This window comes from Micromonospora sp. NPDC048040, from assembly GCF_055587185.1.
Genome location: NZ_JBVJGT010000001.1, coordinates 1 through 115065, shown reverse-complemented (window position 1 = coordinate 115065; position 115065 = coordinate 1). Strand labels below are relative to the sequence as shown.

The window sequence follows — 115065 nt, the reverse complement described above, 5'->3', positions numbered from 1 at the left end:
TCCGGGCGGTGCCGCAGACGCGGCTGCCCAGCGTGCGCTACCGCAGCGAGGGCCGGCCGAAGGTGGTCGACTACTGGTCTATGCGGGCGGTGGCCGACGGCGGCTTCCAGCCGGGCACGGAGGTCGACGAGGTGCGCTGGCTCGACGTCGACGAGGCCGTGCGGCTGGTCAGCTACCCGCACGACGCGGAGGTGCTGGCCGCGTTCGCGACCCTGCCGGCGGTGACCGGGACGATCGCGCTCGTCCGGCACGGGCACGCCGGCAAGCGGGGCACCTGGTCCGGCCCGGACACCGGCCGACCGCTCGACGCCCGGGGCTGGGCGCAGGCGCAGGCGCTGGCCCCGCTGGTGGCGCTGGTCCGCCCGGCGCGGCTGCTGTCGGCATCGGCCCGCCGGTGCGTGCAGACCCTCGACCCGGCGGCGGCGCTGCTCGACCTGCCGATCGAGGTGAGCGGCGACCTGGACGAGCCGCGGCCGGGCCAGCAGCCCGACGAGTGCGCACTGGCCGTCGCCGCCCGCCTGACCGCGCTGGCGGCCTCCGGCGAGCAGGCGGGGGTGTGCAGCCAGGGCAAGGTAATTCCGGCCGCCCTGGAGCGGCTCAGCGGGCGGGCGGGCGACTTCACCACCCCGAAGGGCGGCGGCTGGCTGCTCGCCTTCGCCGGGGACCGCCTGCTCGCCGCCGACCGCCTCTGACCGGCCGCCCCCGCCGACCCACCGGCCCGGTGCGGTGCGGCCGCCCGCGCGCCCCGGCCGACACCGCTCGGCGGCGGGTCAGGCCGGTGGCAGGCTCAGGGTCACGGCGACCGGCAGGTGGTCGCTGGCCGTGCCGAGCGGGGCCACCGGATCGCCTACGCCCAGGTCGGGCGTGACGAAGACGTGGTCGATCTGCTGGCGCGGGTCGTCCGCCGGGCTGGTCGGCAGCGGGCGGGCCGCGGCCAACGCGTCAACCAGCCCGGCCCGGGTGAACTCGGCGAACGCCGGATCGCCCGGCTCGGTGTTCAGGTCGCCGGCGACCACCAGCGGGCGGCCGGCCGCGTACCGGAGGGCGAAGTCGGCGACCGCGCGGGCCTGGACCACCGGGCCCTGGCCGGGCGGCGGTTGCAGGTGGGTGGCGACCACCGCGAGGCGGACGCCGTCGCCGAGGTCGACCGTGACCCCGAGGGCCTGCGCGCCGGTGGGCGCGCCGACCGCCGGCAGCGGCCGGGTCCGGGCCCCGTCCAGGGGCCAGCGGCTCAGCACGGCGTCGCCCCAGAGCGGGTCGGCGGCCGGCGCGAAGACGTACGGCATGTCCAGCCGCTCCGCCAGCAGGTCGAGCGTGTCGTGGCCGCCGTTGAGCAGCCAGCCCCGGTCCACCTCGCTGAGCGCCACGACGTCGGCCCCGGCGACGGCCCGCGCCAGCGCGTCCGGGTCGAAGCGGCCGTCCGTCCCGAAACCCATCCGGACGTTGTACGCCGCCACCCGCACCGTGTCGGGCGGCCCGTCCCGGTTGCTCGCGGACAGCAGCTCGTCGCTGGCGATCGCGGCGACCAGCGCCAGCGCGGTGGCCACGGCGGCGGTCCGCACCGGCGGCGGCGACGACGGCACCGGGCCCACCGCGGGCCGGGCGGCCAGGGCGACCGCGGCGACCAGCACCGCCACGGCCACGGGCACCCCGGCGTTGGGGTGGCCGAGGTCGTACGCCGCGTAGTAGAGCACCGCCGCGACGGCGAAGAGCAGCATCCCGGCGACCACCGCGTACGCGCGCCGGCCCGCCGCCCGGCCCGGACCGGCGGTGTCGTCGACCACCGCGAACCCGGCGGCAGCGGTGGCCTCGGCCCCTTCGGTGGAGCCGGCGGCGGGGGCGTCCCGTCCGTCGGCCGCGCCAGCGGACGCCAGGCAGCCGCCGAGCCCCGCCGCGGCGAGCAGGACGGCCGGCAGCAGCAGTTCCCCGCGCTCGAGGGCGAAGAGGACGGCCCCGGCCACCAGGGCCGCCGGGGCGAGCCACCGCCACGCCCCCTGGCGCGGTGACGCCAGCGCGGCGAGCAGGAATCCGCCGACCGCCACGGCGACCGGGGCGGGGCCGAGGAGCGGCACGGTGGCGACCCCCACCTCGTCGCCGGGATGCGACCGCAGCAGACCGAACTGGTACGTCGTCGCCGTGCGGGCGACCGCCGGGGAGAGCGCCACCATGCCGGCGAGCAGCAGCGCCGGGCCGGCCAGCAGCCAGCTCCGTACGCCGCCCGGGCCGGCCGGCGGCGCGGGCCGCGTCTGCCCCGCCAGGAAGAGTCCGCCGACCAGGCCGGCCGCGAGCCACGACTGCCAGCTCCCGAGGAAGCCCAGGCGGTACGTGTCCAGCGCGGTGTGCAGGATCGCCCCGAAGGCCAGCCCGAGCGCCAGGCCGGGCACCGGCCGGTCGGTGGCGGCGGCGACACCGGCGAGCCAGACCAGCCCGGCGAGCAGCCCGGCCGTGGCGAGCCAGAGCTGGAGCCGCCCGCCCGGTTGGCCGGTGACGGCGAGCCGGGCGGCGACCAGCAGGACGGCGGCGACGAGCGTGACCGGGCGGGCGCCGACCCGGCGGACCAGCGCGGGCGCGGCCAGGGCGAGCACGAACCAGCCGAGCGCGAACGCTCCCAGCAGTTCGGCCGGGGTCGAGGCGGCCTGCCCGAAGATGGTGATGACCGCCGGCAGGAAGACACGCAGCACGTCGACCAGCAGCACGACGCCCAGGGCGAGGCTGAGGGTGGTGCGGTGGCGGTAGCGCACGGGGCTGCCTTTCGCCGACCGGAAGGGGTGCGGCGATTCTGCGTGCAGCGCACCGTTGCGGTCAACGCCCCGACGGCGGGCACGCGGACGCGGCGAGGGCGCCCACCGTGCCGGTGGACGCCCTCGTACCGCTCGACATCAGCGCTTGGCCGCGGCCTTCTTCGCCGGGGCCTTCTTCGCCGGGGCCTTCTTGGCCGCGGTCGTCTTCTTGGCCGCGGTCGTCTTCTTGGCCGCGGTCGTCTTCGCCGCGGCGGTCTTCTTCGCCGGGGCGGCCTTGGCGGTCGTGGTCTTCTTCGCCGCGGTGGTCTTGGCCGCCTTCGCCGCCGTGGTCTTCTTGGCCGCGGCCGTCTTCTTCGCCGCGGTGGCCTTCGCCGCGGTGGTCTTCTTCGCCGCGGCCGTGGTGGCCTTGGCGCCGGTCGCCTTGGCACCCGCCGCCTTGGCACCCGCCGCCTTGGCACCCGTGGCCTTGGCACCCGTGGCCTTGGCGGCGGCCGCGGCGGTCTTCTTCGCCGCCGCCGTGGCCTTCGGCACCTTGCCGCTGGCCACCATCTCCTTGAACCCGGCGCCCGGGCGGAAGGTCGGGACGGATGTCTTCTTGACCTTCACCGCCTCGCCGGTCCGTGGGTTGCGCGCTGTTCGGGCGCCCCGGACGCGCTTTTCGAACGCTCCGAATCCGGTGATCGCCACCTTCTCGCCCTTGGTGACCGCCGCCTGGACCTCAGCGAGGACCGCGTCAAGCGCGGCCGTCGCCGTCTTCCGGTCCCCCAGGCGAACGGCGAGCGCCTCGATGAGCTCGGCCTTGTTCACGACTTCCTCCCGATTGTGCAACTGACTCGACGCGAGCCATTCTGCGCGCACGGTATGCCCTGTGCTGCCGGGACACAAACATTCGGTGGAAAAAAGCCCTTGTGTCGTAACGGATTCGCCCCCACCGGTCAGACCGGCGGGGGCGGAAACCGCTACGGGATCGGGCGTACGGCTATGCGACCGAGGGCAGGAACGGCGGCCGGGTGGCCTCGAAGGCGCCGATCTCGGCCTCGTGCCGGAGGGTGAGTCCAATGTCGTCCAAGCCCTCCATCAGCCGCCAGCGGCTGAAGTCGTCGAGCGGGAACGACCAGGTGGCCTCACCGACCCGGACCTGCCGGGCGGTCAGGTCGACGGTGACCGGGGTGGTCGGGTCGGACTCGACGAGATCCCAGATCTCCTCGACCGCTTTCAATTCCAACTCGACCGGGAGCAACCCCTCCTTGAGCGCGTTGCCCCGGAAGATGTCGCCGAAGCGGGGGGAGATCACGGCACGGAAGCCCCAGTCGCGCAGCGCCCAGACGGCGTGCTCCCGGGAGGAGCCGGTGCCGAACTCCGGACCGGTCACGAGAATCGACGAACCGGAATACGCCGCATCGTTGAGCACGAATTCGGGGTCCTCGCGCCAGGCGCTGAACAAGCCGTCCGCGAAACCGGTCCGGGTCACCCGCTTGAGGTACACGGCGGGGATGATCTGATCGGTGTCCACGTTGGAACGGCGCAGCGGCACGGCGGTGCCGGTGTGGGTGGTGAACCTCTCCATCTGCGGTGTGCCCTTCTACAGGTCGGCGGGAGCGGCCAGCCGGCCCGCCACGGCGGTGGCGGCGGCGACCGGCGGGGAGACCAGGTGGGTGCGTCCGCCCCGGCCCTGGCGGCCCTCGAAGTTGCGGTTGGAGGTGGACGCGGAGCGCTGGCCCGGGGAGAGCGTGTCCGGGTTCATGCCCAGGCACATCGAGCAGCCGGCGAAGCGCCACTCGGCCCCGGCGTCGGTGAAGACCTTGTCCAGCCCCTCCGCCTCGGCCGCCTCGCGGACGGCGGCGGAGCCGGGCACGACGAGCATCCGCACCCCGTCGGCGACCCGGTGCCCGCGCAGCACGTCGGCGGCGGCCCGGAGGTCCTCCAGCCGGCCGTTGGTGCAGGAGCCGACGAAGACCACGTCGACCGCGAGGTCGCGCAGCGGGGTGCCGGGGCGCAGGTCCATGTACTCCAGCGCGCGGCGCGCGGCGGTCCGCTCGGCGTCGGTGACGAACTCCTCCGGGTCCGGCACCGACGCGCCCAGCGGCGCGCCCTGACCCGGGTTGGTGCCCCAGGTGACGAACGGGGTGACCGCGCTGGCGTCGAGGGTCACCTCGGCGTCGAAGGTCGCGCCCTCGTCGGTGGGCAGGCTCCGCCAGTAGGCGACCGCCGCGTCCCAGTCGGCGCCCTGCGGGGCGTTCGGCCGCCCCTTCAGGTACGCGAACGTGGTCTCGTCGGGCGCGATCATGCCGGCCTTGGCGCCCCACTCGATCGACATGTTGGCGATGGTCATCCGCCCCTCCATGGACAGCGACCGGATCGCCTCGCCGCGGTACTCGACGATGTGGCCGCGACCGCCGCCGGTGCCGACCTGGGCGATCAGCGCGAGCACCAGGTCCTTGGCGGTGACCCCGGGGGCGAGTTGCCCCGTCACGTTCACCGCCATCGTCTTCGGCCGGCTCTGCGGCAACGTCTGGGTGGCCAGCACGTGCTCGACCTCGCTCGTGCCGATGCCGAACGCGAGCGCCCCGAACGCGCCGTGGGTGGCGGTGTGCGAATCGCCACACACGATGGTCATGCCGGGCTGGGTGACGCCGAGCTGCGGGCCGATGACGTGCACGATGCCCTGGTTGGCGTCGCCCAACGGGTGCAGCCGCACGCCGAACTCGGCGCAGTTGCGGCGCAGCGTCTCGATCTGTGTGCGCGAGGTGGGGTCGGCGATGGTGAGCAGGTCGCCACGCCGTTCCCGGAACGACGGGTCGGCGTACCCGGTCGGGGTGTTGTGGTCCTCTGTCGCGAGCGTGAGGTCGGTGCGGCGCACCCGGCGGCCGGCGAGGCGCAGCCCGTCGAAGGCCTGCGGGCTGGTCACCTCGTGCAGCAGGTGCAGGTCGATGAAGAGCAGGTCGGGCTCGCCCTCGGCGGCCCGTACGACGTGCGCGTCCCAGACCTTCTCGGCCAGGGTCCTCGGCTCGGTAGTAGTGACTCCCACCATCTGGACATCCTAAATTCTGGGAGGTAAATTTCGGCTTGTGGGACACAGTATGAGCGGTGTCGGCGTTCTCGACAAGGCGGTGGTCATCTTGGCCGCCTGCGTCGACGGCGCCAGCCTGGCCGAACTCGTTGAACGCACCAAGCTGCCCCGGGCGACCGCGCACCGGCTGGCGCAGGCGCTGGAGATCCACCGGATGCTCGTCCGGGACACCCAGGGCCGCTGGCGCCCCGGCCCGCGCCTGGGTGAGCTCGCCAACGCCGCGCCGGACGTGCTCCTGACGGCGGCGGAGCCGCTGCTGGCCGCCCTGCGCGACGCCACCGGCGAGAGCGCGCAGCTCTACCTGCGCCGCGCCGACGAGCGGATCTGCGTGGCCGCCGCCGAGCGGGCCAGCGGCCTGCGGGACACCGTGCCGGTCGGCTCGGTGCTGCCGATGACGGCCGGCTCGGCGGCCCAGATCCTGCTCGCGTGGGAGCCGCCGGAGGCGGTGATGCCGCTGCTGCCCAGGTCGAAGTTCACCGGCCGCACCCTCGCCGAGGTACGCCGCCGCGGCTGGGCGCAGAGTGTCGCCGAGCGGGAGGCCGGTGTGGCGAGCATCTCAGCGCCGATCCGCGACCGCACCGGTCGGGTCATCGCCGCGATCAGCGTCTCCGGCCCGATCGAGCGCCTCGGCCGCCGCCCCGGCGAACGCCACGCCATGGCCGTCGTCCGGGCCGGCCAACGCCTCTCCGGCCTCTGACCCACCCGCCGGCGGCCTTCCAGGCCGGGGTCCGGCAGGCGGGCGGGCCGCCGGCATTCGGCCGGGAAGCCGGAATCCGGGCGGTGCCGAGAGCCCGCGCGGGCCGCCGAGAGCCGGGCCAGGACGGCAGCCGAGAGCCGGGCCAGGACCGGTAGCCGAGAGCCGGCCGGGAAACGGGGTGGCTGGAACAGCGAAATGGTCCGCCTCGCTGGAGCGAGGCGGACCATTCGTGTTGTAGCCCCGACCGGATTCGAACCGGCGCTACCGCCTTGAGAGGGCGGCGTCCTGGGCCGCTAGACGACGGGGCCAAGACTTTCCCTGCTTCCACCGCCCTTGCGAACGGTGCCGCTGTAGTCTAGCGGCGTCCCCTGAGGGGGCCGGCACCGGGTCGGGCGGGCGCGCGGGCCTCCGCGACGCCAGGTGCCGGGCGGCCGGCACGCGGTCGCCGCAGGAAACCGGGCAGAGGCGGCCGGACGGGCAGGATCGGCGCAGACCGGGCGGGTGGCAACCGGACCGGGTCGGAAATGCGAAACGGCCCGCCTCACCAGGGTGAGACGGGCCAATGCTGTAGCCCCGACCGGATTCGAACCGGCGCTACCGCCTTGAGAGGGCGGCGTCCTGGGCCGCTAGACGACGGGGCCAGAACTTCCTTGCCACACCGCTCTCCCGAGCGGCGCTGCTGGACTCTATCAGAGAGAACCTCCGACTCCCTGACGGGAACCGGAGCTTCTCTCCACCGAGATCCAACGCCCGAGGCTCTCTCGAACCTCGGCTGCGCTGGGGTACCAGGACTCGAACCTAGACTAACTGAACCAGAATCAGTCGGGCTGCCAATTACCCCATACCCCATTGGCCCCTTGCGGTGCCGGGAACAAACTTTACCCTCCCGGTGCCGACAGGCCAAATCGAGCCCCCGGAACCGCCTCTGAGCTGCGAAAACCGGGCCTCGACCCGGATCAGGCGACGGGCACCACCGGATTGGTCAGCTCCCCGATCCCCTCGATCCGCACGGTGACCGTATCCCCGTCCGTGAGCGGGCTAACCCCCGCCGGCGTGCCCGTGAGCACCACGTCGCCGGGGAGCAGCGTCATCACGTGCGAGACGTACGACACCAGGGCCGGCACGTCGAAGACCATGTCCCGCGTACGGCCGAGCTGGCGGACCTCCATCTCCTCGGGATTGCGACCCACCTCACACCGGACCTCCAGGTCCCGCACGTCGAGCCCGGTCGTGATCCACGGCCCGATCGGGCAGAACGAGTCGAAGCCCTTGGCGCGGGTCCACTGGCCGTCGGAGCGCTGGAGATCCCGGGCCGTGACGTCGTTGGCGCAGGTGTAGCCGAAGATGGCCCGCTCCGCGGCGGCCCGGTCGGCGCGCCGGGCGCCCGGCGCGCCGATCACCACCGCCAGCTCCGCCTCGTGCTCGACCTGCTTGGAGAAGATCGGCAGCCGGATCGCGTCGCGGGGCCCGATCACCGACGTGGACGGCTTGAGGAACAGCAGCGGCTCCTTCGGCACCTCGGTGCCGTGTTCGGCGGCGTGCTCGGCGTAGTTGCGCCCGACGCAGACGACCTTGCTGGGCAGGATCGGCGAGAGCAGCCGGACGTCGGAGAGCGCCCAGCGGGCGCCGGAGAACTGGATCTGGCCGAACGGGTGGCCCTCGATCTCGGCGACGGTCAGGCCCTGCGGGCCCGCCTCCGGCTCGCCCTCGACGACCCCGAACGACATTCCCTTGGCATGAGCAAAACGAGCGATACGCACCAGGCCAATCTAGTCCCGGACGACCCGCGCCCCGGCCCAGGCCACGACCCGCCCCGGCGGATCCCGGCCGGCGGGCAGCAGCACGGCGGCGCGCCGCCCGGCCCGAGGCGCCGTAGGCGCGCCCGTACCGAGGCGCCGTAGGCGCGCCCGTCCCGCCCGCGCACCCTGGCACCGACCGGCCCGCGCAACCCCAGGCGCGCCCCGGGCCGCGCACCCTACGCCACGTCCCGCGTCCCGGGGCGGACTTCGCGACTTCGTACCCGCCCGGCGTCGCCCCGCCCCTAGCGTCGGCTCCGGAGGTTCGTTCGTATGCCTGCATCGACACGACACCACAGGGCCCTCGCAGTGTTCGTCCACTGCCTCGGCATCCTCGCCGCCGCGCCGGCACTGCCCACGGCGGCACCACCCGCGGCGGCCGCGCAGCCACCACCGGCGGCGGCCGCGCCGACCCCGGCGCCGGCGATGCCGTCGGTGCCGCCGGCGGTGCCCACCCCGACCCGGGCCGCCCCGCCGATGGCGAAGCCGCCGGTCACGGTGGCGGTGGCGCCGGAGAGCACGCCGGCGCCGCGCTACCGGATCCAGGTCCGCAACGCCGGCAACACGCCGGTGGACACCACCGTGCGGCAGGAGCTGCCGCCCGGCGCCTCGGCGACCGCCATCACCACCGGCGGCCGGGCCACCCGCGCCACCGGCCAGTCCGCCACCGCGGTGACCTGGCAGCTCAAGCTGCCCGCCCGCAGCACCACCACCCTGGGCACGACGCTGACCACCGCCGCCCCCGACCGGCCGCTGACCGCACCGGCCTGCGCCTTCGCCCGCGACGGCAGCCGGCCGTACGACTGCGCGACGGCGACCTGGAACGCGGCCGCGCCGGCGGCGGCGAAGGAGACCCCGGAGACGCCGGCGTGGCGTCGGACACCCGTGCTGCTGGCCGGGCTGGCCACGGTGGCGGTGCTCGCGCTCGGCGGCGTCTGGACGTGGCAGCGGCGCCGCCGCCGGCCCGTCGCCGCAGCCCTCGCGCCCGGCGGGCGGGGGACCGTCTACCCGCGGGCCGCCACGCCCCGGCCGGCGCAGACCCGCCGCACGCCGTCCGTCTGGCTGATCGTGCCGGTGGCCGCCGCGGTGCTGGCCGGCACGGTGGGCACCGCCGCCTGGACGGCCACCCGGGAGGTCGCGGCCATCGACACCGACAGCCAGCCGACCAGCGGCGCGTGGATCGGCCGGGGCACCAACGGCGCGATCGGCGAGCCGCTGCGCGAGTCGGCGTTCGAGTTCACCGTCTTCCGGGTCGCCTGCGAGCCGGGCCGCGGCGCGCGGCAGTGCCAGGCCACGGTCGGGGTGCGCAACCTCACCCCGGAGAAGCAGAGCTGGCACGGCCGCCTGCAACGGGCGTACCTGCCGGACGGCAACTTCGTCAGCACCGACGAGCAGGCCACCCGGGCCGCCAACCAGGGCCGCGACATCTTCGCCCAGCCGATGGCGGGCGGCAGCCGGATGGTGCTGCCGCTGGTCTTCACGGTCGACGGGCAGGCGCCGCCGCAACAGTTGGAGCTGCGCAGCGGGGTGTTCTCCGCCGGGGTCCGGGTGGACGTGCCCTGACCGGCGGCGGGGCGGCGGTCGTACCCTGGGTCCGTGACCGCCGCCCTCGCCCCGACCGCCGTGCTCGACGCGGCGTGCTGGCGGGCCCGGCGCCGGGCGCACGAGGAACGGGTCGACGCCTGGCTCACCCCGCACCTGGCGCGCCGCCGCCGGGGCGGGAAGCACCCGGTGGAGGACTTCCTCTTCACCTACTACTCGCACCGCCCGGCCCAGCTGCGCCGGTGGCACCCGGGGGCCGGGGTGGCGCTGCGCGACGCGGACCCGGCCGAGTTCGGCCGGGACTACCGCGCCACCGCCGCCGGGGTCACCCTCGACACCGAGGGGGTACGCGCGCGGCGCGCCGAGTCGGTCGAGTGGATCCGGGCGCTGCTGGTGGCGACCGCCGGCCGGCCGGCGCACCTCGGCTGTTTCGGGATGCACGAGTGGGCCATGGTCTACCGGCAGACCCAGGCGGAGGTACGCCACAACGCCTGGCCGCTGCGGCTGAGCCCGGAGCGGACCGCGGCCGTGGTGGAGGAGCGCGGGGTGCGGTGCAGCCACTTCGACGCGTACCGGTTCTTCACCACGCCGGCCCGGCCGTTGAACCTGCTCACCCCGACGCGGGAGACGCAGCACGCCCACGAGCAGCCGGGCTGTTTGCACGCCAACATGGACCTCTACAAGTGGGCGTACAAGCTGTCGCCACTCGTGCCCGCCGAACTCGTCGCGGACTGCTTCGAGCTGGCCAGGGAGATCCGCACCCTGGACATGCGGGCGTCCCCGTACGACCTGTCCGACCTGGGCTACCCGCCGGTGCGGGTGGAGACCCCGGAGGGGCGGGCCGAGTACGCCGCCGCGCAGCGGGGGTTCGCCGACCGGGCCGCCGTGCTGCGAGCCCGGCTGCTCGACGCCCTGCCGGCGTAGATCCGCCGGTAGCGGCCCTCCGGCCCGTCGGCCGCCCTGCCCGTCGGCCGCCCTGCCCGTCGGCCGCCCTGCCCGTCGGCCGCCCTGCCCGTCGGCCGCCCTGCCCGTCGGCCGCCCTGCCCGTCGGTCGCCGCGGTCGTCCGTCAGTCGCCGTCGACGCGGCGGTCGCGCTTGCGCTGCGACTGGCGCTTCTTCTCGGCCAGCCGGCGTTCCTTGGCCCCGCGCGAGGGCCGGGTCGGCCGGCGGGGCGGGGGCGGCGGGGCCGCCGCCTCGCGCAGCAGCGCGGCGAGCCGTTCCCGGGCCGCCTCCCGGTTGGCCAACTGCGCCCGGTGTTCACTGGCGGTGACGGTCAGCACGCCGTCGACGAGCCGCCCGGCGAGCCGGTCGAGCGCCCGCGCCCGCAGCGATTCAGGCACCCCGGGCGAGGTGCCCAGGTCGTAGCTCAGCTCGACGCGGGAGTCGGTGGTGTTGACGCCCTGGCCGCCGGGGCCGGACGAGCGGGAAAAGCGCTCCCGCAGCTCAGCGGCGGGGACGACCCACCGGTCGGTCACCCGCAGTCCGTCGTCCACACCCCGAGGCTAACGCCCCGGCGAGGTGCTCGGGGTGGCGGACGGGCTCGTGGTCGGGCCGGGTGGCGCGGGCTCGGCGTCGGAGTCGACGGCGGCGTACGCGACCGCCCCGACGAGCAGCAGGGCGATCACCCCGATCTTCGTGGTGGCGACCTTGATCAGCAGCCACGCGGTGCGCCGGGCACCGGGCACGGTCTTCTTGACGGTCTGGTAGTCGGCCCACCCGCGTCGCGCCCGGGCGTACGCCGACCCGACACCGGTTCCGATGATCAGGCCCACCAGCAGGAGGGCCACGATGACAGGACGCTCCACCCACGCCAGTATCCACACTCAGCGTAATATTTCCATTGTCCGATCATTCCGCGCCGGGTATCCGACAGTTCTCACGTTCCCACCCCGGTACGGGCGGGCATGAGGGCAGCTCAGCCGCCCTTTCCGATGATCGTGTCAGCGGTCTTCTGCACCTGTTCGATGGGGATGGCGAAGCCGATCCCGATGGAGCCGTTGCCGTCGATGGTGGCGATCGCGGTGTTCACCCCCACCACCTCGCCGCGCGCGTTGACCAGCGGGCCGCCCGAGTTGCCCGGGTTGATGGAGGCGTCGGTCTGCACCGCGGTGTGCCGGTTGTCGCCGAGGCGCACCTCCCGGTCCAGGGCGCTCACGATGCCGGCGGTGACGGTGCCGGCGAGCCCCAGCGGCGAGCCGACCGCCAGCACCGGCTCGCCGACCCGGGTCGACCCCGGCTTGGCCAGCGGCAGCGCCGCCAGGCCGGCCGACGGGGGCACCCGGAGCACCGCGAGGTCGCTGCGTGGCTCCCGGCCGACCACCTCGGCGGCGAACCGCCGCCCGTCCGGCAGCTCCACCGTCACCGAGCCGCCACCGCCCTTCGCCAGGATGTGGTCGTTGGTGATGATGTGCTGCTGGTCGTCGACGGCGAAGCCGGAGCCTGTCGCCGAGGCCCCGCCGCCGCCCCCCACGAGCACCGAGACGACCCCCGGCACGGTCTTCTCGGCCGCGGTCACCAGCTCCGCCGGGACCGGGGCCGCCGAGGCCGCCGCCGGGCCGGGCGCGCCGTCCCGGCTGGCCACCACGCCGCCGGCCACCGCGCCGGAGGCGGTGGACAGGGCCACCACCGCCAGCCCGGCCAGCAGCCGCCCGTGCCGGCGCCACCCGGCCGGGCCACGGTCCGACCCGGGCCCGTCCCACCGGGACCGCCCGTCCGGGTCCAGCTCCGGCGAGATGAACCATGGGCCGCGCGGCTCGCCCAACCCGGTCTGCACTGCCATGCGTACGCTCCTCACGTGTTCTTCTCGGCGGTGGCCGTACGGGTCAGGGGAGCCGGGAGAACCAGCGCATCGAGCCGGCCGCGGCGCCCATGGCGAACACCAGTCCCAGGCCGATGAAGCGGGCCGAGACGTCCTGCCGTTCGGTGCGGTAGCCCACCGAGGTGCCGATGTCGTCGTAGACGGCGCGCAGCTCGTCGCTGGTGTGGGCCTCGTGGAACCCGCCCCCGGTCTCCTCGGCGACCGCGCGCAGGGTCTGCCCGTCCACCGGCACCTGGATCGGCCGGCCGCCCCGGTCCACCGTGCCGCCCGGGGTGCCGAACGAGATGGTGTGCACCGGCACCTTCATGGTCACCGCGTCGGCCGCCGCCTCCATCGGGTCCATGCCGGAGGTGTTCGCGCCATCGGAGAGCAGGATGATCCGGGCCGGCGGCGGGTCCATGGCCGCCTGGCTGTCGAAGCCCTTCACCGCGCCGAGCGAGGTGCTGATGGCCTCGCCGATGGCCGTGCCCTGCACCCCGGTGGCCCCCTCGACCAGCCGCTCGACCCCCTCGTGCAGCGCCTCCCGGTCGGTGCTCGGCGGCACCAGCACCGCCGCGCTGCCCGCGAAGGCGACCAACCCGACGTTGAACTCGTCGGGCAGGCTGTCGACGAAGCGCCGGGCGGACTCCTTGGCGGCGCTGAGCCGGTCGGGTTCCACGTCGCCGGCGAGCATCGAGGTCGAGACGTCCACGGCCACCATCACCGTCGCCCGCTCACGGGGGACCCGCACCTCCGCCGTCGGCCGGGCGAAGCCGACCACCAGCAGCGCCAGCATGGCGAGGAAGAGCCCGGCCGGCAGGTGCCGCCGCCAGGTCGGCCGCTGCGGCGCGACCCGGTCGAGCAGCCGCAGGTTGGTGAAGCGGACGGCGTACCGACTGCGCCGGCGCTGCATCAGCAGGTAGCCGACGGCCAGGGCGAGCACCCCGAGCAGCAGCCAGAGCCGGACGGGTGACTGCCAGATCACGCCGCACCTCCCCGGGCCGCGCCGGCCGGGGCCGCCACGAGCCGCCGCTGGGCGTGCACGTGGCGCACGATGTCCGCGCTCCAGTCGCGGTCGGTGCGCAGCGGCAGGTGGGTCGCCCCGCTGCGGCGTAGCGCCTGGCCCACCTGGTCGCGCTGGGCGGCGGCGGCGACCGCGTACCGCTCGCGCAGGCGCGGGTCGCCGGTCCACACCTCCCGCGTCCGGCCGGTCTCCGGGTCGACCAGGGTGATCAGGCCGACGTCCGGCAGTTCCAGTTCGCGCGGGTCGGTGACCTGCACGGCGAGCACCTGGTGCCGCACGGCGAGCCGGCGCAGGGGCGCCTCCCAGGCCGGCGCGTGCCGGGGGTCGTCGGGCAGGCCGTCGAGGAAGTCCGAGACCACCACCACGAGGCCGCGCCGCAGCGCCACCCGGTGTACGGCGGCCAGCCCGTCGGCCAGGTCGGGGCCGCCGGGCGGCGGGCGGCGCTCGTCGTACGCGCTGGCGCGCGGCGCGGTCAGCAGGGCCCGGAGCAGCCCGAGCAGGTGGGTACGCCCGCTGCGGGGCGGGAAGCGACGCAGCCCGGCCGGGCCGAGCACCTGCGCGCCGAGCCGGTTGCCGACCCCGGCGGTGAGGAAGCCGACCGCCGCCACGGCCGCCACCGCCAGTTCGCGTTTGTCCAGCTCGGCGGTGCCGTACTCCATGCTGGGGCTGGCGTCCACCAGCAGCCAGGTGGTCAGTTCCCGGTCGGCGTCGACCTCGCGGACGTGCGGGACCGTGGTCCGGGCGGTCACCGCCCAGTCCATCCGGCGCACCTCGTCCTCACCGGGGCGGTACTCCCGGCTGCCGGCCGGCTCGCTGCCCGGCCCGGGGAGCAGGCCGCGGTACCGGCCGTGCAGCAGGCCGTCGAGCCGCCGGGTGACGGTCAGTTCCAGGCGGCGCAGCCGCCGGTCCGGGGCGAGGTCGGCCAGCCCCGGGTCGGCCGGCACGGACGCCGGCGCGGTGGCCCCGCGCCACCTCATGCCGCCGCCAGGTCGGTCGCGAACTCGGGGTGGCCGGTGGCGACGCGGGGCGGCGGCACCGCCTCGACCAGCCGGCGCACCAGCGACTCGGCGGACACCCCGTCGGCGACCGCGTCGAAGGAGAGCACCAGCCGGTGGGCCAGCACGTCGACGGCCAGCTCCCGGATGTCCTCGGGCAGCACGTACTCCCGGCCGCGCAGCAGCGCCTGGGCCCGGGCGGCGGCGACCAGCCCGAGCGTGGCCCGGGGGCTCGCCCCGTACGCGAGCAGCGGGGCGATCTCCGGCAGGCCGAACCGGCCGGGGTCGCGGGTGGCGAGGATGAGCCGGACGACGTACTCGGCGAGGGCGTGGTGCACGAAGACGTGGGTGGCGCGGGCCTGGAGGTCGCGCAGCCGCTGCGGGTCGAGCACCCGCCGGGCGGTGGGCCGGTCGGCGCTCATCCGGTAGAGGATGGCCAGCTCGTCGGCGTCGCTCGGGTAGTCGACCACGATCTTCATCAGGAACCGGTCGCGCTGCGCCTCCGGCAGTTGGTAGACCCCCTCGGACTCGATCGGGTTCTGGGTGGCCAGCACCAGGAACGGGTCGGGCACGGCGTAGCTGCGCCCGCCGATGGAGACCTGGCGCTCCGCCATCGCCTCCAGCAGCGCGGACTGCACCTTGGCGGGGGCGCGGTTGATCTCGTCGGCGAGCACCAGGTTGGCCATGACCGGGCCCAGCTCGATGTCGAAGGTCTCCTTCGACGCCCGGTAGATCCGGGTGCCGACGATGTCCGACGGGACGAGGTCGGGGGTGAACTGGATCCGGGAGAAGGTGCCGCCGACCACGGTGGCGAGGGTCTGCGCGGCGAGGGTCTTGGCCACCCCGGGCACGCCCTCCAGGAGGCAGTGCCCGTCGGCGACGAGGGCGGTGAGCAGGCGCTCGACGAGCCGATCCTGCCCGACGATCACGCGTTTGACCTCGAAGAGGGTCTGTTCCAGCTCGGCGGAACTCGCGTCGGGATCGGCCGGGCTGGGCACGCTGGCCAGGGTGTCCGAGATGTCCGTCACGGTGCTTGCTTCCCGTGGCGGCCCTCGGACAAACGTCGGATTATCAGCGCCGGGGCGGTCCTTACCTGCCCGAACCGGGACGAGCCTCCCGGGTTGGCAGCGACGACGCGGCCGGCCACACACCGGCGGGGGCACCTGCGTACCCGACTCGCCCGCCGGTGGTCCACCGCGTGGCGCCGGCCCCCACGGGCGGTGGGGGCCGGCGCGTCAGCGGGTGCGTCAGTTGGTGATGGTCAGGTGGAAGGGCCGGTCGGACGGGCTGCCGGACGAGTTGCGGGTCTGGACGAAGACCGCGTTCGGCGTCTGGAGCCGCGGCGCCACCGAGATCTCCCCGCCCGGCGGCACGTTGTACGGGTCGGTGGTGCCGATGGTGGCCTTGAAGCCCTTCAGCGTGACGTTGTAGGTGAACAGGACCTGGTACTGCCCGGGGCCGTACTTCGTGGCGGAGACCGCCTCGGGCGAGCCGCGGAGCAGCGTGCCGCCGCTGCTGACGACGGCGAAGGAGATGGTGCCCGGCGCGGTCGCCTGCGTGGACGGGCCCTGCGCCAGCGCGGCCCTGGCCCTGCGGGCCTCGGCGGGGGTCACCGCCGGCTGGCCGCCGTCGCCTGGCTGGCGGACGGACGGCGCGGCGACCTCGGCGGGCGCCTTCGCCGCCGGCTGGGCGACGGCGATGCCGCCCCCGGCCAGGGTGAGCGCCAGGGCGGCGAAGGCCACCGCCACCGCCTTGCGTCGGAAGAGTGTGGTCATGACAGGGTCTCCCTTTTGTTGACCGTGCGGATTCGGCCGTCCCCGCGTTGTCACGGGACGGCAGATTTCCATTCTGGGGCCGGGAAAATGAGCGACAACCGCCGGAAGCCCGCACTTCAGGCCGCACCATAGATGTTGCCGCCTCGACGATTTCCACCGGCCTTGACCAGGTATTACTACTCAGAGTTTCGACGTCTCAACCCACTGGAACGTAGCATCGCAAAAAGCCGGACGTCAATAGTTGATCACGCTTCACCAAATCGGCCGACGGTCGTCGACAATTTGTGAAATGCGAATGTCCCGGCATTCACGAATGGGCGTGACGGAGGCGACGGGGCCGCGGCGCGCGGGGGGCCGGGCTACTCTCCAGCCATGATCACGCAGGCGCTCCCATGATCGCCGAGGCGCGGCCATGACCACCGGGGCGGCGGAACGGGTGACGGGCAGCCGGGCGGGACGATCGGGCACCGCGCTCTGCTGGGCGGCCGTCGCGCCCGGGGCCGCCTGGGCAGCCCTGCGGCTGGCCGGCCTCGACCATGGGCCGCTGGTCCAACTGCTGGCCTTCACCCCGTACGTGGCCGCCGGGAGCCTGCTGCCGCTGGTGCTCGCGCTCGCCCTGCGGCGCCGGTGGCCCGCGGTGGCCGCGGCGGTGGTCACGACGGCGCTGGTGGCCGTGGTCGCGCCCCGGGCCCTGCCCGCCGGGCAGCCCCCGGCCGCGGGGCCGACGGTGCGGGTGCTGACCGCCAACCTGCTCGCCGGGGCCGCCGACGCGCGGGCACTGGTCGACCTGGTCGAGCGGCACCGCGTCGACGTGCTCACCGTGCAGGAGTTCACCCCCGGGGCCGCGGCGGAACTGGACCGGCTCGGCCTGGACCGGCTGCTCCCCCACCGGCACCTCGACCCGCAGCCGGGCACGGTCGGCTCCGGGCTCTACGCCCGGTTCCCGGTCGACGAGGGCGGCGTCCGGCGCAATCGCGGCGGTTGGGGCTTCGACCAGGCGTACGGCACGGTGACGGTGCCCGGGGCGCCGCCGGTGCGGGTCGAGTCGGCGCACCCGGCGGCGCCGTACGCGGTGGACCAGGTCGGGCACTGGCGCACCGACCTGGCCGCGCAGCCGCCCGCGACGCCGGACGGGCCGCTGCGGATCCTGGCCGGCGACTTCAACGCCACCCTCGACCACGCCCCGCTGCGCGCCCTGCTGGCCACCGGCTACGTCGACGCCGCCGACGAGGTCGGCGCCGGCCTCACCGGCACCTGGGGCCCCTACGACGGCGACCCGATCCCGCCGGTGACCATCGACCACGTGCTGGTCGACCGCCGGATCGCCGTACGGGCGGTGGCCGTGCACCGGGTGCCGGGCAGCGACCACCGCGCCGTCCTGGCCGAGCTACGCCTGCCGGCCGGCTGACCCGCCGGCCCGCCGCGGTGGCCGGTGCCCGCGCGGTGTCCACCGGCGTCCGCGCGGTGTCCACCGGCGTCCGCGCCTGGCCGGCGGCGCCGGGACCGGGCCGCCTCAGACCCGGGCGCGGTCGAGGCCGTAGGTGAGGGCGTCGACGAGGGCGTGCCAGCTCGCCTCGACGACGTTGGGGTGCACGCCGACCGTGGTCCAGTCGCGGCCGTTGCGGTCGGCGGTCTCCAGCAGCACCCGCGTCACCGCTCCGGTGCCGCTGCTGCCCTCCAGGATCCGCACCTTGAAGTCGGCCAGCTCGAAGTCGCGCAGCTGCGGGTAGTGCCGGGCCAGCCCGGCCCGCAGCGCCTCGTCCAAGGCGTTGACCGGGCCGTTCCCCTCCGCGGTGGCGATCACCCGCTCCCCGCGTACGCGGATCTTGACGGTCGCCTCGGAGACCACCGCGCCGTCCTCCCGGTGCTCGACCAGCACCCGGTACGACTCCAGCGTGAACGGCCTCGGCGGCGCGGTGTCCAGCTCGGCGCGGACCAGCAGCTCGAACGAGGCGTCGGCGGCCTCGAACGACCAGCCGTCGGCCTCCAGTTCCTTGACCCGCCCGGTCACCCGGGACAGCGCCTCCGGATGGCCGGCCAAGTCCAGGCCGAGCTCGCGGCTCTTGAGCTCGACGCTGGCCCGGCCGGCCATCTCGGTGACGAGGATCCGCATGTCGTTGCCCACCACCTGTGGGTCCACGTGGTTGTAGAGCAGCGGATCCACCTTGATCGCGCTCGCGTGCAGCCCCGCCTTGTGGGCGAAGGCCGCGGCCCCGACGTAGGCCTGGTGGGTGTCGGGGGCGATGTTGGCGATCTCGGCGATGGCGTGGGAGACCCGCACCATCTGCCCCAGGCAGCCGTCCGGTAGGACGGGCAGCCCGAGCTTGAGCTGGAGGTTGGCGACCACGGCGAAGATGTCGGCGTTGCCGGGGCGTTCGCCGTAGCCGTTCGCGGTGCCCTGGAAGTGCCGCACCCCCGCCTCGACGGCGGCGATCGTGTTCGCCACGGCGCAGGCCGTGTCGTTCTGGCAGTGGATGCCGAGCAGCTCCGGGCCCACGCCCAGCCGGGCGGTCAGGTCGGCGATGGCGGCGCTCACCTGGGAGGGCAGCATGCCGCCGTTGGTGTCGCAGAGCACGAACCGCTCGGCGCCGGCGGCGAGCGCGGTCTCCACCACGGAGGCCGTGTACGCCGGGTCGGACCGGTAGCCGTCGAAGAAGTGCTCGCCGTCGACGAAGACCCGGCGACCCTCCGCCACCAGGTGTGCCACGGTGTCGTGGACCATCGCCAGGTTCTCCCCGGCGGTGGTGCGCAGCGCCCGCTCGACGTGCCGCAGGTCGGCCTTGGCGACCAGGGCGACCGCCGGGGTCTGCGCGTCGAGCAGACCGCGCACCTGCGGGTCGTCGGCGACCTGCACCCCGGCCCGGCGGGTGGCCCCGAACGCCACCAGCAGCGCGTGTCTCAGGTCCAGCTCGCTGCGCGCCCGGCGGAAGAACTCCGTGTCCTTCGGCACCGCGCCCGGCCAGCCGCCCTCGATGAAGCCGACCCCGAGTTCGTCGAGCAGCCGGGCCACCGCGAGCTTGTCGACCACCGAATAGCTGAGCCCCTCGCGCTGGGCACCGTCGCGCAGCGTCGTGTCGTACACCTGGAAGGTCATCAGGGATCCTTTCGAGAGCAACAAAAAGACCCCCCGCGGATGCGGGAGGTCTGCGCGCTCGGCGGAGGGGAGGCCGGCGCGCTAGGTGCGAATAATCAGGTAGGTGCTGGTCACGATCGCTACTCTGCCACCCGAGCGCTGGTTTTGGGAGGCATAGTCCACATGACGGGACGGTGACGGAGGGTCGCGATACCCCGGCCGGCGCCCGTACACGGGCGGAACCGGAAGCTGGTGATCCACTTCACAAGTAACCCGGCCGCCGCCAGGCGGAAACAGCACTGAGGAAGTATCTGGAACCGATCCAGTTTTACCGGCCTCGTGCCACTGTCAAGGAGGACCTGTGCTCACTGTCGGTGACCGCTTCCCCGAGTACGAACTCACCGCCTGCGTGTCGCTGGACGCCGAGAAGGCGTTCGAGACGATCAACCACAAGTCCCACGAGGGCAAGTGGCGGGTCGTCTTCTTCTGGCCGAAGGACTTCACCTTCGTCTGCCCGACGGAGATCGCCGAGTTCGGGCGGCTGAACGACGAGTTCGCCGACCGGGACGCCCAGGTCCTCGGCGTGTCGGTCGACAACGAGTTCGTCCACTACGCGTGGCGCAAGGACCACCCGGACCTGCGCGAGCTGCCGTTCCCGATGCTCAGCGACATCAAGCGCGAGCTGACCGCCGCCTGCGGCGTGCTCGGCGAGGACGGCGTGGCCCAGCGGGCGACCTTCATCGTCGACCCGAACAACGAGATCCAGTTCGTCATGGTGACCGCCGGTTCGGTCGGCCGGAACGTCTCCGAGGTGCTGCGGGTGCTCGACGCCCTGCAGACCGACGAGCTCTGCCCGTGCAACTGGAACAAGGGCGGCGAGACCCTGGACGCCACCAAGCTGCTCGCCGGCGCCGGGGCCTGACCGTGGGTCTGGACGCGGTCAAGGCAGCTCTGCCGGAGTATGCCAAGGACATCAAGCTCAACCTCGGCTCCACCATCGGCACCAGCACGCTGAAGCCGGAGCAGGCGTGGGGCACCGCCCTGGCCTGCGCCGTCGCCGCGCGCAACCCGGTGGTGCTGCGGGAGATCGCCGACGAGGCGGCCACCCACCTCGGGCCGGAAGCGATCGAGGCGGCCAAGGGCGCCGCCGCGATCATGGCGATGAACAACGTCTACTACCGGGCCAAGCACCTGATCGGCGACGAGCAGTACCAGTCGATCCCGGCGCGGCTGCGGATGCAGATCATCGCCAAGCCGGGCGTGGAGAAGGCCGACTTCGAGCTCTGGTGCCTGGCCGTCTCGGCCATCACCGGCTGCGGCGTGTGCCTGGAGTCGCACGAGAAGACCCTGCGCGGCGCGGGCTTCAGCCGCGAGCAGGTGCACGAGGGGCTGCGCATCGCCGCCGTCGTGCACGCCGCCGCGGTCACCCTGGACGCCCAGGCCGCGCTCGCCTGACGCGTACGCCCCGGTGGGCCGGAGCCGCACGACGGCGCCGGCCCACCGCCGTCTCCAGCGCCGGCCCACCGCCGGTCCCCCGCCGTTTCCGGCGGCGACCGCCCGGGTAGCTCCTCCCAGGACGAGGACTCGATCCGGCGAGACGACTGGCGACAGTCGGGGCAGGAGTTGTCACATGGACAGGCTCGACCCGCACAGCACGCACGGCAGCCCGGACCCGGTGCGCCACGGCGGCCAGGGCGAGTTCGCCGGCGGCGCGCCCGCCGGCACGTTCGACCCGTGGCGCTACCGGGACACGGCGCGGGTGGCCGACGCCGACCTGGTCGGCTACAAGGTCGAGGCCAGCGACGGCGGCATCGGCAAGATCGACAACGCCAGCCACGAGGTCAACGACAGCTACCTGGTGGTGGACACCGGCCCGTGGATCTTCGGCCGGAAGGTCATGATCCCGGCCGGCACGGTGAACCACGTCGACCACGACGAGCGCAAGGTCCACGTCGACCGGAGCAAGGACCAGATCAAGGCCGCCCCGGAGTACGACGAGACCGCCGACACCGACCCCACCTACCGGGACCGGCTCGGCGGCTACTACGGCGAGACGTACTCGGCGATCCCGCCCGGCACCGCCCGGTAGTCACCGGCGCACGACGGTCTCCCGCCACCCGCGGGAGACCGTTACCGTGTCAACGTGGACGCCACCGAGGTCAACCGCAGGATCCCGTTCGCCACGATGTTCAACTTCCGCGACGTCGGCGGCCACTCCGGCCACGACGGGCGCACCGTCCGCCGGGGCCGGCTCTACCGCTCCGACTCGCCACACCGCATCGACGACGCCGACCGGGAGGCGTTCGCCGCCCTCGGCGTGCGCACGGTCATCGACCTGCGCCGCCCCTACGAGGTGGAACGCGACGGCCGGATCCCCCACTTCGACGGCCTGACCTGGCGCAACATCCACCCGCAGCACGCCGAGTGGGGCGAGCGGCCCTACCAGCCGGGCACCGACCTGGCCCGCTACCTGGCCGACCGGTACGCCGACCTCGCGGAGACCGGCACGGCCGGGCTCGCCGAGGCCGTCGGGCTGATCGCCGACAGCGCCAACGCGCCCGTGGTGGTGCACTGCGTCGCCGGCAAGGACCGCACCGGCATCGTCTGCGGGCTCACCCTCGCGGTGCTCGGCGTCGACGACGACGAGATCGCCGCCGACTACGCGCTGAGCACCGAGGCCGGCGAGCGGTACCGCGCCTGGTTCGAGGCCACCGGGCAGCAGGAGGGGCACACCCTGCCGGTGCTGACCTGCCCCGCCGAGGCCATGACGCTCTTCCTCGCCGAGCTGCGGGCGGCCCACGGCTCGGTCGAGGGCTACCTGCGCCACGCCGGCGTCACCGACGCCCAGCTCGCCGCCCTCCGCGACCACCTGCTCGACTGACGCGGGCGCGGCCGACGGCGACGCCGCCCCCGCGCCGGGACGGCGCGGGGGCGGCACGCTCGCGCGTACGGGTCAGAGGATGCGCCGGACCCAGCCGTGCGGGTCGTCGGCCATGCCCCGCTGGAGGTCGACGAGCTGCTGGCGCAGGGCCATGGTGACCCGGCCGGGCCCGCCGTCGCCGACCAGGAACTCGCCGTCGGGGAAGCGCACCTGCCCGATCGGGGTGATCACGGCGGCGGTGCCGCAGGCGAACACCTCGCGGAGCCGGCCGCTGGCCGCGTCGGCCTGCCAGTCGGCGAAGCTCACCGGCCGCTCCTCGATCCGGTGCCCCGCGCCGGCGGCCAGCTCGAGCACCGACTCCCGGGTGATGCCGGGCAGGATCGTGCCGGTCAGCGGCGGGGTGGCCACGGTGCCGTCGTCGTAGACGAAGAACACGTTCATGCCGCCCAGCTCGTCGACGTAGCGGCGCTCCACCGCGTCGAGGAAGACCACCTGGTCGCAGCCGTGCTCGATCGCCTCGGCCTGGGCCACCAGCGAGGCGGCGTAGTTGCCGCCGCACTTCGCCGCGCCGGTGCCCCCGGGGGCGGCCCGGGTGTAGTCCGGGGAGACCCAGACCGTCACCGGCTTGACCCCGCCCGAGAAGTACGCGCCGACCGGCGAGGCGATCACCACGTAGAGGTATTCGTTGGCCGGGCGGACGCCGAGGAACACCTCGCTGGCGAACATGAACGGACGCAGGTAGAGGCTGCCGTCCTCGCCCTCGGGAATCCAGTCCCGGTCGATCTCGACGAGCCGGCGCAGCGAGTCGACGAACGACTCCTCGGGCAGCGGCGGCATCGCCATCCGCCGGGCGGAGGCGGCGAACCGGGCGGCGTTGGCCTCCGGCCGGAACATGGTGACCCCGCCGTCGGGCGTCCGGTACGCCTTCAGGCCCTCGAAGATCTCCTGCGCGTAGTGCAGGACCGCGGCGGCCGGGTCCATCGGGATCGGCGCGCGCGCCTCGACCCGGGCGTCGTACCAGCCCTTGCCGTCGGCGTAGCGGATGGTGACCATGTGGTCGGTGAAGACCCGGCCGAACCCGGGGTTGGCCAGCAGGGCGGCCCGGTCGGCGACGGATACCGGCGCGGGATTCGGACGGATCTCGAAGTCGAGCTTGTCACCACCGCTCATCGCGCTGACCTCCCTGGGGACGGACGGCACACGGGTCCGCATGCCGAGAAAGATGGTGCGAGAAACTTACCCCGAACGGTCGTTCAGGGGGTAGCTACGCCCGGCGCATCGACGGCGCCGGACGGGTGACCCGCCGAGGCGCCCGTGACGTCGGAGGGGCGGCGGGCCTGGGGGGAGGCGCCCCGGTGGGGCGGGCCCGCCGGCCTCAGGAGGCGGCGTACCCGGCCAGCCGGTCGCCGACCTCCTCGGTGCGCAGCGGTACGCCCGGGGCCCGGCCGGCCAGCTCCGTGCCGACCGCGGCGGTGACCCGGGCCGCGGCGTCGGCGTGCCCGAGCTGGTCGAGCAGCAGCGCGGCCGAGAGCACGGCCGCCACCGGATCGGCCACGCCGCGCCCGGCGATGTCCGGCGCGGAGCCGTGCACCGGCTCGAACATCGAGGGGTAGGCCCCCTCGGGGTTGATGCTGCCGCTGGCCGCCAGCCCGATCCCGCCGGTGACCGCCGCGGCGATGTCGGTGAGGATGTCGCCGAACAGGTTGTCGGTGACCACCACGTCGTAGCGCTGTGGCTGGGTGACCAGGAACATCGCGGCGGCGTCGACGTGCTGGTACTCCGTGGTCACGTCGGGGTGCTCGGCGGCGACGGCCTCGAACGCGCGCGCCCACAGCGAGCCGGCGTGGGTGAGCACGTTGGTCTTGTGCACCAGGGTGACCTTGCGCCGCTCGCGGCGCGCGGCGCGGGCGAAGGCGTCGCGGATCACCCGCTCCACCCCGTGCCGCGTGTTCAGGCTCTCCTCGGTGGCGACCTCGGCGGGGGTGCCGCGGTGCAGCGCGCCACCGGCGCCCGCGTACAGGCCCTCGGTGCCCTCGCGCACCACCACCAGGTCGACCTCGCCGGGCTTGACGCTGGCCAGCGGCCCGGCCACGCCGGGCCAGAGCCGCGCCGGCCGCAGGTTGACGTACTGGTCGAAGGCGAACCGCAGCTTGAGCAGCAGGCCCCGCTCCAGCACGCCCGGCGGCACGGTGGGGTCGCCGACCGCACCGAGCAGGATGGCGTCGTGCCCGGCCAGCTCGCCCAGCACCGAGTCGGGCAGCACCTCGCCGGTGCGGTGCCAGCGGGCGGCGCCGAGGTCGTACTCGGTAGTCTCCACCCCCGGGAGCACGGCGTCGATGACCTTGCGGGCCTGCGCGACCACCTCGGGTCCGATCCCGTCCCCGGCCACCACCGCGATCCGTGCCACGTCCTGCGCTCCTTCGCCTCGCCGTTGGGTCCGACCGTACGCCGCTGTCCCGCCTCCCGGTACGAAGGTTCCATCATTCGGGAAACCGAGATGCACAGGAGGCTCTCAGGTGACATTCATGGTGGGGTCATCTCCGCTGCCTAGCGTGGTGACGAGCGGGTCACGGGGGCCCGCGACGGCACCGCGACGACGCGGCCCGCCGGCAGCGAGGGAGCACTGTCATGCGGATCGACCAGCAGCAACGGACCCGCTGGGTGGACCAGCCGGCCTTCCAGCCCCGCCGGCCGGACCTGCGGCTCGGCGCCCGTAGCCATCGCGTCGACCGCCCCGGCGCGGCCACCGACGACCGGATCGCCGTCCAGCACACCGTGCGGACCTCGACGGCGGAATACTCGCTGCTGCTCAACGCGCCCGAGTGGCTGGGCCGCCGGGGCGTCGGGGACGCTCTGCGCGACGCGGTGGCGGAACTGCGGGCCATCGACCTCACCTACGGCCCGAGCCGGCCCGAGAGCCTGGTCTCCCGGCTGCGCCGCGGCGAGATCAGCCCCGAGTCGTACCCCCCGCTGGCCGACCTGGTCGACCGCTGCGCGGCGATGCGGGCGGCCACCGACGGCTGGTTCGACGCCTGGGCGGTGCCCGGCGGCTTCGACCCGGGCGGCCTGCTCGGCGGGTGGGCGGTCGAGCGCGCCGCCGCCCGGCTGCGCGCCGCCGGCATCCACGACTACGCCGTGCTCACCGGCGCCGACCTGGTCGTACGCGGGCACGCGGCGCACGGCGGCCCGTGGCGGGTGGCGGTGCACCACCCGACGGATCGGCGCCGCGCGCCGCTGGTGCTGGAGATGACGGCGGGCGCGGTCGGCACGTCCGGGGTGAGCGGCCGGCAGGGGCACGTGGTGGACCCGCACACGGGCGAGCCGGCCGAGCAGTTGGTCGCCGCGACGGTGGTCGGCCCCGACCTCGCCGTCGCCGACGCCTACGCCACCGCGCTCTACGCCGCCGGTCCGGCCGGCCTCGTCTGGTTCCGCAACGGGTCGGACTACCGCGCGCTCTTCGCCCACCGCCGCTGAGCCGCCGGCCGGTGCCGTGCGGTCGGCCGGGTGCCGCCCGGTCGGCCGGGTGCCGCGCGGCGCGCCGAGCCGCCCGGCGGCGGGCGATGCGGAGGCCCGGTAGGCGCGATCGGCCCCCACGGTCTCGGCAACGACCGTGAGGGCCGGTCAGCGACGAATGCGCGTGGCTCGCGCAATCGAGGGGTGCGGGCCGGTCGGCCGGACGTCGACCTCGCCACCCGAAGACGGGCCTACGCCGCGAGCTCGGCCAGTGACCGCACCGGTACGCTAGCGAATCGACGTAACTCGACGCAAGGGTCTCCACACCGGACCGTCGCGGCACGGAAAGGCCCATCGGCGGGGTGATTTCGACGGGGTGAACGGCGGATGGCACGCTGTCCGCCGTGAGTTTCGATCTGAGCGTGTGGGCCCTGGCGGACGGGGCGACACCCGAGGACGTGCGGGCCGCGGTGCGGCGCTGCCGGCAGGGGCAGCACGTCGAGCGCCACCCGGATCCGCGGGTGGTGGCGTTCTACCGGGCGATCACCACCAGCTATCCGGACCGGCCCGCCGGGCGGGACACCCCGTGGGCGGTGGCGCCGCTGCACGCGGCGAACGACCACGTCGAGCTGAACCTGCACCCGACCTGTCCGGACCAGGTGCTGCTCGACATCGAGCGGCTGGCCGGCGAGCACGACCTGATGCTCTTCGACGCCCAGGACGGCTCGGTCTACCCGCCGCCGGCGCGCCTGCCCGGCTGACGCCCGGCGGACGACGAAGGGCCCGGCGGAATCGCCGGGCCCCCGTTGTCGTGCGTCAGCTCACTCGTCGCGCAGGTCGGCGGCGCTGGCCGCGACCGCCCCGATCGAGTCCGCCGCGGAGGTGAGCAGGTCCGCGCCGAGCGCCTGGTCCACCGTGAGGGTCATCAGCGTCTCGCCGCCGGCCTCCCGGCGGGCCACCTGCATCGCCGCGATGTTGATGCCGGCCTCGCCGAGCAGGGTGCCGACGGTGCCCACGACGCCCGGCCGGTCGACGTAGCGGAGGAAGACGAGGATGCCCTCCGCGCCGATCTCCACGTCGAAACCGTCCACCTCGGTCAGCTTGAGGACGTCCCGCGTGCCCGCCTGGGTGACCGTGCCGGAGACGCTGACCGTACGCCCGTCGGGCAGCGCGCCCCGGACGGTGACCAGGTCGGGGTGGTCGACCGTCTCGGCCTGGGTGACCAGGCTGACCTCGACGCCTCGCTCGGCCGCCAGGTGCGGGGCGTTGACGTAGGTCACCTGCTCCTCGACCACCGAGCTGAACAGCCCCTTGGTGGCGGCGAGCTTGAGCACCGACACGTCGTGGTTGGCGATCTCGCCGCGCACCTCGACGGTGACGCTGGCGGCGACCCCGCCCGCGACGGCGGTGAAGGCCCGGCCGAGCTTCTCGGCCAGCGGCAGCAGCGGCCGGACGTCCTCGGCGACGACGCCGCCGGCCTGCACGTTCACCGCGTCCGGCACGAACTCACCCTGGAGCGCCAGCTTGACGCTCTTGGCCACGGCCAGACCGGCCTTGTCCTGCGCCTCGGCGGTGGAGGCGCCCAGGTGCGGGGTGGCCACCACGTTGTCGAAGGCGAACAGCGGCGAGGAGGTGCAGGGCTCCTTGGCGTAGACGTCCACGCCCGCGCCGGCGACCCGGCCCTCGGCGATGGCGTCGGCCAGGGCCTGCTCGTCGACCAGCCCGCCGCGGGCGGCGTTGACGATCCGGACGCCGGGCTTGACGACGGCCAGCTCCTTCTCACCGATCAGGCCGACGGTCTCCGGGGTCTTCGGCAGGTGGATGGAGATGAAGTCGCTCTCCCGCAGCAGCTCGTCCAGGCCCACCAAGCGGACGCCGAGCTGGGCGGCGCGCGCCGGCTGGATGTACGGGTCGTACGCGATCAGCCGGGTGCCGAAGGCGGCGATCCGCTGCGCGAAGAGCACGCCGATGCGGCCGAGCCCGACCACGCCGACGGTCTTGCCCTGGATCTCCACGCCGGTGTACTTCGACCGCTTCCACTCCCCCGCCTTCAGCGCGGCGCTGGCGCTGGCGGTGTTGCGGGCCACGGCCAGCAGGAGCGCGACGGCCTGCTCGGCGGCGGAGACGATGTTGGAGGTGGGGGCGTTGACGACCATGACGCCCCGCGCGGTGGCGGCCGGCACCTCGACGTTGTCCAGGCCCACACCCGCCCGGGCGACGACCTTCAGCCGCGGCGCGGCGGCGATCGCCTCGGCGTCGATCTGGGTGGCGCTGCGCACGATGACGGCGTCGGCCTCGGAGAGCGCCGAGAGCAGGGCCGGACGGTCGGTGCCGTCGACGTGGCGGACGTCGAAGTCGTGGGCGAGCACCTCGATGGCGGCGGGAGCGAGTTCTTCGGCGATCAGTACGACAGGAGTCATTGGTCCTCGTAGTTGTCGTCAGAGCGGGTAGGCCGGGCTGCGGGACGCCGCGCTGCGCCCTGCACTGATCCGTGCCATGGCCGTCAGGTGCCGGCTACGCACCTACCCGCGATCGTAGGGGGCCGGCCGGCCGGCATGTCCCGGACCGTGGGGTGAGTGCCCTCACAACAGGTGACGACCTGCCGGTCAACGGCGCACGACGGGGCGCCCGCGCCGTCTCGGCGAGGCGGGCGAGGTCCGTTCGGGGCGGGTGGCTCCGGCTCGGATCGGCCGGGTGGCGCCGGCGCGGCGAGCGGTGTCGGTGGGTGGCGTCAGCGCGGCGAGCGGTGTCGGTGGGTGGCGGAAAGGAGGCGGCCCGGCCGGGCGCCGGGGAGAGGGCCCGGGCCGGGCCGCCGGGGGTGTTCGTCAGGCGGTCTCGGTGATCGGGCGGTCGACCCAGCTCATCATGCCGCGCAGCTTGCGGCCGGTCTCCTCGATCGGGTGCGCCGCGCCCTCGGCCTGCCACTTGCTGAAGTTCGGCCGGCCGGCCTCGTCCTCGGCAACCCACTCCCGGGCGAACTCGCCGGACTGGACCTCGCTGAGGATCTTGCGCATCTCCTCCTTGACCCGGGCGTCGATGACGCGCGGCCCGCGGGAGAGGTCGCCGTACTCGGCCGTGTCCGAGATGCTGTAGCGCATCTTGGCGATGCCGCCCTCGTACATGAGGTCGACGATGAGCTTCAGCTCGTGCAGGCACTCGAAGTACGCCACCTCGGGGGCGTAGCCCGCCTCGGTGAGCACCTCGAAGCCGGTCTGCACGAGCGCCGCCGCACCGCCGCAGAGCACCGCCTGCTCGCCGAAGAGGTCGGTCTCGGTCTCCTCGGTGAAGGTGGTCCTGATCGCGCCGGCCCGGGTGCCGCCGATGCCCTTGGCGTACGACAGGGCTAGGGCGAGCGCGTTGCCGCTGGAGTCCTGCTCGACGGCGACCAGGCAGGGCACGCCCTTGCCGTCGGCGTACTGGCGGCGCACGAGGTGACCGGGGCCCTTCGGGGCGACCATCGCCACGTCGACGTCGGCCGGCGGCTTGATCAGGCCGTAGCGGATGTTGAAGCCGTGGCCGAAGAAGAGGGCCTTGCCCGGCTTCAGGTTCGGCGCGATCGAGTCGGCGTAGAGGCGGCGCTGGGCCGTGTCCGGCGCCAGGATCATGATGACGTCGGCCTCGGCCGCCGCCTCGGCCGGCGTGACCACCCGCAGGCCCTGCTCCTCCGCCTTGGCGCGGCTCTTGGAGCCCTCCGGCAGACCGATCACCACGTCGACGCCGGAGTCGCGCAGCGACAGCGCGTGCGCGTGGCCCTGGCTGCCGTAGCCGATCACGGCGACCTTCCGGCCCTGGATCAGGCCCAGGTCGGCGTCGTCGTCGTAGTACACCTCAACGCTCATGATTTTCCCTTTCGTACGGCGGCCCGGGCGGCCCGTCGTGGATCTGTGCGAATGGCGGTTTCCGGCGGCGCGCCGCGCCGGCCAGGTGGGCGGGTCGGGCGGCGCGTCGCGTGGGCGGCCGGGGTCAGGCGGCCCGGAGCGAGGGCCCGGCGGTGATGGAACGCGAGCCGCGCCCGATCGCCACCAGCCCCGACTGGACCATCTCCTTGATGCCGAAGGGCTCGAGGTCGCGCAGCAGCGCGTCGAGCTTGTCCGGCGTGCCGGTGGCCTCGATGGTCAGCGTGTCCGGTGCCACGTCGACCACCCGGGCCCGGAACAGGCCGACCGTCTCCAGGACCTGGGCCCGGGCCGCGCGGTCGGCGCGCACCTTGACCAGGAGCAGTTCCCGGGCGACCGAGACCTGCGGGTCCAGCTCGACGATCTTGAGCACGTTGACCAGCTTGTTGAGCTGTTTCGTCACCTGCTCCAGCGGGGACGACTCGGCGTTGACCACGATGGTGATCCGGGAGACGTCCGGGTTCTCGGTCTCGCCGACGGCGAGGCTGTCGATGTTGAAGCCGCGCCGGGAGAACAGGCCGGAGACGCGGGCCAGGACGCCCGGCTTGTTCTCCACCAGCACGGACAGGGTGTGCATCGTCATGCCACGACCTCGCTGCGCACGGTCGCGTCCTGACGCGGGTGGGGGCGGAACCGAATGATTCGCTCGCTCATGGTCAGAGTTCGTCCTCGTCGAAGGCGGGGCGGACGCCCCGGGCGAACATGATCTCGTCGTTGCTGGTGCCGGCGGCGACCATCGGCCACACCATGGCGTCCTTGCCGACCACGAAGTCGATGACCACCGGGGCGTCGTTGATGGCCATCGCGGCCTCGATGGTCTTGTCGACGTCCTCCGCGTTCTCGCAGCGCAGGCCGACGCAGCCGAGCGCCTCGGCGAGCTTCACGAAGTCGGGGATGCGGTGCTTGTGGGTGCCGAGGTCGGTGTTGGAGTAGCGCTCCCCGTAGAAGAGGGTCTGCCACTGCCGCACCATGCCGAGGTTGCCGTTGTTGATCAGGGCGATCTTGACCGGGATGCCCTCCAGCGCGCAGGTGGCCAACTCCTGGTTGGTCATCTGGAAGCAGCCGTCGCCGTCGACCGCCCAGACCACCGTGTCCGGCTTGCCGACCTTGGCGCCCATCGCCGCCGGCACCGCGTAGCCCATCGTGCCGAGGCCGCCGGAGTTCAACCAGGTGTACGGCTTCTCGTACGAGATGAACTGGGAGGCCCACATCTGGTGCTGCCCGACCCCGGCGACGTAGATCGCGTCCGGGCCGGCGATCTCGCCGAGCCGCTTGATCACGTACTGCGGGGAGAGGGTGCCGTCGGCCGGCTCCTCGTAGCCCAGCGGGTAGCGCCGGCGCAGGTCGTCGAGCTGGGTCCACCAGTTGGCGGTGTCGGCGCGGTGGCCGGCCGACTGCTCGGTGGTCACCGCCGCGATCAGCTCGTCGATGACGTGCCGGGCGTCCCCGACGATCGGGACGTCGGCGTGCCGGTTCTTCCCGATCTCGGCCGGGTCGATGTCGGCGTGCACCACCGTCGCGTCCGGGGCGAACGAGTCCAGCTTGCCGGTGACCCGGTCGTCGAAGCGCGCGCCCAGGGCCACGATCAGGTCGGCCTTCTGCAACCCGTAGACGGCGGCGACCGTGCCGTGCATGCCGGGCATGCCCAGGTGCTGCGGGTGCGAGTCGGGGAACGCGCCCAGCGCCATCAGCGTGGTGACCACCGGGATCCCGGTCAGCTCGGCCAGCCGGCGCAGCCCCTCGGTGGCGCCGGCCTTGAGCACGCCGCCGCCGACGTAGAGCACCGGGCGGCGGGCGGAGGTCATCAGGCGGGCCGCCTCGCGGATCTGCTTGCCGTGCGGGTGCAGGGTCGGCCGGTAGCCCGGCAGGTCCAGCGTCGGCGGCCAGGTGAAGGTGGTGGGCGCCTGGAGGACGTCCTTGGGGATGTCGACCAGGACCGGCCCGGGCCGGCCGGTGGCGGCCAGGTGGAACGCCTCGGCCAGCACCCGCGGGATCTCCTCGGCGTTCTGCACGAGGAAGTTGTGCTTGGTGATCGGCAGCGTGATGCCCTGGATGTCCGCCTCCTGGAAGGCGTCCGTGCCGATCGCCGGCCGCGCGACCTGGCCGGTGATCGCCACCATCGGCACCGAGTCCATGTACGCGTCGGCGATCGGGGTGACCAGGTTCGTCGCGCCGGGGCCGGAGGTGGCCATGCACACGCCGACCCGGCCGGTCGCCTGGGCGTAGCCGGTCGCCGCGTGCCCGGCGCCCTGCTCGTGACGGACCAGGATGTGCCGGACCGTGGAGTCGTAGAGCGGGTCGTACGCCGGCAGGATCGCGCCGCCCGGAATACCGAAGACGACGTCGACGCCGAGCGCCTCGAGGGACCGCACGAGCGAGCCGGCTCCGGAGACCTGGGCCGTGGCGGGTGTGCGTACCCCCGGGACGGCCGGGGTGGCCGCGGCGCGGGTGGCGCCGGCGTGGTCGGCGTCGGTCGCCGGCTCGGCGGCCGGGCGGGCGCGCCGGGCGGAGTGGGCGAGTGTCTCTGGCGTGGGTCTCGTCATTGCGGTTCAGCCCCTCGGCTGGAGTGGGTGCGGCTGTTCGAGCGGTGTGACGCGGGGCACGGGGCCCCCGTCGATGGGTTCGACGGCAACAAAAAAGCCCTCGTGCAGGTTGCACGGGGCCGGCGCACTCTCGACAGGGAGAGTGCGCTCAGGTAAGTACTCGCAGCGACCGGTACGACGACATGCGGTCAAGCCTGACGCATCTCACGCGATGAGTCAACTGATCCCACATGTTGGTTAACGGAGGGCGGAGATTCACCCGTCCGAGGGGCCTGCGCACCCCGCTCCACCTGCCCGGACTCGGGCTCGGGCAGGCGCGGGGCGGGCACCGTCGGCAGCCGCCGCGGCGGCGGGACCGGCGAGCCGGAGGTGGGGGCCGTCGGCAGCCGCCGGGGCGGCGACACGGGCGGGGCCGGGGCGGGGGCCGGCCGGGCGCCAGGGGACGTGGCCGCCTTCAGCATCGCCCCCAGGTGCTCGGCCGGTACGCCCCAGCCGGACAGCGCGCCCTGGCCGAAGCGGCAGCCGGCGGCGACCACGGCGGCCAGCTCGGTGCGGGTGGTCACCCCCTCGGCGATGACCTCCAGGCCGAGCTGGTGACCGAGCCGCATGACGATGTCGACCATCGGCGCGAAGGCCGGGCCGTCCCGGCCCACCGGCCGCACCGGCTCGTGCTCGGCGACCAGGCTGTGGTCGATCTTGAGGATGTCGATCGGCAGGCGCCGTAGCTGCCCCAGCGAGGAATAGCCGGCACCGAAGTCGTCCAGCGCGATCCGGACGCCGGTCAGCCGCAGCGCGGTCAGCCGCCGGATCAGCTCGTCCAGGTCGGTCGCGACGGCGTGCTCGGTGACCTCCAGCACCAGCCGCTGCGGCGGCACGTGGTGAGCGCGCAGCGCCTCGGCGACCTGGACCACGTACTCCGGGGCGTGCAGCTCGCGCGGCGAGACGTTGACGGAGACCCAGACGTCGTGGCCGTCGGCCAGCCAGCGGGAGAGCTGGTAGCAGGCCTGGTGCAGCACCCAGGCGCCCAGCTTGGCGATCATCCCGCACTCCTCGGCCAGCGGGATGAACTCGTCGGGGCGGACGTTGCCCAGCGCCGGGTGGTGCCAGCGCAGCAGCGCCTCCGCGCCGACCGGGCGCACCGAGGGCAGCGAGGCCACCGGCTGGAACACCAGCCGCAGCTCGTCGCGCTCGATCGCGCCGCGCAGCTCGTGTTCGAGCGTGGTGCGCCGGCGCAGCAACTGGTCGTACTCGGCGTCGTAGCGCTCGATCCGGTTCTTGCCGCGCTGCTTGGCGTAGCGCAGCGCCAGGTCGGCGTGGCGCTGCAGCAGCTCCACGTCGGGCTCCCCGGCCCAGCCCGCCAACCCGATGCTCACCGAGAGGAAGACCGGCCCCTCGGGCTGGTCGTAGGCGCGGCCGAGCACGCCGAGCAGGCGCTCGGCGACCCGGTCCGCGTCGGCCGGGCAGCCGTGCATCAGCACCGCGAACTCGTCGCCGCCGAGCCGGGCCGCCACGTCGCCCGGGCGCAGGTTGCCGCGCAGCCGCCGGCCCACCTCGGCCAGCACCGCGTCGCCGACGTCGTGGCCACGCATGTCGTTGACGTTCTTGAAGCCGTCGAGGTCGAGGCCGAGCAGCACGCAGGGCGTGCCGGCCTCGGCGCAGCGGTGCAGCGCCCGCAGCAGCCCCCGCCGGTTGGCCAGGCCGGTCAGCGGATCGGTGTGCGCCAACTCACGGAAGTGCGCCTCGCGCTCCACGAGCCGCCGGGCATAGCCGCGCACGTCGTGCAGCGTCAGGTACTGCCGGGCCACCAGGGCGAAGCCCTCGACGCTGCCGGCGACGATGCCGAGCGCGTCGAACCGGCCGTCCTGGAGGAGGTGGTACATCGCCGAGGCGGCCATCGCGAACATCGGGACGAACGCGTGGTCGCCGTCGCGGCGGATCAGGTCGAGGTCGGCCTGGCCGGCCGCGTCCACCCGCCGGGCGGCCAGCGCGGCGGCGCCCAGGCCGGCGGCGAGCGCCCCCGCGCCGGCCAGCGCCACTTCCGGCCCGGCCTGGCAGAGGCCGGTGGCGACGCCGAGCCCGCCGCAGGTCACCATGGTGGCCCCGGCGCCGAGACCGGCGAGGAACCGGCGCGGGGGCGGGGCGCGGAACGCCACGACGAGGGCGGTCCCGGCGGTCAGGGCCGCGCTGACCGTGGCCAGCAGGATCGGCGGGCAGGCCAGCGGGGTGACGTCGCCGAGCAGCCGGGTGGGCTCGGAGAACAGCACCCAGCCGACGAACCAGAACGCGGCCGCCATCACCACGCCGTCGAGCGCCAGGCGCACCGTGGCCGCCCCCGACGCGGCCACGCCGGGCAGCCGGAGCAGCCCCGCGGCGAAGAGCAGCCCGCTGACCGCCGTGCCGACCGCGACGACGCTGGCCCAGCCCGTACGCGGGCCCGGCCCGTGCGCCCCGTGCCCGGCGGCGGCGAACGCCACGGCGAGCCCGACCAGCAGGCCGGCCAGCGCGACCGCGGACGCCGTGGCGAGCAGCGCGTGCGCCTGCCGGTGCGGCCCGGACCGCCGCCGGGCGTCGGCGGCCGACAGCGCGCTGGCCGCCGCCGCGACCAGCCCGCACAGCACCGCTGCCGCGACCATGCCCGGGGGGAGATGCACGTCCCCAACTGTGCCGGATGAGGGTCCCGCGTGGGGCCCCGGGTGTGCATCCTTTGGGACACGGCGCGCGTCCCCGACGGGTGCTCCGGCGGCGGTGCAACACTGGTAGGCATGCCTGAGCTGCGGTCGAAGACCTCCACGCACGGTCGGACGATGGCCGGCGCCCGGGCCCTGTGGCGGGCCACCGGGATGACCGACGACGACTTCGGCAAGCCGATCGTCGCCATCGCCAACAGCTTCACCCAGTTCGTACCCGGTCACGTGCACCTCAAGGACCTCGGCGGCCTGGTCGCCGAGGCGGTCGCCGAGGCCGGCGGGGTGGGCCGCGAGTTCAACACCATCGCGGTGGACGACGGCATCGCCATGGGCCACGGCGGCATGCTCTACTCCCTGCCCAGCCGGGAGTTGATCGCCGACGCCGTCGAGTACATGGTCAACGCGCACTGCGCCGACGCCCTGGTCTGCATCTCCAACTGCGACAAGATCACCCCGGGCATGCTGCTGGCCGCGCTGCGGCTGAACATCCCGACCGTCTTCGTCTCCGGCGGGCCGATGGAGGCCGGCAAGACGGTGGCGATCGAGGGCGTGGTGCACTCCAAGATCGATCTGATCGACGCGATGGTCGCGGCCTCCAACGAGGCCGTGACCGAGGACCAGCTCGGCGCCATCGAGCGGTCGGCCTGCCCGACCTGCGGCTCCTGCTCCGGCATGTTCACCGCCAACTCGATGAACTGCCTCACCGAGGCGATCGGGCTGGCCCTGCCGGGCAACGGCTCGACGCTGGCCACCCACGCCGCGCGCCGGTCGCTCTTCGTCGAGGCCGGCCGCACCGCCGTGGAGATCGCCAAGCGGTGGTACGACGGCGACGACGCCTCCGTGCTGCCCCGCGCGATCGCCGGCCGGGCCGCGTTCGAGAACGCCGTCGCCCTGGACGTGGCGATGGGCGGCTCGACCAACACGATCCTGCACCTGCTCGCCGCCGCCCGCGAGGCCGAGCTGGACTTCGACGTCGCCGACATCGACGCGATCTCCCGCCGGGTGCCCTGCCTGGCCAAGGTCGCGCCGAACTCCCCGCAGTACCACATGGAGGACGTGCACCGGGCCGGTGGCATCCCGGCCATCCTCGGCGAGCTGGACCGGGCCGGCCTGCTCAACCGCGACGTGCACGCGGTGCACTCCCCCAGCCTGGAGCGCTGGCTGGCCGACTGGGACGTCCGGGGCGGCTCGCCGACGCCGGAGGCGGTCGAGCTGTTCCACGCCGCGCCCGGCGGGGTGCGCACCACCGAGCCGTTCTCCACCACCAACCGCTGGTCGTCGCTGGACACCGACGCGGCCGGCGGCTGCATCCGGGACCTCGCCCATGCCTACAGCGCCGACGGCGGGCTGGCCATCCTGCACGGCAACCTGGCCCCGGACGGCTGCGTGGTGAAGACCGCCGGGGTGCCCGAGGAGTGCCTGACCTTCCGTGGCCCCGCCAAGGTCTACGAGTCCCAGGACGACGCCGTGTCGGCGATCCTCGCCAAGGAGGTCGTCGCCGGCGACGTGGTGGTGATCCGCTACGAGGGGCCGAAGGGCGGCCCCGGCATGCAGGAGATGCTCTACCCCACCTCCTTCCTGAAGGGCCGGGGGCTGGGCCGGGCCTGCGCGCTGCTCACCGACGGGCGCTTCTCCGGCGGCACCTCCGGCCTGTCCATCGGGCACGTCTCCCCCGAGGCCGCCTCCGGCGGGCTGATCGCGCTCGTCGAGCCCGGCGACGAGATCGTCATCGACATCCCGGGCCGCTCGATCGAGCTGAACGTGGCCCCCGACGTGCTGGAAGCACGCCGGATCGCCCAGGAGAAGCGCGACCGGCCGTACACCCCGGTCGACCGGCAGCGGCCGGTGTCCGCGGCGCTGCGCGCGTACGCCTCGATGGCGACCTCGGCCAGCGACGGCGCCTACCGCCGCGTCCCCGAGTAGCGCCCCGGCCCGTACCGGCAGGGCGCCCGGCCGGCCGAGCTGGTCGGCCGGGCGCCGGAGCACGTGCTCGCCACGCGCGGACCGACGTTCCGGGCGACGCCCGGCTCACGCCGACCCGCCCGGGTCCGAAACCGGCGTCAGGACGGGTCCACGACCCGGTCGATGACCAGGTGCGCCGCGCCCATGATGCTGACGTCCGGGCCGGCGACCACCCGCTCGATGAGCAGCGCCTCGGTGGCCAGCGGCAGGCAGCGCTCGTAGAGGGTCGCCCGCATGCTGGCCAACAACGGCTCGCACTCGGCGAGCCGGCCGCCGATCGCGACGACCTGCGGGTTGAAGAAGTTGACCACCACGGCGAGGATCTCGCCGATCGCCCGGCCGGCGCGGCGGGCGAGGGCGGTGGCGTGCCGGTCACCGTCCTCGATCAGCCGCATCACGCCGGTCAGGTCGTCGACCGGCACGTCCTGCTCCCGCAGGGCGGCGACCAGGGCCGCCCCGCTGGCCACCGCCTCCAGGCAGCCGGTGTTGCCGCAGCTGCACAGCGGCGCCGCGTCGGCCACCACCCGGCAGTGGCTGATGTCCCCGGCGGAGCCCTGGGCGCCCCTGTGCAGTGCCCCGCCGGAGATGACCCCTGCGCCGATGCCGGTGCCGGCCTTGACGTAGACCGCATGGTCCAGATGGGCGTGGGCGGCCCGGTGCGCGCCGAGCGCCATGAGGTTGGCGTCGTTGTCCACGATGACCGGTACGTCCGTGCGCTGTGCACAGAAGGCACCGACGTCGAAGCCGTTCCAGCCGGGCATCCGGGAGGGGCTGACGATACGGCCGGTGCCGGACTGCACCGGCCCGGGGATGCCGATCCCGATGCCCCGCAACGCGTCGACGCCGGCGGCGGAGCTTCCCCTTTGGCCGGGCACCGCCGGGTCGGCGGCGGGCACCAGCGCGGCGAGATCGTCGAGCAACGCGCCGAGCACGGCCTCGGGGCCGTCCTCGATGCGGACCGGCCGGGACCGGGCCTCGACCACCCGACCGGAGAGGTCGAGGGTGCCGAGCCGGGCGTGGTGCGCCCCGAGGTCGACGGCGCCGATCAGCGCGCCACCGGTGGGTACCGCGAGCTGGCGGGGGCGTCGTCCACCCCGTGACTTGCCCGCCCCGGTCTCCTGGAGCAGCCCTTCGCTGATCAGGGCCTCGACCCGTTGGGAGACGGTGGACGGGGACAGCCCCGAGAGCCGGGCGAGGTCCGCACGACTGACCGCCGCCCCGCTGGCCACCAGCCGGAGCAGATCGCGTGGCCCGCCGCGGAGACCGTCACGCGGGGCGTCGTCAATCGTCACGCCAGGTTCTTAGCATCCCAACTTACTTCCGGCAACCTGTTGACTTGCTTTGGTCGCTCGCATTAGATGAGCCGCGTTGGTTCGGCCAGCACAAATCTTTGTTCGGATATCGCAGAAAGTAGGGCGAGCTGTGGCACCGACGACGGCAACCGGCCTCGCCGGGCGGACCGGGTCCACGCGCCCGGACCGGCCGATGGTGGCCGTCCGCGGCCTACAGAAGTGGTTCGGCCCGCTGCACGTGCTCAAGGACATCGACCTGACCGTGGCCGCCGGCGAGGTGGTGGTCGTGGTCGGCCCGTCCGGCTCCGGCAAGTCGACCCTCTGCCGGTGCCTCAACCGCCTAGAGGTCGCCGGCGCCGGCGACGTCGAGATCGACGGCGAGCCCCTGCCGGCCGAGGGCCGCAAGCTGGCCCGGCTGCGCGCGGACGTCGGCATGGTCTTCCAGTCGTTCAACCTGTTCGGCCACCGGACGGTGCTCGACAACGTCACGCTCGGCCCCACCAAGGTCCGCCGGATCGCCAAGGCCGAGGCCCGCGAGCAGGCGCTGGCCCTGCTCGACCGGGTCGGCATCGCCGACAAGGCCGACCGCTACCCCGCGCAGCTCTCCGGCGGCCAGCAGCAGCGGGCGGCGATCGCCCGCGCCCTCGCGATGCGGCCCAAGGTGCTGCTCTTCGACGAGCCCACCTCGGCCCTCGACCCGGAGATGGTCAACGAGGTCCTGGACGTGATGGTCTCCCTCGCCGCCGAGGGCATGACCATGATCGTGGTGACCCACGAGATGGGCTTCGCCCGCCGCGCCGCCGACCGGGTCGTCTTCATGGACGACGGCCGGATCGTCGAGTCCGGCACCCCCGACGAGTTCTTCGCCGCCCCCCGCACCGAGCGGGCGCGCGACTTCCTTTCCAAGATCCTCCAGCACTGACCCCCGAGGAGGGTGGCATGTCGATTCTGCACAGGAACCTCACGCGACGCCGCGCGGTGACGATGGCCGCCACGGCGGTGGCCGTGGCGCTGGCCGCCGCCGGCTGCGGCGACGGCGGCTCCGGGCCGGCCGTGCCCGGCGGGCCGGGCGGCGAGAAGGTCGCCCAGTCGGTGTACGACGCCGCTCCCGTGGCCTCCGACGCCGAGATCCCGGCCGGCTCCACCATGGACCGGATCCGCAAGCAGGGCTACCTGACCATCGGCGGCTCGCTGGACGCCCCGCTACTGTCCCAGCAGAACCCGGTCAGCGGCCAGATCGAGGGCTTCGACGCCGACATGGCCAAGCTGCTGGCCAAGTACATCATCGGCAAGCCCGAGGTGAAGACGGTGACCATCGGCACCCAGACCCGGGAGGCGATGCTCCAGGCGAAGTCGGTCGACGCCGTCTTCCAGACGTACACCATCACCCCGCAGCGGGCCACCCAGGTCGCCTTCGCCGGGCCGTACCTGACCTCCGGCCTGGCGGTCGCGGTGCGCAAGGACGAGACGGGCATCAAGGGCGTCCAGGACCTGGCCGGGAAGACGGTCATCGTCGGCGCGAACACCCCGGCGGTCACCGCGCTGCCCGCCGCCGCGCCCGGGTCGAAGCAGGTCGCGTTCGCCACCGACCCGCAGGCCGTGCAGGCGCTGCTGCAGAAGCGCGGCGACGCGTACGTGCAGGACTTCACGCTGCTCGCCTCGGGTGCCAAGGCGAACCCCGGTATGAAGGTGGTCGGCGAGCCGTTCACCACCGAGGCGTACGGCATCGGGCTCAACCGCGAGGACGCCCAGTTCAAGGAGTTCGTCAACAACTGGCTCAAGAAGATCCAGGCCGACGGGACCTGGGCGAAGGTGTGGGAGAGCACCCTCGGCTCGGTGGTGGAGGGCGGCGCGCCCACCCCGCCGGCGATCGGGTCCGTCGAGGGCTCCTGAGGATCCCTCCCCCGACATGGACGCCCTCACCGCACACCTCGGCGTACTCGGCCACGGGCTGGTCACGACGGTCCAGCTGACCGTCGTGACCACCATCGGCGCGATGCTGCTGGGCATCGTCGTGGCGACGCTGCGGATCTGCCCGGTACCGCTGCTGCGCACCGTCGGCACCGTCTACGTCGAGTTGCTCCAGAACCTGCCGTTGCTGGCTCTGCTGGTGCTCTTCGTCTTCGCGCTGCCGACGATCGGCATCACGTTCCCGCTGTTCACCTCGGCGGCCATCGTGATCGCCGCCTACGAGGGGGCGTACCTGGCCGAGGCGATCCGCGCCGGGATCAACACGGTGGGCGTGGGACAGGCCGAGGCGGCGCGCGCCATCGGGCTCACCTTCAGCCAGTCCCTGCGGTACGTCATCCTGCCGCAGGGACTGCGCGCGGTGATCCAGCCGATGGGCAACATCTGCATCGCGCTGCTGATGAACACCTCCCTGGCCGCCGCCGTCGGGGTGGTCGAGCTGACCCAGGCCGCCAACAACGTGAACCTCGTCGAGGCCCAGCCGATCGCCGTCTTCACCGGCGCCGGCCTCGCCTACATGCTGCTGGCGCTGCTGATCGGTCGGCTCACCGGCACGCTGGAACGAAGGCTGGCGATCGTCCGATGAACCCGACCCAGCAGATCCTCTTCGACGAGCCGGGCCCCCGGGCCCGGCGGCGGATCCGCATCGCCACCGTGCTCGGCGCGCTCGCCGTCCTCGGCGGGCTCGCCTGGGCGGTCCACCGCTTCGCGAGCTACGGCGAGCTGGCCGCCGACCGGTGGCAGCCCTTCACCACCTGGCCGATCTGGCGCTACCTGCTCGACGGGCTCTGGGCCACGCTGCGCGCCGCCGCGGCCACCGCCGTGCTCAGCGCCGCGCTCGGCCTGCTGCTCGCGCTCGGCCGGCTGTCGGCGCACCGGCCGGTGCGCTGGCTGGCGGGCGCGTACGTGGAGGTCTTCCGGACCGTACCCGCGCTGCTGCTGATCTACGTGACGCTCTTCGCGCTCCCGCAGTACGGCCTGAACTTCCCGCTGTTCTGGAAGCTCGTGGTGCCCCTGGTGGTCTCCAACTCGGCGGCGTTCGCCGAGATCTTCCGGGCCGGCATCAAGGCGCTGGACCGGGGCCAGACCGAGGCCGGCCTGGCCGTCGGGCTGCGGCGGGGACAGGTCATGCGGCTGGTCGTGCTGCCGCAGGCCCTGCTACAGCTCGCCCCCTCCCTGGTCAGCCAACTGGTCGGGCTGCTCAAGGACACCTCGCTCGGCTTCGTGGTGAGCTACACCGAGCTGCTCTACAGCGGTCAGGTGCTCTCCTCGTACACCAACCTGCTGATCCAGACCTTCCTGGTGGTGGCGCTGATCTACCTGGTGGTCAACGCCTCGCTGTCGAAGTTCGCCCGGGTGCTGCAGGCCCGCAACGGTCGCCTCACCGGACGCCGCAAGTCGGCCGAACCGGATCCGGCGGCGTCACTTCTCGTCCAAGGGGGTACCGCCCGGTGACCACTGTCCCGTACGCCGAACTGGCCCGGGTGACGCGCAACGGTTTCGTGGAGAGCCGACACCTCGGCAGCGTGGTCGTGCTCAACCCGTCCGGAGCGGTCGCGTTCGCCGCGGGCGTACCCGACGAGCCGGTGCTGCCGCGCTCCACCCTCAAGCCGGCGCAGGCGCTGGCCTGCCTCACCGCCGCGACCGCCGCCCCGTCGCCGGCCGCCCGCGCGCTGACCGGCCCTGGGCTGGCCATCGCCGCCGGCAGCCACACCGGCGACGACCGCCACGTGGCCGTGGTACGCGAGCTGCTGGCCGCCGCCGGGCTGGGCGACGAGGCGCTCGGCTGCCCGGTGGACTGGCCGGAGGACGAGGCGACCCGGGAACGGCTGATCCGCGACGGCGACCGGCGGAGCCGGATCCGGATGAACTGCTCCGGCAAGCACGCCGCGATGCTCGTCGCCTGTGCCGCCCGGTCCTGGTCCACGCACGACTACCTGGACCCGGCGCATCCGTTGCAGCGCGAGGTCGCCGCCACGGTCGGCCGGCTGGCCGGCACCCCGGTCACCACCGTGGCGGTGGACGGCTGCGGCGCGCCGCTGTTCGGGCTGCCGCTGACCGGCCTGGCCCGCACGTTCCAGGCCCTGGTCCTGGCGGAGCCGGGCAGCGACGAGGCGCGGGTGGCCGAGGCGATGCTCCGCCATCCGGAACACGTCGGCGGCTGGCACGGCCACCCGAACACCGACCTGATGCGGGCGCTGCCCGGGGTGCTCGCCAAGGGCGGCGCCGAGGGCGTGCTCGGGGTGGCCACCCCGGACGGGTACGCGGTCGCCGTGAAGGTGGTCGACGGAAGCCCCCGGGCCACCACCGCCATCGCCCTCACCGCCCTGGACGCGGCCGGCGTACCGGTCGACGGCGCCGGGGAGCTGCGCCGGGTGCCGGTGCTCGGCGGGGGCGAACCGGTCGGCGCGATCACCGCCGCCATCGATTGGACCGCGGGACCCCGCAAGGAGAAGGAAGACTGATGACGACATTCGAGATCTGCATCGACAGCGTCGAGGGGGCGGTCGCCGCCGAGGCGGCCGGCGCCGACCGGGTGGAGCTCTGCTCCGCGCTCTTCGAGGGCGGACTGACCCCCAGCATCGGCACCATCGAGACGGCCCTGCGCAGCGTGGACCGGATCCGGGTGCACGTCATCGTCCGGCCGCGGGCGGGGGACTTCATCTACTCCCCGGCGGAGGTCGACGCGATGGTGCGGGACGTGCGGGCGGCGGTGGCCGCCGGTGCGCACGGCGTGGTGATCGGGGCGCTGACCGCCGAGGGCGACATCGACGTACCGACCACCCGGAAGCTGATCGAGGCGGCCGGCAGCGCCAGCATCACCTTCCACCGGGCGTTCGACATGGTCCGGGACCCGTTCGAGGCGCTGGAGCAGCTCGTCGGGCTGGGCGTGGACCGGGTGCTGACCTCGGGTCAGGAGGTGAGCGTGCTGGAGGGCGCCCCGCTCATCGCAGAGCTGGTCCGCCGGGCGGAACGCCGGATCGTGGTCATGCCGGGCGGCGGTATCACGCCGCGCAACATCGCCCGGATCATCGAGGCGACGAACGCCGAGGAGTACCACTTCGCGGCGCTGGTGACGTCGGACGGCCCGGCGGTGCACCGCAACCCGGCGCCGCGGATGGGCGGGTCCCTGCACCGCTCCGAGTACGAGCGCTCCGGCACCTCCGGCGAACTGGTCGGCCGGGTGCTGGCGGCCGCGCGGGCGTGACGTGGTGAGGGCGCCGCCAGGCGCCCCTTCCCGCCGGCCAGCGGTCAGCGCGACGCCGACGGGAACTCCTCGATGTACGCCTCCACCCGCTCCGCGGTGGCCGGCCGCGCCAGCGCGAAGCCCTGCCCGTACCGGCAGCCGGCCCGGCGCGCGCCGTCGACCAGGCCCGGCAACTCCAGCTCCTCCACCACGATGTCCAGCCCCAACCGGTCCCCCACGGCCACCACCACGTCGATCAGCGGGCGCTGCGGGTCCGCCGGGTCCACCAGCTGCGGGCCGACCTTGAGCAGGTCGATCGGCAGCCGGCGGAGCTGGGCGAGCGAGGCGTGCTCGGCCCGGAAGTCGTCCAGCGCGGTGCGGATGCCCAGCGAACGGAGCCCGGCCAGCCGGGCCACCACGGTCGGCAGCTCGCCGGCCACCCTCGGCTCCGCCACCTCGACCACCAGGCGGTCGGGCGGCACCCCGTACGCGTCCAGCACGGCCGCCGTGCGGGGCACGAAGTCGGGCGCGGCCAGCTCCCGGACGGTCACGTTGACCGCCATCCAGAGCTGCCGGCTCCCCGCCGACCAGGCGGCGAGCTGCCGGCAGGCCCGGTCCAGCACCCAGCAGCCCAGCTCGCCCACGATGTCGAGATCCTCCGCCACCGGCAGGAACTCGGCCGGGAGCACCGTGCCGAGGACCGGGCTGCGCCAGCGCAGCAGCGCCTCCGTGCCGACGGGCTGCCGGTCGGCCAGGTCGAGCACCGGCTGGTAGACGAGGTCCAGCTCGCCCCGGGCGACCGCCCCGGGCAGCTCCCGCTCCAGGTCCAGCCGGCGGACGAGCTGCTCCTCCAGGTAGGCGTCGTACCACTCGACCCGGTCCCGGCCGAGCTGCACGGCCCGCCGCCGGGCCAGGTCGGCCTGGCGCAGCAGGTCCTCCGGGGCGGTGCCGGCGACCTCGGCCAGCCCGATGCTGGCCCGCAGCCGCAGCACCCCGCCCGGCACCTGGTAGGGCTGGGTGAGCGCGGCGAGCAGCCGGGTGCCCAGCGCGTACGCCAGCACGGGGCCGGTCCCGGTGACCACCGCGAAGCCGGCGGCGGTGAGGTCGGCGAGCAGGTCCCCTGGGCCGACGACGGCGCGGGCGCGACGGGCGACCTCGGCCGTCACGGCCTCCCGGGCAGCGTGGCCGGGCCCTTCGGCGGTGGCGCCGGGGACGTGCAGGTCGACGACGAGCAGCGCGCCGCAGGGGGGCGACGCGTCCCGCAGCGCGGCGAGGGCCCGCAGCAGCTCGGCGCGGCCCGCCGGCCCGCCGGACCGGCCGGTCCCGGGCGAGCGGTGCCGGGCCGCCGACGCCTCGGTGCAGGTCGGCATGGTGTCGACGCGGGCCGGTGCCGCCTCGGTGCCGCTCGCCGCGGCGTCGGCGCGGCCCGGCGCCTGCGTGGGGGCCGGTGGGGCGGAGGCGAGGGCCGGTGGGGCGGAGGCCGGGGCCGGCGGTGGCGGTTCGCCCGCCCGGAGCAGGTCGCGGAGCACGAGCGGCGGCGCGACCGCGAGCGCGAGCAGCACGGCGGTGAGGTCCGGCGGCCCGTCGGAGCGGAGCTGCCAGCCGGTGGCCGTCACGGCCGCGGCGGCCGGGACCACCGCCCGGGGCCACACGAGGATGGGCAGGGCCGGCGGGTCGGGCTGCGGCCGGGCCGCCCGCAACGCCCCCGCCGCGGTCAGCAGCACCCCGCCCACCAGCGGGGGTACGGCCAGCAGCGCCGCCCGGACCGGCGGCGTCCCGACCGGAAGCGCGGCCAGCAACGCCAACCCGAGCAGGGTGAGCGCCGCCCCGCCCCGGCACCGGGCGGCGCCGGAGCGCCGGAGCGGCCCGGTCAGCGCCGTGAGCACCGCGATCGCGAGCCCGCCGAGGGCCACCGCCGCCGCGAGCCGGGCCGGCGGGTCGAGGCGGTCGCGGGGCAGCAGCAGCCAACCGGCGAGGACCAGCCCGAGGCCGGCGGCGGTCGCGTCGAGGGCCCGCCGCAGCCGGACCCGGGCGGCCGGGTGCGGCGTCCGCGCCTGCGAAGGCAGCCCGGCGGCGAAGAGCGGGGCGGCGACGACCAGCCCCGCCACTGCGACGGCGGGCCGGTGGCGGGGGTCTGCGAGCGGGAGGACGGCGGCGGCCAGCCCCGCCGTCACCACGGCGGCGTCGAGCAGCACGGCGACGCGACGGGGCAGCGCCACGCGGCGGCGGGCCGCCCGGGAACCGCTGGGCGCCGACGTGGGCGAGCCGGCGGCCAGCCGGGACAGCCGCGCGCCGGCCAGCGCGGAGCCGGCGGCGCCCGCCAGCGCCACGACGGCCGGGGCCGGCATCCGGCCGGCCGCGCCGGCGAGCAGGAGCAGCGCGACGGCGGCGAGGACGAGGGCCTCCGGCACGGCCGGACGGCGGGCGAGGGCGTGGGACGGGTACGCGAGGGGCACGGCGGTCGCCTTCGTGAGGGGGCACGGGCGGTGCGGCGGCGCGGGGCGCCGGAACGAGGTGGGTCCGCTGCCCATCTATCGCCAACGAGCGCGCAGGCACGCGGTGACGCCGAGGCGACAGTGGCCCTCGTCACTGCCAGCCGTCGGGTGGGGCCCGGCGCCGCCCGGCGCGTGCCGGGGGCGGCGGGGGTGGGATCATCGGGGGGTGAGCAGCTCCGGCACCGTCCGCTTCCGGCACAACCAGGCGATCCTGGCCGCCGCGATCATCGCCTTCATCGGCGCCCTGCCGCTGGCCGGCGCCCGGTGGTACCTGCTGCCGGTGCTGCTCGTCCCGCTCGCCGTCGGGGTCTGGGCGTGGCGGGCCGGCACCGACGTGGACGCCCGCGAGCTGCGCCTGCGGGCGCTGGTCGGGCAGCGCCGGATCAGCTGGGACCGGGTCGTGGAGCTGGCCCCGGACGCGCGGGGCCGGGCGGTGGCCCGACTCGACGACGGCCAGGCGGTGCTGCTGCCGGCCGTCCGCGGCGCCGACCTGCCGCGGCTGGTCGAGGCCACCGGCCAGACCCTGCCCGACGCGGCCGGCTGACCCGCCACGCCGGCGCCGGTCAGTAGCCGTCCACGACCGCGTTGACCAACGGCTCGCCGGCCGCGAACCGCCGGACCTGCTCCCCGACCAGCCGGTACGCCCGCGGCAGCAGGCCGCGCACCGAGCCCGCCACGTGCGGGGTGAGCAGCACGTTCGGCATCGCCCACAGCGGGTGGTCGGCGGGCAGCGGCTCCGGGTCGGTGACGTCCAGCGCGGCCGAGATCCGGCCGGTCCGCAGCTCGGCGACGAGCGCCTCGGTGCGGGCCACCGGGCCGCGCGCGGCGTTCACCAGCAGCGCGCCGTCCCGCATCGCCGCGAGGAACGTCTCGTCGACCAGCCCCCGGGTCTGCTCGGTCAGCGGCACCAGCAGCACCACCACGTCGGCCTCGGGCAGCAGGCCCGGCAGCTCCTCGACACCGTGCACCCCCTGATCCGGACGGGCGGTACGGGCCACCAGGGTGAAGCTCACCTCGAACGGCGCGAGGCGGTCCCGCACCGCCGAGCCGATCGAGCCCGCCCCGACGATCAGCACCCGCTTGCCCGCCAGCTCGTCGGTGGGGGCCACCTCCCCGTACGCCCACTCGCGCCGGGCCTGCGCCCGGGCCATGGCCGGGAAGGCCCGCAGCTGGGACAGGATCGCCGCGACCACCCACTCGGCGGTGGACGGATCGTGCACGCCCCGCGCGTCGCAGAGCGTCACCCCCTCCGGGATCCGGCCGGCCCAGGCGTCCGCCCCGGCGGAGAGGAGCTGCACCACCGCCAGGTCGGGCAGCTCGCCCAGCAGCGCGGTGGCGTCGCCGCCGGCCAGGAACGGCGGCACCCAGAACCGGACGCCGGCCGCCTCCGAGGGAAGCCGGGCGGGGTCCTCGACCACCTCGACGGTGACGTCCCGGGGCAGCTCCCCGAGGAGCGCACGGCCGGACTCGTGCGGGATCCATACCTTCACGCCCGCCGACGATAGGCCCCCGGCCGGGCCGCCGGCCGGGCGGGGCGGATCGCGGCACCCGGTCCGATCCGTCGGCCCCGGTACGGCGCCCCGGCCGGCTACCCTGGGCCGGGTGAGCGCCCGTCCCCCGTACCCTCGCACCCGCCGCCTCCGGGCGGCCCTGGCGGCGTCGTGCGCGGCGCTGCTGCTCGCGGCCGCCGGTTGCAGCTTCGGCGAGCCCGAGCCGGACCCGGCCGGCGAGCCGCCGACCTTCCCGACCCCCTCGACGACGGCGAGCGCCGGCGGCGCCGGCACTGAGGTGGTCACCACCGTGCTGGCCAAGGGGCTGCGGGTGCCGTGGGGCATCGCCTTCCTGCCCGACGGCGCCGCACTGGTCACGGAGCGGGACAGCGGCCGGATCCTGCGGGTCGGCCCCGAGTCGGGGCCCGACGGGCTGAAGGTCACCCCGGTGCAGACCGTCCCCGACGTGGCCGCGTCCGGCGAGGGCGGGCTGATGGGCATCGCCGTCTCCCCCGACTACCAGCGCGACAAGTCGGTCTTCGTCTACTACACGACGGAGCGCGACAACCGGATCGCCCGGCTGGAGCTCGGCGGCACGCCCACCCCGATCCTCACCGGCATCCCGAAGGCGGGCATCCACAACGGTGGCGGCCTCGCCTTCGGCCCGGACGGCCTGCTCTACGCGAGCACCGGCGACGCCGGCGACCGGCCGCAGGCGCAGGACGTCAAGCGCCTCGGCGGGAAGATCCTGCGGATCACCAAGGACGGCAAGCCCGCGCCCGGCAACCCGTTCCCGAAGTCCCCGGTGTGGTCCCTCGGCCACCGCAACGTCCAGGGGCTCGCCTGGGACCCGGGCAAGCGGATGTACGCCGTCGAATTCGGCCAGAACACCTGGGACGAGATCAACCAGGTCACCAAGGGGCGAAACTACGGCTGGCCGCAGGTCGAGGGACGCGACGACGACAAGCGCTACGTCAACCCGATCACCCAGTGGCCGACGTCGGACGCCTCCTGCTCCGGGCTGGCCGCCGCGGACCGGCTGCTGGTCACCGCGTGCCTGCGCGGCGAGCGGCTGTGGCTGGTCGAGCTGACCGACACCGGCACGGTGCTCGGCCAGCCGCGCGAGCTGCTGACCGGGCGGTTCGGGCGGCTGCGGGCCGTGGCCGCCGCGCCCGACGGCTCGATCTGGGTGAGCACCTCCAACCACGACGGGCGGGGCGACCCCGCGCCCGAGGACGACCGGCTGCTGCGTCTGGTGTTCGCCGACGGCGGCGCCGGCCGGAGCTGACTCGACGGGCTCCGCCGGGTTTACCAAGATCCCTCACTGGGCAGGTCAGAATCTCAACATGGACGGGCAGGAGAACGAGCAGCACGAGCACCGGGACGAGGACGCCCCGGTGACCGGTGGTGCCCGCCGGGGCGACCGCGACCGGGCCGGCCGGCGCGCGCTCCGTACAGCCGGGGTGACGCTGGCGGTCCTGGTCGTCACCCTGGTCGGGGTGGTCGTCGGCGTGCTCGCCGGCGGCCGGGTGAGCACCGACATCGGCCCGTTCCAGGCGGACCTCACGGTGGCCCCGGCCGTCAGCGGCAGCACCACCGTCGACATCCCGCCGCTGGGCGCGTTGCTGCTCGACAGCCACGACGGGCCGACGCATCTGACGGTCGAGCTGGGCGCGCTGGACCAGAGCCGCGTCCAGGCGCTGATCGACGACCCGGCCAGCATCAACCGGGCGAGCCAGACCGCCGTCGACGACGTCCGCGAGGGGGTGATGCGGCTCGGTCTGCGTACGCTCGCGTCGGCCGTGCTGGTGACCCTGCTGCTGGCCCTGCTGGTCTTCCGCGACGCCCGCCGGGCGGCCTGGGCCGGCGGGCTGGCGCTGGTGATCACCGCCGGCGGCCTCGGCACCGCCGCGGCGACCCTCCGGCCGCAGGCCATCGAGGAGCCACGCTACGAGGGGCTGCTGGTCAACGCCCCCGCGATCGTCGGCGACGCCCGGCGGATCGCCAACGACTACACCCGCTACGCCGAGCAGCTCCAGCACATCGTCGGCAACGTCAGCCAGCTCTACACCACCGTGTCGTCGCTGCCGGTCTACGAGCCGGCGCCCGGCACGACCCGGGTGCTGCACGTCTCCGACATGCACCTCAATCCGACCGGCTGGCAGCTCATCCGCACCGTCGTGGAGCAGTTCGGCATCGACGTGGTGATCGACACCGGAGACATGACCGACTGGGGCAGCGAGCCGGAGGCCTCGTTCGTCGGCTCGATCGGCCTGCTCAAGAAGCCGTACGTCTTCATCCGCGGTAACCACGACTCGGGCCGGACGGCGGCGGCGGTGGCCCGCCAGCCGAACGCGGTCGTGCTCAACAACACCACCACCACGGTCGCCGGGCTGACCATCGCCGGCATCGGCGACCCGCGATTCACGCCCGACAAGAACACCTCACCGGCGGGCAGCGGCCTCACCAAGCAGGTCGCCGACCAGGTGATCGGCGCCGGCGACCAGCTCGCCGCCACGGTGCGCAGCTCGCCGCAGCCGGTGAACATCGCGCTGGTGCACGACCCGGCCTCGGCCGGTCCGCTGTCGGGCACCTGCCCGCTGGTGCTCGCCGGGCACACCCACAGCCGGCAGGTGTCGAAGCTGCCGGAGGTGCCCGGGCAGATGCCGACCCAACTGCTGGTGCAGGGCTCCACGGGCGGTGCCGGGCTGCGCGGTCTGGAGGGCGAGAAGCCCACCCCGCTGACGATGAGCGTCCTCTACTTCGACAAGGACAAGCTGCTCCAGGCGTACGACGACATCACCGTGGGCGGCACCGGCCAGGCGCAGGTGAACCTGGAGCGGCACATCGTGGAGAAGCCGAAGGCGGGCGTCCCGGCCCCCGTCACCCCCACCCCGACCCGCTGACCCGCCGGGCCGGGTGCCGGACGACCGTCCGCGCGACACCCGACCCGGGCCGGTTCAGCGCAGGGACAGGGCGGCGAGGGCGGCGTTGACGATGCTGCCGGGCAGCAGGTCGTGCAGCTCGTACAGCTCGTGGACGCTGCCGGACTGGCCGAACTCGTCCACCCCGAGCGGCACCGCCGGGGCGCCGACCGCCGAGCCGAGCCACGCCATCGCGTGCGAGGCGGCGTCGTGCACGGTCACCACCGGCACCCGGTCGGCGAACGCCGAACGCAGCGCGCCGGGCACGCTCGGCACGGTCGCCGTACGGACGCCCTGGCGCAGGGTGCGCTGCCAGGCCCGGTAGAGGCGGTCCAGCGAGGTGACGTCGACGACGTGCGCGGCGATGCCCTCCTCGGCCAGCTCCGCCGCCGCGACGAGCACCTCCGGCAGCACCGCGCCGGAGGCGGCGAGCTGCACGACCGGCGCGTCGGCCAGGTGCGGGTACGTCTGGTGGGCGTCCACCAGGCGGTACGCCCCGGCGACCGCCTGCCGGCGGAGCACCGCGTCGCCGAGCCGGGCCCGGGCCGCCTCGAACGGCGCCTGGTCGATCGGGCGGGTGCTGAGCCGGAAGTAGTACGCCCCGTCCTCGGCCGGCGCGGCCGTCGCCGACGGGGTCGACCCGCCGGCGATCTGGCCCAACGCGTCGCAGAGCAGCCAGTCCAGCGTGGCCGCGTACGCGGGTTCGAGGAACGTCACCCCCGGCAGCTCCAGGCCGACCGACGCGGTGATGGTCGACTGGTGCGCCCCGCCCTCGGGGGCGAGGGTGATGCCCGACGGGGTGCCGGCGACCACGAACCGGGAGCCGGAGTAGGTGCCGTAGAGGAACGCGTCGAGCCCGCGCAGCACGAACGGGTCGTAGACCGTGCCGACCGGCAGCAGCGGCTGGGCCGACAGGTCCCAGGCCAGGCCGAGCTGGCCGAGCAGCAGGAACAGGTTCATCTCCGAGATGCCCAGCTCGATGTGCTGGCCGGCGGGGCTCTCCGTCCAGCGCAGCATCCGGTCCTCGGTCCAGGAACGCTGCTCGGTGGGCGCGAAGACACCGGTCTTGTTGATGAACCCGGCGAGGTTCGTGGAGGTGGCCACGTCCGGCGCGGTGGTGACCAGGTAGCGGCCGACCTCGGGGTTGCGGGCCAACTCGACCAGCACCCGGCCGAAGACCTCCTGCGTCGAGATGGGCTTGTTGGCGCGTACCCGCGTGCCCTCCGGGACGGTGACCCCCAGCGCCCGCTCGCGGGGCGCGCGGGACAGCGCCTCGCGGCGCTCGCCGGCCCGGATGCCGGCCGGGGACGCCGGGTCGAGGCGGTCCCACTCGGTCCCCGGCGTCAGGCCGTGCGCGGCGCGCAGCGCGTCGACCTGCTCCGTGGTGAGCAGCGCCGAGTGGTTGCGCGGGTTGCCGGCAATCGGCAGCCCCCACCCCTTCACCGTGTACGCGAACACCACGCTGGGCCGGTCGGTGACGGCGTCGCACTGGGCGTACGCGTCGAGCATCGCCGCCATGTCGTGCCCGCCCAGGTCGGTGACCAGCGGCCCCAGCTCGTCGTCGCCGATGTCGGCGATGAACGCCTCGATCCCGTCGGGCGCGCCGTCGAGGAACTGCTTGCGCAGCGCCGGCCCGGCGAGCCCGAACAGCGACTGGTACTGCTCGTTCGGCATCGCGTCGATCCAGTCGCGCAGCCGCTCCCCGCCCGGCCGGGCGTACGCCTCGGCGAGCCGGCGGCCGTACTTGACCTCGACCACGTGCCAGCCGGCGGCCTCGAACTGGCCCCGCCACTGGTTGATCCGCACCCCGGGCACCACCCGGTCGAGCGACTGTCGGTTGAAGTCGACCAGCCACATCACGTTGCCCAGGCCCGTGGTGGCCGGGTCGGCGACCGCCTCCCAGATGTTCCCCTCGTCCAGCTCGGCGTCGCCGATCAGCGCGACGAACCGGGAGTGCGGGCGGGCGCCGAAGTGCGCGTCGACGTAGCGCCGCGTCGCGGCGGCGAAGAGCGGCGCCGCCGCGCCGAGCCCGACGGAGCCGGTGGAGAAGTCCACCTCGTCCGGGTCCTTGGTGCGCGACGGGTACGACTGGAGCCCGCCCCGGGCCCGCAGTGTCGTCAGGTACGACCGGTCCAGGTTGCCCAGCAGGTACTGGATGGCGTGGAACACCGGCGAGGCGTGCGGCTTGACCGCCACCCGGTCCTCGGCGTCCAGGTGCGCGAACCACAGCGCCGTCATCGCGGTGACCAGCGAGGCGCTGGACGCCTGGTGCCCGCCGACCTTCACCCCGTCGCCGGTGTCGCGGTCGTGGTTGGCCGCGTCGACGATCCGGGTGGCGAGCCAGAGCACCCGCTGCTGGATCTCGTCGAGGACGTCGAGGTCGGTTCGGTTCACGTTCGGCTCCAGGGGTCCGGCGCGTCACCGTTGACGGCCGGTCGGGGGCGGGCGGGGTTACGCGGGTACGGGGCCGCCGCGCACGACGGGCGTGCGCGGCGGCTCGGGAGGTGCGGGGCAGGAGCCTTCCTGGCCGAGAGGAGTCAGGAAGGGGCCTGTCGTGCAGGTCAGGCGCCGAGGCGGGAGAGGATCAGCTCGCGGACGGTCTTGGCGTCGGCCTGGCCGCGGGTGGTCTTCATGACCGCGCCGACCAGTGCGCCGGCCGCGGCGACCTTGCCGCTGCGCACCTTCTCGGCGATGTCCGGGTTGGCCGCGATCGCCTCGTCCACGGCGGCGGTGAGCGCGCCGGTGTCGGAGACGACCTCCAGGCCCCGGTTGGTCATGATCTCGGTCGGCGAGCCCTCGCCGGCCACCACGCCCTCCAGGACGCTGCGGGCCAGCTTGTCGTTGAGCTTGCCGGCGTCGACCAGGCCCTGCAGCTCGGCGACCTGCGCCGGGGTGGCCCCGACGTCGGCCAGCTCCACGCCGGTCTCGTTGGCCCGCCGGGACAGCTCGCCCAGCCACCACTTGCGGGCCGCGGCCGGGGACGCGCCGGCGGCCACGGTCTGCTCGATCAGCTCGACCGCGCCGGCGTTGAGCACGGACTGCATGTCCGCGTCCGACAGGCCCCACTGTTCCTGGAGCCGGCGGCGGTGCAGCCGGGGCAGCTCGGGCAGGGCGGCCTTCAGCTCGGCGACCCAGGCGGTGTCCGGTGCGAGCGGCACCAGGTCGGGCTCCGGGAAGTAGCGGTAGTCGGTCGCCGTCTCCTTGGACCGGCCGGGCGTGGTGTCGCCGGTGTCCTCGTGGAAGTGCCGGGTCTCCTGGGTGATCCGGCCGCCCGCGTCGAGCACGGACGCCTGCCGGATGATCTCCGACCGGACCGCCCGCTCGACCGACCGCAGCGAGTTGACGTTCTTGGTCTCCGTCCGGGTGCCCCACTCCTCGCCCGGCAGGTTGAGGGAGGTGTTGACGTCGCAGCGCAGCGACCCCTCCTCCATCCGCACGTCGGAGACGCCCAGCGAGCGGATCACGTCGCGCAGCTCGGTGACGTACGCGCGGGCCACCTCGGGGGCCAACGCGCCGGTGCCGGGGACCGGCTTGGTGACGATCTCCACCAGCGGGATGCCGGCCCGGTTGTAGTCGACCAGCGACTCGGTGGCGCCGTGGATGCGCCCGGTCGTGCCGCCGACGTGCAGCGTCTTGCCGGTGTCCTCCTCCAGGTGCACCCGCTCGATGCCGATCCGCACCAGCTCGCCGTTCACCTCGACGTCCAGGTAGCCCTCGAAGCACAGCGGCTCGTCGTACTGGCTGATCTGGAAGTCCTTCGGCATGTCCGGGTAGAAGTAGTTCTTCCGGGCGAACCGGCACCACTCGGCGATCGAGCAGTTGAGCGCAAGGCCGATCCGGATCGTCGCCTCGATGGCGGCCCTGTTGGCCACCGGCAGCGAGCCGGGCAGACCCAGGCAGACCGGGCAGACCCGGGTGTTCGGCGCGCCGCCGAAGTCGGTCGGGCAGCCGCAGAACATCTTGGTGTTCGTGCCCAGCTCGACGTGGGTCTCCAGGCCGATCACCGGTTCGTAGCGCGCGACGACCTCGTCGTACGCGGGCAGTGTCGTCGTCATCTGAGCTCCTGCCTCACAGTGCCGGTGGGGTGAACGTGCCGACCGCGCTCTCCAGCGCCGCGGCGACCCGGTACATCCGGTCGTCGGCCATGGTCGGGGCCATGATCTGGAAGCCGACCGGCAGCCCGTCGGAGAGCCCGCACGGCACCGAGATGCCCGGCCCGCCGTACAGGTTGGTCGGGATGGTGAACAGGTCGGCCAGGTACATCTGGTACGGGTCGGAGGTGCGCGCCCCGATCGGGAACGCCACGAACGGGGTGGTCGGCGAGATCAGCGCGTCGACCTGCTCGAACGCGGCCGTGAAGTCCCGGGTGATCAGGGTCCGGACCTTCTGCGCCTGCCCGTAGTAGGCGTCGTAGTAGCCCGACGAGAGCGCGTACGTGCCGATCATGATGCGGCGCTTGACCTCGGGGCCGAAGCCGGCCTCCCGGGTCAGCGACATGACCTCCTCCAGCGACCGGTTGCCGTCGTCGCCGACCCGCAGGCCGAACCGGACGCCGTCGAACCGGGCCAGGTTGGAGGAGCACTCGCTCGGGGCGATCAGGTAGTACGCCGGCAGCGCGTACCGGAAGTTCGGGCAGGACACCTCGACGATCTCGGCGCCCAGCTTGGTCAGCGCGTCGACCGACTCGCGGAACGCGGCCAACACGCCGGGCTCGGCGCCCTCGCCGGTGAACTGGGTGACGATGCCGAGCTTCACGCCGGTCAGGTCACCGGTCGCGCCCCGCCTCGCGGCGGCCACCACGTCCGGCACCGGCTGCGGGATGGAGGTGGAGTCGCGCGGGTCGTGCCCGCCGATCACCTCGTGCAGCAGCGCGGCGTCCAGCACGGTACGGGCGCACGGGCCGGGGGTGTCCAGCGAGGAGGAGAACGCCACCAGGCCGTAGCGGGAGGTGCCGCCGTAGGTCGGCTTCGCGCCGACGGTGCCGGTGACCGCGCCGGGCTGGCGGATCGAGCCGCCGGTGTCGGAGCCGATCGCCAGCGGCGCCTCGTACGCCGCGAGGGCCGCGGCGCTGCCGCCGCCGGAGCCGCCCGGGATGCGGCTCAGGTCCCACGGGTTGTGCGTCGGACCGTACGCCGAGTACTCCGTGGAGGAGCCCATGGCGAACTCGTCCATGTTGGTCTTGCCGAGCATCACCGTGCCGGCGGCGCGCAGCCGCTGCACGATCGTCGAGTCGTACGGCGGGCGCCAGCCCTCCAGGATCTTCGACCCGACGGTGGTCGGCACGCCCTTGGTGGTCAGCACGTCCTTCACCGCGACCGGCACGCCGGCCAGCGGGCCCAGCTCCTCGCCGGCGGCGCGGCGGGCGTCCACCTCGCGGGCGGCGGCGAGCGCGCCCTCGCTGTCGACGTGCAGGAACGCGTGCACCCGGTCGTCCACGGCGGCGATCCGGTCCAGGTGCGCCTGCGTGACCTCGACGGCGGAGGTCTCGCCGGCGGCGACGAGCCCCGCGATCTCCGTCGCGGTCAGTCTGGTCAGGTCACTCATGCCGCCGCCTCGCTTCGCTCACCGGCGTCCTGCGCGCCGGACACACCGGGCCTGGTGATCCGCTCGCTCATGACGCCACATCCTCGTCCAGGATCCGCGGTACGCGGAACCGCTGCTCCTCGGCGTCGGGCGCGCCCGACAGCGCCTCCTCTGGGGTCAGCCCGGGCACCACGACGTCGTCCCGCAGGACGTTGGTCAGCGGCACCGAGTGCGAGGTCGGCGGGATGTCCGCCGCGGTGACCTCGCCGACCTGCGCGACCGCCTGGAGGATCACGTCGAGCTGGCCGGCGAAGGTGTCCAGCTCCTCCTCCGTGACGGCGAGCCGCGACAGTCGCGCCAGGTGCGCGACCTCCTCGCGGGAGATGGCGGCCATCGGTGCCCCCTTCGTGACGGTGTTGCCGGTCGGGCCGGTGCCGGCCGCGCGGCGATTGTGCGTGACGCGCGGTGACCGGAGCGAGTCTATTGTTCCGTCCCGGCGGCGCGTCCCCGACTCCCCCTTTGGGCGCGGCGCGCCGGGCCGCCGCCCCGTGGGAGGCAGCCCGCCAGCCGCCCTCCGCGCCCTCCCACCTCCCGAGCGGCTCGGCGACGGGCTCGGCGGGCGGTGGGCTCAGCGGGCGTGCCGGCGGGGGATCTCCGCGTCGGGGTTGGGGGCCGGGCGGACCGGGCGGTAGCGGGCCAGCCAGGCGACGAGTTCCTCGGCCGGCATCGGCCGGGCGTAGAACCAGCCCTGCGCGGCGTCGCAGCCGGCGGCGTGCAGCATGCGCCAGGTGCGCTCGTCCTCCACGCCCTCGGCGACCACCCGCAGCCCGAGCGCCTTGGCCAGCTCGATCGTCGACCGCACGATCGCCGCGTCGTCGGCGTCCTCGGCCATCCCCAGCACGAACGAGCGGTCCACCTTCACCTCGGACAGCGGCAGCCGACGCAGGTGCTGCAACGACGAGTACCCGGTGCCGAAGTCGTCCAGCGCGATGCCCACCCCGATCCGGTGCAGGCGGGAGATGGTGGCCAGCACCCGGCGGGGGTCGGCCATCAGCGCCCCCTCGGTGATCTCCAGTTGCAGCCGCTGCGGCGGCACGCCGTACCGGGCGAGCCGGTCGGCGATCTGGTCGGCGATCTCGCCGGTGTGCAGGTCCCGGACGCTGACGTTGAGCGCCGCCGGCACGGCGATCCCGGCGGCCGACCACTTGGCGAGCTGCTCCACCACGTCGTCCACCACCCGCCGGGTCAGCAGCCGCATCACCGCGCTCTGCTCGGCGACCCGGATCAGCTCCTCCGGGTCGACCATCCCCCGGCGGGGGTGCCGCCAGCGCAGCAGCGCCTCCACGCCGACCACCTCGCCGGTCGCGATCGCGACCTGCGGCTGGTAGTACATGGTGATCTCGCCCGCGTCGGCGGCCGGGTCCGCCTCCGCGTCCCGCTCCCGAGCCGGCCCGGGGTCCGCGCCCCGCCGCCGGGCCGCGTCCTGCCGGCCGCCCCACCGGGCCGCCGGGTCGCGGTCGCCGCGCCGGCCGCCGTCGCCGGTCGTGCCCTGCCGGCGTACGCCGACGCCGGTCTCGTCGCCGGGCTGACCGGCGCGCTCGCGGCGGCCGGGACCGTCGCCCCGGTCCGGGCCGGTCTCGGGCGATGCCGCCGCCCGGCGGCGGATCGGGTCGGCGGCGGTGACGATCCGGTTGATCAACTCGTCGGTGGGCGGCGGCTCGGTCCGCTGCCGGCGGCGGCGCAACCGCCAGCGGCCGGATCCGGCGTCGGGGCGCAGACCCGCCGCGTCGGCCGGAAGTTCCGCGCCGTCCCCGCCCCACGCGCCCATCGCCGGGGTGGCCGGTGCCGTCGCGGCGGCACCGTTGACGCCGGCGAGGCCACCGCCCCCCTCGGCCAGGACCCCACCGGCCACGGTCCGGTCGGCCGACCCGTGCGGCCCGTCGCCGTCGCCCGGCAGCCCGGCCCGCGCGCCTTCCCCCGCCGGTGGGCCGGCCGGCGCGGCCTCCCCCGCCGTGAGCCCGGCCCGCGCGGCATCCTCAGGCGGGAGCCCGGCCCGCACGGCGTCCTCAAGCGGGAGCCCGGCCCGCGCCGCCGGCGGCGCGCCGGCCGGGCGGCCGGACTCCAGCACCCGGCGCAGGTCCGCGAGGAGGCCCAGCCGCTCGGCGGAGTTGTGGTCCGACTCGGCCGCGTAGACCGCCACGGTGTCGTTGCGGTGCTTGGCGTCGTACATCGCCACGTCGGCGTGGCGCATCAGGGTCGCGAAGTCCTCGCCGTGTTCCGGGAAGAGCGCGATGCCGATGGAGCCGCCCACGTCGAGCGGCAGCCCGTCCAGGGGCACCGGCTCGGCCAGCGCGCGGACCACCCGGTCGGCGAGGTCCCGGGCCTCGCCGACGTCGGCCAGCCCGGTCATCACGATGGCGAACTCGTCCCCGCCCAGCCGGGCCACCATGTCCTCCCCGGCCACGCCGGTCAGCCGGGCGCTCACCTCGACCAGCAGCCGGTCACCCACCGCGTGCCCGAGGGCGTCGTTGACGTTCTTGAACCGGTCCAGGTCGATCAGGAGCAGCGCCAGGTGGGCGCCGGGCTCGCCGCGGGTCGCCCGTTCGGCGTGCAGGTGCACCTGCTCGCCGACCTCGGCCAGCAGCGCCTTGCGGTTGGGCAGGCCGGTGAGCGGGTCCAGTGAGGCCAGTTGCTGCTGCTCCACGCTGAGCCGGGCCATCCGGTAGACGGCGAACAGCGGCACCAGCACCAGCGGGATCAGCGCCGCGCTGGCCCGGGCCGCGGCGACCAGCACCGGGGCGAGCAGCAGCAACGAGCCGGTGGAGAGCAGCTCGAAGCCCAGCCCCTGCCGCAGGCTGGGCCACCAGCGGTCGCCGAAGCGCAGCCGGACGGCGGCGCTCACCAACGCGTAGTTGACGGCGAACCAGGCCACCGTCGCGCCGCCCACGGCGGCCACGTCCGTCCAGCGCAGCGGGCCGCCGTCGAAGATGCCGCCGGGCCCGAGCCAGGTGACCGCGTACGCGGCGGCCAGCGCGCAGGCGTACTGGCCCGCGTTGAAGGCCGTTCGCCAGGGGGCGTGCCCCATCCGCCAGCCGGAGACGACGACGGCCACCGCCTGCACGGCGACCGCCGGGCCGAACCCCCAGCCGAGCAGGATCGCGAAGGTGAAGCAGGTGGACGGGAAGACCGCCGAGGTCTGCCGGCGCCCGGGCGGGACGAACGGACGCGCGTCGCAGCCGATGGCGAGGGCCGCCATCACCCAGAACGCCGCCGGCAGCTCCGGCAGCTCCGGCAGCTCCTCCGGGAGGGCGAGCAGCGGGCGTACGCAGAGCAGCACGGCCAGCGCGACGACCGACCAGACGAAGACGAAGAACGGGCGTCCCCGGCCGGGCGGAACGGAGTTTCGCAGGTCGGCGGCCTCCATCGCACCTCCCGGGGGCTCGGTCCACGAGGCGTGACCCGCTGACACGCCGTGCCGTCAATGAAACGCCCTCGGTGGCGCAATGCCCGACACGACAGTCGCGAATCGGTCGTAGTCGTAATTAAGTTGGTATCCGGGCCAGTCCCCGCAAGCCGCCCGGGACGACGCCCGCCGACGACACCACGGATTGTCCGCCCGCGCGCCCGAGCGGCTTCCCCACGCGCCCGCCCGGGCGGCTTCCACACGCCCGGCCCGCCGTCACTCCTCGGTGCGGGCGACCCCCCGGGCCGCGTCCGGGCCCTCGTCCAGCAGCACCTGGAAGCCCGCCTCGTCGAGGACGGGCACCTTGAGGCTGGCCGCCTTGTCCGCCTTGGAGCCCGGGTTGTCGCCCACGACCACGAAGGCGGTCTTCTTGGAGACCGACCCGCTGACCTTGCCGCCCCGGCTCTGGATCGCCTCCGCGGCCTGGTCGCGGCTGAACCCGGCCAGCGTGCCGGTCACCACGACGCTGAGCCCCTCCAGCGGGCGTGGCCCCTCCTCGACCACGTCCTCGGCCATCCGCACGCCGGCCTCGGCCCACTTGCGGACCACCTCGCGGTGCCAGTCGACGGCGAACCACTCCCGGATGCTCGCCGCGATCGTCGGCCCCACGCCGTCGACCGAGGAGAGCTCCTCCTCGCCGGCCCGGTCGATCGCCTCGACGGAGCGGAAGTGCCGGGCGAGCGCCCGCGCGGCGGTGGGCCCGACGTGCCGGATGGACAACCCCACCAGCACCCGCCACAGGTCGCGTTCCTTGGCCACGGCCAGGTTGTCGAGCAGCTTGACCGCGTTGCTGCCGAGGCTGCCGTCCTTGTTGACGAAGAAGGGCGACTTCGCGAGCTGCTCGGCGTCGAGGGAGAACAGGTCGCCCTCGTCGGTGATGATGTGGGCGTCGAGCAGCGCCGCCGCGCTCTTGTGGCCGAGCGCCTCGATGTCGAACACCTTGCGGCTGGCCAGGTGGAAGACCCGCTCCCGCAGCTGACCGGGGCAGGTGCGGGAGTTGGGGCAGCGGATGTCGACGTCGCCCTCCTTGGCCGGCGCCAGTGGCGAGCCGCAGGCCGGGCAGGTGGTGGGCATGACGAACGGCCGGGCGTCGGCGGGGCGCAGGTCGACCACCGGGCCGAGCACCTCGGGGATCACGTCGCCGGCCTTGCGCAGCACCACGGTGTCGCCGATCAGGACGCCCTTGCGCTCGACCTCCCGCGCGTTGTGCAGGGTGGCGTACGCGACGGTGGAGCCGGCCACCTTGACGGGCTGGAGCACGGCCCGGGGCGTGACCCGGCCGGTGCGCCCGACCTCGACGTCGATGTCGAGCAGCTTCGTGGTCACCTCCTCCGGCGGGTACTTGAAGGCGATCGCCCAGCGCGGCGCCCGGCTGGTCGAACCGAGCCGGCCCTGGATCGAGACCGGGTCGACCTTGACCACCACGCCGTCGATCTCGTGCTCGACGTCGTGCCGGTGCTCGGCGTAGTGGGCGATGAATTCCGCGACGCCGGCCAGGTCGGGCACCACCCGCCAGCGGTCGCTGGTCGGCAGCCCCCACGCCTTCAGGGCCGCGTACGACTCGGACTGCGTCACCGGCTGGAAGCCGCGGCGGGCGCCGATGCCGTGCACCACCAGGCGCAGCGGACGGGACGCGGTGATCCGCGGATCCTTCTGGCGCAGGCTGCCGGCGGCCGCGTTGCGCGGATTGGCGAACGGGGCCTTGCCCTGCTCGACCAGCCCCGCGTTGAGGTCGGCGAAGGCGGCCACCGGGAAGTAGATCTCGCCGCGGACCTCGATGAACTCCGGCATGTCGGGGAACTCCGCCGACGCGGAGAGCTGGCCCGGCACGTCGCGGATGCTGCGCACGTTGGCGGTGACGTCCTCGCCGGTGCGGCCGTCGCCCCGGGTCGCCGCGCGGACCAGCCGCCCGCGCTCGTAGGTGAGGTTGATGGCGAGCCCGTCGACCTTCAGCTCGCAGAGGTAGGGCACCGGCCCGCCCGCGTCGCGCTCGACCCGCTCGGCCCAGGCTGCCAGCTCCTCGTCGGCGAAGGCGTTGTCGAGCGAGAGCATCCGCTCGGCATGGGCCACCGGGGTGAAGTCCGTGGAGAAGGTGCCGCCGACCCGCTGCGTCGGCGACTCGGGCGTGCGCAGCGCGGGGAACCGCTCCTCCAGGGCCGCCAGCTCCCGCAACTGCCGGTCGAACTCGGCGTCGGAGATGGTCGGCGCGTCCAGCACGTAGTAGCGGTACTGGTGCTCCGTCAGCTCCTGGCTCAGGGTGGCGTGCTGCTCCCGCGCCTCCAGGGTCGGCTCGGCGCCCGCGGCCGCCTCCTGTGCCGGAGTGACCTGCTGGTGGATGGCTTCCTCGGACACCCTGTGACCTCCCGTGATTCCGCTACCCCGGCACCGTATCGGTCCGGTGGGACAATCCGCCGGCCACCCGCCACGCCTGGGCGGCGGCAGGGCCGCCGACGTGCGAGGATCGCCGGACTGCGGGCTGCGCCGGGTGGCCCGCCACCTGCGGCGTCCGCGCCGCGCCGACTGTCGAGGCGGGGGTACGGATGCCGGAATGGCTGCTCTGGGCGGCGGCGGTCGCGCTGGCCGTGGCGGCCGGCTGGGCGTGGAGCGAGTGGCGGCGCGGTGCCCGTGGCGACACTCGGGTGCGCCGACGGGAACCCCCGCGCACCCGGCCCGGCCGCGGCACCGCGTCGCCGGGCGGGCCGGGCCGGTCGACCGCGCCACCCCGGCCGCGTACCACCGAACGGGCGCCCGCCGGCGCGCCGCGCCCGGGCGAGATCTGGTGGGCCGACGTCCCGTACGCCGACGGCACCGGCTCGAAGGTGCGGCCCTGCCTGGTGCTGCGCGCCGACGCCCGGGGCGCCGACGTCCTGAAGATCACCAGCCAGGACAAGAGCGGCCGGGACGACCACGTCCGCATCCCGACCCGGGAGTGGGACCCCGGCGCCGACCACGACAGCTTCGTCGACCTGGCCGAGCCCGCCCACGTTCCGCTGGCCGGCTGCACCCGCCGCGCCGGTGCCTGCGACCCCGCCCTGTGGCGCCGCATCCGCCGTCTGCCCCACCTCCCCGGCGCCTGACCACGCGCCGGCCGGCTCTCGCACGGCCCGACGGGACGCTCCGTCCGGCCGGCCCTCGCACGGCCCGGCGGACGGCGGGGCAGGTCAGTCCCAGGCGCGGGCGAGGGCGTGGAGCTGGTCGGCGTACTCGATGCGGGCGGACCAGGCGTCGGGCCAGGCCGGCATGCCCAGGGCCGCGCCGACGAAGGCGCCGGCCAGCGCGGCGATCGAGTCGGAGTCGCCGGCGGTGGTGGCGCCCCGGGCCAGCGCGGCGACCGGGTCGTCGGCGTGCCGGATCGCGCAGAACAGCGCGGTGGCCAGCGCCTCCTCGGCGATCCAGCCCTCGCCGGTGTGCCGGCACGGGTCGCCGCCGTCGTCGGGGTCGGCGAGCGCGGCGTCGAGGCGGCCGAGGACCGCCAGGCACTCGTCCCAGCCGCGGGCGATGAAGTCCTCCGGCGTCTCCACGCCGGGGCGCTGCCAGAGGTCGCCGAGCCAGTCGGCGCGGTAGACGCGCCGCTGGTCGCGGGCCCGGTCGGCGAGCAGGCGGGGCAGGTCCGCCGGCGCCGCGCCGGCGCGCAGCAGCCACACGGCGTACGCGGTCAGCTCGCTGGCCGCCAGGCCGGTCGGATGCCCGTGGGTCAGCCCCGCCTGGAGCTGGGACAGCCCGGCGAGGGTGTCCACGTCGACGTCGAGCAGGCCGACCGGGGTGACCCGCATGTTCGCCCCGCAGCCCTTCGAGCCGGCGACCGTCGCCTCCTGCCAGCGCACACCCCGCCCGAGTTCGGCACAGGCGCGCAGGCAGGTCATGCCCGGCGCCCGGTTGTTCTCCGGGCTGGCCGCCCAGTCGAGGAAGCGCTGCCGCAGCAGCGGCTCGACCGCCTCGGGCGTCAGCGCCGGGGCGTCGTGCAGCGCCCAGCCGACGGCCAGCGCCATCTGGGTGTCGTCGGTCACCAGTGCCGGGTGGCCGGCGAGCTCGCGTGGGCCGGCCGGGCCGTAGCGGCGGACGATCTCGGCGACGGTCAGGAACTCGGTCGGTTTGCCCAGCGCGTCACCGTAGGCGAGGCCGAAGAGCGAGCCGGCGGCCCGCCGGAGCGAGGTGTCGATCATTCCCGCGATCATGCCGCCCGACCGCAACCCGCACCACCGCCGCGGCCCGCCGAGCCCGCGCCGGCGGACGGACGGGATCCGGCAGGCGGGCGACTCAGTCGAAGAAGATCAGGCAGAACGGGTGACCGGCGGGGTCGGCGTAGACCCGGAAGTCGTCGCCCTCCCCCGGCAGCCGCCGGGCGCCGAGCGCCAGCACCCGCTTCTCGGCCGCCTCCACGTCGTCCACCTCGACATCGAGGTGGAACTGCTGGGGGCGCTCCGGGTCGGGCCACGCCGGCGGGCGCAGGTCGGGTGCCTTCTGGAAGGCGAGCCGGTGCCCGGAGCCGGAGATCACCACCCAACCGTCGTCGCTGGCGTCGGCGTCCAGCGGCAGGCCCAGCAGCTCGGAGTAGAAGTCGGCCAGAGCCCGCGGGTCGGGACAGTCGACGACCACTGTGCGCAGCTTTCCAATCATGCCGACCATCGTGCCCCGCCCGTACGACGGGAAACCTCAGTCCTCGGCGAGCCGCCGCCCCGCGTCCCGGCAGGCGGCGAGCACCGCGCGGGCGTACTGCGGGGTCGCGTTGGCGAGGCCGCACGTCGGGGTGACCACGACCTGCTCGGCGAGCCGCCGGCGCGGGAAGCCGAGGCGGTCCCAGAGCTGGCGTACCCGGTCGGCGACCTGCGCCGAGGTGGGCGCGCGACCGGCGGCCGGCGGCCGGGTCGGCGCGGTGCCGGCCAGCAGCCCGAGCCCGGCGTCGACGGCCTCGCCCAGCGGGTCCAGGTCGGTCACGAGGTCGAGGTCGAGGGCCACGCCGACGGCGCCCGCGGCGCGGATCAGCTCCAGCGGCACGTCCGGCGCGCAGCAGTGCACCAGGACCGGCACGCCGGCCGCCTCGACGACCGTGCGCAGCAGCGACCCGGCGACGCCCGGCTCCACGGCCCGGTACACGCCGAACCCGCTCTCGGTGGGCACCCGCCCGGCGAGCACGGCCGGCAGCGACGGCTCGTCGAGTTGGAGCAGCACGGTGGCGTGCGGCAGCCGGCGAACGACCGCCGCGACGTGCGCGCGCAACCCCTCCGCGAGCGAACCCGTGAGGTCCCGGACCGCGCCGGGATCCCGCAGCATCCGGCCCCCGATCGGCAACTCCAGGGACGCGGCCAGGGTGAACGGGCCACCCGCCTGGATCTTGACCGGTCCCGCGTACTCCTCGGCCTGCTCGGCGAGCTGGTCGAGGTCGCGTTCCATCAGGTCGCGGGCGCGGCGCAGGTCCCGCCCCGGGCGGGGCGCGATCCGCCAGCGGGCGGCGTACAGCTCGACCGGCAGCTCGACCAGCAGGCCGGCGGTCCGGCCGACCAGGTCCGCGCCGGGGCCCCGGGCCGGCAGCTCCGGCAGGTGCGGCAGCGCGGGAAGCTCGCCGAGGACGATTCGCTGTGCCTCGGCGATGTCGGTGCCGGGGAGGGAACCGATGCCGGTCGCCGCGCCGGCCGGCCAGGGCCACGCCTGATCTGTCACGGCCGAAGACTATCCGGCCGCCGGACCGGTCAGCCGGCGATGGTGGCGGAGCCGAGCACGACGTCGCCGGCCGGGTCCGGCCGGTAGGCGACGATCGCCTGGCCGGCGGCGACCCCGCGCACCGGACGGCGCAGCTCGGCGCGGAGGCCGTCGGCGCTCAGCTCGACCGTCGCCGGCACCACGTCGCCGTGCGCCCGCAACTGCACCTCGCACTCCAGCGGGGCGTCCGGGCGTGGCCCGCCCGTCCACACCGGACGCTCGGCGCGCACCCGGGAGACCTCGAGGGCCTCCGCCGGGCCGACCGTCACCGTGTTGGTCTTCGGCGTGATGGAGAGCACGTACCGGGGGCGGCCGTCCGGCGCCGGCCGGTCCAGGTGCAGGCCGCGTCGCTGCCCGACGGTGTACGCGTACGCGCCGGTGTGGCTGCCCACCACGGCGCCGGTGCTCGCGTCCACCACGTCGCCGGGCGCCTCGCCGAGCCGCTGCGCGAGGAAGCCGCGGGTGTCGCCGTCGGCGATGAAGCAGATGTCGTGCGAGTCGGGCTTGTCGGCCACCGCCAGCCCCCGCCGGGCGGCCTCCTCGCGGACCTGCGCCTTCGTCGAGTCGCCGAGCGGGAAGACCGACCGGTCGAGCTGCTCGCGGGTGAGCACCGCGAGGACGTACGACTGGTCCTTGGCCACGTCGACGCTGCGGCGCAGCAGCCCGTCCGCCCCGAGCCGGGCGTGGTGGCCGGTGACCACGGCGTCGAAGCCCAGGGCCACGGCCCGGTCCAGCACCGCGGCAAACTTGATCTTCTCGTTGCAGCGCAGGCAGGGGTTCGGCGTACGGCCCGCCGCGTACTCGGCGACGAAGTCGTCCACCACGTCGGAGTGGAAGCGGTCGGCCATGTCCCAGACGTAGAACGGGATGCCGATGACGTCGGCGGCCCGCCGGGCGTCGCGGGAGTCCTCCAGCGTGCAGCAGCCGCGCGCACCGGTGCGGTACGTCTGCGGGTTGCGCGCCAGCGCCAGGTGCACGCCGGTCACGTCGTGCCCCGCCTCCACCGCCCGCGCCGCCGCGACCGCCGAGTCGACCCCGCCGGACATCGCCGCCAACACCCTCACCGGCCCACTCCCTTCACCCCACCGAGCCTATCCTCGCCCCCGCCCCGCCCGACCTCCCCGCCCTGACCCCGACGTCGCCCGCCGCGCGATCTTGCAGTTGTCGCCCCGGCAAAAGGGGCGGACACCGCGATCGAGGGGCCGAAAATGCAAGATCGCGAGCGCGGCGGGGTGGGGTGGGGTGGGGGGTCAGCGGGGGGTGCGGAGGGCGGCGGCGCGACGGGCGCGTTCGACGGTGGCCGGGAGCGCGGCGATGAGGGCGTCGACGTCGGCGGGCGTGCTGGTGTGGCCGAGGGTGAAGCGCAGCGAGGAACGGGCGCGGTCGTCGTCGGCGCCCATGGCCAGCAGCACGTGGGACGGCTGGGCCACCCCGGCGGAGCAGGCCGAGCCGGTCGAGCAGGCGATTCCCTGGGCGTCCAGCAGGAGCAGCAGGGCGTCTCCCTCGCAGCCGGGGAAGGAGAAGTGCGCGTTGCCCGGCAGCCGGCCGGTGGGGTCGCCGTTGAAGACCACCTCGGGCACCGCCTGCCGGACCCGCTCGACCAGGTCGTCGCGGAGCGCGGCGATCCGGGCCGCGTACTCCTGCTGGCCCTTGACCGCCGCCTCCACGGCGACGGCGAAGGCGACGATGCCGGCGGTGTCGAGGGTGCCGGAGCGCACGTCGCGCTCCTGGCCGCCGCCGTGCAGCAGCGGGGTGGCCGGTACGTCGCGGGCGAGCACGAGGGCGCCCACCCCGGTCGGCCCGCCGAGCTTGTGCCCGGTCACGGTCAGCGCGGCGACCCCGCTGGCGGCGAAGTCCACCGGCACCTGCCCGACCGCCTGGATCGCGTCGGTGTGGAACGGCACCCCGTGCTCGGCGGCGACCGCGGCCAGGTCGGCGACCGGCTGCACGGTGCCCACCTCGTTGTTGGCCCACATCGCGGTCACCACCGCGACCCGGTCACCATGCTCGGCCAGCTCGGCGCGCAGCTCGTCGGGGCTGAGCCGGCCGTTGGCGTCCACCGAGAGCCAGCCCACCCGGGCCCCCTCGTGGTCGACCAGCCAGTCCACCGCGTCGAGCACCGCGTGGTGCTCGACCGCGCTGGAGACCACCCGGTCCCGCCGGGTGTCGGCTCCCCGCCGCGCCCAGAAGATGCCCTTGACCGCGAGGTTGTCGCTCTCGGTCCCGCCGCCGGTGAAGACGACCTCGGAGGGGCGGGCGCCCAGCGCGGCGGCCACCCGCTCCCGCGACTCCTCCACCCGCCGCCGGGCACGGCGGCCCGACGCGTGCAGCGAGGACGCGTTGCCGACCTCGCGGGCGGTGGCGACGTACGCCTCCAGTGCCTCGTCGAGCATCGGAGTCGTCGCCGCGTGATCCAGGTATGCCATCACGGCTCAGCCTAACGACCGGCCCCGGACCGGATGGACGCCGGAGTACGCCGTCCAACCCACGGGGCGGTGAGATCTCGTACCCGCACGTCACGAATCTCTCGGACCTCGCGGGGTACTACCGAGCCGCGCGACACACGGATGTTCCCGGTCGGTGTGCTCGGCGACGGGTCGGACGAGCTGCTGCCGTTGCCACCGGACGTCGGCCATCAGGCATACTCGGTTGTCGACGTTTCCGCCGAGGCGTCCGACAGCCCACGGCTTTCGCGAGAGCGCGCCGAGGGCCTCTGACGGGCTGATCGGCGGGCCGGCTCAGCTCCCCGGCCCGCCGATCAGCTCCCCACCCGCGGTCAGGCCGCACCCGATGATGTCGTCGGTCCCGATCCTCCCCGGCCGGAGCCGGACAGCGACGGGCCGGGAACCGCCGCGCGGTTCCCGGCCCGGGTGCGGGCGAGCGTCAGCTCACTTGCGCTTGCGGATCTCCTCCGCGGCCTGCGGGACGACCTTGAACAGGTCGCCCACCACGCCGAAGTCGGCTAGCTCGAAGATCGGCGCCTCGCCGTCCTTGTTGACCGCGACGATGGTCTTCGAGGTCTGCATGCCAGCCCGGTGCTGGATGGCACCGGAGATGCCGAGCGCGACGTAGAGCTGCGGGGAGACGGTCTTGCCGGTCTGGCCCACCTGGAACTGGTGCGGGTAGAAGCCGGAGTCGACGGCCGCGCGGGACGCGCCGACGGCGCCGCCGAGCAGGTCCGCCAGCTCCTCGACCAGCTTGAAGTTGTCGGCGTTGCCGACGCCGCGACCGCCGGAGACGACGACGCCGGCCTCGGTGAGCTCGGGGCGGGTGCCCTTCTGCTCGGCGACCCGGTCGACGACCTTGGCCAGCTTGTCGGCGTCGGTGACCGACACGGTGAGCTGCTCGACGGCCGGGGTGGCGGCCGCCGGGGTCGGGTTGACCGAGTTCGGCCGGACGGTGACCAGCGGCAGGCCGCGGGTGACCTTGGACTTGACGATGGTCGAGCCGGCGAAGGCCACCTGGGTGGCGGTGCCGTCGGCGGTCAGGTCGACCACGTCGGTCAGGATGCCGTTGTCCAGCTTGACGGCCAGGCGGGCGGCGATCTCCTTGCCCTCCTGGGACGAGGCGAGCAGCACGGCCGCGGGCTGCACCCGCTTGACCAGCTCGGCCACGGCGGTGGCCTTGGGGGCCACCAGGTAGCCGTCGATGTCGTCACCCTCGGCGGCGTAGATCTTCTCCGCGCCGTACTCGCCCAGCTTGGCGCTCAGCGCCTCGGCGGCGCCGGGGCCGCCGAGCACGACCGCGCTCGCCGTGCCCAGCTCGCGGGCGAGGGTGAGCATCTCCAGGGTGACCTTCTTGACGCCGAATTCCCGGGTGGCTTCGACGACGACGAGAACCTCAGACATGTCCAGACCTCTCACACGAACTTCTCGGTGGCGAGGAACTCGACCAGCTTGACGCCGCCGTCGCCCTCGTCGGTGATCTTCGCGCCGCCGGAGCGCGGCGGGCGCTTGGTGTGCTCCAGTACGGCGCTGGTCGCGCCCTCGAAGCCCACCTCGGCCGGGGCGACGCCGAGGTCACCCAGGGAGAGCGTCTGCACCGGCTTCTTCTTCGCGGCCATGATGCCCTTGAAGGACGGGTAGCGCGGCTCGTTGATGGTGTCCCAGACGGAGACCACGGCGGGGGTGGCGGCGGTGACCACCTCGTAGCCCTCCTCGGTCTGCCGCTCGACGGTCAGGGTGGAGCCGTCGACGGTGAGCTTGCGGGCGCCGGTCAGCGCCGCGACGCCCAGCCGCTCGGCGATCATGTGCGGCATCACCTGCACCCGGCCGTCGGTCGACTCGGCGCCGCAGAGCACCAGGTCGGCGTTCAGCTGGCCGAGCGCGGCGGCGAGCACCTTCGAGGTGGCCACGGCGCAGGACCCGTGCAGGGCCTCGTCCACGACGTGCACGGCCTTGTCGGGGCCCATGGAGAGCGCCTTGCGGATCGACTCGGTCGCCCGGTCCGGACCCATGGTCAGGACGGTGACCTCGCCGCCGTGGGCCTCCTTGATCTTCAACGCCTCTTCGATGGCGTACTCGTCCATCTCGTTGATGACGTTGTTCGCCGAACCGCGGTCGACGGTGTTGTCGTCAGTGCGCAGGTTGCGGTCCGCGCCCGAATCGGGCACCTGCTTGACGAGTACGACGATGTTCATCGCGCTTCGACGACCCTCCTGTTTGGTGTAGCGATCACTCGCCCGGTCACGGGCGCAGCCTCCCGCGTGACTTAACGATCGGTCAACCACGGGCTGCTGTGCAGTTGCCCACGGCGCAATGTTACCTGCCAGTAGCATCGACCTCTGGCGACCTCAGGGTGACACAGCTCACGGCAGGCCGCCGGACGGGTAATCTGGCAAATCGGGAGGTGTCGCGAAATGTCAGAATCTTCCAGCGCCACGCCGCACGACGCGCCGCGGCGCCCCTGCCGCCGGGCGCGCCCCGAGGCGTACCGCTGCGCCTGCGGCCGGGTCCGCGACCGGTGCGTACGCGCCACCGTCCGGGCGCTCTGGTCGCCGGGCCGGCGCGCAGCCGCGCCGGCGGACCGGCTCACGCCGACTGAGCCAGCGCGCCCCTGATCCGCTCGATGACCGCCGCCTCGGCCGGAGCCACCCCCCGGTGCGCCCCGGCCACCCGCTCGGCGGCCGACAGCACCACCTCGCGGTAGACCGCCACGTCCTGCGGCGACTTCTCGCGCAGGATCTCGACGGAGCGGCCCAGCGCCGGCAGCACCACCGCCTCGATCTCCAGCGCCGAGTCCCGGGGCAGCTTCGGCAGCGGCCCGGTGGTCAGCGCCTCCTTCACGATCCCGCTCGTGTCGGCCATCGCGGCGGAGGCGGCGAAGCTCTCCCGCAACAGGGCGAGCATCCCCGGGTCGGCGTTGGCCACCAGGAACACCGCCCCGAACGCGCCCGTCTTGAGGGTCAGCCGCTCCTCGGCCGTCAACCGCTGCTCCATGATCACGGAGTGTAGACGTACGGGATGGTCGTCGTGACCGGGACGAGGCCGAGCCGCTGGAGGATCGGCCGGCTCTCGTCGGAGGCGTCCACCTGGAGCAGCGTCCGGTCACGCTGGGCGGCGAGCCGGGCCCGGTAGGTGACCAGCGCCCGGTAGATGCCCCGGCGGCGCCACGGGGCGAGGGTCGAGCCGCCCCACAGGGTGGCGAACCCGGTTCCCGGCACGTAACGCACCCAGCCCGCGCTCACCACCTCGTCGCCCGCCTCGGCCACCACCACCGTGATCGACTGCGGGTCCGCCGCGATCTCCTTCTCCAGCCCGGTGGCCAGGTGGCTGCGGTCGGCGTTCCAGACCGCCTCCTCCATCGCCACGATCCGGTCCAGGTCCGCGCGGGCGGTCACCTCGCGCAGGCGTACGCCCTCGGGGACCACCGGGAGCGCGGCCGCGAGCGGCGCGACCGGGCCGATCACGACGGTCTCCGGCTCCTCCGGCACGAACCCGGCGGCCCGCAACCGCTCCGGCAGGTCCGCCGGCTCGTCGTGGCCGTGCCACTTCCACTCCACCGACTCGCCGCGCGCCCGGAAGAACTCCACCTGCCGGGCGATCAGCGCGTCCAGCGCCGCGCCGGTCAGCCCGTCGAGGTCGCGGTAGGTGAGGAAGCCGCCGTAATCGAGGCCGAGGAGGCGGACCAGCGGACCGTCCCGGTCCACCGTCACCCCCGCCGGCAGCGGGTCGGGCACCCGCGCCCGCAACTGGTGGTCGTACGCGTTCCGCAGCGTCGTCACGTCAAGATCCGTCACTGCTCCAGGCTACGACCGGACGGAAGCGGATAATCGGCACGTGTGGCAGGCGATCAGGCGATGGTTCGACCCGCGCGAACTGCGCTCGGTCGGCAGCACCCCCGACTACCGGTTCTCGCTGGCCAACGAACGGACCTTCCTGGCCTGGCTGCGTACGGGGCTGGCGCTGGTCGCGGGTGGGCTCGCCGCCGCCCAGTTCCTGCCGCCGCTGCCGCTGGCGCACCTGCGTGAGGTGATCGCCGTCGCGCTGCTGCTGCTCGGCGGAACGGTGGCGGTCCGGGCGGTCGACCACTGGGCGCGTACGGAGCGGGCGATCCGGCTCGGCGAGGAACTGCCGGCCTCCCGCTTCCCGGCGGTGCTCGCCCTCGCCGTCGGCCTCGGCGCGCTGCTGCTGGTGGCGGCGGTGCTGGCCCGGGCGGTCGGCGAACGGTGAGCGCCGGCGCGCAGCGGACGCCGCCGGGCCGGCCGGCGCGCGACCCCGGGCTGCAACCCGAGCGGACCCGGCTTGCCTGGCGGCGCACGGCGCTGGCGCTCACGGTGATCATGGTGCTGACCGTGCGGCTGGCGCTCACCGGCCCGCCCGCCGGCGGGACGCTCGGCGCGCTCGTCGCCGGGCTCGCCGTGCTCGGCTGGGGCGCGGCGCTGGCGGTCTGCTGGCGGCGGGCGAACGCCGTCGGCCCGGCCTCCCGCTACGGGCGGGCGCTGCCCCTGGTCGCCCTGGCCACCGCCGGCTACGCGCTGCTCGGCGCGCTCCTGGCGGCGCGCGGGCTGGGTTGACGGGACCGGGTGCGCCATCATTGACGCATGGCCCGGCTGTACGTCCTCCTCTTCGTGGTGCAGATCGTCCTCGCGGTCTGCGCGCTGATCAGCTGCCTCTCCGCGGAGGAGGGCGAGATCAAGGCCCTCCCCCGGATCGCCTGGGTGCTGATCATCCTGTTCTTCCCGCTGCTCGGCTCCCTCGCCTGGTTCGCCGCCGGGCGCGAGCGCACCCCGGGCCGGCCCGGCGGCGCCCCGTCGCCGGGCCGGATCCTGCCGGCCCGCGAGCGGCCCCGCCCGGTCGCCCCGGACGACGACCCCGAGTTCCTCCGCTCGCTCGGCGAGCGCTCCCGGCGGGAGGACCAGGAGCTGTTCACCCGCTGGGAGGAGGACCTGCGCCGACGCGAGGACGACCTGCGCCGACGCGAGGGCGAGCCGCCGCGCGAAGAGGACCGCCCCGAGGTGTAGCCGGCGGCCGGCTGCGGGTCACACCCGGCGCCGGAGCCCGCGCACGGCGAGCGGGGCGAAGATCGCCGCGAGGACGGCCGCCCAGAGCAGCGACTGCACCACCGGCACGGCCACCGGCCCGCCGACCAGCAGGCCGCGCAGCGCGTCGGCCAGGATGGTGACCGGGTTGACCTCGACCCAGCTCTGGAGCCAGCCGGGCATGGTCTCGGTCGGCACGAACGCGTTGCTGGTGAAGGTCAGTGGGAAGATCACCATGAAGCCGAAGATCTGCACCTTCTCCGGCTCGTTGACCAGCACGCCGACCAGCACCGAGATCCACGACGCGGCCAGCGAGAACGCGAGCAGCAGGGCGAACGCCCCGAGCAGGCCGGGCAGGCCGTTGCCCAGGCGGAAGCCGAGGATCACGCCGACGCCGACGAGCAGCGACACCGACCACGCCTGCTTGACCGTGTCGGCGAGGATCCGCCCGGCCAGCGGCGCCCAGCGGGCGATGGGCAGCGAACGGAGCCGGTCGAACACGCCCTTGGTGAGGTCGTTGTTCAGCCCGAACCCGGTGGTCATGGTGGCGAAGAAGGCGTTCTGCACGATGATGCCCGGCAGCGCGAAGGTCAGGTAGTCCCCCGGCGAGCCGGAGATCGCCCCGCCGAAGACGTACGTGAACAGCAACACGAACATCACGGGCTGGATGCTCAGGTCGAGCAACTCCATCGGGTTGTGCTTGATCTGCACCAGGCTGCGCCAGGCCAGGGTCAAGGTGTGCCGCAGCCCGGCGGCGGGGCCGAGCCGGCGCCCCGGCGCGACCGGTGCGGTCAGGGTGGCGGCGGTCATGCCGGGGTCCTCTCCAGGTCGGCCCCGGAAGGGGCGTCGGCGTCGGCGCGGTGCCCGGTCAGCTGGAGGAACACCTCGTCCAGGCTGGAGCCGCGCAGGGCCAGCTCGGCGACCACGATGCCGGCGGCGTCGAGGCGGCTCACCACGGCGGGCAGCACGGCCGGGTCGTTCACCGGCACGGTGACGGTGCTCTGGGCCACCTCCGGGGTGGCGTGGACCGCCTCGCCCGCGATGGCCACCACGGTCGGCAGGTCGGCGGCGTCCGCGGGCCGGACGGCGAGCACCTGGCCGCCGGTCCTGGCCTTCAGTTCCTCCGGCGTGCCCTGCGCGATCACCCGGCCGTGGTCGACGACGGCGATCTCGCCGGCGAGCTGGTCGGCCTCCTCCAGGTACTGGGTGGTGAGCAGCACCGTCACCCCGTCGGAGACCAGGCCGCGCACGATGTCCCACAGCTCGTTGCGGCTGCGCGGGTCGAGGCCGGTGGTCGGCTCGTCGAGGAAGAGCACCTGCGGCCGGCCGACCAGACTGGCGGCGAGGTCGAGCCGGCGGCGCATGCCCCCCGAGTAGGTCTTGGCCGGCCGGTCGGCGGCGTCGCTGAGGTGGAAGTCGGCGAGCAACTGCCGGGCGCGGGCCCTGGCATCGGCCCGGGAGGAGCCGAGCAGCCGGCCGATGAGCAGCAGGTTCTCCGCCCCGGTGAGCGTCTCGTCGACCGAGGCGTACTGGCCGGTCAGGCCGATGAGCTGGCGCACCCGGTGGGCGTCGCGCACCACGTCGAAGCCGCCGACCGTGGCGCGCCCCTCGTCGGCGCGCAGCAGGGTGGCGAGCACCCGGACCGTGGTGGTCTTGCCGGCCCCGTTGGGACCGAGCAGGCCGAAGACCGTGCCGGTGGGGACGGCCAGGTCAACACCGGCGAGGGCGGTGGTGTCGCCGAACCGGCGCACCAGCCCCTCCGCGCGGATCGCGTGATCCATCGCAACTCCTGTCGTTCTCGCTGGTCGAACCGCCATGACCGGCATCCCTGACATTCCGCCGATCCCAGGCTGACGTTACGGCGACAGGCGCTGACGTACCGCCGATTTTGCTGGTGGTGAAACGCGGCCGCCGCCGTCGCCGGGGCGCGGCGACGGCGGCGGGCGGTGGTTCAGGCCAGGTTCGACGAGCGGGGGTACGCGTCGGCCGGGTCGGTGAGCACGTTCACCAGGTACGGCACGCCGGCGTCGAAGGCGCGCTGCAGGGCCGGCCCGAGGTCGGCGGCCTTCGCCACCGTCTCGCCCGCGCCGCCGAGGGCGCTCACCACCTGGTCGTAGCGCAGCTCCGGCTGGAGGTCGGCGGCGACGTCGTAGCCGTACATGGCGCGCATGGGGTGCTTCTCGAGGCCCCAGATGCCGTTGTTGCCGACCACGATCACCACGGGCAGCTTCTGCCGGGCGAGGGACTCCACGTCCATCAGCGAGAAGCCGGCCGCGCCGTCGCCCATCAGCACGCAGATCTGCCGATCCGGGTGGCTGACCCGGGCACCCATCGCGTAGCCCATGCCGGTGCCGAGGCAGCCGTACGGGCCCGGGTCGAGCCAGGTGCCGGGCTGGGCGGGCTCCAGGTAGCGGCCGGCGTACGAGACGAAGTCGCCGCCGTCGCCGATCGTGATGGCGTCGCGGGCCAGGACCCGGCGCAGCTCGCCGTAGACCCGGGCGGGCCGGATCGGGTCGGTCTCGGCGGCCATCTCCGCGGCGTCGCGGGCCTTCGCGGCGTCCTCGGCGGTGCGCAGCTCGGCGATCCAGTCGGCGTGGTCGGCCCGGTCGCCGGGGTGGTCGGCGAAGGCGGTGAGGACCAGCCGGAGGTCGCCGGCGGGGGCGGCGGCCGGCTGGACGTGCCCGGCCCGCTGGCTGGGCGCGTCGACGACGTGCACCACCTTCGCGTCGCCGAAGTCGCCGAAGCTGAGCCGGAAGTCCAGCGGGGTTCCGATCACCACGACCACGTCGGCGCCCTTGAGCGCCACCCGGCGGGCCTTGGCGAAGGCGAGGGGGTGCTCGGGCGGCAGCGCGCCCCGGCCCATCCCGTTGGTGAAGACCGGCACCTGGAGCGCCTCGGCGGCGGCCCGCAGGGCGTCGACCGCGTCCCCGGCGTAGACGTCGGAGCCGGCGATGATCACCGGGCGGCTCGCGGCGGCGATCAGGGTGGCCGCCTTCGCCACCTCGTCCGGGTCGGGCTCGATCGGCGCGATGCCCGGCAGGGCGGGAAGTTCGGCGTCGGCGACCGAGAAGACCGCCTCCAGGGGGAGGTCGAGGAAGACCGGGCCCCGGTGCGGGGTGAGCGCGGTGGTCAGCGCCGCGGTCACCGCGCGCGGGATGTCGTCGGGGCTGAACACCGTCTCGGCGTGCTTGGTGACCGGGGCGACCAGCGGCAGGTGGTCCATCTCCTGGAGGCTGCCCGAGCCCCAGCGGAACTGCGGGGCCCGACCACCGAGCACCAGCACCGGCGAGGCGTTGAAGTAGGCGCTGGTCAGCCCCGAGATGCCGTTGGTGACGCCGGGGCCGGCGGTGAGTACGGCGAGGCCGGGGCGGCGCTGGAGCTTCGCCACCGCCTCGGCGGCGAAGACCGCCGACTGCTCGTGCCGGACGTCGTAGAGCGGGAAGCCGGTCTTGTGCGCGGCGTCGTAGAGCGGGAAGACGTGCCCGCCGGAGAGGGTGAACATCTCCCGCACCCCGTACGCGCGCAGCGCCGCGAGCGCGAGCTCCCCACCGTGACCCTCGATCCGCTCCGTCATCGCCGCTGTCCCTTCGTCCGCATGACCGGAGTCACACGCTACTCACCGGTAGGCGGAATGTGAACCATCCTCGGCTCGACGCGTGAGACGTCCACGTCGGTGGTGGACGCCTCACGCGCCGGCGAGCCACTGGGCCGGCGGGCGCCCCGCCGGCCCCACGCCGGTCAGCGGCCGGTGAAGTCCGGCTTGCGCTTGGCCACGAACGCCGCCATGCCCTCGCGCCGGTCGTCGGTGGCGAAGAGCGCCGCGAAGAGCTGGCTCTCCCACGCCAGGCCGGAGTTGAGGTCCATGTCGAGGCCGCCGTCCACCGCGAGCTTCGCGGCGCGCAGGGCCTGCACCGGGCCGGTGAGGTACGGACGCACCAGCTCGACCGCGGTGTCGTAGACCTCGGCGGCCGGGGCCACCCGGTCGGCCAGCCCGATCCGCAGCGCCTCCTGGGCGTCCACCATCCGGCCGGACATGATCAGGTCCTTGGCGCGGGCCGGGCCGACCAGGCGGGCCAGCCGCTGGGTGCCGCCCGCGCCGGGAATGATGCCGAGCTTGATCTCCGGCTGGCCGAGCTTCGCGTCCTCGGCGACGACCCGCCAGTCGCACGCCAGCGCCAGCTCGCAGCCGCCGCCCAGGGCGTAACCGGTGATCGCGGCGACGACCGGCTTCGGGATCCGGGCGATCGCGCCGAGCGCGCTGGACAGGTCGGCCGCCCGCTCCGCCATGTCCACGTAGGACATGTCGGCCATCTCCTTGATGTCCGCGCCGGCGGCGAAGACCTTCTCGCCGCCGTACACGATGACGGCGCGGACATCCGGGTCCGCGGTGGCCGCCGCGGCCGCGGCGCGCAACTCCTCCTGCACCTGGGTGTTCAGCGCGTTCATCGGCGGCCGCTCCAGCCGGATGGTGCCGATGCCGTCCTTGGTCTCCAGCCGCACGAACTCGCCCACGCTGGCCCTCACTTCCTCGTCGAAGTCGCGAGCCAACCTTACGGCGCGGGCCGTCGGGGAAAGTAGTGTGGTGTCAGGCCCGCCACCGGGAGTACCGCCATGATCACTTATTACGACGACAGGTCGGTCCAGATCACGTCCGCCGCCGTCCGCGTGGACGGCCGCACGTTTCAGCTGGCCGACATCAGCATGGTCTGGCACCGGCGCGGCAGCCGGTCCTGGCGGGTGCTCGCCGGCCGGGGCGCGATCGGCGCGGCGCTGGCCGGCCCCCTGGTGGCCGCCGCGCTCGGCATCGCGCTGGCGCTCACGCTGGACCGCTCCCTCACCGTCACCGTCGCCATCGTCGGGGCCTCGGTGCTCGTCGGGCTCGCGGTCGGGCCGGTCGCCGACTTCCTCTTCGAGCACCTGGACCGCTCGTACGCGCGGGGCAGCCGGCAACTGGAGATCTGGGCCCGCTGGCGCGGCCAGCCGGTGCGGCTGCTGTGCACCGGCGACGCCCTGCGCTTCGGGCAGATCTACCGGGCGGTACAGCGGGCGGTGGAGGCCGGCCAGCCGGCGACGCCCCGCCGCCGTTAGAACTCGATCGGCTCGTCCGGCAGCATGCCGAGGCCCCGCAGCAGCCCGTAGAGGTCCTGCTCGCCCCAGAACTGCACGATCCGCCCCTCCGCCAGCCGGTACATCTTGCAGGAACTCTGCACCGCGGTCGCGCCGGTGGCGTCCCGCCGGTAGGTCTGCGCCAGCGAGACCACGACGCGGTCGCCGGCGGCGAAGAGCGCGTGCGTCCGCTGGTCGAGCACGGTCAGCCCGGGCGACGCGACGGCCTGCTCGACGAAGTGCCGCCCCCGCACCTGCCGGCCGGAACCGTAGATCTGCACGTCCTCGGCGACCACCGCGCGCACCTCGGACAGGTCCTTGGTGACGAACGCCCGCAGGTAGCGGCGGACCGCCGCGACGTTGCGGTTCTCCTCGTTCCGGCGTTCCTCTTCGGTCATGTGCCCGTGCCCGCTCATGCGCTCCGACGCTACCCAATGGAGTCGCGCGGCATCGACCGCCGTCCACCTCGGCCGGTCGTGGACGCGGCGCAGCAGTTAAGCTTAGTGATGACCCTCTATTACCGGGACGACGCGGTGCAGGTGACGTCGGAGTCGATCCGGGCCGGAGGCCACGCCGTCGCGATCGCCGACGTGACGTACGTCTGGCACGCGCAGGGGCCGAAGACGCTGGCGGTACGCGGCCGGGTGCTGGGCCGCGGCGTCCTGGTCCTGCTCCTCTCGCTGCCCCCGCTGGTCGCGGTGGTCTGCGTGCTCGCGCTGGCCTGGTCGGCGCAGGACCGGGGCGAGTGGCAGCTGGCACTGGTCATCCTCGCCGCGTGCGTGGTCGGCGCGCTGGCCCTGACCCCGTTCCTGGAGATCCCGCTCGGCTGGCTCGACCGCTCCTACGAGCGGGGCAGCAAGGTGCACGAACTCTGGGTGCAGCACCACGGCCGCGAGGTGCTGCTGCTGCGCACGCCGGACGCGCTGCGGTTCGGGCAGATCTACCGGGCGGTCCAGCGCGCGGTCGAGCAGCACACGGAGGCCTGACCCGAGGCGCTGCCCGGGCCTTGCCCCGGGCGCTGCCCGGGGCCGCGTTGCGCCGCCCGGCGGTTCGGGCGCGGGCAACGCACACTTGGTGCCATGGTGATTTCCCTCCCCCGGCCCGCCGCGGTCGTCGGTCTGACCCGCTCCGCCCTCGACCAGGCTCTCGGCTCGGCGGCCTCGTTCGCCGCCGTGCCGGCCCGCGCGTTCGCCGTGCTGGACTCCGTGGAGGCGCTGCTGGCCCGGATCAACGGGGTGGTGGACCGGATCGACGGCGTGGTGGAGCGGGTCGACGACATGGTGGACCGGGTCGACGCCACGGCGGGCCGGGTCGACGGCATGGTGGACCGGGTCGAGCAGACCCTCGACCGGACCGACCAGGTGCTCGCCGACGCCGACGCCGCGGTGCGGGAGGTGCCCGCGATCAGCGCCGCCGCGACCGCCGCCATCGGGACGGCGACCGAGGTGGCCACCGCCGCGTCCGTGGTGGTCGGGCAGGCCGAGTCGGTGGCCGGTCGGGCGGCCGGCGCCGTGGGTACCGCGGCGGAGGCGGCGGCCACCGCCGCCGAACTGCTGACGGCGTACGAGCCGGCGTTGCGCCGGGCGGCGCCCATGGCGAACCGCTTCGTCGAGCAGCTCAGCCACGAGGAGGTGACCGCCGCGATCCGGCTCGTCGACGAGCTGCCCAAACTCAAGCAGCACCTGACGGCGGACATCCTGCCGATCCTGGCCACCCTGGACCGGGTCGGCCCGGACCTGCACGACCTGCTCGACGTCACCCGCGACCTGAAGCTCGCCGTCGCCGGCATCCCCGGGTTGGGCATGCTCCGCCGCCGGGGCGAGAAGCTCAGCGACGAAGCGGAGGCGTGAGCGGCGGTGAGCGGCCCGGTCTAGCGTGGGGCGGGCACGGCCCCGTTCACCGGGACCCGGTCGGGGCCGATCCGCCGGATGCGGGCGGTGCCCCACTCGCCCAGCGGCGCCAGGGCGGCGTTGAGGGAGATCCCGTGCTCGGTCAGGGAATACTCGACCTTCGGCGGCACCTCGCGGTACACCTCACGGTGCACGAGCCCGTCCTCCTCCATCTCGCGTAGGTGCTGGATCAGCATCTTCTCGCTGACGCCCGGCAGGCCGCGCCGCAGCTCGGCGAACCGGCGGGTCCCGTGGTGGTGCAACTCCCAGAGGATCAGCGACTTCCACTTGCCGCTGACGACGTCCATCGCGGCATCGATGCCGCAGATGTAGGGACCGCGTCGCGCCTTCGTTGCCATGCCGCCTCCCGCTGCACTTACCAAGAGGTAAGTACCTGACCAATTAGTCGGTACTGGCGCACTCTACCGGCTGCGGTGAGGATCTCCTCGTACCACGACTCTCGAGGGGAGCCCCGAACATGACAGCGAACGACGGCATCCAGGTGAGCGTTCTCGGGCTGGGCGCGATGGGCAGCGCGCTGGCCGTCGCACTGCTGAGGGCCGGGCACGAGACGACGGTGTGGAACCGCTCGCCGGGCAGGGCGGACGACCTCGTCGCGCAGGGCGCGCGGGCCGCCACCACGGCGGGCGACGCCGTCCGGGCCAGCCGACTGGTGATCGTCTGCCTGCTGGACCACACGTCCGTCCACGAGGTGCTCGACCCGCTCGCCGGCGACCTGGCCGGCCGGACCCTGGTCAACGTGACCACGACGTCACCGGACCAGTCCCGCGAGCTGGCCGCCTGGGCCGCCGACGCGGGGATCGCGTACCTCGACGGCGGGATCATGGCCGTACCGTCCATGATCGGGCAGCCCGGATCGTCGATCCTCTACAGCGGGTCGGCCGACGCCTTCCACCAGTACCAGCCACTGCTCGACGTGTGGGGCGACAGCACCTGGTTCGGCGAGGACCCCGGGCTGGCGTCCCTCTACGACCTCGCCCTGCTCGCGGGCATGTACGTCATGTTCGCCGGGTTCATGCACGGCGCCGCCATGGTCGCGCCGGCCGGCGTGACGGCGGCGAAGTTCGCCACCATGGCCGCGCCCTGGCTGACCGCCATGACCGGCGCCTTCCACGAGTTCGCCGCGGTCATCGACGGCGGGGACTACACCGTCGACGGACAGCAGAGCCTGGAGTTCTCCGACCTCGGCGACATCCTGGCGGCCAGCGCCGAGCAGGGCATCAGCACGGAGGTCGTCGCCACGGTCCAGCGACTCCTGCACCGCCAGATCGAGGCGGGCCACGGGAAGGAGGGTTTCGCCCGCATCATCGAGAGCATCAAGCACCCGGCCTAGCGGAAACGGCCCGCTGCTGATTCAGAAGTAGCAGCGAAGGGGCGGCCGACGTTCCGGGACCGGATCAGGCCGGGGTGTAGAGCTCCTCGATCTCGGCCCGGCTGGGCAGGGCCGAGGAGGCGCCGAGCCGGCGGGCGCAGGCCGCCCCGGCCGCCGCCGCCCAACGCACCGCGTCGACGAGGTCCCGGCCCTCGCCCCAGGCGACCGCGAGGGCGGCGGTGAAGGCGTCCCCGGTCGCCGTGGAGTCCACCACGTCGACCTTGACCGCCGGCACGTGCACGGCGGTGCCGTCCCGGTCGCCGTACCAGGCGCCCTGCGCGCCGAGCGTGAGCACCGCCCGGGGCACCAGGTCGAGCAGGGCCGACGGGTCGTCCCTACCGCGCCCGGTCAGCGCCTGCGCCTCGGTCTCGTTGACCACCAGCAGATCCGTCGCCGCGAGCAACTCCGGGGGCACCGGCACGGCCGGCGCGGCGTTGAGCACCACCCGGCTGCCGGCCGCCCGGGCCGCGACCGCCGCCCGGGTCACCGTGCCGACCGGGATCTCCAGCTGGGCGAGCAGCACGTCCGCGGAGCGTACGGCCGCCAGCTCGGGCTCGGTGAGGTGGGTCATCGAGGCGTTCGCGCCGGGGGTGACGAGGATGGCGTTCTCGCCCTCGGCGTTGACCATCACCAGCGCCACCCCCGACGTGCCGTACGTCGTGCGGAGCTGGTCGGTGTCGACGCCGGCGGCGGCGATCCGGGCCCGCAGGGTGACGCCGAACGCGTCGGAGCCGATCGCCCCGAGGAAGGCGCAGGAGGCGCCGGCGCGGGCCGCGGCGATGGCCTGGTTGGCGCCCTTGCCGCCGGGCACCATGACGAAGCCGGTGCCGAGCAGGGTCTCCCCCGGCCGGGGCAGGGCGGGGGCGGTGCCCACCAGGTCCATGTTGGCGCTGCCCACCACGACGACCCTGGTCTGCAGCACGCCGACCTCCATCTGGCGCCTCAGGCGGCGCGCGCGGTGTACCGGTCGCCGGAGCGCTCGACCACCAGCGGCAGCCCGAAGGTCTTGGAGAGGTTGTCCCCGGTGAGGGTGTCACCGAGCAGCCCCTGGGCCACCACCTGGCCGTCGCGCAGCAGGAGCGCGTGGGTGAAGCCGGGCGGGATCTCCTCCACGTGGTGGGTCACCAGCACCAGCGCCGGGGCGTCCGGGTCGTACGCCAGCTCGGCCAGCCTGGCCACCAGGTCCTCCCGCCCGCCCAGGTCGAGCCCGGCCGCGGGCTCGTCGAGCAGCAGCAGCTCCGGGTCCGTCATCAGCGCGCGGGCGATCTGCACCCGCTTGCGCTCCCCCTCGGACAGCGTGCCGTAGGCGCGGTCGGCGAGGCCGCCGATGCCGAGCTGGCTCAGCAGCGCGCGGGCACGGGCCTCGTCGCCGCTGTCGTAGCTCTCCCGCCAGCGCCCCAGCACCGACCAGGCGGCCGTCACGACCACGTCGCTGACCCGCTCGTCGGCGGGCACCCGCTCGGCGAGCGCGGCGGTGGAGAGCCCGATGCGGGTGCGCAGCTCGTTGACGTCGGTGCGGCCGATGCGCTCGCCGAGCACGTGGGCGGTGCCGGTGGTCGGGTGCAGCCGCCCGGCGGCGAGGTTGAGCAGTGTCGTCTTCCCGGCGCCGTTCGGGCCGAGCACCACCCAGCGCTCGTCCAGCTCGACCCGCCAGTCCAGGTCGTGCAGCAGCGCCGTGCCGGACCGGCGTACGCCGACGCCGTCGAGGCTGACCACCAGATCCGCGTCCACGGGCACGGGCGCGGCTGCGGCGCCGCCGGCGCCGGGGATCAGGTCACCAGTCACCCGACCATCCAACCACGCAGCGCCGCGGCGCCCCCCACGGGCGGCGCCCCGGTCGTAGGGTGAGGCGCCGTGTCGTTGGTCACCACACTCGAAGGACGGTCCATGCCCGGTCGGAACACGGAGCCGCGCCGGTGAGCGCGGTCATCGAGATCGAGGGTCTGCGCAAGACCTTCCGCAGCCTGCGGCAGGGGCGCCGGGTGGCGGTCGACGGTTTCGACCTGCTGGTGGAGTCCGGCCAGATCCACGGCTTCCTCGGCCCCAACGGGTCGGGCAAGACCACCACGCTGCGCGCCCTGCTCGGGCTGGTCCGCGCCGACGCCGGCCGGATGACGGTGCTGGGGCGGACCTCACCGGAGCAACTGCCCCAGGTGGCCGGGCGGGTCGGGGCGATCGTGGAGAGCCCCCAGTTCTTCGGCAACTTCACCGGGCACCGCACCCTGCGCCTGCTCGCCCGGGCCGGCGGCGTGCCGGTCGCCCGGGTCGACGAGGTGCTGGAGCAGGTGGGCCTGCGGGACCGGGGCGACGAGCGGGTCAAGGGCTACTCGCTGGGCATGAAGCAGCGCCTGGCGGTGGCCTCGGCCCTGCTCAAGGACCCGGAGCTGCTGATCCTCGACGAGCCGGCGAACGGGCTGGACCCGGCCGGCATCCGGGAGATGCGGGACCTGATGCGCTCGCTGGCCGAGGCCGGCGTGACCGTGCTGGTCTCCAGCCACATCCTGGCCGAGATCCAGCTGATCTGCGACCACGTGACGATCATCTCGCGGGGCCGGCGGGTGGCCGCCGGGCGGGTCGACGAGGTGCTGGCCGGGTTCGACCGGCACGAGCTGCTGGTGCGGGTGGACGACCCGGAGCGGGCCGCCGAGCTGCTGACGGCGGCGGGGCTGGCGGTGACCGGGCACGACGACCACCTGGTGGTGGGCGACGTGGACGACGCCGTCACGGTCAGCCGCACGCTGGGCGAGGCGGGCCTGTGGGTGCGCGAGCTGACCCCGCTGCGGCCGGACCTGGAGAGCGTCTTCCTCGAACTGACCGGCACGGCGGCGCACCCGACGATCCCCCGTCAGGTGGACGACTCGGTGCTGCCCGACCACGGGCCCCGGGAACCGGTGATCGACCTCGACGCGAGCGGAGTGGACGCGTGAACCTGGTCCGTGCCGAGCTGGAGCGCCTGGGTGCCCGGCGCTTCGTGCAGCTCATGGTCGTCCTGCTGGTGCTCGCGTTCGGCGTCACCGCGGCGACCACCCTCGCCGGTTCCCACCGGCCCACCGCCCAGGAGATCCTCGACGCCGAGCAGCAGGCCGCCGCGGCGCGCAGCGAGCTGGAGCGCACCCACCAGCTCTGCCTGGACCGGCAGCGCGGCGCCATCCGGGTGGACGAGGTGCACGAGTACATCCCGGACGACTGCAGCGAGGTCGACCCGGCCCAGATGGAGCGGGCCCCGGTGGCCGCCGACTTCCTGACGGGGGTGTTCACCTTCGCCGAGGAGGCCCAGCCGCTGCTCTACTTCCTCGTCGCCTTCCTGGTGCTCTTCGGCTTCCTGGTCGGCGCCTCCTACATCGGCGCCGACCTGAACTCCGGCGGGGTGGTCAACCTGCTGCTCTGGCGGCCCCGGCGGCTGACGGTGCTCGGTGCCAAGCTGGGCACGCTGCTCGGCGCGACGGCGCTGCTGTCGCTGGTCGCCTCGGTGGCGTACCTCGGGGCGTTCTGGCTGATCGCCCAGCTCGCCGGCCGGCCCGGGCGGCTCGACGGGGAGTTCTGGCGGTCGCTGGGCGCGACGTGGGGGCGCGGCATGCTGCTGGTGCTGCTGGTCACCGCGATGGGGTTCGCCATCGCCACCCTGGGCCGACACACGTCCGCGGCGCTCGGCGCGATCGCCGGCTACCTCGTGGTGTGGGAGCTGGGGGCCCGGCTGGTGATGGAGATCCTGGACGTCGCCCAGGTGGACCGGTACGTGCTCTCCAGCTACGTGGCCGCCTGGCTGAACGGCAAGGTCGAGTTCTGGGACCTGCGGGCGTGCCCGGACGGGCTCACCCAGTCCTGCACCGGCTACTGGTCGCTGACCTGGCAGCCGTCGCTCATCCTGCTGCTCGGGCTGACGGGGGCACTGACCGCGGCGGCGTTCGCCGTGTTCCGCCGACGCGATCTGATGTGACCTGATGTGACCTGCGGTGTCATCCGGCCCCGGCGCGGCAAGACCTTGCAGCACCGGGGCCGATGATGAAATATTCCTTCACATGACGCGCGGCCAACCCCGTCGCTCCGGGCCGCCAGCGCCCGCCGAGCACCTTTGGGCGAGGCCCGCCGAGCACCTTTGGGCGAGGCCCGCCGAGCAGGTCCGGGCGACGCCGGACGGGCACCGGCCGACTCCGCCCGGGCCGGCCGGCACGACGGCGCGATCGATGTCCGTCTTGGTCTTGGGCCGGCTGTCGGCCGACTCGGCGCGCCAGCGCCGGTCAGCCGACCGTCGAGCCAAAGACCTCGTCGCGGACCGCGTCCAGGGCCGTGCGCAGCGCGCCGCGCAGGATCGGCTCCTCGGTCAGGCCGGTGGGCACCACCCGGGGCCGGACCAGGGTGATCGCCGCGACCTCGTGCTGCACCCGCTCCGCCAGCGCCGCCCCGCCGGCCTGGCCGACCTCACCGGCGAGCACCACCAGCGGCGGGTCCAGCACCACGCAGGTGCTCGCCACGCCGAGCGCCAGCCGGCGGGCCACCTCGTCGAGCATCGGGCCGCCGGCCGTGCCGTCGGCGACCGCGGCCCGCACTGCGGAGGCCCCGCTGTCGTCCGGGTAGCCGTGCGCCCGGGCCAGCTCGCGGACCGCCTCCGCGCCGATCAGCTGCTGGAACGCGGGCTTCGCCCGACGGGAGACGTCGCGCGGGATGGGCGCCCCGGGCACCGGCAGGTAACCGATCTCGCCCGCGGCGCCGCTGCTGCCGTGGTGCAGCCGGCCGCCCAGCACGATCGCGAGGCCGACGCCCGCGCCGACCCAGACCAGGACGAAGTCCGTCAGCCCCCGCGCGGCGCCCGACTGCGCCTCGGCGACCGCCGCCAGGTTGACGTCGTTCTCGAAGACCACCGGGGTGTGCAGGTCCTCCCGGAGCGCGGCGAGCAGACCGCTGTGCCAGCGCGGCAGGTTGAAGGCGAAGGTGATGTCGCCGGTGCCCGGGTCGACCAGGCCAGGGGTGCCCAGCACGATCCGCCGTACGCTCGACAGCTGCGCCCCGGCGCTGCTCGCGGCCTGGACCACCGCGTTGTGCACGACCCCGACCGGGTCGTCGGTGTCCCGGGTCGACTGCTCGACGCGGCCGATCACGGCGCCGGTGATGTCCGCGCAGGCGGCGACGACCCGGTCGGCGCCGACGTCCACGCCGACCACGTGCGCGCTGCCCGGCCGCACGGCGTAGAGCTGGGCGTTCGGTCCCCGCCCGCCGGCCTGCTCGCCGACCCGGGTGACCAGCCCCCGCTCCTCCAGCCGCTCGACCAGCTGGGAGGCGGTGACCTTGGACAACCCGGTCAGCTCGCCGAGCCGGGCCCGGGTCAGCGGCCCCTGCTCCAGCAGCAGCTCCAGCGCGGCGCGGTCGTTGAGCGCCCGCAACAGGCGGGGGGTGCCGGGCAGCCGGGTCGAACTCATGCCACGTCCTCTAGTTTTGTTAAACCTTGCTAACTGTAAACGGACCTGCAAACGGGTAGCCGTAGCGTATCGGCCGCCCGGGACCGGGGCGCTCGGCCGACCCGGTACGTCGCCGACCGCCGCCGGTACGACATCCGTGCCCTCGGGCACCGAAAGGGGAAGATCACGTGGGGCTCGATCCAGGACTGCGCCGGCTCGCGCTCGGCACGCTGCTCGCCGCGTACCCGGGGCCGATCCCGCCGGACTGGGCGGTCGACCTGGTGGCCGAGGGGCTCGCCGGGCACACCCTGTTCGGCACCAACGTCCACGACCCGGGGCAACTGGCGGCGAGCACCGCCGCCCTGCGCGCGGGCCGGCCGGACGTGCTGATCGCGATCGACGAGGAGGGCGGTGACGTCACCCGGCTGGCACACGCCACCGGCAGCCCGTACCCGGGCAACGCCGCGCTCGGCGCGATCGACGACGTGGCGCTGACCCGCCGGGTCTACGAGGCCATCGGCGCGGAGCTGGCGGGCCTCGGCATCACCGTCGACCTCGCGCCGACCGTGGACGTCAACACCGCCGACGAGAACCCGGTCATCGGCACCCGCTCGTTCGGCGCCGACCCGGTGCGGGTCGCCGCGCACTCCGCCGCGGCGGTCGCCGGCCTCCAGGCCGCCGGGGTGGCCGCCTGCGCCAAGCACTTCCCGGGGCACGGCGCGACGGTCGCCGACTCCCACTACGAACTGCCCACCGTGGACGTGCCACTCGACGTGCTCCGCGAGCGCGACCTGCCGCCCTTCGCCGCGGTCGTGGCGGCCGGCGCGCAGGCCGTGATGACCGCGCACATCCGGGTGCCGGCGCTGACCGGCGACGGCCCCGCCACGTTCAGCCGGGCGGTCCTGGTCGACCTGCTGCGCGGCGAGTACGGCTTCACCGGCACCGTCATCACCGACGCGCTGGAGATGAAGGGCGCCGCCGTGGCCGCCGGCGGGGTGGGCCCCGCCGCCGTACGGGCCCTCGCCGCGGGGGCCGACCTGCTCTGCATCGGCGCCAAGGTCGACGCCGAGCTGGTCGAACGGGTGGTCACGGAGATCGTCGACGCGCTCGCCGACGGCCGGCTGGACCGGGCCCGGGTCGAGGAGGCGGCCGGCCGCGTCGCGACGCTCGCCGCGTGGACCCGGGCCACCGGCGCGACCACGGCCGCGTCCACCGAACTCGGGTACGCCGCGGCACGGCGGGCCGTCCGGGTGGAGGGGGCGCTGTCCAGCCTCGACCGCCCGCTGGTCGTGCAGCTGCACGCCGCCTCGACCATCGCCGAGGGACGGGTGCCGTGGGGCCTCGGCCCGCACCTCGACGGCGTGGAGGAGCTGCGCGTGGTCGCCGCCGAGACCGAGCCCGCGGCCCTGCGCCGGCTCGCCGGGGAGCGGCCGATCGTGCTCGTCGGTCGCCACCTGCACCGCCTGCCGGGCGGCCCCGAGCTGATCGCCGCGCTGGCCGCCGCGCACCCGGTGACCGTGGTCGAGATGGGCTGGCCGGCCCAGTGGCGGCCGGCGGGCGTACGGGCGTTCGTCACCACGTACGGCGCGAGCCACGCCAACGGCCGGGCGGCGGCCGAGGTGCTCGGCCTGGCCGGCTGACGCGGGCGGCGGCACCCTGGGCCCGGCCGGCGGCTTGCCGGCGCGGGCTCGGGGTGTCGCCCTCGAATCTCGCCGAGCGGCACATCGGTGCCGGCGTGCCGCGCCGGAGACCCCGCGCCGGCCGGGCCACGCCGAAGCCGGGCCGCCCACTCTTGAACGTGTTCAAAGACTGTCCTACGCTCATGGCAACGAACTTGAACACGTTCAAGAAGGGCGTCGGCGATGGACACCAAGGTCTGGATGTACCTGGTCTACCTGGCGGTCAGCATCGGCCTGACCGTGTGGGTGGCCCGGGCGCTCTCCCGCAACGGGCTGGTCTTCCTCGAGGAGGTGTTCGCCGACGAGCGGCTGGCCCGGGCGGTGAACAGCCTGCTCGTGGTCGGCTTCTACCTGCTCAACCTCGGCTACGTCACGGTGGCGATGAAGCACCCCGACCCGGTCGGGTCCACCGCCCAGGCCATGGAGGAGCTCTCCCTCAAGATCGGCCTGGTGCTGCTGGTGCTGGGCGCGTTGCACTTCTTCAACGTCTTCGCGCTCGGCCGGTACCGCCGGGGCCGGCTGCGCCAGCTCGCCACCCATCCGCCGCTCGCCCCGGTCGGCCGGCTGCCGATGCAGCCCGCACCCCCCAGGCCCCACCCGGCCGCCGCGACCGGCCCCCACCCCGGCAACCCCCATCCCGGTAACCCGCAGCCCGTCGGCCCACGCCAGCCCGTCGGCACGCAGCAGCCCACCGGCACCCACCAGCCCGCCGGCCCGACCAGCCCCGGGCCGGAGGCCGGCCCCGGCACGCCGCCGGCCCGATGACCGTCCCGACCGGCGACGGAACGGGCGGGGCCCCGGACGCCACCGCGCACGGGGGCGGTGGCGTCCGGCGGTTCACCGTCCTCTACGACGCGCACTGCCCGCTCTGCCGCGCCGCCCACCGCTGGCTGGCGTCCCGCGCCCAGCTCGTACCCCTGGAGTTCGTGCCGGCCGGCTCCGCCGAGGCCCGGCGGCGCTTCCCCGAACTGGACCACGACGCGACGCTGCGCGACCTCACCGTGGTCGCGGACACCGGCGAGGTGTACGCGGGCGACGGCGCCTGGTTCGCCTGCCTGTGGGCGCTGGCCGACCACCGGGGCGCCGCTGAGCGGCTGGCGCGCCCGCACCTGCTGCCGCTCGCCCGCCGGTTCGTCGCCGCCGCCTCGTCGGTGCGCGAGCGCGTCCGCGACCCGTGGGCGGGGCCGGTCGACGACCCGGCGGGATACGGTGAACCCGATGACCGAGCAGACTGCGCCGACGACCGCTGCGGGTGAGCCGGCCACCGCCCGGGGCGAGCAGACGCGGCAGCTCATCCTGGACACGGCGATGCGGCTGTTCCAGGAGCGGGGGTACGCCCGGACCACCATGCGCGCCATCGCCCAGGAGGCCGGGGTGGCGGTGGGCAACGCCTACTACTACTTCGGCTCCAAGGACCACCTGATCCAGGAGTTCTACGCCCGCGCCCAGCTCCAGCACCGGGCGGCGGCGCAGCCGGTGCTCGACCGGGAGTCCGAGTTCGCCGCCCGGCTCGCCGGGGTGCTGCACGCCGGCATCGACGTGCTCACCCCCTCGCACGACTTCGCGGCGAGCTTCTTCAAGACGGCGGCGGAGCCGACGTCCCCGCTCAGCCCGTTCTCCGCCGAGTCGTCCGCGCCCAGGCTGGCGGCCGTCGACCTCTTCGCCGAGGTCCTCGACGGCTCGACCGCGAAGGTGGACGCCGAGCTGCGCCCCCACCTGCCCGAGCTGTTGTGGCTCGCGTACATGGGGGTGGTCCTCTACTGGGTCCACGACCGGTCCCCGCAGCAGGCCAAGACCCGGCGGCTCATCGACGGCGCGGTGCCGTTGGTCGACCGGCTGGTGGGGCTGTCCCGATTGCGGGTACTGCGCCCGGTCACCCGGCAGGTGCTCGACCTCATTCGCACGCTGCGTCACTGACCCGCCGCGCCGCCTCGCCACGCTCCGCTCCAGGTCAAGTCCACTTCTGGACAGCTCCAACCGCCCGCCGACACCTTGCCGGACAGCCCAAAAATACGTAGCGTAATCAGCACGCACGGCGACCGGCCCCGCAACGCCCGTCGCGGGCACGGGGACCTGGGGGAGGCTGCGGGCCGTGGATCCGGCCCGGGATCCACGGTCCGCGCCCCGCCCTCACCGCCCGCTCAGGGCGGGTACACCCCGAACGACCGCCAACCCCGGTCGGGGAAGCCGGCCGCCTCGGCGACCCGCGCGGAGGCCCCGTTGGCGCGGTCGTGCAGGTAGGTCGGGACGGCCCCCTCGTCGAGCACCCGGCGGGCCGCCTGCGCGACCAGCCGCCGGGCCAACCCCCGCCCCCGCGCCGCCGGCACCGTCCCCACCGCCAGCTCGTGGCCGTACGCGTCGTGCCGCTTCACCCCCACCCCGGACAGGTACCGGCCACGCTCGTCGCGCACCACCAGCACGGGCCGGTCGAAGAGCCGGAGCCAGGACGGCAACCCCGGCGAGGCCGGGGACACCCAATCCCCCACGTCGGGCAGCGGGGCCGGGGCCACGCTCCACCGGAACACGTCGTCGTGGACCGCCCAGCCGGGCTGGCCGACCGTCGCGGGCAGCTCGGGCAGGAACCGCCCGGCCCGCCGGCAGGCCAGCTCGCGGACCGCGTCCACCCGGTCCGGCGGTACGGAGAGCACGGTGCTCGCCCCGGCCGCGACCGCGATCGCCGGCCGAAGCCGACCGTCCCAGGCCGGCCGGGCCCGCCGGTGCGACCCGACCACGTGCAGCGCCGGGCCCGCCGGCCACTGGCCCAGCCAGGTCGTCAGGTGCAGGTGGAGCCGCCGGTCGAGCATCGAGTCACCTTCCCCCGCGGTCGACCCACGGCAGCCGCCCGCGCGGACGCCGCCGGGGTCGCTCGCCGCGCTCGGCCGCGCGGTTCGCGCCCCGGCCCGCCCGCCGATCACCGTACGCCGGACGGTTGCCGCCCGGCGCACCGTTCCGATCAGCGGGCCCGCCGGCCTCGTTGCCGGGCTTCGCGCCTCAGGCGCACCGACGTCGGTTCAAGCGCACGGCGGGCGGGTACAGGTGCAGGACGTCGTCGATGGACGCCGCCCCGAGATCCGGCGCGGTCGCGGGAACCTGAGACATCGATCGAGCGTCATATTCATTTCCATACATGTACAACTTTCTTTGGGACGGTAATGGTCATGCCGAATCAGCCGAATGACCGGTACCAACAGGAGACCGAGCGGCTCTGGCGCGCGCCCGGGGCCGCCGAACGGTTCCCCGCGCAGGTGCCGTACCGGGGCAACCGCGGCGCCAGCCGGACCGAGGCGCTCTCCTGGGGAGAGCTGAACAAGCTGCCGGCCGGCACGTCCACCCGCCGCAACCTCAACCCGCGTTGACCCGCGCCGTCCCGCCGGGGGCGACGACACACCCGGGGCGGTCCAGCGGCGGCTTTCGCACACCTGTCGGGTAATTTCTTGTGGTCCGCAACCCCGACCCACGACAGGAGAAGCACCGCGCATGGGCAAGAAGACGATCCACGTCTCCGACTTCACCGGCACGGTCATCCAGCCCCACGACGAGGTGGTCCGCGTCGTCGTCCTGGAACACCCTGACCTGGTGGCCGGGCCCGTGCAACTGGACGCCACCCCGGTCGAGGTGGAGAGCATCGACGACGCCGCGCTCGACGTCGCGGTGGTCGAGATCCACGACCGGCACGGCGGCGACGAGCCCCGGCGGGTGGTGCTGACGGCGAGCGAGTTCGACGCCATGGCGACCGACGTCCCGATGGCGCAGCTGCTGCGGACCGCCGAGCGGGTCCGCCCGCCGAAGGCCCGCAAGAGCGCCGAGAAGATCGACTACGGCACGATCGAGCACGCCGGCAAGCCGCACCGGGGCCGGGTCACCGAGGAGGAGGCCCGGCTGGTGCGCGAACAGCTCGACGAGGTCAACAAGCGCCTCGCCGACGCCGGGATCCGCCAGGTCGACCCCGCCGACCCGGAGCACGCCGCCCGGTACGGCTTCCCCACCGCCCCCTGAGTCGCCGCGGCGGCAACCGGGTCCGGCGCGCCGCCGGACCCGGCACGTCGCCGCCGAGGCACCCCGGACGCTCGTCGCGGCGGCCCCCGACCGCCGCGACGAGCGTCAACCCTCCCGTCAGCCCTGGGCGCCCTTCGCGGCGGCCTCGACCGCCGCGACGAGCGTCGACTCGGCGGTGGCCTTGTCGACGCCGAGGTCGGCGAGCACCCCGCTGCCGTTCTCCAGCTCCAGCAGGGCGAGCAGGATGTGCTCGGTGCCGATGTAGTTGTGCCCCAGCCGCAGCGCCTCGCGGAAGGTCAGCTCCAGCGCCTTCTTGGCCTGCGCGTCGTACGGGATCAGGTCGGGGACCTCGGCCGACGACGGCGGCAGCGCGGCCGTCGCGACCTCGCGCACCCGCTCCAGCGGCACGCCCTGCGCGACGATCGCCCTCGCGGCGAGCGCCTCCGGCTCGCTGAGCAGCCCCAGCAGCACGTGCTCGGGGCGGATCTCGGCGTGCCCGCTCGCCCGCGCCTCGTTCTGCGAGGCCATCACGGTGTTGCGGGCGCGCGGGGTGAACCGGCTGAAGCCCTGTTGCGGGTCCAGCGCCGCCTCGGTGGCCTTGGGCACGAAGCGCTTCTGCGCCGCCTGCTTGCTGACGCCCATGCTCCGGCCGATGTCGGTCCACGAGGCGCCGGAACGCCGCGCCTGGTCCACGAAGTGGCCGATCAGGTGGTCGGCGATCTCGCCGAGGTGGTCGGCGACGATGACCGCGCCGGCGAGCTGGTCGAGGGCGTCGGTGTGCGCCTTCTTGATCGCCTGGATGAGGTCGTCGAGCCGGACCGGGTTGCTCATCTGCGTGTGTTCGGTCATGCGTCAACGATAGGTTGACGCCCTCTTGTCGTCAACCCTGAGTTGACGATGCCCCCGCAGGCGACGGTTGGCTGACCGACGGCCTGCGGCGATCCGCTGCCGCCCCGGCACCGCCCGGCGGCGGGCCGGTGCGGCGACGGTCGGTCAGGCCGCGCTTCCGGCCGTGCGCAGGCTGGCCGGGCGCATGTCCGTCCAGACGCTCTCGATGTGGCTCAGGCACTCCTCGCGAGAGCCGCGGACGTCCACCGCCTGCCACCCGTCCGGCACGGGCCGATCGGCCGCCCAGATCGAGTACTGCTCCTCGGCGTTGCGGACGACGACATACTGCTCCGCTTCGAAACTCATCCCGCGCCTCCCCGTCACGAACCGGTCACTGAAGATCACTGGTACCGCACGACCCTATCCAGCCGACGCGGCCGGGGCAACGACGACCTTCACTCGATCCGGCGGCGCCGGGCGACGTGGTTTCCCGGCACCGGCGGCGGCCCCGGCCCCTGGCGGCGGCGGTTCAGCTCCCGCCGTCGGGGTGCGGCGCGTCGCCCGACAGCGGCCGGACGAGGAGCTCGAACGCCTCGGCGTACCACGTCTCCGGCACCGACTCGGGGTCGACGAGGCGCTGGATGCTCAGCCCGATGTCCAGACCGAGGAGCAGGGTCGCGGTACGGGCCACCAGCGCGGGATCCGGCCCGTCGGCCCGGACGGCCAGGTGGGCGGCGATCCCGGCGCGGGTGCGGCGCAGCGCCTCGATGTAGCGGGGACGCACCCGCGGATTGCGCATGGCGGCGATCCAGAACTCCATCATCAGCAGCGCGAAGTCGGCGTTCTCCCCGGCCCGGTCGCCGGTCGAGTTGGCCGAGCTGAGGGCGGCGAACGCCTGCACCATGTCGGACTCACCGGCGTCGACCTGGGTCAGGTCGGTGCCGATGAGGTCCAGCTGCCGGTCCAGCAGGGCGAGGATGATGTCCTCCTTGTTGCGGAAGCTGGAGTACACCGCGCCCTTGGTCAGCCCGGCGGCGGCGGCGATGTCGTCCAGGGAGGCGGCCGGCCCGCGCTCGGCGAGCAGCCGCTGCGCCGCGTCGAGCAGGCGGTTCCGGTTGTGCCGCTGCCGCTCCTGGCGCCCCATTCGTTCCATCAGGCGACTCTCCCGTCGTTCCGCTTGACCCGAATCTCCGCATTCCGCATACTCGGCGGTATCTGAATACCGACCAGTATCGGAGATGTCATGGTGCTGCGCGTGGACCATGTCTGCAAGGAGTATCGCGGAGGGGTGCGGGCCAACGACGACATCAGCATCCGGGTGAACGCCGGCCAGGTGTACGGCCTGCTCGGCCACAACGGCGCCGGCAAGACCACACTGGTCAACCAGGTCGCCGGGCTGATCAAGCCGACCAGCGGCACGATCCGCATCGGCGACGGCGACCCGGTCGCCGACCCCGGGTTCGCCCACCGGGTCTGCTCGGTGCAGCCGCAGGCGCAGGTGCCGCTGATGGGCGTCACGCCGCGCCAGGCCATCACCCTGGTGGCCCGCATCCGGGGGGCCGGCCGGGCCGAGGCGGCCGCCGCCACCCAGCGGCTGCTCGAGGCCCTCGACATCACCGAGTGGGCCGACACCCCGGCCGAGCGCCTCTCCGGCGGCGTCCGCCGCCTCGCCGCATACTGCCTGGCCGCCGTGCGGCCGGGCCAGGTGATCGTGCTCGACGAGCCCAGCAACGACGTGGACCCGGTGCGCCGGCGGCTGCTGTGGCAGCAGGTCCGGTCGCTGGCCGACGACGGGGCCGCCGTCCTCCTGGTCACCCACAACCTCACCGAGGTCGAACGGATCCTCGACCGGCTCTCGGTCCTGGCGCACGGCCGGGTGGTCGCCGAGGGCACCGTCGCCGACCTGCGGGCCGGCGCCGGCCCGGCGCTGCGGCTCGACGTCAGCCTGTCGGCCGGCAGCGACGAACCCGCGCCACCGCCGTTCGCCGGGCAGCCCCCGCGCCGGGACCGGCAGCGGCTCGTGTACGCGCTGGACACCGCCGACGCGGTGGCCGCCACCGAGTGGGCGGCCCGTATGCAGGCCGCCGGCACCATCGAGGACTTCTCGCTGTACCCGATGCGGGTCGAGGACATCTACCTCGCCCTCGAAGAGCACCAGACGACCCACGAGGAGGTCGACGATGTCGTGGCTCCGTAGCTACGCCCTGCTGCTGCGCTGGAACACGCTGCGGCTGCGCTTCCTGCTTCCCCTCTTCGCGATCGTCTCCGCCGGGCTCTCCGTCGGCATCATCGTCGGCTTCGCGTACCTGCTGCCCGACGTCGACGCGACCAGCGCCGCGTTCCTCGCCACCGGCGGCCCCACCATCGGGCTGATCACCGTCGGGCTGGTGATGGCCCCGAACATGGTGGCGCAGAGCAAGTTGCAGGGCAGCTTCGAGTTCGACCAGACGCTGCCCGTCCCACCGATGGCCTCGGTCGCCGCCGGGGTCACCGTGTGGATCCTGGGCGCGCTGCCCGGGCTCGTGCTGTCGCTGCTGGTCGCCGCGTTCCGCTTCGACCTGCGACTGGACCCGAGCCCGCTGGTGATCCTCGCCGCCCTGCTCGTCGCCCTGACCGCCACCACGCTCGGCTACGGACTGGCCCACGCCCTCCCGCCGGCCGCGGTCGGCCTGGTGACCCAGCTCGTCGTCTTCGTCACGCTGATGTTCTCCCCCGTCAACTTCCCCGTCGACCGGCTACCGGGCTGGTTGCAGGCCGTGCACGTCGTGCTCCCGTTCCAGTACATGGCGCAGAGCGTGCGCGAGGCGCTGGTCGGCGGCATCAGCGGCACCCCGTACCTCGTGATGGGCGCGTGGTGCCTGGTCGGGCTGGTGGTGACCTACCGGCTGATCGTCCGGCGGCCCTGACTCACCGGGGGACGACCTCGTACAGCGGGAAGTAGCTGTCGAAGGCGTCCCGGGAGTAGGCGTCGGCCAACTGCGGGATGGCGTCGAAGGAGGCCACCGGCTCGTTGATCTCGGGCAACCAGCCGGTGCTCTCCTGCACGTCCCGGATCCGTCGGCAGTCCTGGAACCGCCAGGCGTGGGTGTGCACGTGGATGTGCCGGCCGATGCACTCCACCGCCCGCAGGTTCGACAGCCGCATGCCGTGCTTCCAACCGACGGTGGCGAGCACGCTCTCGCGGGCCAGCGACTGCAACGTCACCCGGTGCAGCCCACCGCCCATGTTGTCCAGGAAGATGGAGACGCCCTGGCCGCCGCTGAGCTCCATCACCCGCTCGACGAAGCGCCGCTTGGAATCCTTGTGCCGGTCCAGCGCGTCCGGGTCGCCGGAGGCCTTCGCCACGTCGTAGTCCAGGTCCGGGAACTCGCGGCGGTCGATCGGGGCGGCGCCGGAGGCGGCGATCGCGGCCAGCCGGGTGTCGCGGCCGGACACCATGGCCGTGCGGAAGCCGTCCCGGCGGGCCAGCTCCAACTGCGCCCAGACCACGCCGCCGCCCCAGCCGAGGACCAGGGGCGGCTCGTCCCAGTGGTCGTCGACCTGCGCCTCCCAGCAGCGCCGGGCCACCCGCCAGTTGTCCCAGGCGGTGAAGTAGCGGGCGAACGGCGCCCAGCGCTCGATCGGGTGGCGGCCCTGCTCGGGCAGGGGCACCAGCAGCCGCGCCTCGGTGACGAACCGCCCGCACAGCAGCCCCGGCGAACCGGGGGCGTCGTACGCGCAGATCCGCTCGGCGTAGCCGTTGCGGTCGATCACCCCGAACGGGATCCACAGGCACTCCTGGCCCTCGCGCAGGCCCCGCACGCCGGGCCCGGCCGCGAGCACCCGGACCACGCCGCAGGTGCCGAGGACGATCTTGTCGTCGCCCCGCTGCCGTGCCACGTCCACCGGGTGCCGGGAGATCGCGTGCTCCATGTTGGCTTCCCAGCAGCCCACCAGCGGCTCGACGAGGACCTCGCCCTCCTCGGGCCGGCGCACCGGGATCTGCTCCAGCGTCAGCTGTCCCCGGGTCGGCTCGCTCCCCGGTTCAGTGGCATGCAGCACCCACGCCTTGGTCGTCGCCATCCTGCACCTCCTGATCGTCGTCATCCATCTGGGCGGCCAGTGCCTCTTCCACGGCGGCGGCGAACGCCGTCACCGTGCGGTTCTCGAACACGCTGCGGATCGGCAGGTCGACCTGCCACGCCCGGCGGGCCCGCGACACCACCTGGGTGGCCTTGATCGAGGTCCCGCCGAGCGCGAAGAAGTCACCGTCCGGGCCGAGGCCCTCCACCTGGAGCACCTGGCCCCAGAGCGTCGCCACGGCCTGCTCGGTGACCGTCATCTCGGCCTGTGCCTCCTGCTCCCGGGCCAGGTCGCGCGGCGACGGCAGGGCGCGCACGTCGAGCTTCCCGCTGCTGGTCAGCGGCAGCCGGTCCAGCGGCACGACGGCACCGGGCAGCATGTACTCCGGGAGCACCTGCGCGCAGTGCGCGAGCAGCTTCTCCGCGTCCACCCGCGCCGCGCCGGCCGGCACCACGTACGCCACCAGGGTGTCCGGTGTGCCGTCCGAGCCGTCCGAGGCGCGGGCCACCACCGCGCACTCGGCCACGTCGTCGTGCCGGCGCAGCACCGCCTCCACCTCGCCGGTCTCGATCCGCAGGCCGCGTACCTTGACCTGCTGGTCGGTGCGGCCGAGGAAGCGCAGCGCACCGTCCTCGGTCCAGCGCACCAGGTCGCCGGTGCGGTAGAGGCGGGCACCGGGCGGGCCGAACGGGTCCGGCACGAACCGCTGCGTGGTCAGCTCGGGGCGCCCGGCGTACCCCCGGGCCAGTCCGGCGCCACCCACGTGCAGCTCGCCGGGGATGCCGACGCCGACCGGGCGGCCCGAGGCGTCCAGCACCCGGACCGTGACGTTCGGGATCGGCCGGCCGATGGGCGGGGCCTCGTCCTCGGGGCCGCACTCGTGCACCGAGACCCAGATCGTCGCCTCCGTCGGGCCGTACGCGTTGAAGACCCGGCGCCCCGGGGTGCGCCACTGCCGCACCAGCGAAGCGGGCAGCGCCTCGCCGGCGAGGACGAGGGTGCGCAGCTCCGGCAGGGCCGCGACCGGCACGGCCGCCAGGGCCGACGGGGTGATGGTCAGCGCGGTGATCCGCTCGGTGGCGAGCAGGTCCCGCAGGTCCGGCCCCGGCGCCACCCGCTCGGCCGGGGCGAGGTGCAGGGTGGCGCCCGCGCCGAGGGCCATGGCCACGTCGAAGACCGACGCGTCGAACGTCGGCGACGCCCACTGCAACACCCGGTCGTCCGGGCCCAGCCCGAAGAGCGCGCGCTGGGCCGCGATCACGTTGCACAGCCCCCGGTGCGGCACGAGCACGCCCTTGGGCCGGCCGGTCGACCCCGAGGTGTAGATGGAGTAGGCCAGGTCGTCGGGACCGGCCGAGGCCGGCAGCCGGTCGTCGGGCAGGTCGGCGTACCGGTTGCGGTGCGCGTCCAGCAGGACGGTCTCCACCCCGGCGCGCGGCAGGCCGGCGCGGTGGTGCCGGTCGCTGACCACCACCGCGACGCCGGCGTCGGCGAGGATGTCGGCCAGCCGGGCCGGCGGGTGGTCGGGGTCCAGCGCGACGAAGTAGCCGCCCGCCTTGAGCACGGCGAGCATCGCCACGACCAGTTCCGGGGTACGCCCCAGGCACAGCCCGACCGGAGTGTCCGGGCCCACGCCCAGGCCGCGCAGGTGCCGGCCGAGCTGGTTGGCCCGGCGGTCCAGTTCGCCGTAGGTGACCGACTCGCCGCCGGCGCGCAGCGCGACCCGCTCGCCACCCAGGTCGGCCTGCTCCTCGACGAGCCCGTGCACGGTCGTCCCGTCCGGGTACGGCGCGGACGTCCCGCTCCAGCCGGCCACCAGGGCACGCTCGGCGTCGGTCAGCACGTCCACGTCGCGCACCGGCGTGTCCGGCCGCGTCGCCGCGGTGTCGACCACCGTCGCGAGGTGCCCGAGCAGCCGGGCGACGGCGTCGTGGCCGACCCGACGGGGGTCGTAGCCGACCCGGACGGCCAGCCGCTCGCCCTCGGGGATCACCAGCACCGACAGCGGATAGTTGGTCCGGTAGCGGTACTGCCCGTCGCGGATCTCGACCGCGCCGCTGCGCCGGTGCAGCACGCCCACCCCGGGCAGGTTGAGCACCGTCATGATGGTGTCGAACAGGGGCAGGCCCGGGGGCACCTCGCTCCACCGCTGCACCTGCTCCAGCGGGCTGAAGTCGTACCGGCGCAACGTTGCCTGTTCGTGTTGCAGGGCGACGGCCGTGGCGAGGACCGAGCGGGCCGGGTCGAAGCGGACCCGCACCGGCAGCGTGTTGATGAACAGGCCGGCGGTCTGTTCCACCCCCGGCACGTCCGACGGGCGGCTGGACAGCGTGCCCCCGAACACGACGTCGTCGCGCCCGCTGTGCGCCCGCAGGACGAGCGCCCAGCAGGTCTGCAGCAACGAACCGAGGGTGACCTCCCGGCGCCGGCCCAGCTCGCGCAGGGCGGCCACGGTCTCCGCCGGCACGTGCAGCACCTGCTCCGGGTTGTCCCGACCGGACGGCTCCGGGACGCTGCCGTCCGGCGGGCGGATCCACGCCGGGGTGGTCGATTCGGTGACGCCGCGCAGCGCCTCCCGCCACGCCTGCCCGGCCGCGTCGAGGTCCTGGGCCCGCACCCAGCCGACGTACTCGTGGAAGGAGGTCGCCGGCCGGGTTTCCAGGGGCCGCCCGCCGGCCAGGGTGTCGTAGTTGGCGAACGCCTCGTCGAGCACCATCAGCGCCGACCACGCGTCCAGCAGCAGGTGGTGGTAGCGCAGGACGAACGTGTAGTCCTCCTCGCCGGTGCGGATCAGGGTCAGCCGGACCAGCGGCGGCTGCTGGACGTCGAAACCCTGGAGCCGGTCGGCGCGCAGCCGCTCCTCCAGCCGCGCCGGCAGGTCCGCGGCGGGCACGTCCCGCCAGTCGAGGGTCTCCATGGGCACCTCGACGTGGTCCCGGACCACCTGGACGGGCTGCTTGATGTCCTCCCAGTGGAACGACGTGCGCAGCACCGCGTGCCGCTGGGTGAGCGCCTGCCACGCCGCGAGCAGCAGGTCCGGGTCGACCGGCCCGTGCAGCCGGTACTCGACCTGGTCGACGTAGAAGGCCGCCCGGGGGTCGGCGAGGCTGTGCGACAGCAGCCCTTCCTGCATGTACGACAACCGGTAGATGTTGTCGACTCCGGGAACGGTCAAGGCTTGTCCTTCCTCAGCGTCTCGGGTGCGGTGGGACGTCCGTTCGGCCGGCCGGAGCTTGCCCCGGCCAGTTGCGCGGCCAGCGCGGTCAGGTCGCTCGCGTCCAGCTCGGCGTCGGCGAATGCGGCCAGGTCGGCCGGTGCGCGGCGGCCCTCGCCGGCCGGCGCCCGCTCCCCGCCCGGCCGGCCGGACCCCGGCGCGGCGTCGGCGTCGGCGCGCCCGCCGCCTTCCCGGTCGCCGGCCGCCCCGTCCTCGGCGTCCCGGTCGTCGGTGGCGACGGCGGCGAGGTCCCGGACGGTCGGGTGGGCGAAGACGTCGGCCTCGGCGATGCGCAGGCCCGCCCGGCGGGCGGCCCCGACCAGCCGGAGGCTGAGGATCGAGTCGCCCCCGAGGTCGAAGAAGTTGTCGGTGACGCCGACCCGGTCGACCCGGAAGATCTCCGCCCAGATCTCGGCGAGGATCTGCTCGCGCGGGCTCTCCGGCGCCCGGTGGGGACGGCCCGATCCCGGCCCGGCGGCCCGGGTCGCCGCCGGGGTGGCGTCGACCAGTTCGGCGTAGAGGCCCGGCCGCCACCGCTCCGGCAGGTGCCCGGCGAGTCGGGACCAGTCGGCGTCCGCGACCACCAGACACGGCGGCCCGGACGCGGACCGGGCCAGCACGTCCAGCCCGGCGGCCGGGTCGAGGGGGTGCAGGCCGAACGCGGCCAGCCGGTCCCGCTCGCGGGTTCCCAGCCGGGCCGCCATCCCGGTCTCCGCCCACGGGCCCCAGGCGATGCTGACCGCCGGCAGGCCGAGGGCGCGCCGGTGGCCGGCGAGGGCGTCGAGGAAGGCGTTGCCGGCGGCGTACCCGGCCTGGCCCGCGGTGCCCACCGCCCCGGCCAGCGAGGAGAACAGCACGAAGAAGTCGAGCTGGTCGTGGAGGGTGGCGAGGTGCAGGTACGCGGCGGCCAGCTTCGGCCGGAGCGGGACGTCGAGGCGGTCGGGCGTCTGCGCGCCGAGCGGGGCGTCGTCGAGGCCGCCGGCGGCGTGCACCACGCCCCGCAGCGGCGGGCCGGCGCGCCGCGCCTCGGCCACCGCAAGGTCCAGCGCGACCGGGTCGGTGACGTCGCAGACCAGGGTCCTCACCCGGTCGTCCCCGGTCGGGAGGGGCTCCGCGCCCTCGACGGTCGTGGCGCCCCGGGACAGCAGCCACACCCGGCCCGCGCCCCGGTCGAGCAGCCAGGCCGCGACCCGGCGGCCGAGGCCGCCGGTGCCGCCGGTGACCAGGTAGCTGCCGTCCGGATGCACGGGCAGGGTCTCCGGCCCGTCCGCCGGTGCCGGCAGGAGCCGGGGCACCAGCGTCCCCGTCGGACGGACGGCCTGCTGCGGCGGCGGGGCGGGGGCGGTCAGCGCGGCGAGCACGGCGGCGGCGTCCGCGGCCGGGTCGCCGTCTGGCGCCAGGTCGACCAGGACCACGTCGGCGTCCGGCCGCTCGGTCATCGCCACCCGACCCAGCCCCCACACGGCGGCGTGGGTGGGGTCGACCAGACCGGTGTCGTCGGTCTGCTGGCAGCCGCGGGTGACGAGCACCAGCCGGGCCGCCGGGTGCCGGTCGGCCAGGGCGTGCAGCAGGTGCAGCGCGGCGTGCGCGCCGTGGGCCTGCCGCTCGTGCAGCGCCCCGGCGCCGCCCGGCACCCCGGGCCCGTCGTCGAGGGGCCACAGCAGGGCGACACCGCGGAGCGGCTCCGGTTCCGGCTCCGCCAGCAGGGCGGGCAACCCGCCGGGGTGGTCGGCGACCGTCGCCGGCCCGACCGACCGGCAGGTCCCGCCGCCGTCGCGTACGGCGGCCGCGACCCGGTCGGCGACGCCCCCGTCGTCGGCGAGGAGCAGCCAGCGGCCGGCGGTGTCGGTCGGGCGTTCCGGGGCCGGGTCGGCGGGACGCCAGTCGATTCGGTGGCGCAGCCGGTCGCCGTTCTCGGCCCCGCGCAGCAGCGCGTCCCGGCGGACCCGGCGCAGCCGCAGGCCGTCGACGACCAGGCGGACCCGGCCGGCGGCACGCAGGGTGACGTCGAGGACGAGGTCGTCGCCGTCGGGGGTGGCCGACCGCAGCCGGGCCCGGCAGGTGAGGTCGTCGTCCCCGGCGGCCGTCGGCCCGGGTGCGTACCAGGCGAGCCGGTCGACGCCGACCGGGACGGCCAGCCCGCGTCCGTCGGTCGCCAGGGCCTGCGGGGCGAGCGCCAGGACCAGGCGCAGGCACGAGTCGAGCAGGCCGGGTTCCGGTCGCGTGGACGGCGGCACGACGCGCGGGCGGCGCAGCGTCGCGTCGACCTCGTCGCCGTGCCGCACGACCGACTCCAACCACCGGTAGCGGGGGCCCAGCCGGTAGCCGGCAGCCCGCATCCGGTCCTCCAGGTCCACCACCACGCTGCCGGCGGTGTCGCGGGGACGGGCGGGTTCGGCCGGCACCGGGCCGGCCGGCCGCACGGTGCCGGTGGCGTGCACCCGCCAGCGCCCCGGGTCGGTCCCGGTCGCGCTGACCACCTCGGCGGTTCGCCCGGGGCCGTCCGGGGCGCCGAGCAGCACCTGCACCCGGGCCTGTTCGCCGGCGGTCAGGGTGAGCGGCTCGGGAAAGGCCACGTCGGTGACCTCGGCGGCCGGTTCCCCGTCGGCGGCGGTCGCGGCGAGGATCGCGGCGAGGTGGTTGGCGGCCGAGACGACGGTGGCGCCGAAGAGGCCGTGGTCGGTCAGCCGCTCCGGCAGCTCGGGGCCGACGACCTGCTCGAAGACGCTGCCGGTGAGGGCGGGTGAGCGCAGCCGCTCCCCGAGCGGGCCGGTGTCGGCGGACCTGGCGACTCCGAGGCGCGTGTCGCGCCAGTAGCGGCGCCGCTGGAACGGGTACGTCGGCAGCGGCACCCGCCCGGCGTCCGGGTGCACCCGCTCCCAGGCCACCGGCGCGCCCGCGCAGAAGGCGGCGCCGAGGGCGTCCCGGGCCACGGCGCGGTCGCCCCGGCCCCGGCGCATCGTCGGCACCCACCGGACGCCCCGCGGCACGAGCGCCCCGCGGCGGGCGAGCGTGCCCAGCACCGGGTCGGGGCCCACCTCCAGCACCAGCCCGCAGTCCAGCTCGCCGAGGCGGCCCACCGCCTCGGCGAAGCGCACCGGCTCGCGGGCGTTGCGGCACCAGTAGTCGGCGTCCATCGGCCCGTCGAGCAGCCGCCCGGTCACCGTGGAGACCACGTCCACGCGCGGCTCGGCGGGCCGGACCCGGGCCGCCTCGGCGGCGAGTTCGGCCAGGACCGGGTCCATCAGCGCCGAGTGGAACGCGTGCGACACCCGCAGGTCGCGGTGCCGGACACCGGCGTCGTCCAGGGCCCGCGCCACGCTCTCGACGGCACCGGCCGGGCCCGACACGACGGTCTCGGCCGGGCCGTTGTACGCCGCCACGGACACCTCGGGGTGCCGGGCCAGCACGGCCTCCGTGGCCGCCCCGTCCGCCGCGACGGCGAGCATCCGGCCGCCGGCGGGCAGCGCGTCCATCAGGCGGGCCCGTACGGCCACCAGCCGGAGCGCCTCGTCCAGCGGCAGCACGCCGGCCACGCACGCCGCGGCGTACTCGCCGACGCTGTGGCCGAGGACGACCGCCGGCTCCAGGCCCCAGGAACCCCAGAGCCGGGCCAGGGCGTACTCGACGGCGACGACGGCCGGCTGGGTCCATCCGGTGCGGTGCAGCAGCTCACCGCCGTCGTGGAGCACCCGGACCAGGTCGTCGCCCAGGTGCTCGCCGAGGATGTCGGCGCACTCGCGCAGGGCGGTGCGGAACACCGGCTCGGTGTCGTACAGCGTCCGGCCCATGCCCGGGTACTGGCAGCCCTGGCCGGGGAAGACGAACGCGATCCGGGGGGCGGCGCGCACCTCGCCCTCGACCATGTCGTCCGCCCGGCTCCGGGCGTACCGGTCGAGGTGGTGGCGCAGTTCATCCCGGTCGGCGGCGGTGACGGCCAGGCGGTGCCGCAGCGGGGCGCGGAACCGGGCGGCGGCGGCGCAGACGGCCGGCGCGGGGAGTTCCGGGTGCCGGTCGAGGTGGGCGGCGTAGCGGCCGGCGAGGGCCCGCAGCGCGGCGGGCGACCCGGCGGACAGCGGCAGCAACAGGGCGTCGCCGCTGCCGTCGCCGCGTTCCTCGCCGCCCGCCGGCTCCGTCGCGGGGCGGTGCTCGGCCAGCAGTACGTGCGCGTTGGTGCCGCCGATGCCGAACGAGCTGACCCCGGCGACCCGGGGCCGGCCGTCCGGGCCCTCCGGCCAGGGTCGGCCGGTGGTGGCCACCGACAGGGGCAGGTCGTCCCAGGGCAGGCGGGGGTTGGGGGTGCGGAAGTTCAGGTGCGCGGGGATCCACCGGTGCCGCAGCGCCAGCACCGTCTTGATCAGGCCGACCACCCCGGCCGCCGCCTCCAGGTGACCGATGTTCGTCTTCACCGAGCCGACCACCAGCGGTTCGCGCCGGTCCCGGCCCAGCACGTCCGCGGCGGCACGCAGCTCGATCGGGTCGCCGAGCGGGGTGCCGGTGCCGTGCGCCTCCAGGTAGCCGACGTCGGCCGGGGCGAGGCCGGCGGCGCGGAGCGCGTCGGTCAGCAGTTCCTGCTGGGCAGTGCCGTTCGGCACGGTCAGGCCGCTGCTGGCGCCGTCGTGGTTGACGGCGGACCCGGCGAGCACGGCGTGGATGTCGTCGCCGTCGGCGATCGCGTCGGAGAGCCGCTTGAGCACCACCATCCCGGCGCCCTCGCCCCGGGCGTAGCCGTCCGCCGCCGCGTCGAAGGTCTTGCACCGGCCGTCCGGGGCGAGCGCGCCGGCACGGCAGAGGAACAGGGTGATGTCCGGGGCGAGCATCAGGTGCGCGCCGCCGGCCAGCGCCAGGTCGCACTCGCCGCCCCGCAGCGCCTGGGCGGCCAGGTGCACGGTGACCAGCGACGACGAGCAGCCGGTGTCGACCGCCATCGACGGCCCACGCAGCCCGAGCACGTACGACAGCCGCCCGGCCGCCACGCAGAAGAGGTTGCCGGTGCCGGTGTAGCCGTCGATCCGGGCCGGGTCGGCGATCTGGAGTCCCTTGTAGTCGTCGATGGACAGGCCGGCGAACACGCCGCTGCGGGTGCCGCGCAGCCGGTCCGCCGGCATCCCGGCGTGCTCCAGCGCCTCCCAGGCCACCTCCAGCAGGAGCCGCTGCTGGGGGTCCATGCTCTCCGCCTCCACGGCGGAGATGCCGAAGAAGTCGGCGTCGAAGGTGTCCACGGTGGGCAGGAACCCGCCGCGGCGGGCGTAGATGGTGCCCGGTTCGAGGGGGTCGTCGCCGTGCAGCGCGTCGACGTCCCAGCGGTCGCGGGGCACCGGGGCGGTGGCGTCGACGCCGTCGCGCAGCAGCCGCCAGAACTCGTCCGGGCCGTCGGCGCCGGGCACCCGGCAGGCCATGCCGACGACGGCGATCGGCTCGTCGGCCGCCGGCACCGGGCCCGTCCGGACCGGGGTCGCCGCCGTCCCGGACGCCGGCCGGTCCCCGTCGCCGCCGCCGAGCCGGGCGGTGAGGTGGGCGGCGAGGTCGGCGACGGTCGGGTGGTCGAACGCCACCGTCGGCCCCACCGGGACGTGCGGACGCAGCTCGGCGGCGAGCCGCTCGGCGAGGCGGACGGCGGTCAGCGAGTCGAAGCCGAGGGCGAACAGGCCCGCGTCGGCGGGGATCTCCGAGCGGTGGCGGCCCAGCACCTCCGCCGCGCGGTCGACGACGTACTCCCGGACCCGGTGGCCGAGCCCGGCCGGGCTGCCGGCGCGGAGCCGGTCGACGACCGACGACCCGACGGAGACCCGCTCCGGCTCCGTGGCCGGGGTGCCGGCGGTCCGGGTCACCTCCGGCAGCGCGTCCCAGGCCACGGGCAGGCCGGCGAGGTAGAGGTCGGCGGCCAGCGCGTGGACCGCCTCGGCGGCGTCCCGGTCGGGGCGCAGCGAGCCCAGCACGGTGGTGCCGGGCCGTCCGCCCAGGCACTGCAGCAACGCCGTGCGCAGCACCGGGGTGGGGCTGATCTCCAGGTGGACGGCGGCGTCGGCGCGGGCCACCGCGTCGAGGAAACGCACCGGCCGGCGGGACAGCATCCCCCAGTGCTCCGCGCCCAGCCGGTCGCCGCCGACCAGGTCGCCGTGGACGGTGGAGACCATGTCGGTGGTGGTGGGGCCGTTGCGCAGCAGCGGCCGCAGGTCCGCCACCAGCTCCCCGGTGAACGGCTCCATCTGCGGGCTGTGGAAGGCGTAGTTGATGCCGAGGTCGCGGTGGAACACGCGGTCCGCGGCCAGCCGCGCCACGGCGGCGTCCAGGGCGGACCGCTCCCCGGAGAGCACCACGCTCGCCGGGCCGTTGACCGCCGCCAGCGACAGCCCGGCGGGCAGGTCGGCGAGCAGTCGGGTGGCCTGCCCGGCAGAGAGGCCGACGGCGAGCATCCCGCCGCCGCCGGTCGCCCGCTGCAACATCCGGCCCTGGTGGTACGCGACCGCCATGGCGTCCTCGACGCCGAGCGCCCCGGCGGCGTACGCGGCGGTGATCTCGCCGAGGCTGTGCCCGATCACCACGTCGGGTCGTACGCCGAGGCTGTCCAGCAGCGCGAGCAGGCCGATCTCCACCGCGACGATCGCCGGCTGGGCGACGGCGGTCTCGGTGAGCCGGCTCGCCCCGGCCGGCCGGCGGATCTCCTCGGTGACGGACCAGCCGCCGAGCGCGCGCACGGCCGCGTCGCAGCGGTCAAGGGCGTCCGCGTACGGGGCGCATCCGGACAGCCCGTCGCCCATGCCGGGCCACTGGGTGCCCTCACCGGAGAACACCATCGCCAGGCGCGGGACGTCGGTGCCGGTGGCCGTGCGTACCCCGTCGGTGGGCTCCCCGGCGGCGGCGGAGCGCAGCGCGGCCACCAGCGCCGCCCGGTCCCCTCCGACGGCGACCAGCCGGTGCGCCGCGCCCGCCGGGGCGCCCTGCGCGGTCGGCTCCGCCCCGGCGGCCAGCCGGTCCGCGGCCTCGGCGGCCCGGCGCCGCAGCGCGTCGGCGTCGGCGGCGCCGATCGGCACCATCCAGGACATGGGCACCTCCGTCACCGTGGTTCCACCGCCGCCGGGACGGGGAACGGCGTGTCCTTGATCTGGTGGCCGCCCAGCTCGCCCTCCACCAGCAGCACCTTCGCGGCGGCGGGTCGGGCGGGCGGCCGGAGCACCTCGGCGACCGGCCGGTACGGGTCGGCGGTGATCGCCGCGAGCGTCGCCACGAGGTCGTCGAGCACCCGGCCGGCGGCCTCGTCGGTCAGCAGGTCCCGGTGGTACGACAGGATCAGTCCCAGCTCCACCCCCGGCATCACGTCGAGCCGGAACGGCTCGGCCAGCCGGCTGAAGAACGTCGGGACCCGCTCGGTGGAGCCGAACAGGGTGGGGTCGAGGTTCTGGAAGACCAGGTACGCGTCGAACATCGGCTCGCCCGCCGGCCAGCCCGCCCACTCCGCCACCCGCTCCGGCGCCACGTACTGGTGGTGGGCGGCGTCGGCGCCGACGGTCATCACGTGCGACAGCAGGTCGACGACGGGCCGGTCCGGCGCGGGCAGCCGCACCCGCATCGGCAGCACGTTCATCGTCGGCCCGGTCAGGTCCTCGACGCCCGGCAGGTCCGCGGGGCGGCCGTTGAAGAAGACCCCCAGGGTGGCCTCGTCGCGGCCGGCGTACCGGGCGAGCAACGCCGCCCAGGCGGCCTGGACCAGCGTGTTCGGGGGCATCCGCAGCCGCTGCGCGGTGTCCCGCAGCGCCTCGGTGACGCGCGCGTCCACCTGCATGTGCTGCCGGGCGTAGCCGTGCCGGTCCCCGGCCCGGTTGTCGGGGGCGGACGCGGCCAGCAGGGTGGGCGACCACCCGCCGGCGAACATGTCCCGCCAGAACGCCGGCGTGTCGGCCGGTACGCCGCGCCGGCGCAGCCAGTCGACGTAGCGGCTGAACGGCACGTCCGTGCCGGCCTGCGGGGTCTCGCCGGCGAGCAGCCGGTGGTATTCACCGATGACGTCGCTGAGGAAGACGCTGAGGCTCCAGCCCTCCATCCGCAGGTAGCTGAAGCTGAACACGGTCCGGTAGGCGTCCTCGTCGACCTTGGCCAGGAACAGCCGGATGCCGGCGGGGTCGTCGGGGGCGCAGCCCACCGCCTGGTCCTCGCGGAGGAACCGGGCCAGCGCCGCGTCCTGCTCGGTGGCGGTGAGCCCGGTCCAGTCCTCGTACCGGGAGGGCAGCTCGACGTCGCGCCGCACCACCTGGAGCGGCTCGTCCAGGTCGGCCCAGACGAACATGGTCCGCAGCAGGGCGTACCGGCGGGCCAGCCCGGCCCAGCAGCGGCGCAGCAGGTCCACGTCGATGGGGCCGCGCAGGGTGTCGACGCGTTGCACCAGGAACTCGCCGGGACGCGGGGCGGCGACGAGCCGGCGCAGCATGTGCGCCTGGTACGGGGCCAGCGGGAAGACCTCCGCCACGTCGGCGTCGGCCAGCAGCCGCTCCCGGTGGGCCCGGTCGCGGTCCGACAGCCCCCAGTCGCCCGGCGACTCCGGAGCGGGCCCGTCGACGGTGCCGCCCTCGGCGAGCCGGGCGTCGGCGACCGCCGCGAGTTCCGCCACCGTCGGGTGCGCGAACAGGTCGCGGGGCACCAGCGGCAGGCCGGCCCCGTTGGCCCGGGCCATCACCCGGATGCCCCGGATCGAGTCGCCGCCCAGCTCGAAGTAGTTGGCGGTGGCGCTCACCCGTTCCAGTCCGAGGACGGACGCCCAGATGTCGGCGACGAGCTGTTCGGTGCCGTCGGCCGGCGGGACGTGCGCTCCCCGCTCCCGGGCCGCCACCGGCGGCGGCGCCGGCAGGTCCGACCAGTCCACCTTGCCGTTGAGGCTCAGCGGGATGCCGGGCACCGGGACGAACACCGCCGGCACGGCGTAGCGCGGAATCCGCTCCTTCAGGTGCGCCCGCCAGCGCGGGCCGAGTTCGCCCATCAGCCGGGCCTGGCGGGGCCAGTTCGCGAGCGCGCCGCCGCGCGCCGGGGGCGCCGGCGGCCACGACGGGCGCACGTCGGCGCGGTGGAACAGGGCGTCGATCCGCGTCGGGTCGGCGGCCGACGGGGCGACGACGACGCCCACGCCCAGCTCGTCGGCGAGCCGGTACAGCTCGTCGGGGTCGACGCCGGGCGGCTCCCGGTCGACCCGGGCACGCAGCTCGCCCACCGTCCGGCAGGCGCCGTCGCCGGCCCGCAGGACGGCGATCTCGCGGAGGCGGCCGTTGGGTATCCCGGTCACGGCGACCACCGGCTCCTCCCGGAGGCGGTCGCGCAGCCGGCCGGCCAGGTCACCCTCCCAGCCGAGGGGGTCGGCGGCCGGCTCCGGTGCGGCCGGGCCATCCGCCGCCGGGTCGGCGGCGACGCGGACGACCACGTCGTAGCGGAACCGGCTCAGCTCGTTGTCGTAGCCGCCGCGCTTGAGCCGCACCTCGACGGCGGCGACGCCGGGCATGTCGCCGAGGGAGGTGAACAGCGCCGGGTCCAGCGCCAACTCCTCCTCCTGCCACGTCCGGGCGGCCGCCCGGGCGAGCACCACCGCCGGGTCGGCGTCCGGGTCCGCCCGGTGCAGTTCCACCGAGCGGTGGAAGTCGGCCAGCAGGGGCAGGCTGCGCACGTCGCCGACGACGATCCGGCCGCCCGGGGCGACCAGCCGGCGTGCCTCCGCCAGCACCTGCCGCAGGTAGTCGGCGTCCGGGAAGTACTGCACGACCGAGTTCAGCAGCACGGTGTCGAAGGACCCGGCGGGCAGGTCCGCCAGCTCGTGCGCGGCCCGTTCGTCGAGGGTCACGTTCGCCAGGCCGCGGGCCCGGACCTCGGCGCGGACCTGGCCGAGCGCGAACCGGGAGATGTCGGTGCCGTGGTACGACGCGGCGTGCGGCGCGATGCGCAGCAGGAGCAGGCCGAGCCCGCAGCCCACCTCCAGGACCCGCCCGGGCGGCTCCGCCAGGGCCAGGGCGACGGTCTCGTCGACCCACCGCCGCATCTCGTCGGGCGGGATCGGGGCGCCGGTGTAGCTGCTGTTCCAGCTGGAGAAGTTGCTGTCCGCCGCGTCGGCGGTCTCCGGCTCGGTGTACGCCTCGTCGAAGACCCGCGCCCACTGGTGCACGGTGCCGTCGACGTCGCCGGTCGCCGGGGGCTCGTCCGGGGTCACCGGCGCGGCCGGCTCCGGCTGCTCCCCGGAGCGGGGCACCACGTACGCCACGAGCTGGCCCTCGCCGCCGGCGGCGTCGCGGTGCACGGTGACCACCGCGTCCCGGACGGTGGGGTGCTCCCGCAGGGCCGCCTCGATCTCGCCCAGTTCGAAGCGGATCCCCCCGAGCTTGACCTGGAGGTCCTCCCGCCCGAGGTAGGACAGGGTGCCCCCGGGCCGCCACCGGACGATGTCGCCGGTGCGGTACATCCGGGCGCCGGGGCGGTCGGTGAACGGGTCGGGGACGAACCGCTCGGCGGTCAGCGCGGGCCGACCCTGGTAGCCGCGGGCCACCTGGATGCCGCCGATGCACAGCTCGCCGGGCACGCCGACCGGCACCGGCCGGCCGGCCGGGTCCAGTACGTAGACGCTGGTGTTGTCGACGGGGGCGCCGATCGACACGTCGGTGGCGTCCTCCCCCGGCGGGCACCGGTAGGCGGTGACGTCCACGGCGGCCTCGGTCGGGCCGTACAGGTTGTCGAGCCGGGCGGGCAGCCGCTCCTGGAGGCGGCGGACCAGGTCGCGGGGCAGCGCCTCGCCGCTGCACACCACCCGGCGCAGCCCGGTGCAGGTGGCCGAGCGCGGCTCGTCCAGGAAGAGCCGGAGCATCGACGGTACGAAGTGGACGGTGGTGATCCGCTGCTCGTTGATCAGGTCGACCAGGTAGCCGGGGTCGCGGTGCCCGTCGGGGCGGGCCATGGTGACGGTCGCGCCGACCAGCAGCGGCCAGAAGAACTCCCACACCGAGACGTCGAAGCTGGCGGGGGTCTTCTGCAGCACCGCCTCGCCGGCGGTCAGCTCGAAGCGGCGCTGCATCCAGCGCAGCCGGTTCACCACGGCGCGGTGGCTGTTCATCACCCCCTTCGGCATCCCGGTGGAGCCGGAGGTGTAGATGACGTACGTCAGGTCGTCCTCGGTGACCCCGCTGGGCGGGGCCTGCTCGGGCCCCTCGGCGCAGTCGTCGCGGTGCAGGTCGATCGCCGGCGGCGCGTCGGCGGGCAGCACGTCCCGCCCGCCGTCGCCGGTCAGCACGATCTCCGCGCCGCAGTCGGCGAGCAGGTACGCCAGCCGCGCGGGCGGGTGCTCCGGGTCCAGCGGCACGTAGCAGCCGCCGGCCTTGAGCACGCCCAGCAGCGCCACCAGGAGTTCCGGCGAGCGGTCGAGGCAGACCGCGACCCGGCTGTCCGGTCCCACCCCGTGCCGGCGCAGCCGGTGGGCCAGCCGGTTGCTGCGGCGGTCCAACTCGGCGTAGGTCAGCGACCGGTCGTCGAGCCGGACGGCGACGTGCCCGGGGGTGCGCCGGACCTGCTCGGCGATCAGCTCGTGCAGGACGCGCGGCGCGGGTTCCGGGGCGGCGGTGTCGTTCCACGCCCGCAGGACGCGGTCGCGTTCCTCGTCGTCGGTCAGCTCCAGCCGGGACAGCGGGGCGTCGGGGTCGGCGCAGACCTGGTCGAGCAGGCGCAGCAGGCTGGCCAGGATCCGCTCGACGGTGTCCCGGTCGAACAGGTCGGTGGCGTACTCCAGCCCGCCGGGAAGCGTGTCCCCGGCGTCCGCCAGGGACAGCCACAGGTCGAACTTCGCCGACCCGGTGTCCCCCTCGACCAGCCCGACGAGCTGGGTGTCGGCGGTCAGGTCGACGCGCGGCGGCGGGGTGTTGTTCAGCGCGAGCATCACCTGGAACACCGGGTTGTGGCTGGTGCTGCGCTCGGGTTGCAGCTCGTCGACCAGCTTCTCGAACGGCAGGTCCTGGTGGACGAAGTCGGCCGACACGTCGGCGCCGACCCGGGTCAGCAACTGCCGGAAGGTCGGGTCGCCGGTCACCGTGGTCCGCAGCGCCAGGGTGTTGGCGAAGAAGCCGAACAGGTCCTCCAGCTCGGGGCGGTTGCGGTTGGCCACCGGCGTGCCGACGACCACGTCGGGCTGCCCGGACCAGCGGGAGAGCACCACCGTGAAGGCGGCGAGCAGCACCATGAACAGCGTGCTGTCGGTGCCGGCGCAGAGGGCGCGCAGCCGCCCGGTGAGCCGCTCGTCGACGGTGAACCGGAGGGTGTCGCCGCGGAAGCTCTGCACGGTGGGCCGGGGCCGGTCGGTGGGCAGTTCCAGCAGCGCCGGGATCCCGGCGAGGCGGTCCCGCCAGTAGCGCACCTGCCGGGCCAGCGTCGGCCCGGACATCTGGGCCCGCTGCCAGACCGCGTAGTCGGCGTACTGGAGCTTCAGCTCGGGCAGGCGGGGCGTGCCGCCGGCGACCAGCGCGGAGTAGCACTCGGCCAGCTCCCGGGAGAACACCCGACCCGACCAGCCGTCGGCGATCAGGTGGCTCCAGTTGACCAGGAAGACGTGCCGGTCCGGGGCGAGCCGGAACAGCCCGAACCGGACCAGCGGCCCGACCGCCAGCACGAAGGTCCGCCGGGCCTCCTCCTGGAGGGCCTGGCGTACGCGCTCGTCGCGCTCGGCCTCGCTCAGCCCGGTCAGGTCGGTCACCGGCAGGTCGACGGCCGTGGGCGGCGAGACCACCTGCACCGGCTCGCCGTCGGCCTCCCGGATGGTGGTGCGCAGCGCCTCGTGCCGGTCGACGATGCGCTGCACGCTGTCCCGCAGCGCCGCCACGTCCAGCGGCCCGCGCAGCTCGACCGCCATCGGCGTGTTGTACGCCGGGCTGTCCGGCACCATCCGTTCGAGGAACCAGAGGCGCTGCTGGGAGAAGGAGAGCGGGGCGGGGCCGCCGTCGCCCCGGCGGGGGATCTCGTCGCGGGTGCCGCGCCGCCCCTTGGACCAGGCCGACAGCAGCGCCTGCTTGGCCGGGGACAACGCCTGGGCGGGGCGCGCCCCGCGCTGCTCGTCGACGCTCATCGCGCGGCCCCGTCCGGCCCGGCGCTGTCGGCTGCGGAGGACGGGGTTCCGTCCGACCCGGGTGCGGGCTCCGTGTCCTGGAGGGCGCGGATGATGGTGGCCTGGGCGGCGATGGTGTGCGCCTTGAACAGCTCCTCCAGCGGCAGGTCCACCGCGAAGCGTTCCCGCAGCCGGGTGACCAGGCGGGTGGTCAGCAGGGAGCTGCCGCCGAGGGCGAAGAAGTTGTCGTGCACGCCGACGGTCTCGAAGCCGAGCAGCTCGCGCCAGGCGGCGGCGATGGACTCCTCCAGGTCGTCGCGGGGCGCGACGTACTCGGTGATCAGGTGGGGGCGCTGGTGCAGGGTGCTGCCGAGGTCCACGTCGAGGCTGGTCGGGCCGGCGTCCACCGGCTCCGGCGCCCGGCGCAGGGCGACCGAGTCGTCCTGCACCGGTACGGGGCCGTCCTCCGGCACGTCGATCCAGTAGCGGCGGCGCTCGAACGGGTAGGTCGGCAGGGACACCCGGCGGCAGGACTGGCCGGCCGCGAAGGACTCCCAGTCGACGTCCACGCCGGACTCCCAGAGCCGGGCCAGGGTCGCCAGCAGGAACGCCTGGTCGGGCTGCGAGTCGCGGGGGTGGCGGACGGACGGCAGGACCGGCGGGGCCGCGCCGTCGCCGTTCGCCCCCACCAACGCGCCGAGCACCGTGCCGGGGCCGACCTCGACCAGCATCCGGTCGGCGGAGCCGGCGAGCAGGGTCCGCACCCCGTCGGCGAAGCGGACGGTGCCGCGCAGGTGCCGCACCCAGTAGTCGGGGTCGGTGGCCTCGGCCGGGGTGATCCAGGTGCCGGTGACGTTGGAGACGTACGACAGCGACGGCTCCCGCAGGGTGAGGCCGGCGACGTGGGCGCGGAACTCGTCGAGCACCGGCTCCATGGCCACCGAGTGGCCGAGGGTCTGCACGTGCAGCCGGCGGAAGTCCACCCCGTCGGCGGCGAGCCGGCCGGCCAGCTCCTGCACCGGCTCCACCAGGCCGGAGACGGTGCACTGGCCGGGGGCGTTCACCGCGGCGATGGAGAGTTCCGGCCCCAGCCGGGCGGCGAGTTCCTCCTCGGGCAGCGAGACGGCGAGCATGGCGCCGCCGGGCAGCCGGTCGATGAGCTGGCCGCGCAGGGCCACGGTGTCGATGGCGTCGGCGAGGTCGAACACACCGGCCAGGCAGGCGGCCACGTACTCGCCGCTGCTGTGCCCGAGCATCGCCTCGGGGCGTACGCCCCACGACTGCCAGAGCATGGCCAGCGCGTACTCCACCGCGAACAGCGCGGTGGTGACCCCGGCGGACGTGCCGAGGAACTCCTGGACGGCGCGGTCGCCGTCGGGGGCGCGGACCACGTCGCGCAGGTCGAAACCGAGCCGGGCGAGGGCCAGGTCGGCGCAGCGGTCCAGGTGCTGGGCGAAGACCGGCTCGGTGGCGTAGAGCTGGCGGCCCATGCCGACGTACTGGCTGCCGCCGCCGGGGAAGAGGAAGGCGACCTTGCGGCCGGGCCGGAAGTCGACGGTGCCGGTCGGGGGCGCGGTCAGCGCGGCCGCGGCCTGGGTGGCGTCGCGGCAGACCACCGCCCGCCGACGCTCGAAATGCCGACGACCCACCTGCAACGTGTACGCCACATCAGCCAACCCCACCCGGCCATCAGCCAGCACCCCACCGACCCGACGACCCACCTCCACCAACGCCGACGGCGTCCGCCCCGACACCACCACCACCTGCCAACCCCGCACCCCACCCGAAACCGAACCCACCGCAGGCGGCTGCTCCAACACCACATGCGCATTCGTCCCACCAACACCCAACGCCGACACCCCAGCCCGCCGCACCCCCACCACCGGCCACGACACCAACTCACCGTTTACAAAAAACGGAGACGACTCCAACGCCAACTTCGGATTCGCCTCACGAAAATGCACCGTCGGCGGCACCACACCCTCCCGAACCGCCAACACCGC

Annotated in this window: 95 protein-coding genes and 3 tRNA genes (1 of these 98 only partly in view); 39 read left to right on the top strand and 59 right to left on the bottom strand. The window is 74.8% G+C overall.

Translation table 11 applies throughout. The features are described from left to right. On the top strand, positions 1-692 hold the 3' portion of the coding sequence (locus ACZ6O2_RS00490; RefSeq protein WP_466021531.1) for an NUDIX hydrolase. The gene continues 277 nt to the left of window position 1, outside the view; 692 of the gene's 969 nt are visible here — the last part of the coding sequence; its start codon lies off the left edge, out of view; the stop codon is at positions 690-692. A 78-nt stretch (positions 693-770) separates the two neighbouring features. Here ACZ6O2_RS00490 and ACZ6O2_RS00485 read toward each other — a convergent pair whose 3' ends face one another. The 4 genes from ACZ6O2_RS00485 to leuC all read right to left on the bottom strand — a co-directional run bounded on the left by ACZ6O2_RS00485 (position 771) and on the right by leuC (position 5772). After that, positions 771-2741 (bottom strand): endonuclease/exonuclease/phosphatase family protein, encoded by a 1971-nt coding sequence (locus tag ACZ6O2_RS00485; RefSeq protein WP_466021530.1) that lies wholly within the window; start codon positions 2739-2741, stop codon positions 771-773. A gap of 138 nt (positions 2742-2879) precedes the next feature. Then, on the bottom strand, positions 2880-3548 hold the full coding sequence (locus tag ACZ6O2_RS00480) for an HU family DNA-binding protein (RefSeq protein ID WP_466021529.1): 669 nt from the start codon (positions 3546-3548) through the stop codon (positions 2880-2882). Positions 3549-3720: 172 nt separating this feature from the next. Next, positions 3721-4308 (bottom strand): 3-isopropylmalate dehydratase small subunit, encoded by a 588-nt coding sequence (gene leuD / locus ACZ6O2_RS00475; RefSeq protein ID WP_350704780.1) that lies wholly within the window; start codon positions 4306-4308, stop codon positions 3721-3723. A gap of 15 nt (positions 4309-4323) precedes the next feature. Next, positions 4324-5772: a 3-isopropylmalate dehydratase large subunit gene (gene leuC / locus ACZ6O2_RS00470; protein WP_350704778.1), complete on the bottom strand. Its 1449-nt coding sequence runs from the start codon at positions 5770-5772 to the stop codon at positions 4324-4326. Between the two features lie 49 nt (positions 5773-5821). Here leuC and ACZ6O2_RS00465 point away from each other — a divergent pair, with 49 nt between their 5' ends. Continuing rightward, a complete protein-coding gene (locus ACZ6O2_RS00465; RefSeq protein ID WP_350684716.1) occupies positions 5822-6508 on the top strand; it encodes an IclR family transcriptional regulator in 687 nt (228 codons plus the stop codon). A 235-nt stretch (positions 6509-6743) separates the two neighbouring features. On the opposite strand, the gene ACZ6O2_RS00460 is transcribed toward ACZ6O2_RS00465, so the two are convergent. The 4 genes from ACZ6O2_RS00460 to ACZ6O2_RS00445 form a co-directional block, all read right to left on the bottom strand. Further along, positions 6744-6816, bottom strand: a tRNA-Glu gene (locus ACZ6O2_RS00460). A 260-nt stretch (positions 6817-7076) separates the two neighbouring features. Then, positions 7077-7149 (bottom strand) — tRNA-Glu (locus tag ACZ6O2_RS00455). 136 nt (positions 7150-7285) lie between these two features. After that, positions 7286-7357, bottom strand: a tRNA-Gln gene (locus ACZ6O2_RS00450). A 107-nt stretch (positions 7358-7464) separates the two neighbouring features. Further along, positions 7465-8268, bottom strand: coding sequence for a fumarylacetoacetate hydrolase family protein (locus ACZ6O2_RS00445; protein WP_393266832.1), 804 nt, complete (start codon positions 8266-8268; stop codon positions 7465-7467). A gap of 309 nt (positions 8269-8577) precedes the next feature. Between ACZ6O2_RS00445 and ACZ6O2_RS00440 the strand changes: the two genes are divergently transcribed. Next, entirely contained in the window at positions 8578-9867 is a 1290-nt protein-coding gene (locus tag ACZ6O2_RS00440) for a hypothetical protein (protein WP_466021528.1), read from the top strand. Between the two features lie 33 nt (positions 9868-9900). Continuing rightward, positions 9901-10770: a 3-methyladenine DNA glycosylase gene (locus ACZ6O2_RS00435; protein WP_350704772.1), complete on the top strand. Its 870-nt coding sequence runs from the start codon at positions 9901-9903 to the stop codon at positions 10768-10770. A gap of 143 nt (positions 10771-10913) precedes the next feature. On the opposite strand, the gene arfB is transcribed toward ACZ6O2_RS00435, so the two are convergent. From arfB to ACZ6O2_RS00400, 7 genes are all read right to left on the bottom strand, one after another. Continuing rightward, positions 10914-11339 carry an alternative ribosome rescue aminoacyl-tRNA hydrolase ArfB gene (gene arfB / locus ACZ6O2_RS00430; RefSeq protein WP_350704770.1) on the bottom strand — a complete coding sequence of 142 codons (426 nt, stop codon included), beginning with the start codon at positions 11337-11339 and terminating at the stop codon, positions 10914-10916. Between the two features lie 9 nt (positions 11340-11348). Beyond that, positions 11349-11651, bottom strand: a complete 303-nt coding sequence (locus tag ACZ6O2_RS00425; protein ID WP_350704768.1) for a hypothetical protein — start codon at positions 11649-11651, stop codon at positions 11349-11351. 110 nt (positions 11652-11761) lie between these two features. Further along, on the bottom strand, positions 11762-12625 hold the full coding sequence (locus ACZ6O2_RS00420) for a S1C family serine protease (RefSeq protein WP_350704766.1): 864 nt from the start codon (positions 12623-12625) through the stop codon (positions 11762-11764). Between the two features lie 43 nt (positions 12626-12668). Continuing rightward, positions 12669-13628, bottom strand: coding sequence for a VWA domain-containing protein (locus tag ACZ6O2_RS00415; protein ID WP_466021527.1), 960 nt, complete (start codon positions 13626-13628; stop codon positions 12669-12671). Then, positions 13625-14611, bottom strand: a complete 987-nt coding sequence (locus ACZ6O2_RS00410) for a DUF58 domain-containing protein (protein WP_350705117.1) — start codon at positions 14609-14611, stop codon at positions 13625-13627. Before ACZ6O2_RS00410 ends, ACZ6O2_RS00415 begins: the two co-directional genes overlap by 4 nt. 29 nt (positions 14612-14640) lie before the next feature. Then, positions 14641-15690, bottom strand: coding sequence for an AAA family ATPase (locus tag ACZ6O2_RS00405; protein ID WP_350704762.1), 1050 nt, complete (start codon positions 15688-15690; stop codon positions 14641-14643). Positions 15691-15909: 219 nt separating this feature from the next. After that, positions 15910-16437, bottom strand: a complete 528-nt coding sequence (locus tag ACZ6O2_RS00400; RefSeq protein WP_350704760.1) for a hypothetical protein — start codon at positions 16435-16437, stop codon at positions 15910-15912. Between the two features lie 412 nt (positions 16438-16849). Here ACZ6O2_RS00400 and ACZ6O2_RS00395 point away from each other — a divergent pair, with 412 nt between their 5' ends. Then, positions 16850-17845, top strand: coding sequence for an endonuclease/exonuclease/phosphatase family protein (locus ACZ6O2_RS00395; RefSeq protein ID WP_466021526.1), 996 nt, complete (start codon positions 16850-16852; stop codon positions 17843-17845). A gap of 105 nt (positions 17846-17950) precedes the next feature. On the opposite strand, the gene cimA is transcribed toward ACZ6O2_RS00395, so the two are convergent. Next, positions 17951-19531: a citramalate synthase gene (cimA, locus tag ACZ6O2_RS00390; RefSeq protein WP_350704757.1), complete on the bottom strand. Its 1581-nt coding sequence runs from the start codon at positions 19529-19531 to the stop codon at positions 17951-17953. Positions 19532-19871: 340 nt separating this feature from the next. Between cimA and ACZ6O2_RS00385 the strand changes: the two genes are divergently transcribed. The 4 genes from ACZ6O2_RS00385 to ACZ6O2_RS00370 all read left to right on the top strand — a co-directional run bounded on the left by ACZ6O2_RS00385 (position 19872) and on the right by ACZ6O2_RS00370 (position 22391). Next, positions 19872-20432 (top strand): peroxiredoxin, encoded by a 561-nt coding sequence (locus ACZ6O2_RS00385; protein ID WP_350704756.1) that lies wholly within the window; start codon positions 19872-19874, stop codon positions 20430-20432. Between the two features lie 2 nt (positions 20433-20434). Further along, a complete protein-coding gene (ahpD, locus tag ACZ6O2_RS00380; protein ID WP_350704754.1) occupies positions 20435-20965 on the top strand; it encodes an alkylhydroperoxidase, AhpD family in 531 nt (176 codons plus the stop codon). A gap of 175 nt (positions 20966-21140) precedes the next feature. Continuing rightward, entirely contained in the window at positions 21141-21599 is a 459-nt protein-coding gene (locus tag ACZ6O2_RS00375) for a PRC-barrel domain-containing protein (RefSeq protein ID WP_350704752.1), read from the top strand. Positions 21600-21653: 54 nt separating this feature from the next. Continuing rightward, positions 21654-22391, top strand: a complete 738-nt coding sequence (locus tag ACZ6O2_RS00370; protein WP_466021525.1) for a tyrosine-protein phosphatase — start codon at positions 21654-21656, stop codon at positions 22389-22391. 72 nt (positions 22392-22463) lie between these two features. On the opposite strand, the gene ACZ6O2_RS00365 is transcribed toward ACZ6O2_RS00370, so the two are convergent. Continuing rightward, positions 22464-23561 (bottom strand): branched-chain amino acid aminotransferase, encoded by a 1098-nt coding sequence (locus ACZ6O2_RS00365; RefSeq protein ID WP_466021524.1) that lies wholly within the window; start codon positions 23559-23561, stop codon positions 22464-22466. A gap of 205 nt (positions 23562-23766) precedes the next feature. Continuing rightward, a complete protein-coding gene (locus ACZ6O2_RS00360) occupies positions 23767-24798 on the bottom strand; it encodes a 3-isopropylmalate dehydrogenase (protein WP_350704749.1) in 1032 nt (343 codons plus the stop codon). A gap of 221 nt (positions 24799-25019) precedes the next feature. Here ACZ6O2_RS00360 and ACZ6O2_RS00355 point away from each other — a divergent pair, with 221 nt between their 5' ends. Together ACZ6O2_RS00355 and ACZ6O2_RS00350 are read left to right on the top strand one after the other, a co-directional pair. Beyond that, positions 25020-25865 (top strand): FAD:protein FMN transferase, encoded by an 846-nt coding sequence (locus tag ACZ6O2_RS00355; protein WP_350704747.1) that lies wholly within the window; start codon positions 25020-25022, stop codon positions 25863-25865. Positions 25866-26248: 383 nt separating this feature from the next. After that, positions 26249-26605 carry a hypothetical protein gene (locus ACZ6O2_RS00350; protein ID WP_350704745.1) on the top strand — a complete coding sequence of 119 codons (357 nt, stop codon included), beginning with the start codon at positions 26249-26251 and terminating at the stop codon, positions 26603-26605. A 60-nt stretch (positions 26606-26665) separates the two neighbouring features. Here ACZ6O2_RS00350 and serA read toward each other — a convergent pair whose 3' ends face one another. The 5 genes from serA to ACZ6O2_RS00325 all read right to left on the bottom strand — a co-directional run bounded on the left by serA (position 26666) and on the right by ACZ6O2_RS00325 (position 34916). Then, positions 26666-28264: a phosphoglycerate dehydrogenase gene (gene serA / locus ACZ6O2_RS00345; RefSeq protein ID WP_350704744.1), complete on the bottom strand. Its 1599-nt coding sequence runs from the start codon at positions 28262-28264 to the stop codon at positions 26666-26668. A 405-nt stretch (positions 28265-28669) separates the two neighbouring features. Continuing rightward, positions 28670-29683, bottom strand: a complete 1014-nt coding sequence (gene ilvC, locus ACZ6O2_RS00340; protein WP_466021523.1) for a ketol-acid reductoisomerase — start codon at positions 29681-29683, stop codon at positions 28670-28672. A 124-nt stretch (positions 29684-29807) separates the two neighbouring features. Beyond that, positions 29808-30323 carry an acetolactate synthase small subunit gene (ilvN, locus tag ACZ6O2_RS00335; protein WP_089001623.1) on the bottom strand — a complete coding sequence of 172 codons (516 nt, stop codon included), beginning with the start codon at positions 30321-30323 and terminating at the stop codon, positions 29808-29810. A 73-nt stretch (positions 30324-30396) separates the two neighbouring features. Further along, complete coding sequence (locus ACZ6O2_RS00330; RefSeq protein WP_466021522.1) at positions 30397-32283, bottom strand: acetolactate synthase large subunit; 1887 nt, start codon at positions 32281-32283, stop codon at positions 30397-30399. Positions 32284-32471: 188 nt separating this feature from the next. Beyond that, entirely contained in the window at positions 32472-34916 is a 2445-nt protein-coding gene (locus ACZ6O2_RS00325; protein ID WP_466021702.1) for a putative bifunctional diguanylate cyclase/phosphodiesterase, read from the bottom strand. A gap of 129 nt (positions 34917-35045) precedes the next feature. Between ACZ6O2_RS00325 and ilvD the strand changes: the two genes are divergently transcribed. Continuing rightward, positions 35046-36893, top strand: coding sequence for a dihydroxy-acid dehydratase (gene ilvD, locus ACZ6O2_RS00320; protein ID WP_466021521.1), 1848 nt, complete (start codon positions 35046-35048; stop codon positions 36891-36893). Positions 36894-37030: 137 nt separating this feature from the next. Here ilvD and ACZ6O2_RS00315 read toward each other — a convergent pair whose 3' ends face one another. Continuing rightward, positions 37031-38224: an ROK family transcriptional regulator gene (locus tag ACZ6O2_RS00315; protein ID WP_350704735.1), complete on the bottom strand. Its 1194-nt coding sequence runs from the start codon at positions 38222-38224 to the stop codon at positions 37031-37033. A 193-nt stretch (positions 38225-38417) separates the two neighbouring features. Here ACZ6O2_RS00315 and ACZ6O2_RS00310 point away from each other — a divergent pair, with 193 nt between their 5' ends. From ACZ6O2_RS00310 to ACZ6O2_RS00285, 6 genes are read left to right on the top strand one after another with little or no spacing between them, the layout of a single operon-like run. Beyond that, the gene (locus ACZ6O2_RS00310; RefSeq protein ID WP_350704733.1) at positions 38418-39146 is read left to right on the top strand and encodes an amino acid ABC transporter ATP-binding protein; all 729 of its coding nucleotides are present in this window, start codon (positions 38418-38420) and stop codon (positions 39144-39146) included. 17 nt (positions 39147-39163) lie between these two features. Continuing rightward, positions 39164-40117: a glutamate ABC transporter substrate-binding protein gene (locus tag ACZ6O2_RS00305; protein WP_357453574.1), complete on the top strand. Its 954-nt coding sequence runs from the start codon at positions 39164-39166 to the stop codon at positions 40115-40117. A gap of 16 nt (positions 40118-40133) precedes the next feature. Then, positions 40134-40778 carry an amino acid ABC transporter permease gene (locus ACZ6O2_RS00300; protein WP_466021520.1) on the top strand — a complete coding sequence of 215 codons (645 nt, stop codon included), beginning with the start codon at positions 40134-40136 and terminating at the stop codon, positions 40776-40778. Next, positions 40775-41647: an amino acid ABC transporter permease gene (locus ACZ6O2_RS00295; protein WP_466021519.1), complete on the top strand. Its 873-nt coding sequence runs from the start codon at positions 40775-40777 to the stop codon at positions 41645-41647. Before ACZ6O2_RS00300 ends, ACZ6O2_RS00295 begins: the two co-directional genes overlap by 4 nt. After that, the gene (locus ACZ6O2_RS00290; RefSeq protein ID WP_466021518.1) at positions 41644-42657 is read left to right on the top strand and encodes an asparaginase; all 1014 of its coding nucleotides are present in this window, start codon (positions 41644-41646) and stop codon (positions 42655-42657) included. The genes ACZ6O2_RS00295 and ACZ6O2_RS00290 overlap by 4 nt, the downstream gene beginning before the upstream one ends. Continuing rightward, complete coding sequence (locus ACZ6O2_RS00285) at positions 42657-43400, top strand: copper homeostasis protein CutC (protein ID WP_357453587.1); 744 nt, start codon at positions 42657-42659, stop codon at positions 43398-43400. Before ACZ6O2_RS00290 ends, ACZ6O2_RS00285 begins: the two co-directional genes overlap by 1 nt. A 44-nt stretch (positions 43401-43444) precedes the next feature. Here ACZ6O2_RS00285 and ACZ6O2_RS00280 read toward each other — a convergent pair whose 3' ends face one another. Then, positions 43445-45835: a putative bifunctional diguanylate cyclase/phosphodiesterase gene (locus ACZ6O2_RS00280; protein WP_466021517.1), complete on the bottom strand. Its 2391-nt coding sequence runs from the start codon at positions 45833-45835 to the stop codon at positions 43445-43447. 205 nt (positions 45836-46040) lie between these two features. Here ACZ6O2_RS00280 and ACZ6O2_RS00275 point away from each other — a divergent pair, with 205 nt between their 5' ends. Then, complete coding sequence (locus tag ACZ6O2_RS00275; RefSeq protein WP_393266884.1) at positions 46041-46418, top strand: PH domain-containing protein; 378 nt, start codon at positions 46041-46043, stop codon at positions 46416-46418. Positions 46419-46437: 19 nt separating this feature from the next. Here ACZ6O2_RS00275 and ACZ6O2_RS00270 read toward each other — a convergent pair whose 3' ends face one another. Continuing rightward, positions 46438-47364, bottom strand: a complete 927-nt coding sequence (locus ACZ6O2_RS00270) for a 2-hydroxyacid dehydrogenase (protein ID WP_350704720.1) — start codon at positions 47362-47364, stop codon at positions 46438-46440. Between the two features lie 112 nt (positions 47365-47476). On the opposite strand from ACZ6O2_RS00270, the gene ACZ6O2_RS00265 reads away from it, so the two are divergent. Together ACZ6O2_RS00265 and ACZ6O2_RS00260 are read left to right on the top strand one after the other, a co-directional pair. After that, entirely contained in the window at positions 47477-48652 is a 1176-nt protein-coding gene (locus ACZ6O2_RS00265) for a PQQ-dependent sugar dehydrogenase (protein ID WP_466021516.1), read from the top strand. A gap of 58 nt (positions 48653-48710) precedes the next feature. Further along, on the top strand, positions 48711-50270 hold the full coding sequence (locus ACZ6O2_RS00260; protein WP_350704716.1) for a metallophosphoesterase: 1560 nt from the start codon (positions 48711-48713) through the stop codon (positions 50268-50270). Between the two features lie 54 nt (positions 50271-50324). Here ACZ6O2_RS00260 and ACZ6O2_RS00255 read toward each other — a convergent pair whose 3' ends face one another. The 6 genes from ACZ6O2_RS00255 to ligA form a co-directional block, all read right to left on the bottom strand. Further along, positions 50325-52682: a transketolase-like TK C-terminal-containing protein gene (locus ACZ6O2_RS00255; protein ID WP_466021515.1), complete on the bottom strand. Its 2358-nt coding sequence runs from the start codon at positions 52680-52682 to the stop codon at positions 50325-50327. Between the two features lie 167 nt (positions 52683-52849). Beyond that, a complete protein-coding gene (gene gatB / locus ACZ6O2_RS00250; RefSeq protein WP_350704713.1) occupies positions 52850-54343 on the bottom strand; it encodes an Asp-tRNA(Asn)/Glu-tRNA(Gln) amidotransferase subunit GatB in 1494 nt (497 codons plus the stop codon). Between the two features lie 13 nt (positions 54344-54356). Beyond that, positions 54357-55832: an Asp-tRNA(Asn)/Glu-tRNA(Gln) amidotransferase subunit GatA gene (gatA, locus tag ACZ6O2_RS00245; protein ID WP_466021514.1), complete on the bottom strand. Its 1476-nt coding sequence runs from the start codon at positions 55830-55832 to the stop codon at positions 54357-54359. Positions 55833-55899: 67 nt separating this feature from the next. Beyond that, a complete protein-coding gene (gene gatC / locus ACZ6O2_RS00240) occupies positions 55900-56205 on the bottom strand; it encodes an Asp-tRNA(Asn)/Glu-tRNA(Gln) amidotransferase subunit GatC (RefSeq protein WP_350685712.1) in 306 nt (101 codons plus the stop codon). A gap of 234 nt (positions 56206-56439) precedes the next feature. Beyond that, positions 56440-59235 carry an EAL domain-containing protein gene (locus ACZ6O2_RS00235; RefSeq protein WP_466021513.1) on the bottom strand — a complete coding sequence of 932 codons (2796 nt, stop codon included), beginning with the start codon at positions 59233-59235 and terminating at the stop codon, positions 56440-56442. A gap of 255 nt (positions 59236-59490) precedes the next feature. Beyond that, entirely contained in the window at positions 59491-61626 is a 2136-nt protein-coding gene (ligA, locus tag ACZ6O2_RS00230) for an NAD-dependent DNA ligase LigA (protein WP_466021512.1), read from the bottom strand. A 188-nt stretch (positions 61627-61814) separates the two neighbouring features. Between ligA and ACZ6O2_RS00225 the strand changes: the two genes are divergently transcribed. Then, positions 61815-62351, top strand: a complete 537-nt coding sequence (locus tag ACZ6O2_RS00225) for a type II toxin-antitoxin system PemK/MazF family toxin (RefSeq protein ID WP_466021511.1) — start codon at positions 61815-61817, stop codon at positions 62349-62351. 84 nt (positions 62352-62435) lie between these two features. Here the strand turns inward: ACZ6O2_RS00225 and ACZ6O2_RS00220 are convergent, their stop codons facing one another. The 9 genes from ACZ6O2_RS00220 to ACZ6O2_RS00180 form a co-directional block, all read right to left on the bottom strand. Further along, a complete protein-coding gene (locus ACZ6O2_RS00220) occupies positions 62436-63437 on the bottom strand; it encodes an ADP-ribosylglycohydrolase family protein (RefSeq protein WP_466021510.1) in 1002 nt (333 codons plus the stop codon). 94 nt (positions 63438-63531) lie between these two features. Further along, positions 63532-63891, bottom strand: a complete 360-nt coding sequence (locus ACZ6O2_RS00215) for a VOC family protein (RefSeq protein WP_350704701.1) — start codon at positions 63889-63891, stop codon at positions 63532-63534. A 36-nt stretch (positions 63892-63927) separates the two neighbouring features. Beyond that, positions 63928-64932, bottom strand: a complete 1005-nt coding sequence (locus ACZ6O2_RS00210) for a methionine synthase (RefSeq protein ID WP_466021509.1) — start codon at positions 64930-64932, stop codon at positions 63928-63930. 29 nt (positions 64933-64961) lie between these two features. Beyond that, positions 64962-66035 (bottom strand): tRNA 2-thiouridine(34) synthase MnmA, encoded by a 1074-nt coding sequence (gene mnmA, locus ACZ6O2_RS00205; protein ID WP_466021508.1) that lies wholly within the window; start codon positions 66033-66035, stop codon positions 64962-64964. A gap of 186 nt (positions 66036-66221) precedes the next feature. Next, positions 66222-67397 (bottom strand): cysteine desulfurase family protein, encoded by a 1176-nt coding sequence (locus ACZ6O2_RS00200; protein WP_466021507.1) that lies wholly within the window; start codon positions 67395-67397, stop codon positions 66222-66224. Positions 67398-67859: 462 nt separating this feature from the next. Further along, complete coding sequence (locus tag ACZ6O2_RS00195) at positions 67860-68819, bottom strand: electron transfer flavoprotein subunit alpha/FixB family protein (RefSeq protein WP_466021506.1); 960 nt, start codon at positions 68817-68819, stop codon at positions 67860-67862. 11 nt (positions 68820-68830) lie between these two features. Next, a complete protein-coding gene (locus tag ACZ6O2_RS00190) occupies positions 68831-69610 on the bottom strand; it encodes an electron transfer flavoprotein subunit beta/FixA family protein (RefSeq protein ID WP_350704691.1) in 780 nt (259 codons plus the stop codon). A gap of 391 nt (positions 69611-70001) precedes the next feature. After that, the gene (locus ACZ6O2_RS00185) at positions 70002-70409 is read right to left on the bottom strand and encodes a hypothetical protein (RefSeq protein WP_466021505.1); all 408 of its coding nucleotides are present in this window, start codon (positions 70407-70409) and stop codon (positions 70002-70004) included. 2 nt (positions 70410-70411) lie between these two features. Then, entirely contained in the window at positions 70412-71209 is a 798-nt protein-coding gene (locus tag ACZ6O2_RS00180; protein WP_466021504.1) for a GNAT family N-acetyltransferase, read from the bottom strand. A gap of 40 nt (positions 71210-71249) precedes the next feature. On the opposite strand from ACZ6O2_RS00180, the gene ACZ6O2_RS00175 reads away from it, so the two are divergent. The 3 genes from ACZ6O2_RS00175 to ACZ6O2_RS00165 are packed head-to-tail and all read left to right on the top strand — an operon-like array spanning position 71250 to position 72433. Then, the gene (locus ACZ6O2_RS00175) at positions 71250-71642 is read left to right on the top strand and encodes a YidH family protein (RefSeq protein ID WP_350705113.1); all 393 of its coding nucleotides are present in this window, start codon (positions 71250-71252) and stop codon (positions 71640-71642) included. Continuing rightward, a complete protein-coding gene (locus tag ACZ6O2_RS00170) occupies positions 71639-71986 on the top strand; it encodes a DUF202 domain-containing protein (RefSeq protein WP_350704685.1) in 348 nt (115 codons plus the stop codon). The genes ACZ6O2_RS00175 and ACZ6O2_RS00170 overlap by 4 nt, the downstream gene beginning before the upstream one ends. A 27-nt stretch (positions 71987-72013) precedes the next feature. Then, positions 72014-72433, top strand: coding sequence for a PLD nuclease N-terminal domain-containing protein (locus ACZ6O2_RS00165; RefSeq protein ID WP_350704683.1), 420 nt, complete (start codon positions 72014-72016; stop codon positions 72431-72433). Between the two features lie 18 nt (positions 72434-72451). Here the strand turns inward: ACZ6O2_RS00165 and ACZ6O2_RS00160 are convergent, their stop codons facing one another. From ACZ6O2_RS00160 to ACZ6O2_RS00145, 4 genes are all read right to left on the bottom strand, one after another. Continuing rightward, positions 72452-73261, bottom strand: a complete 810-nt coding sequence (locus ACZ6O2_RS00160) for an ABC transporter permease (protein ID WP_350704681.1) — start codon at positions 73259-73261, stop codon at positions 72452-72454. After that, on the bottom strand, positions 73258-74232 hold the full coding sequence (locus ACZ6O2_RS00155; protein WP_466021503.1) for an ATP-binding cassette domain-containing protein: 975 nt from the start codon (positions 74230-74232) through the stop codon (positions 73258-73260). The genes ACZ6O2_RS00160 and ACZ6O2_RS00155 overlap by 4 nt, the downstream gene beginning before the upstream one ends. Positions 74233-74402: 170 nt before the next feature. Then, entirely contained in the window at positions 74403-76025 is a 1623-nt protein-coding gene (locus ACZ6O2_RS00150) for an acetolactate synthase (protein WP_466021502.1), read from the bottom strand. A gap of 164 nt (positions 76026-76189) precedes the next feature. Further along, positions 76190-76963, bottom strand: a complete 774-nt coding sequence (locus ACZ6O2_RS00145; RefSeq protein WP_466021501.1) for an enoyl-CoA hydratase/isomerase family protein — start codon at positions 76961-76963, stop codon at positions 76190-76192. A 99-nt stretch (positions 76964-77062) separates the two neighbouring features. On the opposite strand from ACZ6O2_RS00145, the gene ACZ6O2_RS00140 reads away from it, so the two are divergent. Further along, a complete protein-coding gene (locus ACZ6O2_RS00140; RefSeq protein ID WP_466021500.1) occupies positions 77063-77539 on the top strand; it encodes a DUF6232 family protein in 477 nt (158 codons plus the stop codon). Here the strand turns inward: ACZ6O2_RS00140 and ACZ6O2_RS00135 are convergent. Then, positions 77536-77973: a nuclear transport factor 2 family protein gene (locus ACZ6O2_RS00135; RefSeq protein ID WP_466021499.1), complete on the bottom strand. Its 438-nt coding sequence runs from the start codon at positions 77971-77973 to the stop codon at positions 77536-77538. The two genes, ACZ6O2_RS00140 and ACZ6O2_RS00135, sit on opposite strands and share 4 nt — an antisense overlap. 90 nt (positions 77974-78063) lie before the next feature. Between ACZ6O2_RS00135 and ACZ6O2_RS00130 the strand changes: the two genes are divergently transcribed. Both ACZ6O2_RS00130 and ACZ6O2_RS00125 read left to right on the top strand, forming a co-directional pair. Further along, a complete protein-coding gene (locus tag ACZ6O2_RS00130) occupies positions 78064-78543 on the top strand; it encodes a DUF6232 family protein (protein WP_350704670.1) in 480 nt (159 codons plus the stop codon). A 93-nt stretch (positions 78544-78636) separates the two neighbouring features. Then, on the top strand, positions 78637-79407 hold the full coding sequence (locus tag ACZ6O2_RS00125; RefSeq protein WP_466021498.1) for a hypothetical protein: 771 nt from the start codon (positions 78637-78639) through the stop codon (positions 79405-79407). Positions 79408-79427: 20 nt separating this feature from the next. Here ACZ6O2_RS00125 and ACZ6O2_RS00120 read toward each other — a convergent pair whose 3' ends face one another. Beyond that, a complete protein-coding gene (locus ACZ6O2_RS00120; protein WP_466021497.1) occupies positions 79428-79805 on the bottom strand; it encodes a winged helix-turn-helix transcriptional regulator in 378 nt (125 codons plus the stop codon). A 119-nt stretch (positions 79806-79924) separates the two neighbouring features. Between ACZ6O2_RS00120 and ACZ6O2_RS00115 the strand changes: the two genes are divergently transcribed. Further along, the gene (locus ACZ6O2_RS00115) at positions 79925-80800 is read left to right on the top strand and encodes an NAD(P)-dependent oxidoreductase (protein ID WP_466021496.1); all 876 of its coding nucleotides are present in this window, start codon (positions 79925-79927) and stop codon (positions 80798-80800) included. Positions 80801-80864: 64 nt separating this feature from the next. On the opposite strand, the gene ACZ6O2_RS00110 is transcribed toward ACZ6O2_RS00115, so the two are convergent. Together ACZ6O2_RS00110 and ACZ6O2_RS00105 are read right to left on the bottom strand one after the other, a co-directional pair. Next, the gene (locus ACZ6O2_RS00110; RefSeq protein ID WP_466021495.1) at positions 80865-81761 is read right to left on the bottom strand and encodes a ribokinase; all 897 of its coding nucleotides are present in this window, start codon (positions 81759-81761) and stop codon (positions 80865-80867) included. A gap of 20 nt (positions 81762-81781) precedes the next feature. Next, entirely contained in the window at positions 81782-82624 is an 843-nt protein-coding gene (locus ACZ6O2_RS00105; RefSeq protein ID WP_466021494.1) for an ABC transporter ATP-binding protein, read from the bottom strand. A gap of 131 nt (positions 82625-82755) precedes the next feature. Here ACZ6O2_RS00105 and ACZ6O2_RS00100 point away from each other — a divergent pair, with 131 nt between their 5' ends. After that, positions 82756-83766 carry an ABC transporter ATP-binding protein gene (locus ACZ6O2_RS00100; RefSeq protein ID WP_350704662.1) on the top strand — a complete coding sequence of 337 codons (1011 nt, stop codon included), beginning with the start codon at positions 82756-82758 and terminating at the stop codon, positions 83764-83766. Further along, a complete protein-coding gene (locus tag ACZ6O2_RS00095; RefSeq protein ID WP_466021493.1) occupies positions 83763-84776 on the top strand; it encodes an ABC transporter permease subunit in 1014 nt (337 codons plus the stop codon). Before ACZ6O2_RS00100 ends, ACZ6O2_RS00095 begins: the two co-directional genes overlap by 4 nt. A 301-nt stretch (positions 84777-85077) precedes the next feature. Here the strand turns inward: ACZ6O2_RS00095 and ACZ6O2_RS00090 are convergent, their stop codons facing one another. Beyond that, positions 85078-86253 carry an ROK family transcriptional regulator gene (locus ACZ6O2_RS00090; protein WP_350704658.1) on the bottom strand — a complete coding sequence of 392 codons (1176 nt, stop codon included), beginning with the start codon at positions 86251-86253 and terminating at the stop codon, positions 85078-85080. A 167-nt stretch (positions 86254-86420) separates the two neighbouring features. Here ACZ6O2_RS00090 and ACZ6O2_RS00085 point away from each other — a divergent pair, with 167 nt between their 5' ends. The 4 genes from ACZ6O2_RS00085 (at position 86421) to ACZ6O2_RS00070 (ending at position 89828) form a co-directional block, all read left to right on the top strand. Beyond that, positions 86421-87872 carry a glycoside hydrolase family 3 N-terminal domain-containing protein gene (locus ACZ6O2_RS00085; protein WP_350704656.1) on the top strand — a complete coding sequence of 484 codons (1452 nt, stop codon included), beginning with the start codon at positions 86421-86423 and terminating at the stop codon, positions 87870-87872. Positions 87873-88094: 222 nt separating this feature from the next. After that, entirely contained in the window at positions 88095-88676 is a 582-nt protein-coding gene (locus tag ACZ6O2_RS00080; RefSeq protein WP_466021492.1) for a hypothetical protein, read from the top strand. Then, on the top strand, positions 88673-89167 hold the full coding sequence (locus ACZ6O2_RS00075; protein ID WP_466021491.1) for a thiol-disulfide oxidoreductase DCC family protein: 495 nt from the start codon (positions 88673-88675) through the stop codon (positions 89165-89167). The genes ACZ6O2_RS00080 and ACZ6O2_RS00075 overlap by 4 nt, the downstream gene beginning before the upstream one ends. Further along, positions 89130-89828, top strand: coding sequence for a TetR family transcriptional regulator (locus ACZ6O2_RS00070; protein ID WP_466021490.1), 699 nt, complete (start codon positions 89130-89132; stop codon positions 89826-89828). Before ACZ6O2_RS00075 ends, ACZ6O2_RS00070 begins: the two co-directional genes overlap by 38 nt. Positions 89829-90052: 224 nt before the next feature. Here the strand turns inward: ACZ6O2_RS00070 and ACZ6O2_RS00065 are convergent, their stop codons facing one another. Further along, positions 90053-90715: a GNAT family N-acetyltransferase gene (locus tag ACZ6O2_RS00065; protein ID WP_350704649.1), complete on the bottom strand. Its 663-nt coding sequence runs from the start codon at positions 90713-90715 to the stop codon at positions 90053-90055. Positions 90716-91069: 354 nt separating this feature from the next. On the opposite strand from ACZ6O2_RS00065, the gene ACZ6O2_RS00060 reads away from it, so the two are divergent. Next, positions 91070-91267, top strand: a complete 198-nt coding sequence (locus tag ACZ6O2_RS00060) for a DNA repair protein (protein WP_350704647.1) — start codon at positions 91070-91072, stop codon at positions 91265-91267. 121 nt (positions 91268-91388) lie between these two features. Continuing rightward, complete coding sequence (locus ACZ6O2_RS00055) at positions 91389-91907, top strand: hypothetical protein (RefSeq protein WP_466021489.1); 519 nt, start codon at positions 91389-91391, stop codon at positions 91905-91907. Positions 91908-92024: 117 nt separating this feature from the next. Here the strand turns inward: ACZ6O2_RS00055 and ACZ6O2_RS00050 are convergent, their stop codons facing one another. The 3 genes from ACZ6O2_RS00050 to ACZ6O2_RS00040 form a co-directional block, all read right to left on the bottom strand. Next, positions 92025-92756, bottom strand: coding sequence for a Clp protease N-terminal domain-containing protein (locus tag ACZ6O2_RS00050; RefSeq protein ID WP_466021488.1), 732 nt, complete (start codon positions 92754-92756; stop codon positions 92025-92027). Between the two features lie 144 nt (positions 92757-92900). Next, positions 92901-93101, bottom strand: coding sequence for an MbtH family protein (locus ACZ6O2_RS00045; RefSeq protein WP_357464348.1), 201 nt, complete (start codon positions 93099-93101; stop codon positions 92901-92903). Between the two features lie 163 nt (positions 93102-93264). Continuing rightward, positions 93265-93888, bottom strand: coding sequence for a TetR/AcrR family transcriptional regulator (locus ACZ6O2_RS00040; RefSeq protein WP_466021487.1), 624 nt, complete (start codon positions 93886-93888; stop codon positions 93265-93267). Positions 93889-93978: 90 nt separating this feature from the next. On the opposite strand from ACZ6O2_RS00040, the gene ACZ6O2_RS00035 reads away from it, so the two are divergent. Both ACZ6O2_RS00035 and ACZ6O2_RS00030 read left to right on the top strand, forming a co-directional pair. Continuing rightward, on the top strand, positions 93979-94932 hold the full coding sequence (locus ACZ6O2_RS00035; RefSeq protein ID WP_350702753.1) for an ABC transporter ATP-binding protein: 954 nt from the start codon (positions 93979-93981) through the stop codon (positions 94930-94932). Continuing rightward, positions 94916-95641 (top strand): ABC transporter permease, encoded by a 726-nt coding sequence (locus ACZ6O2_RS00030; protein ID WP_466021486.1) that lies wholly within the window; start codon positions 94916-94918, stop codon positions 95639-95641. The genes ACZ6O2_RS00035 and ACZ6O2_RS00030 overlap by 17 nt, the downstream gene beginning before the upstream one ends. Before the next feature lies 1 nt (position 95642). Here the strand turns inward: ACZ6O2_RS00030 and ACZ6O2_RS00025 are convergent, their stop codons facing one another. Genes ACZ6O2_RS00025 through ACZ6O2_RS00005 form a run of 5 tightly spaced genes read right to left on the bottom strand, consistent with a single transcriptional unit; the run spans position 95643 to position 115026 of the window. Beyond that, positions 95643-96797: a hypothetical protein gene (locus ACZ6O2_RS00025; RefSeq protein WP_350702757.1), complete on the bottom strand. Its 1155-nt coding sequence runs from the start codon at positions 96795-96797 to the stop codon at positions 95643-95645. Continuing rightward, complete coding sequence (locus tag ACZ6O2_RS00020; protein WP_466021485.1) at positions 96760-99972, bottom strand: non-ribosomal peptide synthetase; 3213 nt, start codon at positions 99970-99972, stop codon at positions 96760-96762. The genes ACZ6O2_RS00025 and ACZ6O2_RS00020 overlap by 38 nt, the downstream gene beginning before the upstream one ends. Next, positions 99969-107057, bottom strand: coding sequence for an SDR family NAD(P)-dependent oxidoreductase (locus ACZ6O2_RS00015; protein ID WP_466021484.1), 7089 nt, complete (start codon positions 107055-107057; stop codon positions 99969-99971). The genes ACZ6O2_RS00020 and ACZ6O2_RS00015 overlap by 4 nt, the downstream gene beginning before the upstream one ends. Positions 107058-107068: 11 nt before the next feature. Then, positions 107069-113083 (bottom strand): non-ribosomal peptide synthetase, encoded by a 6015-nt coding sequence (locus tag ACZ6O2_RS00010; RefSeq protein ID WP_466021483.1) that lies wholly within the window; start codon positions 113081-113083, stop codon positions 107069-107071. Continuing rightward, entirely contained in the window at positions 113080-115026 is a 1947-nt protein-coding gene (locus ACZ6O2_RS00005; RefSeq protein WP_466021701.1) for an acyltransferase domain-containing protein, read from the bottom strand. Before ACZ6O2_RS00005 ends, ACZ6O2_RS00010 begins: the two co-directional genes overlap by 4 nt. Positions 115027-115065: the final 39 nt, after the last annotated feature.

Coding starts and splice junctions, on each gene's coding strand:
- leuD (WP_350704780.1), bottom strand. CDS start 4,308: ATGGAGAGGTTCACCACCCACACCGGCACCGCCGTGCCGCTGCGCCGT.
- leuC (WP_350704778.1), bottom strand. CDS start 5,772: ATGGTGGGAGTCACTACTACCGAGCCGAGGACCCTGGCCGAGAAGGTC.
- ACZ6O2_RS00465 (WP_350684716.1), top strand. CDS start 5,822: ATGAGCGGTGTCGGCGTTCTCGACAAGGCGGTGGTCATCTTGGCCGCC.
- ACZ6O2_RS00440 (WP_466021528.1), top strand. CDS start 8,578: ATGCCTGCATCGACACGACACCACAGGGCCCTCGCAGTGTTCGTCCAC.
- ACZ6O2_RS00420 (WP_350704766.1), bottom strand. CDS start 12,625: ATGGCAGTGCAGACCGGGTTGGGCGAGCCGCGCGGCCCATGGTTCATC.
- ACZ6O2_RS00400 (WP_350704760.1), bottom strand. CDS start 16,437: ATGACCACACTCTTCCGACGCAAGGCGGTGGCGGTGGCCTTCGCCGCC.
- ACZ6O2_RS00395 (WP_466021526.1), top strand. CDS start 16,850: ATGACCACCGGGGCGGCGGAACGGGTGACGGGCAGCCGGGCGGGACGA.
- cimA (WP_350704757.1), bottom strand. CDS start 19,531: ATGACCTTCCAGGTGTACGACACGACGCTGCGCGACGGTGCCCAGCGC.
- ACZ6O2_RS00375 (WP_350704752.1), top strand. CDS start 21,141: ATGGACAGGCTCGACCCGCACAGCACGCACGGCAGCCCGGACCCGGTG.
- ACZ6O2_RS00365 (WP_466021524.1), bottom strand. CDS start 23,561: ATGAGCGGTGGTGACAAGCTCGACTTCGAGATCCGTCCGAATCCCGCG.
- ACZ6O2_RS00355 (WP_350704747.1), top strand. CDS start 25,020: ATGCGGATCGACCAGCAGCAACGGACCCGCTGGGTGGACCAGCCGGCC.
- serA (WP_350704744.1), bottom strand. CDS start 28,264: ATGACTCCTGTCGTACTGATCGCCGAAGAACTCGCTCCCGCCGCCATC.
- ilvC (WP_466021523.1), bottom strand. CDS start 29,683: ATGAGCGTTGAGGTGTACTACGACGACGACGCCGACCTGGGCCTGATC.
- ilvN (WP_089001623.1), bottom strand. CDS start 30,323: ATGACGATGCACACCCTGTCCGTGCTGGTGGAGAACAAGCCGGGCGTC.
- ACZ6O2_RS00330 (WP_466021522.1), bottom strand. CDS start 32,283: ATGACGAGACCCACGCCAGAGACACTCGCCCACTCCGCCCGGCGCGCC.
- ACZ6O2_RS00325 (WP_466021702.1), bottom strand. CDS start 34,916: ATGGTCGCGGCAGCGGTGCTGTGCGGGCTGGTCGCGGCGGCGGCCAGC.
- ilvD (WP_466021521.1), top strand. CDS start 35,046: ATGCCTGAGCTGCGGTCGAAGACCTCCACGCACGGTCGGACGATGGCC.
- ACZ6O2_RS00310 (WP_350704733.1), top strand. CDS start 38,418: ATGGTGGCCGTCCGCGGCCTACAGAAGTGGTTCGGCCCGCTGCACGTG.
- ACZ6O2_RS00305 (WP_357453574.1), top strand. CDS start 39,164: ATGTCGATTCTGCACAGGAACCTCACGCGACGCCGCGCGGTGACGATG.
- ACZ6O2_RS00300 (WP_466021520.1), top strand. CDS start 40,134: ATGGACGCCCTCACCGCACACCTCGGCGTACTCGGCCACGGGCTGGTC.
- ACZ6O2_RS00295 (WP_466021519.1), top strand. CDS start 40,775: ATGAACCCGACCCAGCAGATCCTCTTCGACGAGCCGGGCCCCCGGGCC.
- ACZ6O2_RS00285 (WP_357453587.1), top strand. CDS start 42,657: ATGACGACATTCGAGATCTGCATCGACAGCGTCGAGGGGGCGGTCGCC.
- ACZ6O2_RS00260 (WP_350704716.1), top strand. CDS start 48,711: ATGGACGGGCAGGAGAACGAGCAGCACGAGCACCGGGACGAGGACGCC.
- gatB (WP_350704713.1), bottom strand. CDS start 54,343: ATGACGACGACACTGCCCGCGTACGACGAGGTCGTCGCGCGCTACGAA.
- gatA (WP_466021514.1), bottom strand. CDS start 55,832: ATGAGTGACCTGACCAGACTGACCGCGACGGAGATCGCGGGGCTCGTC.
- gatC (WP_350685712.1), bottom strand. CDS start 56,205: ATGGCCGCCATCTCCCGCGAGGAGGTCGCGCACCTGGCGCGACTGTCG.
- ACZ6O2_RS00235 (WP_466021513.1), bottom strand. CDS start 59,235: ATGGAGGCCGCCGACCTGCGAAACTCCGTTCCGCCCGGCCGGGGACGC.
- ACZ6O2_RS00225 (WP_466021511.1), top strand. CDS start 61,815: ATGCCGGAATGGCTGCTCTGGGCGGCGGCGGTCGCGCTGGCCGTGGCG.
- ACZ6O2_RS00220 (WP_466021510.1), bottom strand. CDS start 63,437: ATGATCGACACCTCGCTCCGGCGGGCCGCCGGCTCGCTCTTCGGCCTC.
- ACZ6O2_RS00215 (WP_350704701.1), bottom strand. CDS start 63,891: ATGATTGGAAAGCTGCGCACAGTGGTCGTCGACTGTCCCGACCCGCGG.
- ACZ6O2_RS00200 (WP_466021507.1), bottom strand. CDS start 67,397: ATGGCATACCTGGATCACGCGGCGACGACTCCGATGCTCGACGAGGCA.
- ACZ6O2_RS00195 (WP_466021506.1), bottom strand. CDS start 68,819: ATGTCTGAGGTTCTCGTCGTCGTCGAAGCCACCCGGGAATTCGGCGTC.
- ACZ6O2_RS00190 (WP_350704691.1), bottom strand. CDS start 69,610: ATGAACATCGTCGTACTCGTCAAGCAGGTGCCCGATTCGGGCGCGGAC.
- ACZ6O2_RS00185 (WP_466021505.1), bottom strand. CDS start 70,409: ATGGAGCAGCGGTTGACGGCCGAGGAGCGGCTGACCCTCAAGACGGGC.
- ACZ6O2_RS00165 (WP_350704683.1), top strand. CDS start 72,014: ATGGCCCGGCTGTACGTCCTCCTCTTCGTGGTGCAGATCGTCCTCGCG.
- ACZ6O2_RS00160 (WP_350704681.1), bottom strand. CDS start 73,261: ATGACCGCCGCCACCCTGACCGCACCGGTCGCGCCGGGGCGCCGGCTC.
- ACZ6O2_RS00155 (WP_466021503.1), bottom strand. CDS start 74,232: ATGGATCACGCGATCCGCGCGGAGGGGCTGGTGCGCCGGTTCGGCGAC.
- ACZ6O2_RS00150 (WP_466021502.1), bottom strand. CDS start 76,025: ATGACGGAGCGGATCGAGGGTCACGGTGGGGAGCTCGCGCTCGCGGCG.
- ACZ6O2_RS00140 (WP_466021500.1), top strand. CDS start 77,063: ATGATCACTTATTACGACGACAGGTCGGTCCAGATCACGTCCGCCGCC.
- ACZ6O2_RS00135 (WP_466021499.1), bottom strand. CDS start 77,973: ATGAGCGGGCACGGGCACATGACCGAAGAGGAACGCCGGAACGAGGAG.
- ACZ6O2_RS00130 (WP_350704670.1), top strand. CDS start 78,064: ATGACCCTCTATTACCGGGACGACGCGGTGCAGGTGACGTCGGAGTCG.
- ACZ6O2_RS00125 (WP_466021498.1), top strand. CDS start 78,637: ATGGTGATTTCCCTCCCCCGGCCCGCCGCGGTCGTCGGTCTGACCCGC.
- ACZ6O2_RS00120 (WP_466021497.1), bottom strand. CDS start 79,805: ATGGCAACGAAGGCGCGACGCGGTCCCTACATCTGCGGCATCGATGCC.
- ACZ6O2_RS00115 (WP_466021496.1), top strand. CDS start 79,925: ATGACAGCGAACGACGGCATCCAGGTGAGCGTTCTCGGGCTGGGCGCG.
- ACZ6O2_RS00090 (WP_350704658.1), bottom strand. CDS start 86,253: ATGAGTTCGACCCGGCTGCCCGGCACCCCCCGCCTGTTGCGGGCGCTC.
- ACZ6O2_RS00080 (WP_466021492.1), top strand. CDS start 88,095: ATGGACACCAAGGTCTGGATGTACCTGGTCTACCTGGCGGTCAGCATC.
- ACZ6O2_RS00075 (WP_466021491.1), top strand. CDS start 88,673: ATGACCGTCCCGACCGGCGACGGAACGGGCGGGGCCCCGGACGCCACC.
- ACZ6O2_RS00070 (WP_466021490.1), top strand. CDS start 89,130: ATGACCGAGCAGACTGCGCCGACGACCGCTGCGGGTGAGCCGGCCACC.
- ACZ6O2_RS00065 (WP_350704649.1), bottom strand. CDS start 90,715: ATGCTCGACCGGCGGCTCCACCTGCACCTGACGACCTGGCTGGGCCAG.
- ACZ6O2_RS00060 (WP_350704647.1), top strand. CDS start 91,070: ATGCCGAATCAGCCGAATGACCGGTACCAACAGGAGACCGAGCGGCTC.
- ACZ6O2_RS00055 (WP_466021489.1), top strand. CDS start 91,389: ATGGGCAAGAAGACGATCCACGTCTCCGACTTCACCGGCACGGTCATC.
- ACZ6O2_RS00050 (WP_466021488.1), bottom strand. CDS start 92,756: ATGACCGAACACACGCAGATGAGCAACCCGGTCCGGCTCGACGACCTC.
- ACZ6O2_RS00045 (WP_357464348.1), bottom strand. CDS start 93,101: ATGAGTTTCGAAGCGGAGCAGTATGTCGTCGTCCGCAACGCCGAGGAG.
- ACZ6O2_RS00040 (WP_466021487.1), bottom strand. CDS start 93,888: ATGGAACGAATGGGGCGCCAGGAGCGGCAGCGGCACAACCGGAACCGC.
- ACZ6O2_RS00035 (WP_350702753.1), top strand. CDS start 93,979: ATGGTGCTGCGCGTGGACCATGTCTGCAAGGAGTATCGCGGAGGGGTG.
- ACZ6O2_RS00030 (WP_466021486.1), top strand. CDS start 94,916: ATGTCGTGGCTCCGTAGCTACGCCCTGCTGCTGCGCTGGAACACGCTG.
- ACZ6O2_RS00025 (WP_350702757.1), bottom strand. CDS start 96,797: ATGGCGACGACCAAGGCGTGGGTGCTGCATGCCACTGAACCGGGGAGC.
- ACZ6O2_RS00015 (WP_466021484.1), bottom strand. CDS start 107,057: ATGTCCTGGATGGTGCCGATCGGCGCCGCCGACGCCGACGCGCTGCGG.
- ACZ6O2_RS00010 (WP_466021483.1), bottom strand. CDS start 113,083: ATGAGCGTCGACGAGCAGCGCGGGGCGCGCCCCGCCCAGGCGTTGTCC.